This window comes from Pseudomonas sp. S4_EA_1b, assembly GCF_016307435.1.
Taxonomy (GTDB): domain Bacteria; phylum Pseudomonadota; class Gammaproteobacteria; order Pseudomonadales; family Pseudomonadaceae; genus Aquipseudomonas; species Aquipseudomonas rhodesiae.
The window spans coordinates 1-114,040 of record NZ_JAEILC010000097.1; the positions used below are offsets into that span (position 1 = coordinate 1).

Annotated in this window: 110 protein-coding genes, 1 tRNA gene and 2 pseudogenes; 56 read left to right on the forward strand and 57 right to left on the reverse strand. The window is 59.9% G+C overall.

Going from position 1 to position 114,040, the window contains the following annotated elements:
* Positions 1–46: 46 nt before the first annotated feature.
* On the reverse strand, positions 47–1,735 hold the full coding sequence (gene fadD2 / locus YA0848_RS26395) for a long-chain-fatty-acid--CoA ligase FadD2 (RefSeq protein WP_034100047.1): 1,689 nt from the start codon (positions 1,733–1,735) through the stop codon (positions 47–49).
* Positions 1,736–1,946: 211 nt separating this feature from the next.
* On the opposite strand from fadD2, the gene YA0848_RS26400 reads away from it, so the two are divergent.
* Positions 1,947–2,891 (forward strand): alpha/beta hydrolase, encoded by a 945-nt coding sequence (locus YA0848_RS26400; RefSeq protein ID WP_169868258.1) that lies wholly within the window; start codon positions 1,947–1,949, stop codon positions 2,889–2,891.
* A 57-nt stretch (positions 2,892–2,948) separates the two neighbouring features.
* On the forward strand, positions 2,949–3,419 hold the full coding sequence (locus tag YA0848_RS26405) for a MaoC family dehydratase (protein WP_003175719.1): 471 nt from the start codon (positions 2,949–2,951) through the stop codon (positions 3,417–3,419).
* Between the two features lie 112 nt (positions 3,420–3,531).
* On the opposite strand, the gene YA0848_RS26410 is transcribed toward YA0848_RS26405, so the two are convergent.
* On the reverse strand, positions 3,532–3,999 hold the full coding sequence (locus YA0848_RS26410) for a ferritin-like domain-containing protein (protein WP_003175720.1): 468 nt from the start codon (positions 3,997–3,999) through the stop codon (positions 3,532–3,534).
* A gap of 206 nt (positions 4,000–4,205) precedes the next feature.
* Here YA0848_RS26410 and YA0848_RS26415 point away from each other — a divergent pair, with 206 nt between their 5' ends.
* Together YA0848_RS26415 and YA0848_RS26420 are read left to right on the forward strand one after the other, a co-directional pair.
* On the forward strand, positions 4,206–4,442 hold the full coding sequence (locus tag YA0848_RS26415) for a DUF3820 family protein (RefSeq protein ID WP_003213031.1): 237 nt from the start codon (positions 4,206–4,208) through the stop codon (positions 4,440–4,442).
* A gap of 10 nt (positions 4,443–4,452) precedes the next feature.
* Positions 4,453–5,634 carry an aminotransferase class V-fold PLP-dependent enzyme gene (locus YA0848_RS26420; RefSeq protein ID WP_169903357.1) on the forward strand — a complete coding sequence of 394 codons (1,182 nt, stop codon included), beginning with the start codon at positions 4,453–4,455 and terminating at the stop codon, positions 5,632–5,634.
* A 102-nt stretch (positions 5,635–5,736) separates the two neighbouring features.
* Here YA0848_RS26420 and YA0848_RS26425 read toward each other — a convergent pair whose 3' ends face one another.
* Genes YA0848_RS26425 through zwf form a run of 3 tightly spaced genes read right to left on the reverse strand, consistent with a single transcriptional unit; the run spans position 5,737 to position 8,586 of the window.
* On the reverse strand, positions 5,737–6,402 hold the full coding sequence (locus YA0848_RS26425; protein ID WP_169903356.1) for a bifunctional 4-hydroxy-2-oxoglutarate aldolase/2-dehydro-3-deoxy-phosphogluconate aldolase: 666 nt from the start codon (positions 6,400–6,402) through the stop codon (positions 5,737–5,739).
* 17 nt (positions 6,403–6,419) lie between these two features.
* Positions 6,420–7,133: a 6-phosphogluconolactonase gene (pgl, locus tag YA0848_RS26430; RefSeq protein WP_034100055.1), complete on the reverse strand. Its 714-nt coding sequence runs from the start codon at positions 7,131–7,133 to the stop codon at positions 6,420–6,422.
* Positions 7,120–8,586, reverse strand: a complete 1,467-nt coding sequence (zwf, locus tag YA0848_RS26435) for a glucose-6-phosphate dehydrogenase (protein ID WP_034100057.1) — start codon at positions 8,584–8,586, stop codon at positions 7,120–7,122. Before zwf ends, pgl begins: the two co-directional genes overlap by 14 nt.
* A 219-nt stretch (positions 8,587–8,805) precedes the next feature.
* On the opposite strand from zwf, the gene YA0848_RS26440 reads away from it, so the two are divergent.
* A complete protein-coding gene (locus YA0848_RS26440; RefSeq protein ID WP_169868275.1) occupies positions 8,806–9,666 on the forward strand; it encodes a MurR/RpiR family transcriptional regulator in 861 nt (286 codons plus the stop codon).
* 221 nt (positions 9,667–9,887) lie between these two features.
* Here YA0848_RS26440 and YA0848_RS26445 read toward each other — a convergent pair whose 3' ends face one another.
* The 10 genes from YA0848_RS26445 to YA0848_RS26490 form a co-directional block, all read right to left on the reverse strand.
* A complete protein-coding gene (locus YA0848_RS26445) occupies positions 9,888–10,733 on the reverse strand; it encodes a D-hexose-6-phosphate mutarotase (protein WP_034114960.1) in 846 nt (281 codons plus the stop codon).
* A gap of 97 nt (positions 10,734–10,830) precedes the next feature.
* Positions 10,831–12,177, reverse strand: coding sequence for a carbohydrate porin (locus tag YA0848_RS26450; protein ID WP_040269278.1), 1,347 nt, complete (start codon positions 12,175–12,177; stop codon positions 10,831–10,833).
* A gap of 86 nt (positions 12,178–12,263) precedes the next feature.
* Complete coding sequence (locus YA0848_RS26455) at positions 12,264–13,424, reverse strand: ABC transporter ATP-binding protein (protein ID WP_034100065.1); 1,161 nt, start codon at positions 13,422–13,424, stop codon at positions 12,264–12,266.
* A 2-nt stretch (positions 13,425–13,426) separates the two neighbouring features.
* Positions 13,427–14,272, reverse strand: a complete 846-nt coding sequence (locus YA0848_RS26460; RefSeq protein ID WP_034100067.1) for a carbohydrate ABC transporter permease — start codon at positions 14,270–14,272, stop codon at positions 13,427–13,429.
* On the reverse strand, positions 14,265–15,173 hold the full coding sequence (locus YA0848_RS26465; protein WP_034100069.1) for a carbohydrate ABC transporter permease: 909 nt from the start codon (positions 15,171–15,173) through the stop codon (positions 14,265–14,267). The genes YA0848_RS26460 and YA0848_RS26465 overlap by 8 nt, the downstream gene beginning before the upstream one ends.
* Positions 15,174–15,266: 93 nt before the next feature.
* Positions 15,267–16,553, reverse strand: a complete 1,287-nt coding sequence (locus tag YA0848_RS26470) for an ABC transporter substrate-binding protein (RefSeq protein ID WP_034100070.1) — start codon at positions 16,551–16,553, stop codon at positions 15,267–15,269.
* 104 nt (positions 16,554–16,657) lie between these two features.
* Positions 16,658–17,917 carry a D-mannose isomerase gene (locus YA0848_RS26475; RefSeq protein ID WP_169903355.1) on the reverse strand — a complete coding sequence of 420 codons (1,260 nt, stop codon included), beginning with the start codon at positions 17,915–17,917 and terminating at the stop codon, positions 16,658–16,660.
* Positions 17,918–18,032: 115 nt separating this feature from the next.
* A complete protein-coding gene (locus tag YA0848_RS26480) occupies positions 18,033–18,860 on the reverse strand; it encodes an ATPase (protein ID WP_034114963.1) in 828 nt (275 codons plus the stop codon).
* Positions 18,861–18,987: 127 nt separating this feature from the next.
* Positions 18,988–19,986: an NAD-dependent epimerase/dehydratase family protein gene (locus tag YA0848_RS26485; protein WP_034139103.1), complete on the reverse strand. Its 999-nt coding sequence runs from the start codon at positions 19,984–19,986 to the stop codon at positions 18,988–18,990.
* A 52-nt stretch (positions 19,987–20,038) separates the two neighbouring features.
* Positions 20,039–20,932, reverse strand: coding sequence for a LysR family transcriptional regulator ArgP (locus YA0848_RS26490; RefSeq protein ID WP_034114965.1), 894 nt, complete (start codon positions 20,930–20,932; stop codon positions 20,039–20,041).
* A 98-nt stretch (positions 20,933–21,030) separates the two neighbouring features.
* Between YA0848_RS26490 and YA0848_RS26495 the strand changes: the two are divergent.
* The 7 genes and pseudogenes from YA0848_RS26495 to YA0848_RS26525 all read left to right on the forward strand — a co-directional run bounded on the left by YA0848_RS26495 (position 21,031) and on the right by YA0848_RS26525 (position 28,591).
* Positions 21,031–21,432: pseudogene (locus tag YA0848_RS26495) on the forward strand (ACT domain-containing protein).
* Positions 21,433–21,437: 5 nt separating this feature from the next.
* The gene (locus YA0848_RS26500; protein WP_034100080.1) at positions 21,438–22,037 is read left to right on the forward strand and encodes a LysE/ArgO family amino acid transporter; all 600 of its coding nucleotides are present in this window, start codon (positions 21,438–21,440) and stop codon (positions 22,035–22,037) included.
* A 178-nt stretch (positions 22,038–22,215) separates the two neighbouring features.
* A complete protein-coding gene (locus YA0848_RS26505; protein ID WP_003212997.1) occupies positions 22,216–22,812 on the forward strand; it encodes a superoxide dismutase in 597 nt (198 codons plus the stop codon).
* A gap of 151 nt (positions 22,813–22,963) precedes the next feature.
* Complete coding sequence (locus YA0848_RS26510; RefSeq protein WP_158248577.1) at positions 22,964–23,140, forward strand: hypothetical protein; 177 nt, start codon at positions 22,964–22,966, stop codon at positions 23,138–23,140.
* A gap of 235 nt (positions 23,141–23,375) precedes the next feature.
* Positions 23,376–25,427 (forward strand): putative bifunctional diguanylate cyclase/phosphodiesterase, encoded by a 2,052-nt coding sequence (locus YA0848_RS26515; RefSeq protein ID WP_198712265.1) that lies wholly within the window; start codon positions 23,376–23,378, stop codon positions 25,425–25,427.
* Between the two features lie 127 nt (positions 25,428–25,554).
* Positions 25,555–26,898, forward strand: a complete 1,344-nt coding sequence (locus tag YA0848_RS26520; protein WP_169903353.1) for an imelysin family protein — start codon at positions 25,555–25,557, stop codon at positions 26,896–26,898.
* Between the two features lie 238 nt (positions 26,899–27,136).
* Positions 27,137–28,591, forward strand: coding sequence for a TrkH family potassium uptake protein (locus YA0848_RS26525; RefSeq protein ID WP_034100087.1), 1,455 nt, complete (start codon positions 27,137–27,139; stop codon positions 28,589–28,591).
* Here the strand turns inward: YA0848_RS26525 and YA0848_RS26530 are convergent.
* Entirely contained in the window at positions 28,548–29,606 is a 1,059-nt protein-coding gene (locus YA0848_RS26530) for an AraC family transcriptional regulator (protein ID WP_034100089.1), read from the reverse strand. The two genes, YA0848_RS26525 and YA0848_RS26530, sit on opposite strands and share 44 nt — an antisense overlap.
* A 159-nt stretch (positions 29,607–29,765) precedes the next feature.
* On the opposite strand from YA0848_RS26530, the gene YA0848_RS26535 reads away from it, so the two are divergent.
* The 4 genes from YA0848_RS26535 (at position 29,766) to YA0848_RS26545 (ending at position 31,876) form a co-directional block, all read left to right on the forward strand.
* Positions 29,766–30,077, forward strand: a complete 312-nt coding sequence (locus tag YA0848_RS26535; protein ID WP_034100605.1) for a DUF962 domain-containing protein — start codon at positions 29,766–29,768, stop codon at positions 30,075–30,077.
* A 116-nt stretch (positions 30,078–30,193) separates the two neighbouring features.
* On the forward strand, positions 30,194–30,322 hold the full coding sequence (locus YA0848_RS36455; RefSeq protein WP_256203855.1) for a hypothetical protein: 129 nt from the start codon (positions 30,194–30,196) through the stop codon (positions 30,320–30,322).
* 72 nt (positions 30,323–30,394) lie between these two features.
* The gene (locus tag YA0848_RS26540) at positions 30,395–30,577 is read left to right on the forward strand and encodes a hypothetical protein (protein WP_034100091.1); all 183 of its coding nucleotides are present in this window, start codon (positions 30,395–30,397) and stop codon (positions 30,575–30,577) included.
* A 102-nt stretch (positions 30,578–30,679) separates the two neighbouring features.
* The gene (locus YA0848_RS26545) at positions 30,680–31,876 is read left to right on the forward strand and encodes an MFS transporter (protein ID WP_034114969.1); all 1,197 of its coding nucleotides are present in this window, start codon (positions 30,680–30,682) and stop codon (positions 31,874–31,876) included.
* Here the strand turns inward: YA0848_RS26545 and arfB are convergent.
* Both arfB and YA0848_RS26555 read right to left on the reverse strand, forming a co-directional pair.
* Positions 31,873–32,286: an alternative ribosome rescue aminoacyl-tRNA hydrolase ArfB gene (gene arfB / locus YA0848_RS26550; RefSeq protein ID WP_034114970.1), complete on the reverse strand. Its 414-nt coding sequence runs from the start codon at positions 32,284–32,286 to the stop codon at positions 31,873–31,875. The genes YA0848_RS26545 and arfB overlap by 4 nt on opposite strands.
* Positions 32,287–32,396: 110 nt before the next feature.
* Positions 32,397–33,818 carry an amino acid permease gene (locus tag YA0848_RS26555; RefSeq protein WP_034100097.1) on the reverse strand — a complete coding sequence of 474 codons (1,422 nt, stop codon included), beginning with the start codon at positions 33,816–33,818 and terminating at the stop codon, positions 32,397–32,399.
* A 635-nt stretch (positions 33,819–34,453) separates the two neighbouring features.
* On the opposite strand from YA0848_RS26555, the gene YA0848_RS26560 reads away from it, so the two are divergent.
* Both YA0848_RS26560 and YA0848_RS26565 read left to right on the forward strand, forming a co-directional pair.
* Positions 34,454–34,591, forward strand: a complete 138-nt coding sequence (locus YA0848_RS26560; RefSeq protein WP_034100099.1) for a hypothetical protein — start codon at positions 34,454–34,456, stop codon at positions 34,589–34,591.
* A 73-nt stretch (positions 34,592–34,664) separates the two neighbouring features.
* Complete coding sequence (locus YA0848_RS26565; protein WP_169903352.1) at positions 34,665–35,624, forward strand: leucyl aminopeptidase; 960 nt, start codon at positions 34,665–34,667, stop codon at positions 35,622–35,624.
* 99 nt (positions 35,625–35,723) lie between these two features.
* On the opposite strand, the gene rluB is transcribed toward YA0848_RS26565, so the two are convergent.
* From rluB to YA0848_RS26590, 5 genes are all read right to left on the reverse strand, one after another.
* Positions 35,724–36,932: a 23S rRNA pseudouridine(2605) synthase RluB gene (gene rluB / locus YA0848_RS26570; protein WP_184316084.1), complete on the reverse strand. Its 1,209-nt coding sequence runs from the start codon at positions 36,930–36,932 to the stop codon at positions 35,724–35,726.
* 231 nt (positions 36,933–37,163) lie between these two features.
* Positions 37,164–38,078 (reverse strand): SMC-Scp complex subunit ScpB, encoded by a 915-nt coding sequence (gene scpB / locus YA0848_RS26575; RefSeq protein WP_034100105.1) that lies wholly within the window; start codon positions 38,076–38,078, stop codon positions 37,164–37,166.
* A gap of 12 nt (positions 38,079–38,090) precedes the next feature.
* Entirely contained in the window at positions 38,091–38,789 is a 699-nt protein-coding gene (locus YA0848_RS26580; protein ID WP_164365898.1) for a segregation and condensation protein A, read from the reverse strand.
* A gap of 120 nt (positions 38,790–38,909) precedes the next feature.
* A complete protein-coding gene (locus tag YA0848_RS26585; protein WP_034100108.1) occupies positions 38,910–39,539 on the reverse strand; it encodes an L-threonylcarbamoyladenylate synthase in 630 nt (209 codons plus the stop codon).
* Between the two features lie 13 nt (positions 39,540–39,552).
* Positions 39,553–40,416 (reverse strand): PHP domain-containing protein, encoded by an 864-nt coding sequence (locus YA0848_RS26590; RefSeq protein ID WP_034114972.1) that lies wholly within the window; start codon positions 40,414–40,416, stop codon positions 39,553–39,555.
* A gap of 87 nt (positions 40,417–40,503) precedes the next feature.
* On the opposite strand from YA0848_RS26590, the gene YA0848_RS26595 reads away from it, so the two are divergent.
* The 7 genes from YA0848_RS26595 (at position 40,504) to YA0848_RS26625 (ending at position 46,003) form a co-directional block, all read left to right on the forward strand.
* Positions 40,504–41,100, forward strand: coding sequence for a septation protein A (locus YA0848_RS26595; RefSeq protein WP_040269290.1), 597 nt, complete (start codon positions 40,504–40,506; stop codon positions 41,098–41,100).
* 1 nt (position 41,101) lies between these two features.
* On the forward strand, positions 41,102–41,401 hold the full coding sequence (locus YA0848_RS26600; protein WP_034100114.1) for a YciI family protein: 300 nt from the start codon (positions 41,102–41,104) through the stop codon (positions 41,399–41,401).
* Positions 41,402–41,508: 107 nt separating this feature from the next.
* A complete protein-coding gene (locus tag YA0848_RS26605; protein WP_034100116.1) occupies positions 41,509–41,916 on the forward strand; it encodes a translation initiation factor 2 in 408 nt (135 codons plus the stop codon).
* A 7-nt stretch (positions 41,917–41,923) separates the two neighbouring features.
* Entirely contained in the window at positions 41,924–42,601 is a 678-nt protein-coding gene (locus tag YA0848_RS26610; protein ID WP_034100118.1) for a response regulator transcription factor, read from the forward strand.
* Positions 42,602–42,736: 135 nt separating this feature from the next.
* Positions 42,737–43,201 carry an LTXXQ domain protein gene (locus YA0848_RS26615; protein WP_034100120.1) on the forward strand — a complete coding sequence of 155 codons (465 nt, stop codon included), beginning with the start codon at positions 42,737–42,739 and terminating at the stop codon, positions 43,199–43,201.
* Between the two features lie 67 nt (positions 43,202–43,268).
* Positions 43,269–44,615, forward strand: coding sequence for a sensor histidine kinase (locus YA0848_RS26620; RefSeq protein ID WP_034100122.1), 1,347 nt, complete (start codon positions 43,269–43,271; stop codon positions 44,613–44,615).
* 38 nt (positions 44,616–44,653) lie between these two features.
* The gene (locus YA0848_RS26625; protein WP_034100124.1) at positions 44,654–46,003 is read left to right on the forward strand and encodes a CoA transferase; all 1,350 of its coding nucleotides are present in this window, start codon (positions 44,654–44,656) and stop codon (positions 46,001–46,003) included.
* Between the two features lie 50 nt (positions 46,004–46,053).
* On the opposite strand, the gene arcD (YA0848_RS26630) is transcribed toward YA0848_RS26625, so the two are convergent.
* A complete protein-coding gene (gene arcD, locus YA0848_RS26630) occupies positions 46,054–47,481 on the reverse strand; it encodes an arginine-ornithine antiporter (protein WP_047881991.1) in 1,428 nt (475 codons plus the stop codon).
* A 445-nt stretch (positions 47,482–47,926) separates the two neighbouring features.
* Between arcD (YA0848_RS26630) and arcD (YA0848_RS26635) the strand changes: the two genes are divergently transcribed.
* The 12 genes from arcD (YA0848_RS26635) to YA0848_RS26690 all read left to right on the forward strand — a co-directional run bounded on the left by arcD (YA0848_RS26635) (position 47,927) and on the right by YA0848_RS26690 (position 62,312).
* Positions 47,927–49,354 carry an arginine-ornithine antiporter gene (arcD, locus tag YA0848_RS26635; RefSeq protein ID WP_034100127.1) on the forward strand — a complete coding sequence of 476 codons (1,428 nt, stop codon included), beginning with the start codon at positions 47,927–47,929 and terminating at the stop codon, positions 49,352–49,354.
* 24 nt (positions 49,355–49,378) lie between these two features.
* Positions 49,379–50,635 (forward strand): arginine deiminase, encoded by a 1,257-nt coding sequence (gene arcA, locus YA0848_RS26640; RefSeq protein ID WP_034100129.1) that lies wholly within the window; start codon positions 49,379–49,381, stop codon positions 50,633–50,635.
* A gap of 69 nt (positions 50,636–50,704) precedes the next feature.
* Entirely contained in the window at positions 50,705–51,715 is a 1,011-nt protein-coding gene (locus YA0848_RS26645) for an ornithine carbamoyltransferase (RefSeq protein WP_034100131.1), read from the forward strand.
* Between the two features lie 88 nt (positions 51,716–51,803).
* Positions 51,804–52,733, forward strand: a complete 930-nt coding sequence (arcC, locus tag YA0848_RS26650) for a carbamate kinase (protein ID WP_034100134.1) — start codon at positions 51,804–51,806, stop codon at positions 52,731–52,733.
* Positions 52,734–52,751: 18 nt separating this feature from the next.
* A complete protein-coding gene (locus tag YA0848_RS26655; RefSeq protein ID WP_034100136.1) occupies positions 52,752–53,114 on the forward strand; it encodes a DUF5064 family protein in 363 nt (120 codons plus the stop codon).
* Between the two features lie 186 nt (positions 53,115–53,300).
* Positions 53,301–54,809, forward strand: coding sequence for a sigma-54-dependent transcriptional regulator (locus YA0848_RS26660; protein WP_169903350.1), 1,509 nt, complete (start codon positions 53,301–53,303; stop codon positions 54,807–54,809).
* Positions 54,810–55,233: 424 nt separating this feature from the next.
* A complete protein-coding gene (gcvH, locus tag YA0848_RS26665; protein WP_034100140.1) occupies positions 55,234–55,617 on the forward strand; it encodes a glycine cleavage system protein GcvH in 384 nt (127 codons plus the stop codon).
* A 10-nt stretch (positions 55,618–55,627) separates the two neighbouring features.
* Complete coding sequence (gene gcvP / locus YA0848_RS26670; protein ID WP_169903349.1) at positions 55,628–58,468, forward strand: aminomethyl-transferring glycine dehydrogenase; 2,841 nt, start codon at positions 55,628–55,630, stop codon at positions 58,466–58,468.
* Between the two features lie 115 nt (positions 58,469–58,583).
* Positions 58,584–59,960, forward strand: a complete 1,377-nt coding sequence (locus YA0848_RS26675) for an L-serine ammonia-lyase (RefSeq protein WP_034100144.1) — start codon at positions 58,584–58,586, stop codon at positions 59,958–59,960.
* A gap of 39 nt (positions 59,961–59,999) precedes the next feature.
* Positions 60,000–61,124 carry a glycine cleavage system aminomethyltransferase GcvT gene (gene gcvT / locus YA0848_RS26680; protein WP_034100146.1) on the forward strand — a complete coding sequence of 375 codons (1,125 nt, stop codon included), beginning with the start codon at positions 60,000–60,002 and terminating at the stop codon, positions 61,122–61,124.
* Positions 61,125–61,517: 393 nt separating this feature from the next.
* On the forward strand, positions 61,518–61,730 hold the full coding sequence (locus YA0848_RS26685; protein ID WP_003365337.1) for a cold-shock protein: 213 nt from the start codon (positions 61,518–61,520) through the stop codon (positions 61,728–61,730).
* A 93-nt stretch (positions 61,731–61,823) separates the two neighbouring features.
* Positions 61,824–62,312, forward strand: a complete 489-nt coding sequence (locus YA0848_RS26690; RefSeq protein WP_034114976.1) for an RDD family protein — start codon at positions 61,824–61,826, stop codon at positions 62,310–62,312.
* Positions 62,313–62,378: 66 nt separating this feature from the next.
* Here YA0848_RS26690 and nadA read toward each other — a convergent pair whose 3' ends face one another.
* The 18 genes from nadA to YA0848_RS26780 form a co-directional block, all read right to left on the reverse strand.
* Positions 62,379–63,437 carry a quinolinate synthase NadA gene (gene nadA, locus YA0848_RS26695; RefSeq protein WP_034100151.1) on the reverse strand — a complete coding sequence of 353 codons (1,059 nt, stop codon included), beginning with the start codon at positions 63,435–63,437 and terminating at the stop codon, positions 62,379–62,381.
* A 338-nt stretch (positions 63,438–63,775) separates the two neighbouring features.
* Positions 63,776–63,851 (reverse strand) — tRNA-Lys (locus YA0848_RS26700).
* A gap of 147 nt (positions 63,852–63,998) precedes the next feature.
* Positions 63,999–64,646, reverse strand: coding sequence for a 7-carboxy-7-deazaguanine synthase QueE (gene queE / locus YA0848_RS26705; protein ID WP_034100607.1), 648 nt, complete (start codon positions 64,644–64,646; stop codon positions 63,999–64,001).
* 164 nt (positions 64,647–64,810) lie between these two features.
* Positions 64,811–65,644 carry a tol-pal system protein YbgF gene (gene ybgF / locus YA0848_RS26710; protein ID WP_034100154.1) on the reverse strand — a complete coding sequence of 278 codons (834 nt, stop codon included), beginning with the start codon at positions 65,642–65,644 and terminating at the stop codon, positions 64,811–64,813.
* Positions 65,645–65,650: 6 nt separating this feature from the next.
* Positions 65,651–66,151, reverse strand: coding sequence for a peptidoglycan-associated lipoprotein Pal (gene pal, locus YA0848_RS26715; RefSeq protein ID WP_034100156.1), 501 nt, complete (start codon positions 66,149–66,151; stop codon positions 65,651–65,653).
* Between the two features lie 55 nt (positions 66,152–66,206).
* Positions 66,207–67,487, reverse strand: a complete 1,281-nt coding sequence (gene tolB, locus YA0848_RS26720; RefSeq protein ID WP_034100158.1) for a Tol-Pal system beta propeller repeat protein TolB — start codon at positions 67,485–67,487, stop codon at positions 66,207–66,209.
* A gap of 17 nt (positions 67,488–67,504) precedes the next feature.
* Positions 67,505–68,578, reverse strand: coding sequence for a cell envelope integrity protein TolA (tolA, locus tag YA0848_RS26725; protein ID WP_034100160.1), 1,074 nt, complete (start codon positions 68,576–68,578; stop codon positions 67,505–67,507).
* Positions 68,578–69,030, reverse strand: a complete 453-nt coding sequence (gene tolR / locus YA0848_RS26730; protein WP_162276712.1) for a protein TolR — start codon at positions 69,028–69,030, stop codon at positions 68,578–68,580. The genes tolA and tolR overlap by 1 nt, the downstream gene beginning before the upstream one ends.
* A 23-nt stretch (positions 69,031–69,053) precedes the next feature.
* Positions 69,054–69,749, reverse strand: coding sequence for a protein TolQ (gene tolQ / locus YA0848_RS26735; protein WP_010208111.1), 696 nt, complete (start codon positions 69,747–69,749; stop codon positions 69,054–69,056).
* Position 69,750: 1 nt separating this feature from the next.
* Entirely contained in the window at positions 69,751–70,206 is a 456-nt protein-coding gene (gene ybgC, locus YA0848_RS26740) for a tol-pal system-associated acyl-CoA thioesterase (protein ID WP_034100165.1), read from the reverse strand.
* Between the two features lie 139 nt (positions 70,207–70,345).
* The gene (ruvB, locus tag YA0848_RS26745; protein WP_034100167.1) at positions 70,346–71,404 is read right to left on the reverse strand and encodes a Holliday junction branch migration DNA helicase RuvB; all 1,059 of its coding nucleotides are present in this window, start codon (positions 71,402–71,404) and stop codon (positions 70,346–70,348) included.
* Positions 71,405–72,016 (reverse strand): Holliday junction branch migration protein RuvA, encoded by a 612-nt coding sequence (gene ruvA, locus YA0848_RS26750; RefSeq protein ID WP_034100169.1) that lies wholly within the window; start codon positions 72,014–72,016, stop codon positions 71,405–71,407.
* A gap of 67 nt (positions 72,017–72,083) precedes the next feature.
* On the reverse strand, positions 72,084–72,608 hold the full coding sequence (gene ruvC, locus YA0848_RS26755; protein WP_034100171.1) for a crossover junction endodeoxyribonuclease RuvC: 525 nt from the start codon (positions 72,606–72,608) through the stop codon (positions 72,084–72,086).
* 159 nt (positions 72,609–72,767) lie between these two features.
* Positions 72,768–73,514, reverse strand: coding sequence for a YebC/PmpR family DNA-binding transcriptional regulator (locus YA0848_RS26760; RefSeq protein ID WP_034100173.1), 747 nt, complete (start codon positions 73,512–73,514; stop codon positions 72,768–72,770).
* A 150-nt stretch (positions 73,515–73,664) separates the two neighbouring features.
* A complete protein-coding gene (gene aspS / locus YA0848_RS26765; protein WP_034100175.1) occupies positions 73,665–75,440 on the reverse strand; it encodes an aspartate--tRNA ligase in 1,776 nt (591 codons plus the stop codon).
* A gap of 108 nt (positions 75,441–75,548) precedes the next feature.
* On the reverse strand, positions 75,549–75,770 hold the full coding sequence (locus tag YA0848_RS26770) for an FmdB family zinc ribbon protein (protein WP_003193872.1): 222 nt from the start codon (positions 75,768–75,770) through the stop codon (positions 75,549–75,551).
* A gap of 170 nt (positions 75,771–75,940) precedes the next feature.
* Positions 75,941–76,282, reverse strand: a complete 342-nt coding sequence (locus YA0848_RS26775) for a ribbon-helix-helix domain-containing protein (RefSeq protein WP_034100178.1) — start codon at positions 76,280–76,282, stop codon at positions 75,941–75,943.
* A gap of 180 nt (positions 76,283–76,462) precedes the next feature.
* Complete coding sequence (locus YA0848_RS26780) at positions 76,463–76,936, reverse strand: Dps family protein (protein ID WP_034100180.1); 474 nt, start codon at positions 76,934–76,936, stop codon at positions 76,463–76,465.
* Positions 76,937–77,336: 400 nt separating this feature from the next.
* Between YA0848_RS26780 and YA0848_RS36460 the strand changes: the two genes are divergently transcribed.
* Positions 77,337–77,939, forward strand: a complete 603-nt coding sequence (locus YA0848_RS36460) for a cold-shock protein (RefSeq protein WP_034100182.1) — start codon at positions 77,337–77,339, stop codon at positions 77,937–77,939.
* A 69-nt stretch (positions 77,940–78,008) separates the two neighbouring features.
* On the opposite strand, the gene YA0848_RS26790 is transcribed toward YA0848_RS36460, so the two are convergent.
* A complete protein-coding gene (locus YA0848_RS26790; protein ID WP_034100184.1) occupies positions 78,009–78,215 on the reverse strand; it encodes a SlyX family protein in 207 nt (68 codons plus the stop codon).
* Positions 78,216–78,218: 3 nt separating this feature from the next.
* Positions 78,219–78,644: an HIT domain-containing protein gene (locus YA0848_RS26795; protein ID WP_169903348.1), complete on the reverse strand. Its 426-nt coding sequence runs from the start codon at positions 78,642–78,644 to the stop codon at positions 78,219–78,221.
* A gap of 746 nt (positions 78,645–79,390) precedes the next feature.
* Between YA0848_RS26795 and YA0848_RS26800 the strand changes: the two genes are divergently transcribed.
* Complete coding sequence (locus YA0848_RS26800; protein ID WP_034100188.1) at positions 79,391–80,683, forward strand: OprD family porin; 1,293 nt, start codon at positions 79,391–79,393, stop codon at positions 80,681–80,683.
* A 190-nt stretch (positions 80,684–80,873) separates the two neighbouring features.
* On the opposite strand, the gene YA0848_RS26805 is transcribed toward YA0848_RS26800, so the two are convergent.
* On the reverse strand, positions 80,874–81,716 hold the full coding sequence (locus YA0848_RS26805) for a mechanosensitive ion channel family protein (RefSeq protein ID WP_169903347.1): 843 nt from the start codon (positions 81,714–81,716) through the stop codon (positions 80,874–80,876).
* Positions 81,717–81,838: 122 nt separating this feature from the next.
* Positions 81,839–82,324: a YajQ family cyclic di-GMP-binding protein gene (locus tag YA0848_RS26810; RefSeq protein ID WP_034100192.1), complete on the reverse strand. Its 486-nt coding sequence runs from the start codon at positions 82,322–82,324 to the stop codon at positions 81,839–81,841.
* A gap of 123 nt (positions 82,325–82,447) precedes the next feature.
* Here YA0848_RS26810 and YA0848_RS26815 point away from each other — a divergent pair, with 123 nt between their 5' ends.
* From YA0848_RS26815 to YA0848_RS26825, 3 genes are read left to right on the forward strand one after another with little or no spacing between them, the layout of a single operon-like run.
* The gene (locus tag YA0848_RS26815; RefSeq protein ID WP_169903346.1) at positions 82,448–83,365 is read left to right on the forward strand and encodes a putative 2-dehydropantoate 2-reductase; all 918 of its coding nucleotides are present in this window, start codon (positions 82,448–82,450) and stop codon (positions 83,363–83,365) included.
* A gap of 46 nt (positions 83,366–83,411) precedes the next feature.
* The gene (locus YA0848_RS26820) at positions 83,412–85,448 is read left to right on the forward strand and encodes a sensor histidine kinase (protein WP_034100194.1); all 2,037 of its coding nucleotides are present in this window, start codon (positions 83,412–83,414) and stop codon (positions 85,446–85,448) included.
* A 2-nt stretch (positions 85,449–85,450) separates the two neighbouring features.
* Complete coding sequence (locus YA0848_RS26825; RefSeq protein WP_034100196.1) at positions 85,451–86,029, forward strand: cob(I)yrinic acid a,c-diamide adenosyltransferase; 579 nt, start codon at positions 85,451–85,453, stop codon at positions 86,027–86,029.
* Positions 86,030–86,226: 197 nt separating this feature from the next.
* Here the strand turns inward: YA0848_RS26825 and YA0848_RS26830 are convergent, their stop codons facing one another.
* The 3 genes from YA0848_RS26830 to secA form a co-directional block, all read right to left on the reverse strand.
* The gene (locus tag YA0848_RS26830) at positions 86,227–87,171 is read right to left on the reverse strand and encodes a Nudix family hydrolase (protein WP_169903345.1); all 945 of its coding nucleotides are present in this window, start codon (positions 87,169–87,171) and stop codon (positions 86,227–86,229) included.
* Positions 87,172–87,190: 19 nt separating this feature from the next.
* Positions 87,191–88,408, reverse strand: coding sequence for a bifunctional glutamate N-acetyltransferase/amino-acid acetyltransferase ArgJ (argJ, locus tag YA0848_RS26835; protein ID WP_034100200.1), 1,218 nt, complete (start codon positions 88,406–88,408; stop codon positions 87,191–87,193).
* A 123-nt stretch (positions 88,409–88,531) separates the two neighbouring features.
* Positions 88,532–91,267: a preprotein translocase subunit SecA gene (secA, locus tag YA0848_RS26840; protein ID WP_034100202.1), complete on the reverse strand. Its 2,736-nt coding sequence runs from the start codon at positions 91,265–91,267 to the stop codon at positions 88,532–88,534.
* A 305-nt stretch (positions 91,268–91,572) separates the two neighbouring features.
* Between secA and YA0848_RS26845 the strand changes: the two genes are divergently transcribed.
* Complete coding sequence (locus YA0848_RS26845; protein WP_034100204.1) at positions 91,573–92,028, forward strand: DUF721 domain-containing protein; 456 nt, start codon at positions 91,573–91,575, stop codon at positions 92,026–92,028.
* A gap of 4 nt (positions 92,029–92,032) precedes the next feature.
* On the opposite strand, the gene YA0848_RS26850 is transcribed toward YA0848_RS26845, so the two are convergent.
* Entirely contained in the window at positions 92,033–93,511 is a 1,479-nt protein-coding gene (locus YA0848_RS26850; protein ID WP_047882010.1) for a helicase HerA-like domain-containing protein, read from the reverse strand.
* 202 nt (positions 93,512–93,713) lie between these two features.
* Between YA0848_RS26850 and YA0848_RS36775 the strand changes: the two are divergent.
* The 4 genes and pseudogenes from YA0848_RS36775 to YA0848_RS26865 all read left to right on the forward strand — a co-directional run.
* Positions 93,714–94,745: pseudogene (locus YA0848_RS36775) on the forward strand (HAMP domain-containing protein); the annotation flags it as partial.
* A 93-nt stretch (positions 94,746–94,838) separates the two neighbouring features.
* Complete coding sequence (locus YA0848_RS36780) at positions 94,839–95,603, forward strand: methyl-accepting chemotaxis protein (RefSeq protein WP_371263989.1); 765 nt, start codon at positions 94,839–94,841, stop codon at positions 95,601–95,603.
* Positions 95,604–95,733: 130 nt separating this feature from the next.
* Positions 95,734–96,855, forward strand: a complete 1,122-nt coding sequence (locus YA0848_RS26860; protein WP_169903343.1) for a glycosyltransferase family 4 protein — start codon at positions 95,734–95,736, stop codon at positions 96,853–96,855.
* The gene (locus YA0848_RS26865) at positions 96,848–97,591 is read left to right on the forward strand and encodes a DUF2334 domain-containing protein (protein WP_169903342.1); all 744 of its coding nucleotides are present in this window, start codon (positions 96,848–96,850) and stop codon (positions 97,589–97,591) included. The genes YA0848_RS26860 and YA0848_RS26865 overlap by 8 nt, the downstream gene beginning before the upstream one ends.
* Before the next feature lie 28 nt (positions 97,592–97,619).
* On the opposite strand, the gene YA0848_RS26870 is transcribed toward YA0848_RS26865, so the two are convergent.
* Positions 97,620–97,805 carry a hypothetical protein gene (locus YA0848_RS26870; RefSeq protein ID WP_034100212.1) on the reverse strand — a complete coding sequence of 62 codons (186 nt, stop codon included), beginning with the start codon at positions 97,803–97,805 and terminating at the stop codon, positions 97,620–97,622.
* Between the two features lie 86 nt (positions 97,806–97,891).
* Positions 97,892–98,740, reverse strand: a complete 849-nt coding sequence (gene purU, locus YA0848_RS26875; RefSeq protein ID WP_034100214.1) for a formyltetrahydrofolate deformylase — start codon at positions 98,738–98,740, stop codon at positions 97,892–97,894.
* A gap of 346 nt (positions 98,741–99,086) precedes the next feature.
* Here purU and mvaT point away from each other — a divergent pair, with 346 nt between their 5' ends.
* Complete coding sequence (gene mvaT / locus YA0848_RS26880; protein WP_034100216.1) at positions 99,087–99,461, forward strand: histone-like nucleoid-structuring protein MvaT; 375 nt, start codon at positions 99,087–99,089, stop codon at positions 99,459–99,461.
* Positions 99,462–99,549: 88 nt separating this feature from the next.
* Here mvaT and sbcB read toward each other — a convergent pair whose 3' ends face one another.
* Positions 99,550–100,977, reverse strand: a complete 1,428-nt coding sequence (sbcB, locus tag YA0848_RS26885) for an exodeoxyribonuclease I (protein ID WP_184316086.1) — start codon at positions 100,975–100,977, stop codon at positions 99,550–99,552.
* Positions 100,978–101,144: 167 nt separating this feature from the next.
* On the opposite strand from sbcB, the gene YA0848_RS26890 reads away from it, so the two are divergent.
* From YA0848_RS26890 to YA0848_RS26915, 6 genes are read left to right on the forward strand one after another with little or no spacing between them, the layout of a single operon-like run.
* On the forward strand, positions 101,145–101,837 hold the full coding sequence (locus YA0848_RS26890; protein WP_034114983.1) for an RDD family protein: 693 nt from the start codon (positions 101,145–101,147) through the stop codon (positions 101,835–101,837).
* Positions 101,834–102,814, forward strand: a complete 981-nt coding sequence (locus YA0848_RS26895; RefSeq protein WP_169903341.1) for a stage II sporulation protein M — start codon at positions 101,834–101,836, stop codon at positions 102,812–102,814. The genes YA0848_RS26890 and YA0848_RS26895 overlap by 4 nt, the downstream gene beginning before the upstream one ends.
* A complete protein-coding gene (locus tag YA0848_RS26900; RefSeq protein WP_047881980.1) occupies positions 102,801–104,321 on the forward strand; it encodes a DUF4129 domain-containing protein in 1,521 nt (506 codons plus the stop codon). The genes YA0848_RS26895 and YA0848_RS26900 overlap by 14 nt, the downstream gene beginning before the upstream one ends.
* Positions 104,318–105,475, forward strand: a complete 1,158-nt coding sequence (locus tag YA0848_RS26905) for a DUF4350 domain-containing protein (protein WP_169903340.1) — start codon at positions 104,318–104,320, stop codon at positions 105,473–105,475. The genes YA0848_RS26900 and YA0848_RS26905 overlap by 4 nt, the downstream gene beginning before the upstream one ends.
* Positions 105,472–106,467 carry an AAA family ATPase gene (locus tag YA0848_RS26910; protein ID WP_034100226.1) on the forward strand — a complete coding sequence of 332 codons (996 nt, stop codon included), beginning with the start codon at positions 105,472–105,474 and terminating at the stop codon, positions 106,465–106,467. Before YA0848_RS26905 ends, YA0848_RS26910 begins: the two co-directional genes overlap by 4 nt.
* A 7-nt stretch (positions 106,468–106,474) precedes the next feature.
* Positions 106,475–107,806 carry a DUF58 domain-containing protein gene (locus tag YA0848_RS26915; RefSeq protein WP_169903339.1) on the forward strand — a complete coding sequence of 444 codons (1,332 nt, stop codon included), beginning with the start codon at positions 106,475–106,477 and terminating at the stop codon, positions 107,804–107,806.
* Positions 107,807–107,865: 59 nt separating this feature from the next.
* On the opposite strand, the gene YA0848_RS26920 is transcribed toward YA0848_RS26915, so the two are convergent.
* Positions 107,866–108,225 (reverse strand): pilus assembly protein PilZ, encoded by a 360-nt coding sequence (locus YA0848_RS26920; RefSeq protein WP_034100229.1) that lies wholly within the window; start codon positions 108,223–108,225, stop codon positions 107,866–107,868.
* Positions 108,226–108,449: 224 nt separating this feature from the next.
* Positions 108,450–108,824, reverse strand: coding sequence for a tetratricopeptide repeat protein (locus YA0848_RS26925; RefSeq protein ID WP_169868216.1), 375 nt, complete (start codon positions 108,822–108,824; stop codon positions 108,450–108,452).
* A 175-nt stretch (positions 108,825–108,999) separates the two neighbouring features.
* On the opposite strand from YA0848_RS26925, the gene pyk reads away from it, so the two are divergent.
* Entirely contained in the window at positions 109,000–110,451 is a 1,452-nt protein-coding gene (gene pyk / locus YA0848_RS26930) for a pyruvate kinase (RefSeq protein WP_034100233.1), read from the forward strand.
* Positions 110,452–110,533: 82 nt separating this feature from the next.
* Here the strand turns inward: pyk and YA0848_RS26935 are convergent, their stop codons facing one another.
* Both YA0848_RS26935 and YA0848_RS26940 read right to left on the reverse strand, forming a co-directional pair.
* Positions 110,534–111,283 carry an enoyl-CoA hydratase-related protein gene (locus tag YA0848_RS26935; RefSeq protein WP_034100235.1) on the reverse strand — a complete coding sequence of 250 codons (750 nt, stop codon included), beginning with the start codon at positions 111,281–111,283 and terminating at the stop codon, positions 110,534–110,536.
* A gap of 30 nt (positions 111,284–111,313) precedes the next feature.
* Positions 111,314–112,246: an iron-sulfur-binding ferredoxin reductase gene (locus tag YA0848_RS26940; protein ID WP_169903338.1), complete on the reverse strand. Its 933-nt coding sequence runs from the start codon at positions 112,244–112,246 to the stop codon at positions 111,314–111,316.
* 219 nt (positions 112,247–112,465) lie between these two features.
* Between YA0848_RS26940 and YA0848_RS26945 the strand changes: the two genes are divergently transcribed.
* Entirely contained in the window at positions 112,466–113,989 is a 1,524-nt protein-coding gene (locus tag YA0848_RS26945) for a fumarate hydratase (protein WP_034100239.1), read from the forward strand.
* Positions 113,990–114,040 lie beyond the last annotated feature (51 nt).

A 114,040-nucleotide genomic window follows, 5' to 3' on the forward strand; every position in this document is an offset into this window, starting at 1 on the left:
CCATCGGGGGGCAAGCCCCCTCCCACATTTTGATTGCACTTCAGGGTCAGGCGATGTCGCGCAGCTCCCTGCGCAGGATCTTGCCCACCGGCGTCATCGGCAACGACTCACGCAACACGATGTGCTTGGGCACCTTGTAGCCGGTGAAGTTGCTTTTGCAGTACGCCTTCAGCTCTTCAAGGCTGACCCCCTGAGCCCGCGCCACCACGAACAGCTTCACCGCCTCCCCCGTGCGCTCGTCCGGCACGCCGATCACCGCGCAGCTGGCCACTGCTGGGTGGGCCATGACCACGTCTTCGATTTCGTTCGGGTACACGTTGAAGCCGGAGACGATGATCAGGTCTTTCTTGCGGTCCACAATGCTCACAAAGCCATCGGTGTCGATCACTGCAATATCACCGGTTTTCAACCACCCTTCGGCATCCAGGGTGTCGGCGGTTGCCGCCGGTTGCTGCCAGTAGCCCTTCATCACCTGTGGGCCTTTGATGCACAGTTCGCCACGCTCCCCGAGGGGCAATTCGCGGCCTTCGTCATCGATCACCTTCATGGCCGTACCCGGCACAGGAATACCCACGGTGCCCAGCCGCGATTGGCTACCGTAGGGGTTGGTGCTGGCCACCGGCGAGGTTTCGGTCAGGCCGTAGCCTTCGCCGATGGTGCAGCCGGTCAGGGCCTTCCAGCGCTCGGCGGTGGCCTTGACCAGCGCGGTACCGCCGGAATTGGTGATCTTGAGGTGCGAGAAATCCAGGGTCTTGAAATCCGGATGGTCCATCAGCGCGACAAACAGCGTGTTCAACCCCAGCAGGCAGGAAAACCGCCACTTTTTCAGCTCTTTGATAAACCCGCCGATGTCGCGCGGGTTGGTGATCAGCACGTTGTGGTTGCCGGTCACCATCATGCACATGCAGTTCGCCGTAAAGGCATAGATGTGGTAGAGCGGCAGCGGCGCGATCATCACCTCCTGCCCTTCCCGTACCAGCGGCTGGCCGTTATCGCTGACCTGGGACATGCACGCCCGCGCCTGCTGCATATTGGCCACCAGATTGCCGTGGGTCAGCATCGCGCCCTTGGCCAGGCCGGTGGTGCCGCCGGTGTATTGCAACACGGCGATGTCATCCAGGGTCACCGGGTGACGGGTCACACCCAGGCCCGCGCCCATGCGCAGGGCACGCTTGAACGATACTGCGCGTGGCAGGTGATAGGCCGGGACCATCTTCTTGACCTTGTCGACCACGGTGTTGACCAGCCAGCCTTTGGCGGCGGGCAGGAAATCGCCCATTTTGGCTTCGATCAGGTAGTCAATCTCGGTGTCGGCACACACTTCCTGCACCCGTGAACCGAACAGGTTGAGGTAGACCAGCGCCCGCACGCCGGCATCCTTGAATTGGTGGCGCATTTCCCTCGGGGTGTACAAGGGGTTGGTGTTGACCACGATCAACCCGGCGCGCAGCGCCCCGAACACCGCGATGGGGTAATGCAATACGTTGGGCATCTGCACGGCGATGCGCTCGCCGGGCTTGAGGTCGGTGTGATGCTGCAGGTAACCGGCGAACGCCGCGCTCTGGCGCTCAAGCTCGGCGTAGGTCAGGGTCACCCCCATATTGCTGAATGCCGGACGGTCGGCAAAGGCTTTGCAGGAACGCTCGAAGACTTCGATCACCGACTTGTAGGTGGTGAGGTCAATGTCATTGGGAACGCCCGCCGCGCGTTTGTCATTCCAGAAATCAGGTTGCATTATTCTTGTCCTCTGTACCTGAGTGTGTCCGGCCGCTTTTATGCTGCGATGGAAAGCGGAGCTTTGGGGACGTTAGCAGCTATGGCCAATCAGGCAAATACAGGAAAGAGTGTCATCAACTGCGTGAATCTTCCTACAAGGGCCTGTACTGATCAGCCGCTTGCCAGAAGATCAGCGATACACTGCAACGACACCGAGCAAAGGAACCGCCATGAACCACAGCACCTTCTGGCTGACTGCGAACGACCATACCCGCCTATACGTCAACCAATGGCTGCCACAGGGGCCGCTCCAGGCTGTGGTAATGGTGTCCCACGGCATGGCCGAGCACAGTGGGCGCTACGCCCGCCTGGCCGAGGCCCTGTGCGATGCGGGCTACGGTGTGTACGCGCTGGACCAGCGAGGCCATGGACGGACCGCCGATGAAGGCACTCTGGGGTTGTTCGCCGAGCACGATGGCTGGAACAAAGTGGTAGGCGACCTGGCCAGCCTCAACCAACACATCGGCCAACAGCATCCGGGGCTGCCGATCGTACTGTTGGGGCACAGCATGGGCAGTTATATCGCCCAGGCTTATCTGCTGCACCACAGTGCCAGCCTGCATGGGGCGATTCTCAGCGGGTCGAATTTCCAGCCGGTGGCGCTATACCGCGCCGCGCGCCTGATCGCTCGCGCCGAACGCCTGCGCCAGGGCCTGCGGGGGCGCAGCGCCGTGATCGACTTCCTGTCGTTTGGCTCTTTCAACAAAGCGTTCAAACCTAACCGCACGGCCTTCGACTGGCTCAGTCGCGACCCGGATGAGGTGGATAAGTACATCAACGATCCCCTCTGCGGTTTTCGTTGCACCAACCAACTGTGGGTGGATTTGCTAGGCGGCTTGCAGCAGATCAGCAAAGCGTCCAACCTCGCGCAGATCGATCCAGGCCTGCCGATTCTGGTGATGGGCGGCGAATGTGATCCGGTGAGCGAGGGCAAGCGTCTCACCCATCTGGCTCAAGCCCTGCAAGCGGCCGGCTGCCAGCACCTGCAACTGACTATTTACCCCCAGGCGCGCCATGAAGTGTTCAATGAAACCAACCGCACGCAAGTCACGGCGGATGTGGTGACATGGCTGGATCACGCCCTGAGTTTGCAACGGCCTGCCCGCTGCGAATAAATTTTCCTTTAAAATCAGCAAATTAAATTACCGATTAGCCACAGGATGCGCTCTTAGATGACCCAGGTAACCAACACCCCGTATGAAGCCCTTGAAGTCGGCCAGACCGCCAGCTACAGCAAGACTGTCGAAGAGCGCGACATCCAGCTGTTCGCGGCAATGTCCGGCGATCACAACCCGGTGCACCTAGACGCCGAATACGCCAAGGCCACGATGTTCAAGGAGCGTATCGCCCACGGCATGTTCAGCGGCGCTTTGATCAGCGCAGCCGTAGCCTGCGAACTGCCTGGGCCGGGCACGATTTATATCGGTCAGCAGATGAGCTTTCAGAAGCCGGTGAAGATCGGCGACACCCTGACGGTGCGCCTGGAAATCCTGGAGAAACTGCCCAAGTTCCGCGTGCGGATTGCCACTCGCGTGTTCAACCAGCGCGACGAGTTGGTAGTGGATGGCGAGGCAGAGATTCTTGCGCCGCGTAAACAGCAGGTGGTGACCTTGACCGAGCTGCCGCCGATCAGCATCGGCTGAATACAAATGTGGGAGAGGGCTTGCCCCGATTGCGGTGAGTCAGTCATTCAAACATCGACTGATTCACTGCTATCGGGGGCAAGCCCCCTCCCACATTGACTAGGCGGTAAGCTTACGACTGAGCGCGAGCCTGATTACGCAGGGCTTTAACCTGGTCGTGATTGCGTTGCACGCCGTGGTACTGACGCTCAACCAAGTCACGAATGCCCAGCAGGTTGTGCTTGTTGATCTTCTCGATCGCTTCACGATAAGCCTTCAGTGCGTGGTCTTCACCGCGCTCGGCTTCGTTCAGCACAGCCTCTTCATCTTTACCGGTAACCATCGACTTCACGTCGACCCAGCCACGGTGCAGTGCGCCGGCAACGCTGCCGGAATCTTCCGGATCGCCACCCAAGGCACGCACGGCGGTTTTCAGCTCGGCGGCAGCAGTGGCGCAATCGGCAGAACGCTTAGCAAACAGCGCCTTGAGTTCTGGGTGCTTGATATCTTCAGCGCACTCTTTAAAGCCTTTTTGGCCGTCGATGCTGGTTTCGATCAGGTCGTTCAGTACGGAGATCGATTCTTTGTTGATGTCAGTCATTTTCCAATTCCTTATGTGGGTTGAGAAAGGTTGTCTTAATGATTGCAGCGCCCGTGCCAGGTTTTAAAAAATAACTTTATTGTTTAAATTCAATCATTTACGAAATATTGAACCATCTGTATGTACGTTATTTGCATGATCTGTCATTTGGCCTTCATGCAGAATGCCTGTATTTTCCAAGCTCCTCTCGTAACCGTCTGACGTTCATGAACCCGGAAAAGCTCGAACTGTTGATCACCCGCGAAATGCCTTTCGGCAAATACAAAGGGCGGATCATTGCCGACTTGCCAGGCCCCTACCTGAACTGGTTCGCTCGCGAAGGTTTCCCCCACGGCGAATTGGGTGGTCTGCTGGCGCTGATGCAGGAAATTGACCACAACGGTCTGTCAGAACTGCTCGAACCGCTGCGCGCCAAACACGGCAAGCCTGCCCCACGCCATTAAGAGCCCACCCATGCCCAGCAACGCCCAAAACGAAGCGCATTGGCAAGCCATCGCTCAACGCTATGACTGCGAGCCAGGCCCTATCAATCTTGAGAACGGTTACTTCGGCCGCATGAGCCGCGCGGTGCAGGCCCAGTACCTGGAGCATGTGGCGTTTATCAACCGCAGCAATGCGGTGTATGTGCGCCAGCGTTTCGAACAGGGCGAAAACATCGAGATCCGGCGCCAGCTCGCCGCCTTGATAGAGGTGGAACCCGAGTCGGTGGCATTCACCCGCAACGCCACCGAAGCCTTGCAGTCGCTGATCCGCAACTACAACCGCCTGCAACCGGGTGACCAAGTGATGATCAGCGATCTGGAGTACGACACGGTCAAGGGCGCGATGCGCTGGCTGGCGGCGCATCGCGGTGTGGAGGTTATCGAACTGTCCCACACCCATCCGGCCAGTTTCGACAGCCTGCTACAGACCTATCGCGATGCCTTCGCCCAATACCCGCGTCTCAAGCTGATGGCTCTGACCCACGTTACCCATCGCACCGGGCTGGTAATGCCAGTGGCCGCCATTGCTCAGGCGGCACGGACGCACGGTGTTGACGTGATCCTCGACGGTGCCCACGCCCTTGGCCAGATCGACTTCAACTTGGCCGATCTGGGCATCCAGTTCGCCGGGTTCAACCTGCACAAATGGATCGGCGCACCGTTGACCCTGGGCTTCCTGTATATCGCCCCCGAGCGCCTGGCCGATATCGACCCGGACATGGGCGAGTTCCACTACCCCATCACCGATGTACGCGCGCGGACGTCCTACAGCACGCCGAATTTTCCGGCGCTGATGACCTTGCCACTGGTATTGGATGAGCATCGCGCACTGGGTGGCGCGGCTGCCAAAGGTGCGCGGGTCAATTACCTGCGGGATACATGGGTGAGCCAGGTACGGTCATTGCCGGGGATCGAGGTGCTGACGCCGGATGACCCGAGGCTGTATTGCGGGATTAGTGCTTTCAAATTCAGCGGTCGGGACCAGCAGGCGATGGCGGACCGTTTGCTCAAGGACTACAACGTCTTCACCACGACCCGTGTCGGGGCCTCGTTCGGGACGTGTATCCGGATCACCCCCGGGTTGGTCACCTCGGTGGCGGAAATCCATCATCTGGCCAATGCCATCACCGAACTGCACCGCAGCCCTCTATAAAAGCAGGCGCAGTTTTATTGCAGGCGAAAAAAAAGCGGTACACCGACCAAGTGCACCGCAAAAATGCCGTTAAGCACAGCAACAACGATTCGGTAAATCAGATCAATCCAACAGCGCCAGGGCCTGGGCGGTAACTTCCTGGATGCGTGCCCAGTCGCCGTTTTTGACCCACTCTGGGTCGAGCATCCAGCTGCCGCCCACGCACATCACGTTTTTCAACGCCATGTAGCTTTTGATATTGGCCGGGCCGACGCCGCCGGTCGGGCAGAATTTCACCTCGCCGAACGGGCCGCCCAGGGCCTTGATTGCCGCCACGCCACCGCTGACTTCAGCGGGGAACAATTTGAAACGACGGTAGCCCAGGCAATAGCCTTCCATGATGCCGGACGCATTGCTGATACCCGGCAACAGCGGGATCGGGCTGTGCACCGAGGCTTCCAGCAGGTCGCGGGTAATCCCGGGGGTGACGATAAACTGCGAGCCGGCCACTTCCGCAGCCTCCAGCATGTGCCGATCCAACACGGTGCCGGCGCCGGTGCACAGTTCAGGACGCTGCTCGCGCAGCACCTGAATAGCCTTGAGGCCGAACTCCGAACGCAGGGTTACTTCCAGCGCCGTCAGGCCGCCGGCCGCCAGGGCATCGGCCAGGGGCAGAATGTCCTGTTCGCGGGCGATGGTGATCACCGGCAGAATCCGCGCCTTGGCGCAGAGGCTGTCGATCAAGGCAACTTTATCCGCCATGGACACGGTCGGTTGAGGGCTTTTCATAGCGGCTGATCCTTGGCTCATGGGCACCAGTAAATCTCTAAAGTAGGTTGCAGAAACGCGCGAATCGGCATGGCGGCGACGTCGTCACTGGCCAGCGCGGCGCTCAAAGTAGTCAATTTCGAACTGCCGGAGATCGACAGCACGGTGTAGCGGGCCGTGGCCAGCAACGCGCGACTCATGGTCAGGCGCTGGTGCGGCACGGTCGGCGCCAGCATGGGCCAGCAACGGCGGGTACCGTCGGGCTGCAGGGCTTCGTTCAGGTTCGGGCTGTTTGGAAACAACGACGCGGTGTGGCCGTCATCGCCCATGCCCAGCACCAGCACATCGATGGCGGGCAGTTCGGCCAGCAGGCGATCGGCCTGCTCGGCAGCCTCTTCCAGGTTCGCGGTGGCGCTGTACAAACTGAGGAACCGCGCCTTGGCGGCCGGGCCCTGCAGCAGATATTTCTTCAATAGGCCGGCATTGCTGTCGGCATGCTCTACCGGCACCCAGCGCTCATCGGCGAGGGTGATGGTGACCTTGGACCAGTCCAGGCCCTGCTTGGCCAGGTTCTGGAAAAACGCCACCGGGCTGCGCCCACCAGACACCACCAGCGTCGCTTCGCCACGGGCGCTGATGGCCGTGCGCAATTGTTCGGCCACATCGTTAGCCAAACCGTCCGCCAGCAACGCAGGCGTACGGTACTCATGGGCGCTGACGCCCTGCGGCAGTTTCAATTCAGATATCGCCATACCATGACCTCCCATCCCGCGTGATCAGTGCAATGGAGCTCATCGGCCCCCAGGAGCCCGCCGCATACGGCTTGGGCGCATCACCGGATTTTTTCCAACCGGCGATCAACTGGTCACACCACTTCCACGCGGCTTCGATTTCATCTTTGCGAACAAACAGGTTCTGATTGCCGCGCATCACTTCCAACAGCAAACGCTCGTAGGCATCCGGAATGCGCGTACTGCGGTAGGTGTCGGAAAAATTCAGTTGCAGCGGGCCGCTGCGCAGTTGCATGCCTTTATCCAGGCCCTGCTCCTTGGTCATTACCCGCAAGGAAATCCCTTCGTCCGGTTGCAGGCGGATGATCAGTTTGTTGCTGATCTGCAGGCGCTGCTCGGGGGCGAAGATATAGTGGGACGGTTCCTTGAAGTGGATAACGATCTGCGACAGCTTTTGCGGCATGCGCTTGCCGGTACGCAGGTAGAACGGCACACCGGCCCAACGCCAGTTACGGATATCGGCACGCAAGGCGACGAAGGTTTCGGTGTCGCTCTGGGTGTTGGAGTTTTCTTCTTCCAGGTATCCCGGCACCGGCTTGCCGGCGCTGTAGCCGGCGATGTACTGGCCACGCACCACTTGGGTGGTAAGGCCGTCCGGGCTGATCGGCGCCAGGGCCTTGAGCACCTTGACCTTCTCGTCACGGATGCTGTCGGCGGACAGGTCGGCCGGTGGGTCCATGGCGATCAGGCAAAGCAGCTGCAACAGGTGATTCTGGATCATGTCCCGCAGCTGGCCGGCTTTGTCGAAATAACCCCAACGACCTTCAATGCCCACTTGCTCCGCCACGGTAATTTCTACGTGGGAAATGTAGTGCTGGTTCCACTGGGTCTCGAACAGGCTGTTGGCAAAACGCAGCGCAATCAGGTTTTGAACGGTCTCTTTGCCCAGGTAATGGTCGATGCGGTAGGTGCGGTTTTCCGGGAAAAACTGCGCCACGGCGTCGTTGACCTTGCGCGAGGACTCCAGGTCCGAACCGATGGGTTTTTCCAGCACCACGCGGGTGTTGTCCGCCAGGCCGACCTTGGACAAATTCTCGCAGATCGCGCCATACACCGCCGCCGGAGTGGCGAAGTAGGCGATCAGGCGTTGTTCGGTGCCGGCTTTTTCAGCCAGGGCCACGTAGTCGTCGGCTTTCATAAAGTCGACATGGACGTAGGTCAGACGCGCCAGGAAACGCTGGGCGATGCTGTCGTCCAGTTCCTTGCCGACGTATTTACGCAGTTCTTTTTCGATATGGGCCAGATGCTGCTGCTCGGAGCCGGCTTCACGGGCCAAAGCCAGGATGCGCGTGTCTTCGTGCAACAGACCTGCACCATCCAACTGATAGAGGGCAGGAAATAACTTGCGTAGCGCCAGATCACCCAAGGCGCCAAACAGGGCAAAGGTGCAGGGTTCCACGGTTATCGAAGGCATGATGTTTGTTCTTTTATCAAGTTAAGCTACAAATACCTTTTTTCAAGGTATCACTCAAGGAAAAATGTAGTAATAACCACAACATTTTCCCGAAATACGCATTGCGAGTGGTGGTGTTCAGCTACCCTCAGTAGGATAGGCCACCGCAAAAGGCCGCTCGTCGATTGCTTGCCGCCCTTAATTTGCATCGTCGCCCGAAGGAAAGACTGAATGGACCGCGTGCGAAATCTTCTGGAGCAGATCCAGAGCCGCCTCGAAGACTTGAACAAGGCAGAGCGCAAAGTCGCTGAAGTCATCCTGCTCAACCCGCAGCAGGCCACACGCTTCTCGATCGCCGCCCTCGCCCAGGCCGCCTCGGTCAGTGAACCGACGGTCAACCGTTTCTGCCGTTCATTCGGCGTGAGCGGTTACCCTGAACTCAAATTGCAGTTGGCGCAAAGCCTGGCCAGTGGCGCGGCTTATGTCAGCCGCGCCGTGGAGGCCGATGATAACCCGGAGGCCTACACGCAGAAGATCTTTGGCAGTGCCATCGCCTCCTTGGACAGCGCCTGCCAGGCCCTGGACCCGAACCTGATCAGCAAGGCCGTGGACCTGCTGATCCAGGCTCGGCAGATCCACTTCTTCGGCCTCGGTGCTTCGGCCCCGGTGGCCATGGACGCCCTGCATAAGTTCTTCCGTTTCAACCTGGCGGTCACCGCCCACGCCGACGTACTGATGCAGCGCATGATCGCCTCGGTGGCCCATACCGGTGAGCTGTTCGTGATCATTTCCTACACCGGGCGTACCCGCGAGCTGGTGGAAGTGGCGCGTATCGCACGCAGTAACGGCGCCTCGGTGCTGGGCGTGACCGCCGAGAACTCACCGTTGGCCAAGGCCAGTACGGTGAGCCTGAATATTCCACTCCCGGAAGACACGGATATCTACATGCCGATGACGTCGCGGATCATCCAACTGACCGTGCTGGATGTGCTGGCCACCGGCATGACATTGCGTCGCGGGGTGGATTTCCAGCCGCACTTGCGCAAGATCAAAGAGAGTCTGAACGACAGCCGGTATCCGGTGGGGGATGAGTTTAACTAAGCTCGAATCTCTACCAGCAGTACCGCCGCCATCGCGAGCAAGCCCGCTCCCACAGGGCAATGCGTTCCAAATGTGGGAGCGGGCATGCCCCCGATGAGGCCACAAGCAACAACGCTAAACTCCAGCCCGAGCTTGCAAACTCAGGTGCGCCCGCTCCCACAGGGCAATGCGTTGCAAATGTGGGAGCGGGCTTGCCCGCGATGAGGCCACAAGCAACAACGCTAAACTCCAGCCCGAGCTTGCAAACTCAGGTGCGCCCGCTCCCCCGGCGCCAAACTGGCCCCGGCCATCGCCGACTCCACACACACAAACCCCGACGCCTCGTTAAAACTCACGCCCAACAGCGGTCGGCTGCCCGGATGCCACACCACAGTGTCGGCACTCTCGCCCGTGTCGATGCACAGTTCGCGCTGCCAGGCGTGATCCTTGAGGTGCAGTTCGCCTTCGTGCTGGAACACCCGCTGGCATCCGCCCTCTACGCGCAACTCGCCCTCCTGCTGGCACATCTGGCGGTTGAGCTGATCGTAACCTTGCGCGCCTTCGAGCCCAGACAGCGCTACCTCATCAACGTGACCAATACGCCAGTAAGCGTGCAACGCATGGCTCAACTGGCACGGCAGTTCGTCCTGATGCTCGGTGCTCAGGCGCAATTCCAAGGTAGCCCCCAGGTGCGCGTGCAGGTCCACCTGCCAGTCGCACAGTTGCAGTTGCCAGTGCAGGTTCACGCCTTCGTCATCGCTGGAGCTATCGAGCAGTTTCCAGTCGATCAGGCGCGCCCAGCCATGGGACGGCCAGGCGTTTTCGCTTGGGTGACGGCCATACCATGGCCAGCACACCGGCACGCCTCCACGAATGGCACCGACCTGCGGCCACTTGGCCGCGCACCACAGCCAGGGCTTCTGACCACGCGGCTGAAAATGCAACAGTTGCGCGCCCTGGCGACTGAATACCGCCTGGCACAGCGGATGATCGATCACCAACACGTCGCGCATCTGAAAGCGTTCCCAGGCGAACACCGGACGTTCGCGCAGGGATTTGAAAAAGCGTTGCAGCGGATGCTCATGCATGTGCCACGGTCCTGTATCACAGTGCTGCGCAAAAAAAAGCGGATAGCCATGGCTATCCGCAAATGCGCACAGAGAGAAGGAGCTTATCGCAACAGCGTTAGAACGTAGACTGAATTTTCAGACCCGCTACCAGCGCGTTGTCGACTTTGTCCACGCCGCCAGGCTGCACGACGTATTGCAGGTTGGGACGTACGGTCAGCCAGTTGGTAACGTGGAAGCCGTAGTTGAGTTCGAAGTTGTATTCGGTTTCACGAATCGGCGTGTACAGCGGGTTGTCATAGTCGCTGACGCCGTTAGCGGCATTGAGCAGTTCCGAGTTGCGCTTGACGTCATTGTTGACATGCAGGCGCGCGGCACCAATACCGACGTCGTCTTTTGGACGCGCATCGAATGGGCCTTTGTACACCAGCATGAGCGACTGATAGTTGTCGACCAGGTTGGTTTCCTTGTCGTGGAACGTCGCGTTGGCTGCGATGTTCAGGCCGCGCGACGCGTCGCCGTTATGGGTGGTGAGTTGCTGTTGCGCAACGAACCAGTAGCCTTTTTTGCTGCTGCGGGTACGGAAGTCAGCACCACTGAGGACCGCATCGCCACCGTTGACGTCTTTACGCACATCCGGAGCATCGGCGGCGCTCTTGTAGTAACCCACACGGTATTCGCCCGGCAGGTTATTCACTTTCGGCGACCAGACCAATTCCACCGGGATCACAGTACCTTTGGTACCGCTGCCGCTGAGTTTGAAGCCGTTGCCGTGTTCAAGCTGCGACGGGTTCTGGTTGTAGGCACCGATCTGGGCATACAGCTCAGGGGTGATGTTGTACTTGACGCGGATAGCCGCCTGGCTGACTGGCCAGTTGTACCAGGTGTTGACGTAGTTACCGACCTGGGAGCCGCAGAACGACAGGTTCTGGAAGTCGCATGGGAAGGTGTTGAAGTCTTCGCCTTCACCGAAGTAGCCCAGTTTCACGTCCAACTTGTTGTCGAACATCTGGTGCTGGATCCAGAACTGGGTCAGACGCACCATATGGCCACGGCCATACACTTCTTGGGACGAACTCAGCGTGCCGGCACGCGGGTCGCCAATACGGTCGTTGGAGATGTTCTGGCCGTTACGATTGGTCAACTGGATCTTGGCCTGGGTGTTATCCCAGCCCCACAGTTTTTGCAGGTCCAGCGCCACACCCAGACCGAACTGGTCGGAGTAGCGACCGGTCTTGTCGTTGTTGTAACCACCGTGGGCGTTGTAGCCCATTTCCCCGACGTAGTCGGCCTTGATGTCGATACCTTGCTCGATCAGCTTGGTACGCTCGCCACCCCAGTCGCCGGTCATCCACTTGGAATCGGCGCTGAATGCATCGGCCGCCATCGCATTGGCGGACAATACCAGGGCTGCTGCTGCTGACAGTTGGCAGATCAGCCGAGTGTTGTTGTGTTGCTTTTTCATCCCTACATCCTCGTCTTTATTGTTATTAAACTGTTTTTATCTAACGCGGGTTACATTTTTTTAACCAAAACAACAACTTATCTCGATCAACGGCCCTTGAACTGGGTCACGTTGTCGGCAGGCACCTGAGCAGGCAACGCGGCGGCAGTGCCCAAACGCTCGCCAGTGTTGGCGTCAAACAGCAGCACCTTGGCCGGGTCGAACTGCAGGGTCAGGGTCTCCCCCACTTGCGGTGCCACATCCGGTGCCAGGCGGCAGCAGACTTTGGTGTCATTGAGCTGCACGAACACCAGGGTGTCCGGGCCGGTAGGCTCGGTAACCTGGACTTCGGCGCGAATACTCGACGAGCCATTGCCCTCCCCTGCCGCCAGCACGATTTGCTCCGGGCGCAGGCCCAGGATCACATCGCGGTCTTCCAGACCGGCGTCGTTCATCCCCAGTGGCAATTCGCAACGGGCTTGACCGCTGTCGAGCAGCGCTACCAACTTCCCGTCTTTGCGTTTTAGACGCATAGGAACGAAGTTCATCGGTGGTGAACCGATAAAGCTTGCCACAAACAGGTTAGCCGGGTCGTTGTAAATTTCCTTCGGCGTGCCGAATTGCTGGATGATGCCGTCCTTCATCACCGCCACTTTGTCGCCCAGGGTCATCGCTTCGATCTGGTCGTGAGTCACGTAGACCGTGGTGGTCTTGAGGCGCTGGTGCATCAGCTTCATTTCGGTGCGCATCTCAACCCGCAGCTTGGCGTCGAGGTTGGACAGCGGTTCGTCGAACAGGTAGATCTTCGGCCGACGCGCCAGGGCACGGCCCATGGCCACGCGCTGTTGCTGGCCGCCGGAAAGCTGGCCCGGCTTGCGGTTGAGCAAATGTTCGATCTGCAGCAGCTTGGCCACGCGCGCCACTTCGGCGTCGATATCGGCCTGGGGCATCTTGCGGATTTTCAGGCCGAACTCGATGTTCTCGCGCACGCTCATGGTTGGGTACAGGGCGTAGGACTGGAACACCATGGCGATGTCGCGATCCTTGGGGCTCATGCCGCTGACGTCCTGATCACCGATCATGATCGCGCCACCGGTGATGGTTTCCAGGCCCGCGATGCAGTTCATCAGCGTGGATTTACCGCAACCCGATGGGCCGACCAGGATCAGAAACTCGCCTTCCTTGATCGACAGTTCGATGTTCTTCAAGGTGTCGGGCAGGCCGGGGCCATAGGTCTTGTTTACATTGCGAAGTTCGAGCGTAGCCATGATTACCCCTTGACCGCGCCGGCCGTGAGGCCGCGCACGAAATACTTGCCTGCGATCACATAGACCAGCAGGGTCGGCAGCCCGGCGATCATCGCCGCCGCCATATCCACGTTATATTCCTTGGCCCCGGTGCTGGTGTTGACCAGGTTGTTCAGCGCCACGGTGATGGGCTGGGAGTCGCCGCTGGAGAACACCACACCGAACAGGAAGTCGTTCCAGATCTGAGTGAACTGCCAGATCAGGCAGACCATGATGATCGGCGTCGACATCGGCAGAATGATCCTACGGAAAATCGTGAAGAACCCCGCACCGTCTAGGCGTGCTGCCTTCACCAGTGCATCCGGAATGCTGACGTAGTAGTTACGGAAGAACAGTGTGGTGAACGCCAGGCCATAGACCACATGCACGAACACCAGACCGGTAGTGGTGCTGGCCAGGCCCATCTTGCCCAGGGTGAACGACGCCGGCAGCAGCACGGTCTGGAACGGCAGGAAGCAGCCGAACAGCAACAGGCCGAAGAACAACTGCGAACCACGGAAGCGCCACATCGACAGCACGTAACCGTTCAACGCGCCGATGGCGGTGGAAATCAGCACCGCAGGCACGGTGATCTTGATCGAGTTCCAGAAGTAACCATCCACGGTGGCCCAGGCCTTGACCCAGCCGATACCGCTGACCACGGTGGGCCAGCTCAGCAGGTTGCCGGTGCTGATGTCTTCGGGGGTTTTGAAACTGGTCAGCAACATCACCACCAGCGGTACCAGGTACAGCAGCACCGCCAGGATCAGCACCGCGTAGATCGCGATGCGACTCAGGCTGATGGAAGGTTTGGCAGCGAGACTAGTCATGACGCTTGGTCCTCAGCTCGGAGTACAGGTACGGCACGATGATCGCGAGGATCGCACCGAGCATCAGGATTGCACTGGCCGAGCCCATGCCCATCTGGCCACGGCTGAACGTGAACGAGTACATGAACATCGCGGGCAGGTCGGACGAGTAGCCGGGGCCGCCGGCGGTCATGGCCGCCACCAGGTCGAAGCTCTTGATCGCAATGTGCGCCAGGATCATCACCGCACTGAAGAACACTGGGCGCAGGCTCGGCAGCACCACGCTCCAATAAATACGCGGCATGCTCGCACCGTCGATCTGGGCGGCACGGATGATCGACTGATCAACGCCGCGCAGGCCGGCGAGGAACATCGCCATGATGAAACCGGAGGCTTGCCACACGGCGGCGATGACCAGGCAGTAGACCACGCGGTCCGGGTCGATCAGCCAATCCAGACGGAAGCCTTCCCAGCCCCAGTCACGCAGGAGTTTGTCCAGGCCCATGCCCGGGTTGAGCAGCCATTTCCAGGCCGTACCGGTAACGATCATCGAGAGCGCCATCGGGTACAGGTAAATGGTGCGGATAAAGCCTTCGCGACGGATACGCTGGTCGAGGAATACCGCCAGCAGCACGCCGATCACCAGGGTAATACCGATGAACATCCCACCGAACACGGCCAGGTTCTTGCTCGCCACCCACCAGCGGTCGTTGTCGAACAGACGCTGGTATTGGGCAAGACCGGCCCACTTATAGTTGGGCAGGAACGTGGACGTGGTGAACGACAGCACAAACGTCCAAAGGATGTAGCCATAGAAGCCGACCAACACGATGAACATGCTGGGCGCCAGCACCAGTTTAGGTAGCCAGCGCTGCAATGCATCGAACGGCGAGGCCTTGCTGAACACAGCAACAGAACTCATGGGGAAATCCAATAATAAGACTGAAGGCAGCTACAAGCGGCAAGCGTCAAGACATACCGCGCCCGCTTGCAGCTTGTAGCTTGTAGCTAGTTCCTACTTGGCAGACTTGATCGCAGCGCCGAGTTTCTTGGCGGTGTCGGCCGGGTCGGCTTTCGGGTCGTTGATGTAGTTGGTCACGACATCGAAGAACGCGCCTTGCACAGCCAAGGTGGTGGCCATGTTGTGGGCCATGCTTGGTTGCAGGCCGCCGGTCTTGGCATCAGCCAGGAAGTCCTTGGCCGCGGTCTGGGCGCAGGAATCGAAGCCGAGCTTGTCCATTTCATTGAGCATGTCAGTTCGAACAGGGATCGAACCCTTGTTGATGCTGAAGACTTTCTGGAAGTTTTCACCCAGCACGACTTTGGCAATGTCCTGCTGACCGGCCGCAGTGCCTTTGTCTTTCTGCTTGAACACCGCCAGGGAGTCGATGTTGTAGGTGAAAGCTTTGTCGGTACCCGGGAAGGCTACGCACTCGTAATCCTTGCCGGCGACTTTCTTGGCGGCGGTCCATTCGGACTTGGCCCAGTCACCCATGATCTGCATACCGGCCTTGCCGTTGATGACTTTGCCGGCTTCCAGGTTCCAGTCCTGGCCTTTGCCGTCGACATCCATGTAGGTCGCGACTTTCTTCAGCTCAGTCAGGGCCTTGACCATTTCCGGGCCGGTCAGCGCGGCGTTATCCAGGTCGACCAGGGCTTTCTTGTAGCCATCGGCGCCCATCACCGACAGGACTACGGCTTCGAACACGGTGCTGTCCTGCCAAGGCTGGCCACCGTGGGCGAGCGGAATGAAACCCGCGGCCTTGAGCTTGTCGCCCGCTGCGTAGAATTCTTCGAGGGTGGTCGGGTTCTTGGTGATGCCGGCTTTCTTGAAGACTTGCGGGTTGATCCACAGCCAGTTCACACGGTGGATATTGACCGGTACGGCGACATAGTCACCTTCGTACTTCACGGTATCGGAGACTTTTTTGTCGAGCAGCGAATCCCACTTTTCTTCTTTGGCGACGTCTTTGAGCACGTCGGTGTCGAGCAGGCCGGTGGACGCCCATTCCTGGATGTCGGGGCCTTTGATCTGGGCTACGCCCGGTGGGTTGCCGGCGACGGCGCGGCTTTTGAGCACGGTCATGGCAGTCGCGCCACCACCGCCGGCGACGGCACCGTCTTTCCAGGTGAAACCGTCTTTCTCAACTTGGGCCTTCAGGACATCCACAGCCGCTTTTTCGCCACCCGAGGTCCACCAATGCACCACTTCAACCGTACCTTTGGAGTCGGCGGCAAATGCACTGAGGGGGAACAACGAGGCAACGGAAATAGCAACGGCGAGGCGATTAATCGCGTTCATCTGAGTACCTTTTTTTGTTGTTATGCATGCAAGTCTTAGGCTTGCGCTGCACGGAGTTTAAACATGGATTTTTGGGGCGCAGGTAACAAAGGGATGCACAAACGTCACCACTTGGTGACATAGCTCCCGGCGTTCAAGGCGCTGGTCATGCTGGGCGCCAGCGGCAGCGCAGGCAGCACCACCGCTTGCCAGGCATGGTACAGGTCTGGCTTGCCGCCCCAAATCTTGCTGCTGGGTTGGTTTTGTGGGCTGAGCTCGTGGTGCCAACTGCCCTGCACGCGGTCGATAAAGTGGCTGTCGCAGAATTCCCAGATCCGCCGGTACCAGGTTTCGTAGTGCAACTCGCCGGTGCGCTTGAGCAGGGCCTGGGCGGCGGCGCTGGCTTCAGCGTGGGTCCAGTGCAGGCGCTCGCGCACCACCGGGCGATGGTTCCAGTCCAGGGTGTAGACAATTCCCGGCGCACCGTCCACAGACCAGGCGTATTCGCTGGCACTGGCGAACAGGCCCTTGGCGTCACCCAGCAGCCACGCGGGGGTGGGCAACCCGGCATGCAGGCGCGCGGCCTCAAGGTGCAGCATCAGCCGCGCCCATTCGAAACCATGGCCGGGGGTGATGCCATAGGGGCGGAAACCATCGGCGGGGTTGTCTTCGTTGTAGGCCAGCAGGGGTTGCCAATGGGCGTCGAAGTGTTCGATCACCATGAATTGGCTGCCGGCGGCATGCTGGTGAATCAATCGCTCGACGATCCGCAGCGCGCGGTCCAGCCAGCGCGTATCGCCGGTGACATCGGCCAGGGCGAGGAAGGCTTCGGTAGCGTGCATATTGCTGTTGGCGCCGCGATAGGCCTCCAGCCCGCTCCAGTCCTGGGCAAAGGATTCGAGCATCACGCCCTCCTCTTCGCTCCAGAAAAACTGGTCGATGATATGGATAGCATCGGTGAGCAACTGCTGCGCGCCGGGCGCACCGACCACCACCGCAGAACTGGCGGCCAGCGCCACGAATGCGTGCAGGTAGGCGGCTTTACCTCGGTTGCCATCCAATGCACGAGGCGTGGCGAACCAGCCGCCGTGTTCAGGATCCCGCAACGGGCCGCTGAGGGCCGCAACGCCATGAGCCACCAGCTCGGCGTAACCGGGCAAGCCCATGGCATGGGCCATGGCGAAGCTGTGGGTCATGCGGGCGGTGTTCATGGTTTCGGCGTGAGCGTCGGCGGGCAATCGGCCGGTGGCGTCCAGGTTGCCGAAGCCGTCGGGCAGCCGCGAGGCTTTGGCGAATGTCAGCAGGCGCTGGCCTTCGGCGGCGAGCCAAGCGTAATGGGCAGGTGCATTCAGCCAACTGCTGGCGGGCAGTGGTTGGGTGGTCATGGGGGCGGCCCTTATTGTTTTTTGTGGGATGACCGGAGTCTAAACAAGGGCCTTGCGGGGGCATGTAACGAAGGGGATAGGAAATGTCACCGGACGGTGACATTTCCTCAAGCGATTATTGCGTCGGTGCGGCGATCTGGCGCTGCAGGTTCTGCACCTGGCTTTGCAGGGTAGTGATATTGCGCGTGGTCTGGATGCGGAACACATCGAATTCCTTGTTGGTGGGCGCATCACTGTTGAGTGGCTGAGTCTCCTGCGCACTCTTGAGCACCACCAGGTCCTGCTCAAGGCGAGCAATGGCGGCGCTTGGGTTACCCTGCTTTTTCAGCGCGGCAACGTCGGCGACCAGGTCCTTGATCTCGGCGTCGCGCTTGGCGGTATCGCCCTGGGCGGCCTTGAGCGTCGCCACGGCGTCGGTGAGGGCTTGCACCTGGCCTTGCAACTTGGCATTGGCGTTGGACAAGTCGGTGGTGCTGGCCGTCATCTGAGCCAGGCGCTTGTCCAGCTCGGTGGCCTGGCCGGCCACGCCGAGTTGCTGCTTGCCCTGCTCCAGCAATTGCTTTTCCAACTGCTGGATCTGCAATTTCAACGCTTCGCTGCCGTTGTTCACATTGGCTTCACTGGCCACGACCTTGCCGGAAATGTCCTGCAAGCGCCCGGCCGCTTCTTCGCTGATGCGCGCAAAGCTCTCCTGGGTGGCAACCAATTGCTGGCCCATCAGGGAAATCTGCTGGAAGCTCCACCAGGCCAGGCCGGCGAAGGCGATCAGCAGCGCGCCGATCAAGGCCCACAACGGCCCGGTATTGGCGCTCTTGACCTTGACCACCGGCGTCGTGCGCGAACGCACCGAGGTGGCCGGGGTGGGTTCGAAATCATCGTCGTCCCCAAGGTCGGCCCGCAGGCTGGGAACGTTGTCGAAATCGTCGTTGGCATCGTTACGCATGGATCAACCCTGAATCATTGAAATGGCTGGCTGGAACGCCGAGCGGCGGCAGTATAAACCGCCGCCCCGCCGCACTGATCGACCGGGAACCCCACATTCGGTTCCCGGTGTGTTGCCGCTTGTGACCTTACCGGGTGCCCGGATCCTGAGCCTTCCACCAGCCGCAGAACTCGTCGAGGGCGGTCCACAGGCTGACCTTGGGCTCATAGTCCAGATAATGCCTGGCCCGACTGATGTCGAGGGTGAAATCTTTGTTCATGACCTGCATCCCCAGGCGCGACAAGGCAGGCTCCGGTCGACCGGGCCAGATCGCACAAAATGCCTCGTTCAACGCTGCCACGCTGTAGGACAAACCGTAGGAACGATACCGTGTGACCTGGGGCAACTGCATTTGGCGCATCACGTAGTTCACCACATCCCACACCGGCACCGGCGCGCCATTACTGATGTTGTAGGCCTTGCCCAGTGCCGATCCGGTGGCGAGCAAACTGCTGAGCAGCGCTTCATTGAGGTTGTGCACGCTGGTGAAGTCGACCTTGTTCAGGCCGTCGCCGACGATCGCCAGGCGGTTCTTGCGCTGCATGTTCAGCAAGCGCGGGAAGATGCTCATATCGCCGGCCCCCGTCACGAAGCGCGGGCGCAGCGCCAGCACCTCAAGACCGAACTCCTGGGCGCCGAACACTTTTTGTTCCGCCAGGTATTTGGTAGCGGCATAGGGGTGCTTGAAGCGCTTGGGCACTTGCTCTTCAGTCAGGCCCAAGTGGTCGCGGCCGTCAAAGTAGATCGACGGCGAGGACAAATGCACCAGACGCCGGACCCGCTCCTTGAGGCAGGCTTCGACCACGTTTTCGGTGACCAGCACATTGCCTTGATGGAAGTCCTGATACTTGCCCCACAGCCCCACGGCGCCAGCGCAGTGCACCACGGCCTCCACGTCTCGGCACAGGTCGCGCACCAGGTCGGCGTCATTCAGATCACCTTGGATAAACTCGGCGCCACGCCGCACCAGGTGCTCTACACCTTCGGCGCGTCGCCCGTTGACCCGCACGTCCAGGCCCTGCTCCAGGGCGAAACGCGCAAAGCGCCCGCCGATGAAGCCGCTTGCGCCGGTGACCAGAATCTTCATGTATTACCCCGTGTTCTTTCATTTTTCATCGCGGTTGCCTTGACGCACGCCGTCAGTCCAACGGCACCAACCATTGGCCGCACGCGTGGGCCAAATGGTCAGTCAACAAGTTCAGCAATTGCCCGCCACTGCGCCAATGATGCCAGTACAACGGCACATCGATCGGCTTATCTGGCAATAACTCCACCAACACGCCTTTTTGCAACTGGTCGCGCACCTGTAGTTCGGGGACGAGGCCCCAGCCCAGCCCAGCTTCCGTCAGGCGAATAAAGCCTTCGGACGAGGGGCATAAATGGTGTTCGAAACCGCCGTCCACACCGAGCGACGCCAGGTAACGGTGTTGCAGGAAATCATCCGGGCCAAACACCAGCGCCGGGGTGCGGGCCAACTGATCGGCACGCACACCGCCGGCAAAGTGCCGCGCAATAAAGGCCGGGCTTGCCAGTGCGCGATAACGCATGGCGCCCAGCAACAGGCTACGCGCGCCGGCCACCGGACGCTCGCTGGCGCAGATGCAGGCCGCTACCTCACCGGCGCGCATGCGCTTGAGGCTGACCGCCTGGTCTTCCACCACCAGATCCAGCAGCAAGTGCTGCTCGGCGCAAAACCCACTGACCGCCTCAGCCCACCAAGTGGCCAAGCTGTCGGCATTCAAGGCGATACGCAGGCGCTCGGGCATGCCCTCTTCGTCCAGCGCCGGCACCTGACTCTGCAGGTCACGTTCCAGCAAACGCACCTGTTGCACATGGTTAAGCAGGCGACGGCCGATCTCCGTGGGCGCCGGCGGCGTAGCCCGCACCAGCACCGGTTGGCCAATACGCGCCTCCAGCAGTTTGATGCGCTGGGAAATCGCCGACTGCGACACCCCCAGCACCTGCGCACCGCGTTCGAAGCCAGCCTGTTCCACCACCGCCGCCAGGGCAGAGAGCAATTTATAGTCGAACATCAGTTTCTCTAATGAGCGATCAGCAATATTGGTTTTTCTTATACAGCTTGCGCCGGGAGAATAGCCAGCATTGCTTCTCTTTATAAGGAACCCCGCCTATGGCCGGCGAAACCGCACTGGCAACGCTGCTGCGCAGCATGAGCCCACACCTCAATGAGGGTGACTACGTATTTTGTACCCTGCCCGACGGCCGTATCCCGCCAGCCTGCGAGGTCATCGGCAGTTTCCGTGACTAGGAGGGCCTGACCCTCATCGTCGAACGTCAGCAGGCAGAACAGGCCGGGCTGGCGTTCGAGTACGTCGCCGCATGGATCACCTTGAATGTGCATTCGGCCCTGGAAGCCGTAGGCCTGACCGCCGCCTTCGCCAGCGCCCTGGGCAAGGCCGGCATCAGTTGCAACGTGATTGCCGGCTATTACCACGATCACCTGTTTGTCGGCCGCGCCGATGCCGAGCGCGCCATGGCTGTACTGCGCCAATTGGCGGCGACCGCGGAGTAAACCTTATGTGGCAAAGCTATCTGAACGGTCTGTTGGTCGCGCTGGGGTTGATCATGGCGATCGGCTCGCAAAACGCCTTTGTATTGGCGCAGAGCCTGCGCCGTGAACATCACTTGCCCGTGGCGGCACTGTGCGTGGTCTGCGATGCAATTCTAGTGGCCGCCGGGGTGTTTGGCCTGGCGACAGTGCTGGCGCAAAACCCGCTGCTGCTGGCAATTGCACGCTGGGGCGGTGCCGCGTTCTTGCTGTGGTACGGCACTTTGGCGCTGCGCCGGGCGTTTTCCAAGCAGAGCCTGGAGCAAGGCGGCAGTCTCAAGGTCCGCTCATTGCGCGCGGTGCTGCTGAGCGCACTGGCGGTGACATTGCTCAATCCCCATGTGTATCTGGATACCGTGTTGCTGATCGGCTCGTTGGGCGCTCAGCAAACCGAGCCTGGCGCCTATGTCGCCGGCGCCGCCAGCGCGTCGTTCCTGTGGTTCGCCACTCTAGCACTCGGCGCGGCCTGGTTGGCTCCGTGGCTGGCGCGTCCATCGACCTGGCGCCTGCTGGACCTGCTGGTGGCGATCATGATGTTCAGCGTGGCCTATCAATTGATCAGCGCGTGAGCAATATTCCAAAACGCTCTGGAACCTCTATCCCACACAGTTGTTGCGTGGTTTTGCCACACCCCCGGTGCTATGATCCTGCCCCTGCGCCGCAAAGAGTACAAACTCCCCGGCGCATGTTTGGCCGCCCGTGATCGGCCTTGCGCTCACCGCAACTGACCTGATTAGGAGAATCATCATGGCTTTCGAATTGCCGCCGCTGCCCTACGCACACGATGCCCTGCAGCCGCACATCTCCAAGGAAACCTTGGAGTACCACCACGACAAGCACCACAACACCTATGTCGTGAACCTGAACAACCTGGTGCCTGGCACCGAGTTCGAAGGCAAGACCCTGGAAGAGATCGTCAAATCCTCTTCGGGCGGCATCTTCAACAACGCCGCTCAGGTCTGGAACCACACCTTCTACTGGAACTGCCTGGCGCCAAACGCCGGCGGCCAACCTACCGGCGCACTGGCTGAAGCCATCAACGCGGCGTTCGGTTCGTTCGACAAGTTCAAGGAAGAGTTCACCAAAACCTCCGTCGGCACCTTCGGTTCCGGTTGGGGCTGGCTGGTGAAAAAGGCTGACGGTTCCCTGGCTCTGGCCAGCACCATCGGCGCCGGCAACCCGCTGACCAGCGGCGATACCCCGTTGCTGACCTGCGACGTGTGGGAACACGCTTACTACATCGACTACCGCAACGTACGTCCAAAGTATGTGGAAGCGTTCTGGAACCTGGTCAACTGGAAGTTCGTCGCCGAGCAGTTCGAAGGCAAGACGTTTACTGCCTGAGCATCGCTTGCAGTATGAAGAGCCCGGCAATCGCCGGGCTTTTTCTTGGCCGCTATGATTGCCATGCCAGAAATACAGGAACCCAACGGTAATAATTAACCACATAGACATCAGGAGGAATGAACCTCCTCAATCAATGTGGAGAATGACGATGGACCCTATTTCAGCGATCTTGGGCGCACTTCCCATCGGAATGGGCCTGCTCGACAAGGGCCTGGACCTTGCAAATAGCGGTATGGACTTGGCGAACAAACTCGCAGACATGGCCTCTCAGGGCGCCAAGATCGGCGGGGAAGCCCCCCAGCCAGAGAGCAAGATTAATTATTAAGAAAATCGTCGAACTGGAAGGCGGATCTCCTCCGCCTTCTCCCGCCCGGTCTGCGGCGCATGTGCTGCCCCTTTGCCCGCTTCTGAAAGTCCCGACATAAGTTGTCGCCGCTGCTCTTTCATCCAGCAAAACCCTCAATTTATCTCAGCCCCTAATGTCCCTTTGACTGCCATCACCAGATTGCCAATACTCATGGCATATTGAAGGCCACCCGCATGAGACAAGGAATGCCCCTTTGAAGCTGGAACTCAAGAACAGCTTGTCGGTGAAGTTGCTACGGGTTGTGCTGCTGTCGGCGTTGGTCGTGGGCGTGGCGCTGAGCGTGGCGCAGATCGTGTATGACGCCTACAAGACGCGCCAGGCCGTGGCCAGCGATGCCCAGCGTATCCTCGATATGTTTCGCGATCCCTCTACGCAGGCCGTGTATAGCCTGGACCGCGAGATGGGCATGCAGGTAATCGAGGGGCTGTTTCAGGACGACGCGGTGCGCATGGCCTCCATCGGCCATCCCAACGAAACCATGTTGGCGGAAAAAAGCCGCGCGTTGCAGCACGCCCCAAGCCGCTGGCTGACCGACCTCATTCTTGGCCAGGAACGCACCTTCACCACGCCCCTGGTGGGCAAGGGCCCTTACAGCGAGTACTACGGCGATCTGAGCATCACCCTCGACACCGCCACCTACGGTGAGGGATTTATCGTCAATTCGGTGATTATTTTCATTTCCGGGGTGCTGCGCGCATTGGCCATGGGGCTGGTGCTGTATTTGGTCTATCACTGGTTGCTGACCAAACCGCTGTCGCGGATTATCGAGCACCTCACATCCGTCAACCCGGACCGGCCCAGCGAACACAAAATCCCACAGCTCAAGGGCCACGAACGCAACGAACTGGGGTTGTGGATCAATACCGCCAATCAGTTGCTCGAATCCATCGAACGCAACACCCACCTGCGCCACGAAGCCGAATCCAGCCTGCTGCGCATGGATCAGTATGACTTTCTCACCGGCCTGCCGAACCGCCAGAAACTGCAGGAGCAGTTGGACAAAATCCTGATCGACGCCGGCCGTCGTCAGCGCCGTGTCGCGGTGCTGTGTGTGGGGCTGGACGATTTTAAAAGCGTCAATGAGCAGTTCACTTACCAGGCCGGCGACAAATTGCTCCTGGCCCTGGCCGACCGCCTGCGCGCCCACAGCGGCCGGCTCGGCGCCCTGGCCCGCCTGGGGGGCGATCAGTTCGCCCTGGTGCAGGCCGATATCGACCAGCCCTACGAGGCCGCCGAACTGGCGCAAAGTATCCTGGATGACCTCGAAGCGGAATTTGCCTTCGAGCACGAACAAATCCGTCTGCGCGCCACCATCGGTATCACTCTGTTCCCTGAAGATGGCGACAGCACGGAGAAGTTGCTCCAAAAAGCCGAACAGACCATGACCCTGGCCAAGAGCCGTTCACGCAACCGTTACCAGTTCTATATCGCCAGCGTCGACAGCGAAATGCGCCGGCGCCGCGAGCTGGAAAAAGACCTGCGCGACGCCCTGAGCCGCGAGCAGTTTCACTTGGTGTATCAGCCGCAGGTCAGCTATCGCGAACAACGTGTGGTCGGCGTCGAAGCCTTGCTGCGCTGGCAGCACCCCGAGCACGGGCTGGTACCGCCGGACCTGTTCATCCCCCTGGCCGAGCAGAACGGCACCATTATTCCCATTGGCGAATGGGTGCTGGATCATGCCTGCCGGCAATTACGCGAATGGCATGACCAGGGCTTCACCCAACTGCGCATGGCGGTCAACCTCTCGACGGTGCAGCTGCACCACGCCGAGCTGCCACGGGTGGTCAACAATCTGATGCAAATCTACCGCCTGCCGCCACGCAGCCTTGAGCTGGAGGTCACCGAAACCGGCCTGATGGAAGACATCAGCACTGCCGCCCAGCACCTGCTGAGCCTGCGCCGTTCCGGTGCCCTGATCGCTATCGATGACTTCGGCACCGGTTATTCCTCCCTGAGTTATCTCAAAAGCCTGCCGCTGGACAAGATCAAGATCGACAAGAGCTTCGTCCAGGACCTGCTGGACGATGATGACGATGCCACCATCGTGCGGGCGATCATTCAACTGGGTAAGAGCCTGGGCATGCAGGTGATCGCCGAGGGGGTGGAAACCGCCGAGCAGGAGGCTTATATCATCGCCGAGGGCTGCCATGAGGGTCAGGGTTACTACTACAGCAAACCCTTACCAGCACGGGAGTTGGCGGTTTTTTTGAAGCAAGTCGAGCGCAATAACGCGGCTATTCTTTGACCTGGCGAAACGATACTGAATATTTCCCGCTTATAACCCTTTACACAAAATGCAAATCTTTCGCATTATGTTGCAGTTTTGCGCGGCTCCCGCGCGCCCTCTCAACAACCGAAGCAGGATGTTCGCCATGATTCGTATGCCCCTGGCCACCGCCAGTCTGCTGGCCATTGCCATTTCTCTCGCCGGCTGCGGCGAAGGTAAAGACAAAGCCGCCGCGCCCCAGGCGCCGACCCCGGCGGCCAGCACTGCCGCGCCAGCGGCGCCCGCCCCTGCCGGAAAAGTCGACGAAGCCGCCGCCAAGGCCGTGGTCGCGCACTACGCCGACATGGTGTTCGCGGTGTACAGCGATGCCGAATCCACCGCAAAAACCCTGCAAACCGCCATCGACGCGTTCCTCGCCAAGCCCAACGATGAAACCTTGAAAGCCGCGCGCACCGCCTGGATCGCCGCGCGCGTACCGTACTTGCAGAGCGAAGTGTTCCGTTTCGGCAACACCATCATCGACGACTGGGAAGGCCAGGTGAACGCATGGCCCCTGGACGAAGGCCTGATCGACTACGTCGACAAGTCCTACGAGCACGCCTTGGGTAACCCCGGCGCCACCGCCAACATCATCGCCAACACCCAGGTTCAGGTTGGCGAAGACAAGGTCGATGTGAAAGACATCACCCCGGAAAAACTCGCCAGCCTAAATGAGCTGGGCGGTTCCGAGGCCAACGTGGCCACCGGCTACCACGCCATCGAATTTCTGCTGTGGGGCCAGGACCTCAACGGCACCGGCCCAGGCGCTGGCAACCGCCCAGCCTCGGACTACCTGACCGGCGCCGGTGCTACCGGCGGCCACAACGAGCGTCGCCGTGCCTACCTGAGCGCGGTCACCCAATTGCTGGTCAGCGATCTGGAAGAAATGGTCGGCAACTGGAAACCCAACGTCGAAGACAACTACCGCGCCACGCTGGAAGCAGAACCGGCTACCGACGGCCTGCGCAAAATGCTGTTCGGCATGGGCAGCCTGTCCCTGGGCGAACTGGCTGGCGAGCGGATGAAAGTATCCCTGGAAGCCAACTCGCCGGAAGACGAGCAGGACTGCTTCAGCGACAACACCCACAACTCGCACTTCTATGACGCCAAGGGCATCCGTAACGTCTATCTGGGCGAGTACACCCGTGTGGACGGCACCAAGATGACCGGCGCCAGCCTGTCCTCCCTGGTGGCCAAGGCCGACCCGGCTGCCGATACCGCGTTGAAAGCGGACCTGGCGACCACCGAAGCGAAGATCCAGGTCATGGTCGACCACGCCAACAAGGGCGAGCACTACGATCAATTGATCGCCGCCGGTAACGACGCCGGTAACCAGATCGTGCGCGACGCCATCGCCGCCCTGGTCAAGCAAACCGGATCGATCGAAGCCGCAGCGGGCAAGCTGGGCATCAGCGACCTGAACCCGGATAGCGCCGATCACGAGTTCTGATCAGTGCCGAGTTGAAAGAGGCGACCTTCGGGTCGCCTTTTTTATAGCCACACAAAACCATGTGAGAGGGCGCTTGCCCCCGATGGCAGTGTGTCAGTGAGGGCGGTATCGGCTGCCTCACCGCCATCGGGGTTCATGCCCGCTCCCACATTTGAGTCACGGCGTTCCCGGCTACGCAGGTTTACATGCCCTGCACCCCAGGTAGAATGGCGCCTCTGCCCTATCTCGAGCGAACTTCATGGCGTTGCCGACCCTGCGCATCATCGGATTCATCATCGGCATCTTCCTGATCACCCTTGCGATCGCCATGGTCGTGCCCATGGCCACTCTGGTCATTTTCGAACGCACCAGCGACCTGCCCTCCTTTTTATGGGCCAGCCTGATCACGTTTGTCGCCGGCCTGGCGCTGGTTATCCCCGGTCGCCCCGAGCAGGTGCACCTGCGCCCGCGGGACATGTACCTGCTCACCGTCAGCAGTTGGCTGGTGGTGTGTGTGTTCGCCGCGTTGCCGTTTCTGCTGACCCAGCACATCAGTTATACCGACTCGTTTTTCGAAAGCATGTCCGGCATCACCGCCACCGGGTCCACGGTGCTGAGCGGTCTGGACAGTATGTCGCCGGGCATCCTGATGTGGCGCTCGCTGCTGCACTGGCTGGGGGGCATCGGGTTTATCGGCATGGCGGTAGCGATCCTGCCGCTGCTGCGCATTGGTGGCATGCGTCTGTTCCAGACCGAATCCTCGGACCGTTCGGAAAAGGTCATGCCGCGCTCGCACATGGTGGCGCGGCTGATCGTAGCCGCGTATGTGGGCATCACCATCCTCGGCAGCCTGGCGTTCTGGTGGGCCGGTATGGGCCTGTTCGACGCGATCAACCATGCGATGTCGGCGATTTCCACCGGTGGTTTCTCCACCTCCGATCAGTCCCTGGCCCACTGGGAGCAACCGGCGGTGCACTGGGTGGCGGTGGTGGTGATGATCCTCGGCAGCCTGCCGTTCACGTTGTACGTCGCCACGTTGCGCGGCAACCGTCGGGCGTTGATCAAGGATCAGCAGGTGCAAGGTCTGCTCGGCTTGCTGCTGGTGACCTGGCTGGTGCTCGGCACCTGGTACTGGTGGACCACCAATCTGCACTGGCTGGAGGCGCTGCGCCACGTTGCGCTGAACGTCACATCGGTAGTGACCACCACTGGTTTTGCACTGGGGGACTACAGTTTGTGGGGCAATTTCTCACTGATGCTGTTCTTCTACCTGGGGTTTATCGGCGGCTGTTCGGGCTCCACGGCGGGCGGGATCAAGATTTTTCGCTTTCAGGTCGCCTATATCCTGCTCAAGGCCAACTTGAACCAATTGATTCACCCACGCGCGGTGATCAAGCAGAAGTACAACGGCCACCGCCTCGACGAAGAGATCGTGCGCTCGATCCTGACCTTTTCGTTTTTCTTCGCCATCACCATCTGCGCCATCGCCCTGGCCCTGTCGCTGCTGGGCCTGGACTGGATGACCGCCCTGACCGGCGCCGCCAGCACCGTGTCCGGCGTCGGCCCGGGCCTGGGAGAGACCATTGGCCCGGCCGGCAACTTCGCCAGCCTGCCGGACGCGGCCAAGTGGATCCTGTCCCTGGGCATGCTGCTGGGCCGACTGGAGATCATCACAGTCTTTGTTCTGTGTATCCCGGCGTTCTGGCGTCACTGACCGTCGACGCGTCCTGCAACCGCGCCCGGTACTCGCCGGGCGTGGCATCGAACCAACGGCGAAACGCGCGAAAGAAATTACTCGGGTCGGCGAACCCCAACAGGTAGGCAATTTCCAGCAGGGTCATGCTCGGCTGCGCCAGGTATTGCTCAGCCAATTCGCGCCGTGTGTCGTCGAGCAAAGTTTGGAAACTGGTGCCCTCTTCCTGCAAACGCCGTTGCAAGGTGCGTTGGGACAGGTGCAGCGTCCGGGCCACGACCTCGCGCTTGGGCTCACCCTGCGGCAGCAAGCGGCAGAGCACCTGACGCGCCTTGTGGGTCACACGGCTTTCCGAGAAGCGCGCCAGGTATTCGCCGGCAAAGCGATCGTGCAGCAGCGCCATGGCTTCATTGGCCGTGGGCAGCGGTGTGTCCATATCGGCACGCTCGAAGATCAACGCGTCATAGGGCGCATTGAATTCCAGCGGCGCATGGAACGCCTGCTTGTAGGGCGCCAGGTCCAGCGGTGGTTCGCCTTGTAACAGGACTTTGCGCGGATGCAGGGTTCGCCCGGTCAACCAGCCGCATAGCGCTAGCGCACAGGCCAGGGAGGCTTCGGCGCTTTGTCGGGTTGGAGGCAGATGGTCGCCATGCACCGTCAGAATCAGCGCATAGCCTTCGGGTAACAGGCGGAAACTCAAGTCGGCACTTTCGGCAATGATGCGCTGATAGCGCACCAGCCGCATAAAGCCTTCGGCCAGGGTGTTGCTGGACATCAGCGCATAGCCAGCCACATGGAACGACGCCGGGCGCACCACTTTGCCCATGTTCAAGCCAATCGCCGGGTTGCCTGACAGCTCAACCGCGCGCTGCCACAGCCGGGTCATGGAGTCCTGCGGGAAGCGCGCGTCGGGATCGCTCAAGGCGGCGTAGTCCAAACCCAGTTGCTTGAACAGGGCTTGGCAATCGAGGCCGTCCATTTCCAATGCCTTGACTATCCCCATCGCCCAGCTTGCAGAAGTTGTTCGTTCGCTCATGGCGTCTTCTTAATTAAGCAGGCTCAACGCCAGCCAGGAAGGCAAGGATACTAAAGTGGCATCTATTGTCACTGGCTGTTACCAGTGATCACTCTAGACTCAAATAAGCTCCCCGCCGAACATCTGTTGGGCGGCATAACAATCAAAGGGCCGGTCACCGTGGAAAATACCAAGCGATTCAGCAGCTTCGCCGAGTTCTACCCGTACTACTTGCAGGAACACGGAAACAGCACCTGTCGCCGCCTGCACTTTATCGGCACCACGCTGGTGATTGCCATCCTGGCGTATGCCATTGGCCGAGGTTCACTTGGCTTGCTGCTGGCGGTGCCGATCGCCGGCTACGGGTTTGCCTGGGTTGGCCACTTCTTCTTCGAAAAGAACCGTCCGGCGACGTTTCAGCACCCGTTCTACAGCCTGCTGGGGGATTTTGTGATGTACCGCGACATGATTCTGGGCAAGGTGCCGTTCTAGGTCATGTGGATATAAAAATCTTTTTGTCATTTACAGTGCTGTATCCTGCGAAAGCTTTTTGAAAGCGCGGAATCACCTGCGATTGAAAAAAACAGACTTTGCGAGGAGCGACGACAATGCACGAGATCCCTAATCTCCCCTTCCCAAGCCTGCACGAAACTGAGCAGCCAACCCCGCAACAGGCCAGCGACAAGCAGCCTGAGGCCAAAGAAGCCAAACCAGTCGACAGCGAACGCCACGACTGACGCCGTACCAGACCGTGTGGAAAGCGCACCATCGAGCGCTTTCCACACTGCCTGAAGCCAAGAGATTTTCCTATGACCGACACCCTCCCCGACAACCCGGACACAGCCATCCTCGATGCGGCCTTGCAGATGGTCGAGGTGTGGAATCGCCTGAGCGCCGATAAGCAAGCCATGCTGCTCAAGCGTTTCGGCACCCAGGAAAACGCCCTGGCCGCTCTGGTGACCACGCAATTGCTGAGCCCTGCCCAAGCCTGAGCTTTTTGAACTGAGCTTTTTGTGGATTGCCGCCCTGCGCGGGCCAAACCACCGGTATCATTAGCAGCCTATCTTTACCTGCTGCGAATGTGGACCCTTCCCATGCCCGATACCCAGCGCCCCATGGCGGTCACGCTGCAAGTTGTTTCCATCGTCTTATTCACCTTTATCGGTTACCTGAATATCGGCATTCCCCTGGCCGTATTGCCAGGCTATGTGCACAGCGAACTGGGGTTTGGCGCGGTGATCGCCGGGCTGGTGATCAGCGTGCAATACCTGGCCACATTGCTGAGCCGCCCGTACGCCGGGCGCATCATCGATAACCTGGGCAGCAAGCGCGCCGTGCTGATCGGCCTGACGGGCTGCGGCCTGAGCGGTGTGTTCATGCTACTGGCGGCGTGGTTTTCCAGCCTGCCGGCGCTGAGCCTGGGCAGCCTGCTGATTGGCCGCCTGGTGCTGGGCAGCGCTGAGAGCCTGGTGGGTTCGGGCGCCATCGGTTGGGGCATCGGCCGCGTAGGCGCGGCCAACACCGCCAAAGTCATCTCGTGGAACGGTATCGCCAGCTATGGCGCGCTGGCCGTCGGCGCGCCGTTGGGGGTGCTGCTGGTCAGCCATCTGGGGCTGTGGAGCATGGGGGTGAGCATCATCCTGCTGGCCGCCGTGGGGCTGTTGCTGGCGTGGAACAAAGTCGCGGCGCCGATTGTGAGCGGTGTGCGTCTGCCATTTATGAATGTGTTGGGGCGCGTGCTGCCTCACGGCTGCGCGCTGGCCCTGGGCTCTATCGGCTTTGGCACTATCGCCACGTTCATCACCTTGTATTACACCACCCAGCACTGGGATAACGCGGTGTGGGCCTTGAGCCTGTTCGGTGCCAGCTTTATCGGGGCGCGCCTGTTGTTTGGCAACCTGATCAACCGCATCGGCGGCTTTCGCGTAGCAATCGCCTGCCTGTCGGTGGAGATCCTCGGTCTACTGTTGCTGTGGCTGGCCCCGGACGCCAACCTGGCCCTGGCGGGTGCGGCGTTGAGCGGCTTCGGGTTTTCCCTGGTGTTTCCGGCGCTGGGGGTGGAGGCGGTCAACCTGGTGCCGGCCTCCAGCCGTGGTTCGGCGGTGGGGGCTTATTCGTTGTTCATCGACTTATCATTGGGCGTCACCGGCCCGCTGGCCGGCGCCGTGGCGGCGGGCTTCGGCTTTGCCTCGATCTTTCTGTTCGCCGCCCTCGCCGCCCTCGGTGGCTTGCTGCTAAGCCTGTACTTGTACCGTCAGGCGCCCAAAGCCCGCGAAGCACGCGACGCCTAGAAATCGACCTTGCCGCGCCCGGCCTTGATGCTGCCGCGCTTGGTCTTGGATTCCAGGCGACGCTTCTTCGAACCCAGGGTCGGCTTGGTCGGGCGACGCTTCTTCTCCACCTTGGTGGCGCTCTGGATCAATTCCACCAGCCGCGCCAGCGCATCGGCGCGATTCTGCTCTTGGGTCCGATACGACTGAGCCTTGAGCACCAGCACACCGTCGCTGGTGATGCGACTGTCACGCAGCGCCAGCAGCCGCTCTTTGTAGAACTCCGGCAGCGACGACGCAGGGATATCGAATCGCAGGTGCACCGCGCTCGACACCTTATTGACGTTCTGCCCGCCAGCACCCTGGGCGCGGATGGCAGTCAACTCGATTTCGGCATCGGGCAGATGGACGTTGTTGGAAATCACCAGCATGGGCAATGGCTTCCTCTGGGGGGCGGCCAAGGATACGCGAATGCGCTCAGCCTATGCCCTAAAACGACAAACCCGGCGCGTGGCCGGGTTTGCTCGACTGCAGAAAATCCTTACTTCAGCGCAGACGCGACCAAGTCCAGACGCTGCTGCGCACTGCGTTTGTTCTTGATCCAATAACACACGGCCATAAATGCCACCCACACCGGGATCGCATACACCGACACCTGGATGCCCGGAATCATCAGCATGACCACCAGGATAAACACCACGAACGCCAGGCAGATGTAATTACCGTACGGGTACCATAGCGCCTTGAACAACGGCACCTGGCCGGTGCGGTTCATGTGTTGGCGGAATTTGAAGTGGGAAAAGCTGATCATCGCCCAGTTGATCACCAGCGTGGCCACCACCAACGACATCAACAGTTCCAACGCGTGCTGCGGGATCAGGTAGTTCATCAGCACCGCCACCAGGGTGATCGCCGCCGAGGCGAGGATCGAACGTACCGGCACGCCGCGCTTATCGATCTTGGCCAGCGCCCGCGGGGCATCGCCCTGTTCGGCCATGCCCAGCAGCATGCGGCTGTTGCAGTACGTGCCGCTGTTGTACACCGACAGCGCCGCCGTCAACACCACGAAGTTGAGGATGTGTGCCGCGGTGTTGCTGCCCAGCATCGAGAACACCTGCACGAACGGGCTACCGCTGTAGGCATCGCCGGACGCGTTGAGGGTCGTCAATAGGCTGTCCCAGGGCGTCAGCGACAACAGCACCACCAGGGCGCCGATGTAGAAAATCAGGATGCGGTAGATCACCTGATTGATCGCCTTGGGGATCACGGTACGCGGCTGATCGGCTTCGGCAGCGGTAAAACCGAGCATTTCCAGGCCGCCAAACGAGAACATGATGATCGCCATGGCCATCACCAAGCCGCCGACACCGTGGGGGAAGAAGCCGCCGTGGTCCCACAGGTTGCTCACCGACGCCTGCGGGCCGCCGCTGCCGCTGACCAACAAGTAGCTGCCCAGGGCAATCATGCCGACAATCGCCACCACTTTGATGATGGCAAACCAGAACTCGGCTTCGCCGAACACTTTGACGTTGGCCAGGTTGATCACATTGATCAGCACGAAGAAGGCCGCCGCAGAGACCCAGGTCGGGATCTCCGGCCACCAGTAGTGCACGTACTTGCCGACAGCCGTCAGCTCCGACATGCCAACCAGAATGTACAGAATCCAGCAGTTCCAGCCCGACAGGAAGCCGGCGAAACCGCCCCAGTACTTGTGAGCAAAATGACTGAAGGAACCGGCAACCGGCTCTTCGACGATCATTTCGCCAAGCTGGCGCATGATCATGAAGGCAATGAAGCCGCAGATGGCATAACCCAGGATCATCGACGGGCCGGCGGACTTGAGCACGCCGGCCGAGCCCAGGAACAAGCCGGTGCCGATGGCGCCACCGAGGGCGATCAACTGGATATGACGGTTTTTCAGGCCACGTTTCAGTTCGCCTGAAGAGGAATCGGGTCCACTCATGGAAAGGGTCTCACGCAAGGTTTGATGATGTTGAATGCACGTTGCTGTCTTGAATCTCTGCTCAAGCAGCGCCGCTCAAACCCCAGCGCAGGCACCAGGAATACAGCGTCTTTCTAAGGGTCATGCGTCACCTGTTTGTTTTTATCTGTGACGAAATCGAACCCGTCCGGCTCGTGGCCGGGCGGAGTGATCGGGGTGGCTAACCCCAGGTTTTGGCCTTTTGCGCAGGTACGCAAAGGGGGGTCACAGTAAAACGCGCGCATTGTACACCGCTCGACAGCCTGGGGCGGCCATTGCAGCGGGCGTGCGACGATCTGTCAGGCATTCCTTACAGCGCCGAATAACTCAATAATGCCGCGAACAAGTCGTAAATTAATCGTTACAGCGCGGAAAATCCTCGTTACAGCTGTAACTCACGGGAAAATTGACGCTCAGAAATTTCCTTCATGATGGCCATCCCCAGTGTCTTGAATTTCCTCGGAAAAAAATTCGCACAAAAAATCAGAACAAAAAATCCAAATGAGACCGTGTCAATAAAAATTTTGCATTCTGAAACCCCCTCACCTAGGTTTCCCACTTGCCCAGCGAGACCGCTGGCAAGTCGTTCTCAAACAACGTCCTCTAGGAGATACACCATGCAAGTACTGGAAAACGACCTGGAAACCGAACTGCAACTCGACGATTGGTTTGAAGCGCCGACCCATGAGGCCGCCGTAGAAATGATGCAAGCCGATGCCGTTGTGCCGTTTGGCACCGCGATGTGGCCTTTCTAACCCACGACAGGCATCCAGCGGGTGCTGTGCACGGCGCCCGCTCCCTTACCCAAGACACACAAGGACATCCGTCATGGACAAGGCCCGCGCCGTCGAACATTTCCTCTACTACCTGGCTCATCATCCGGCCCTCAACGGCCTGAGCTGCCCGACCGTGCTACTGGGCCATACCGAGCGCTACGACGCTATCGCCCGCGCCATTACCCAAGGCAGCGCCGGTCGCTTCAATTTCCAAGTACAGCGCCTGGACCTGACCGCCAGCGATGCCATGGCCCAGACCATCGAAGCCTGCGACCTGTACCTGTTCCTCTACGATTCCTCCACGCTGCCCAACCCACGCGCCGAAGGCCCGGACTTTATCCGCGCCCTGCAAGCGGTGATGGCCGAACACTGGAAGAAGTCCCTGCTGTTCAAGGATTACGGCGACTATTTTTACGATACGTTCAGCGTCGAGCCACAACGCATCGCCGACCTCAACGCCACGCTGATCCGACGCATGGGCCAGGCCACGGTGCTGAGCTTCACCGACAAGCACGGCTCACGCCTTCAGGCGCCCCTGAGCAGCATCAAGAAGTGGACGAATATCAACGGCGTCGGCAACCACGACCTGGCTCCCGGCGAGATCGCCACCCACAGTGAAGCGATTAGTGGTCAGGTGCGGTTTGTCGGCACATTCCTCAGCACCATCCCCTTCGCGCGTAAATACGGCGTGCTGCAATCACCGCTGGAGCTGTGGATCGAGAATTCGACCATCTGCAGCGTGGCCAGCGACGTGCCGGGGCTGGCCGATGACTTCAACAAATACCTCAACGCCAACCCGTCCAACCGCCGTGTGGAGGAACTGGGCATCGGCACCAATGAAGGGGTCAAGGATTTATACGCACGCAATGCCGGCTTCGAGGAGCGTCATTGCGGTTTGCATCTAGGCTTGGGGGGCGGGCAGAAAGGCAGTCATCACCTGGACTTGATCTTTGCCAGTGGGGTGTTGGCGTTGGATGACAAGCCCGTGTTCGATGGCAGGTTTGCGTTCTAGCGCCAGCTACCAGTCGCAAGCCACAAACAAAAAAAAGCGCCAACCCGTGAGGGCTAGCGCTTTTTCTTACAGCTTGCAGCTAAAAACTTACCACTGCTCTTAAGGCTTCTTGCGACCAAACCCTGGACGCTGACCGGAACCGGCTGGAGCGCCACGGCGCTTGCCCGATGGCTCGTCCGCGACCAGTTTCGGGCCAGGGCGTTTGTTCGCCGCCGGCTTGGCTGGGCGCTTGGTGCTGGCGCTGTCGGCCGGGCGATCGGCTTCACCCCGGTTGCTGCGGCCACCGATCGGTGCAGGTCGCGGAGCGCGTGGCGCACGTTCGCCTTCCTGACGCGACGGCGCGGTCGGGCGACGCTCGCCTTCGATGTGCGGTTCGCGGGAGATACGCCCGCCAGTCGCAGGTGCATTCAGGGCCGGGCGCAGGGTGCGGGCAACGCGTTCGGTACGGGCTACCGGGCGCGACGATTTACGCTGCATCCGCTCAAGCTTGTCTTTGCTCTTGGCGTTCATCTGCGGCATCGCCACCGGGGTCAGGCCCACTTCGGCACTGAGGATGTCGACTTCGTACTGGCTCATTTCGCGCCAGCGCCCCATCGGCAGGTCGGAATTCAGGAACACCGGGCCGAAACGCACGCGCTTGAGGCGGCTGACCACCAGGCCCTGGGATTCCCACAGACGGCGCACTTCACGGTTACGGCCTTCCATCACCACGCAGTGGTACCAGTGGTTGAAGCCTTCGCCACCCGGTGCCTGCTTGATGTCGGTGAACTTGGCGGGGCCGTCTTCCAGCACCACACCGGCCTTGAGGCGTTCGATCATCTCGTCGTCGACTTCGCCACGTACACGCACGGCGTATTCGCGGTCCATCTCGTAGGACGGGTGCATCAGACGGTTGGCCAGCTCGCCGTCGGTGGTGAACATCAGCAGGCCGGTGGTGTTGATGTCGAGACGACCGATATTGATCCAGCGGCCTTCTTTCGGCTTAGGCATCTTGTCGAACACGGTCGGACGGCCTTCCGGGTCGTCACGGGTGCAAATTTCGCCATCGGGCTTGTTGTACATGATCACGCGGCGCACCGATTCGGCGGCCTCTTCGCGCTTGATGACCTTGCCATCGATGGTGATTGCATCATGCAGATCGACGCGCTGGCCAAGGGTGGCTTCCACGCCATTGACCTTGATGCGCTTCTGGGTGATCCAGGCTTCGACGTCGCGGCGCGAGCCCACGCCGATACGCGCCAGCACCTTTTGCAGCTTTTCGCCTGCTGGGCCGATTTCCTGGCTGTCGTTCTGGTCTTTATCGTTCATCTTAAGCACCTCCCGGTGGGTCGATTCAGGCGTGGCCTGAAGAGTGTTGAAAGCGGGGCTTTGGCCGAATAGCTCGGCAAAGGGTCGCGAATCATACGCGCATGGCGCGCGTTGCGCATCAGAGAGTAGTCGATAAGCGCCAGGTCATTGATTTTTCCGCCGACCGGTGATGCCCAAAGCACCGCTGAACCCTTGTGGAAGGGGGCAAGCCCCCTCCTACATTGGACTGCGTCAGTCTTCGAACTGGCGGCGTTCGTTCTCGATGGCTTCGGCCAGGGCCCGGGCTTCGTCTTCTTCGTCGCTCAAGGGCGGTTGTTCAAGGGCGGCGACGGCGGCCAGGAGTTTTTCGCGGGCTTCGGCAACGCCGAGGATATCGTCCTCAGGTTCAGGTTCGACCTCCACGCTGACCGGGGCTTCGGGCTCGGCCTCACCATCGCGCAGCAAGTCATCGAAGTCGGTCTTGATGCCCTGCTCCATGTCGTCCAGTTCCAGCAACAGGGTGTGGAAACTGGTCTCGTCCTTCGGCTCCTCCGGCTCGGCGCTGGCGTCCGCCAGTTCCTGCAACCCCGTCGGAACCGGCGCGTCGTCGAAATCGAGTACCGGTTCGGCCTCCATTTCGCGCAATTCGGCGAGTGGCGGCAGGTCGTCGAGGTTTTTCAGGTTGAAGTGGTCGAGGAACACTTTGGTGGTGGCGAACATCGCCGGTTTGCCCGGCACGTCGCGGTAGCCGACGATGCGAATCCACTCACGCTCCAGCAGCGTCTTGACGATATGGCTGTTGACCGCCACGCCACGCACATCCTCGATCTCGCCCCGGGTGATCGGCTGGCGATAGGCAATCAATGCCATGGTCTCCAGCATCGCCCGCGAATAGCGCTGCGGACGTTCTTCCCACAAACGCCCCACCCAAGGGGAAAATTTCTCACGGATCTGCAAGCGATAACCCGACGCTACTTCGCGCAGTTCAAAGGCACGGCCGTCGCAGGATTTACGCAGGATCTCCAGGGCCTTCTTGAACACCGGCGGCTCGGGACGCTCGGCCTCTTCAAACAGCTCAAACAGGCGCTCCAGGGACTGCGGCTTACCCGAGGCCAGAAGAAAAGCCTCCAGCAAGGGGGCCAGTTCGCGAGGTTCAGTCAGATTCATGGTGTCAGCTCTTTATTCGGCTCGCGCCCGCACGTGGATAGCCGCAAAAGGCTCATTCTGGACCAGCTCGACCAAGGATTCCTTGACCAGTTCGAGGATCGCCATAAACGTCACCACCACACCCAGGCGCCCTTCTTCGGCGGTAAACAGCTCGACAAACGGCACAAACCCGCCGCCCTTGAGGCGCTCCAGCACATCGCTCATGCGCTCGCGGGTGGACAGCGCTTCGCGGCTGACCTGGTGGCTTTCAAACATATCGCCCCGGCGCAGCACCTCGGCCATGGACATCAGCAATTCTTCCAGGCTCACGTCCGGCAGCAACTTGCGCGCGCGGGCCTCGGGGGCGTCGAGCTTGGGCACCACCACATCACGACCGACGCGGCTCAAGCCGTCGATGCCCTCGGCGGCGGCCTTGAAGCGCTCGTACTCCTGCAGGCGTCGGATCAGTTCGGCGCGCGGGTCATCCTCTTCGGCCTCCACCGTCTCCGAGCGCGGCAACAGCATGCGCGATTTGATCTCGGCGAGCATGGCCGCCATCACCAGATACTCGGCGGCCAGCTCCAGACGCACCGACTGCATCAGCTCGACATAGCCCATGTACTGGCGGGTGATTTCCGCCACGGGGATGTCGAGGATATTGATGTTCTGTTTACGGATCAGGTACAGCAGCAAGTCCAGCGGGCCTTCGAATGCTTCCAGGAACACTTCCAGCGCATCCGGCGGGATGTACAGGTCCAGCGGCATTTCCATGACCGCCTGGCCGTAGACCATGGCGAACGGCAGTTCCTGCTGGGCGCCTGCCTGGGGATCGACGGATTCCACAGCCGACATTCAGGCCTCGGCCATAAAGGGCGCGGGGTCGCCGCAACCGACGCGGATCACTTCCGGCTCGCCATCGGCCAGATTGATCACGGTGGACGCCTTGGCGCCGCCGAAACCGCCGTCGATGATCAGGTCCACCTGTTTTTCCAAGAGCTGACGCATCTCGTACGGATCTTCCAGCGGCTCGGTCTCGCCGGGCATGATCAGCGACACACTCATCAGGGGCTCACCCAGCTCGGCCAACAGCGCCAGGGCAATCGGATGCTCCGGCACGCGCAGGCCGATGGTGCGCTTCTTGGGGTGCAGCAGCAGGCGCGGCACTTCGCGGGTGGCGTTGAGAATAAAGGTGTAAGGCCCCGGCGTGTGGGCCTTGAGCAGGCGGAAGGTGCCGGTATCGACCTTGGCGAACAGCCCCAATTGGGACAAGTCGCTGCAGATCAGCGCAAAGTTGTGTTTGTCGTCCAACTGACGCAAACGTCTGACCCGTTCGACCGCGCCTTTATCGCCGATCTGACAACCGATGGCGTAGGACGAATCGGTGGGGTAGATGACCACGCCGCCGGCGCGAATAATCTCCACGGCCTGTTTAATCAGGCGTGGCTGGGGGTTTTCAGGATGAATCTGGAAGAATTGACTCACGTGCTCTACCTGTTCAGACGGTGGCAATAATGGGGTCATGCTTGAATCGCCCCCACAAGAGCGGCAAATCTTCCGGGACCGGACGATACTCGCCGATCTCGGACCAGCCGCCTGGGCCATGAAAGTCACTGCCGGCACTGACCAGCAGACCAAATTCGCGGGCAAGAATCGCCAGACTGCCAACCTGCTCGGCGGGTTGATGCCCGTTGACCACTTCGATAGCGTGGCCTCCCGCTCCAATATAGTCGCCGATCAGCTTGCGACGTTTGCTGCGGGTGAAATCGTAATGCCAGGGATGCGCCAGGCTGACCCAGGCCCCGGAGGCCCGCAGGGTCTCGACGGTGTCCTCCAGGCTCGGCCAGTGTTGCTTGACGTCACCCAGCTTGCCGGCGCCCAGCCATTTGCGAAAAGCTTCGGCACGGTCCCGCACGAATCCTTGGCGCACCATCCAGTCGGCAAAATGCGGACGGGCTGGCGCGTTGCCGCTGTCGCCCAGTTCCTGCTGGATAGCCCGCGCGCCGTCGAGGGCGTTGGGCATGCCTTTAAGGCCAAGCTTGCGGCTTATTTCTTCGGACCGCAGCCAACGCCCATCGTGCAAATCGGCGATGGCCCGGACCAGCGGCGCGGCATTCTGGTCGAAACCGTAGCCCAGTACATGAATAGTGGCGCCGCCCCAGGTGCAGGACAACTCCACACCGTTGACCAGCTGCATGCCCAGGGCCTGGGCCGCCGCGCGGGCTTCGTCCAGGCCTTCTAGGGTGTCGTGGTCGGTCAACGCCAGGACTCGCACGCCGTGTTCAAACGCTCGCGCAACCAGTGCCGCGGGCGCCAGGGCGCCGTCGGAGGCTGTGCTGTGGCAGTGCAAATCAACATTCACGGGGGGTTGTAACCTCAAGTCAGCTGGCGCTTTCGCTACCAAGGATGTTTGTTATTATGCCGACACATCCAGCTTCTGGCTCTTACTGTGAAACAATTCATCGACTTCATCCCGCTGTTGCTGTTTTTCATCGTTTACAAACTCGACCCCAGGGTCATCGATATCGCCGGCCATGAGCTGACCGTCGGAGGCATCTACAGCGCCACCGCAGTGCTGATCATCAGCTCTATCGTGGTCTATGGCGCCCTCTTCATCTCCCAGCGCAAACTGGAAAAAAGCCAATGGCTGACCCTGGTCGCGTGCCTGGTCTTCGGCAGCCTGACCCTGGCCTTCCACAGCGAAACCTTCCTTAAATGGAAAGCCCCGGTGGTGAACTGGCTGTTCGCCCTGGCATTCATCGGTAGCCATTTCATCGGTGATCGCCTGTTGATCAAGCGGATCATGGGCCATGCGCTGACTTTGCCGGAGCCGGTCTGGACCCGCTTGAACGTGGCGTGGATCGCGTTTTTTATCTTTTGCGGGGCCGCCAACCTGTTTGTGGCCTTTACCTTTCAAGACTACTGGGTCGACTTCAAAGTGTTCGGTAGCCTGGGCATGACCGTGTTGTTCCTGATCGGTCAAGGTATCTACCTGTCGCGCCACCTGCATGACACCGACCCCACCACGCCGAAGACCGAGGACTGACATGCTCTACGCCATCATTGCCACCGATGTTGCCCACTCCCTGGATAAGCGCATGTCCGTGCGCCCGGCGCACGTCGAACGCCTCAAGCAGCTGCAGGCCGAAGGCCGCATCGTGCTGGCCGGGCCGCACCCTGCCGTCGAGAGCGATGACCCGGGCGAGGCTGGTTTCACCGGCAGCCTGATCGTCGCCGAATTTCCATCTTTGGCTGAAGCCAAAGCCTGGGCCGACGCCGATCCGTACGTGGCAGCAGGCGTCTACGCCAACGTGGTGATCAAACCGTTCAAGCAAGTCCTGCCTTAACCCGCAGGCGTGCCGAACCTATTGCGTTCGGCACACTCCTAATGGCTCATTATTCCCGGTAACCTGCCGACAACCTTCTGAATATTCGTGTGGAATCAGGAGTTCCGATGCGCTTACGTCAGTTGTGTCTGTTGGCAGTGTTAATGATCGGGGCTACGGCCCACGCTGAAGAACCCTCGAACACCGGCAGCTCCACGCCCCTGTCCTTGAGTGCCGGCGCCCAGATCACCGAGTTGCAGCAACGCTTGAAAGACAGCGAACGGCAACGTGAAGAACTGAGCAAGCAACTGCAAAGCGCGGATGCGACCCGCGAGAGCGCCCAATTGAGTCGCCTTCGCCAAGAGAACCAACGCCTGGCCCAGCAACTCAAAGACGCACAGGGCGGCGGCTTGACCCGATGGCTGACCGAGCAACAGCAGTGGTTCGTCACCGGTGGCGCCGTTGCTTTGATTGCCCTGTTGTGTGGGATCTTCGCCAGCGGGGGGCACCGTCGCCGTCGACAATGGCTAAATTGAGTGAGTCATGAGCGAGCTGTTACTGATAGATGATGACCAGGAGCTCTGCGAGCTGCTGACCAGTTGGTTGAGCCAGGAAGGTTTCCAGGTGCGTGCCTGTCACGATGGCCTGAGTGCGCGCAAGGCCCTGGCCGACAGTGCCCCCGCCGCCGTGGTGCTGGACGTGATGCTGCCCGACGGCAGCGGCCTGGAGTTACTCAAGCAGTTACGCACCGACCACCCGGAATTGCCCGTGCTGATGCTCTCGGCGCGCGGCGAACCGCTGGATCGCATCCTCGGCCTGGAGCTGGGCGCTGACGATTACCTGGCCAAACCTTGCGATCCTCGGGAATTGACCGCACGCCTGCGCGCCGTGCTGCGCCGTAGTCACCCGACGGCCGTATCGACCCAGCTCGAACTGGGAGATCTGTGTTTCAGCCCGGTGCGCGGCGTGGTCAGCATCGATGAACAGGAATTCGCCCTTACTGTCTCCGAAAGCCGCCTGCTCGAAGCCCTGCTGCGTCAGCCCGGCGAGCCACTGGACAAACAGGAACTGGCGCAAATCGCCCTGGGTCGCAAGCTGACCCTATACGACCGTAGCTTGGATATGCACGTCAGCAACCTGCGCAAAAAGATCGGCCCCCACCCCGATGGCCGGCCCCGGATCGTGGCGCTGCGTAGTCGTGGCTATTACTACAGCCTCTGACCTGGCTGCCGGGTTTTGTCAGCGCCGGACAAAACCCTCTTTACCGAAGCTTTACTCACACCTGACCGCCGCTGACCTTGATCTGCGTAACCTACTCACATCCGGACTCACCGGAATAGAGACAGGAGAATCACCATGCGCAAGACCCTTATCGCTTTGATGTTCGCCGCAGCCCTGCCCACCGTCGCCATGGCCATGCCAGAAGGCCCGACCCCAGGCCCAATGGGCGGCCCTGAAGGCCATATGATGGGTGGCCCAGGTCACGGCGAACACGGTCCGCGCGGCAAAGGCGGCCCGTTCAGCCAACTGGACCTGAGCAAAGAACAGCGCGAGCAGATCGGCAAACTAATGGGCGACCAATGGCACGCTCGCAAGGATCTGGTCAAAAAGTACCTGGACAAACTGCCGCCTGCCGAGCAGAAAGCCATGCAGGATGAAATCGCCGCCGGCCGCCAGAAAACCCAGGCGGATATCCGCGCAGTACTTAAGCCGGACCAGCAGAAGAAGTACGACGAGATCGTCAAGAAGCAAGCCGAGCGTCGTGCCGAGTGGCAGCAGTTCCAGGCGTGGAAAGCCCAACAGCCGCAAAAAGCGCAATAATGCGTCCGCGTTAATCCCCCAGCCCAGTGGCCAACGCCACTGGGCTTTTCCTGTTTGAGGGTGTCCTGTGCGTTCATTGTTCTGGCGAATCCTGGCAAGTTTCTGGCTAGCCATCGCCCTGGTTGCCGGCTTGTCGATCCTGCTGGGGCATATGCTCAATCAAGATGCGTGGATTCTGAGTCGCCATCCCGGCCTGAGTAACCTGGCTCAAGAGTGGACCCAACTCTACGAAGCCCAGGGCGAGGACGCGGCTCAAGACTTGCTGCAACAGCGCAAGCGTCAGTACCACATTGACGTCCAAGTGCTGAATGAAAGCGGTGAACCTGTGGTGCGCGGCACCTTCCCACGCCGTGCGGCCGCGTTTGAAGCGCGCCAGAACGACAACAAGGACAGCCACCTGCCCTGGCGCCGACTGACCGCCGAATACACCAGCGAAAAAACCGGCGACACCTACCTGCTGATCTATCGTATCCCCCACCCGGAACTCGATGCCTGGCACCGCAGCAGCCTGGCCTGGCCCTTGAGCGCGCTGGCTATCGCCCTGGTGGTGCTGACGCTGTTCAGCCTGTTCGTCACCTTGTCCATCACCCGCCCGCTCAGCCGCCTGCGCGGCGCAGTGCATGACCTGGGCCAGGCCACCTACCAGCAGAACAGTCTGGCGCGCCTGGCCAATCGGCGTGACGAGTTCGGCGTACTGGCTACCGACTTCAACCGCATGGGCGCCCGCCTGCAAAGCTTGATCGGCAGCCAGCGCCAGTTGCTGCGCGACGTGTCCCACGAACTGCGCTCGCCTCTGGCGCGTCTGCGCATCGCTCTAGCCCTGGCCGAACGCGCCAGCCCCGATGAACGGGAACGACTCTGGCCACGCCTGACCCGCGAATGCGACCGTCTGGAGGCGCTGATCAGCGAGATCTTGGTACTGGCCCGCGTTGACGCCGACAACGCCAGCGCTGAGGAGGTGGACCTCAACCCCTTGCTCAAAACCTTGCAAAAAGACGCCCAGCTCAGCGCGCCGGACCAAGTGGTGCACCTGAGCGCCGACACCGACCTGCACCTCAAGGGCTGGCCGACCATGATCGAACGGGCGGTGGATAACCTGCTGCGCAATGCCCAGCGCTTCAACCCACCGGGCCAGCCCATCGAGTTGCAAGCCCAGCGTCAGGGTGAACGCATTGTGATCAGCGTGCGCGACCACGGCCCCGGCGTCGATGCCGAACACTTGAGCCAACTGGGCGAGCCGTTTTACCGCGCGCCGGGCCAGACCGCCCAAGGTCACGGCCTGGGCCTGGCGATTGCCCGGCGCGCAGCGGAACGCCACGGCGGCAGCCTAAGCCTGGCCAACCATCCAAGTGGCGGTTTCATCGCCAGCCTCGACCTGCCGTTGCAACCCGGGGTTGTCACTCCCGCCGGCTGATCTTCTATAGTGGCTCTTCTCAAAAAGGAGGGCCTTTGATGACTGATCTGCTGACTCCCATCCAAGCCGCACTCGATCTGCCGCAAACACCGCTGCCTCTGACGGGTGCCGGCGCCCTGCCCTCGGCCTTTGCCGTGACCGATCTGGCCTGCGCCAGCATCGGCGCCGCCGGCCAGGCCGTGGCTGAGCTGATCCGGCAACAGACCGAACGCTTGCCCGCTGTCAGCGTGGACCGACGTTTGGCGTCCTGGTGGTTCTCCTCCTCGATCCGCCCGCTGGGCTGGCAAGTGCCGCCGCTGTGGGACCCGGTAGCCGGCGACTACGCCAGCGCCGACGGCTGGATTCGCCTGCACACCAACGCCCCCCATCACCGCGCCGCCGCCGAGCAGGTGCTGGGTAAAGTCCGTGATCGCACAGAGATGGCCAACAAAGTCGCGGCGTGGAAGGCCGCCGATCTGGAACAGGCGGTTGTGGAGGCCGGCGGTTGTGCCGCGCAGATGCGTGCTTGGCCGGCCTGGCAGCAACATCCCCAAGGCCTGGCAGTGAATGCCGAGGCCCTCGTGCAGCGCCAGACCTTCACAACCACCATCAATAAACCCTGGACTGGCTCGGTGGCACGGCCACTGGCCGGGCTCAGGGTGCTGGACCTGACCCGCGTGCTGGCTGGCCCCGTGGCCAGTCGTTTTCTGGCCGGGCTGGGCGCGGATGTGCTGCGCATCGACTCGCCGACCTGGGACGAGCCGGGTGTGGTGCCGGAAATGACCCTGGGCAAGCGTTGCGCTCGGCTGGATTTGAAAACCCACGAAGGCCGGCAGCGGTTCGAAGCCTTGCTCAAGGACGCCGACCTCCTGTTCCACGGTTATCGCGCCGACGCCCTTGAACACTTGGGCTATAACGCCGAAGGCTTGCAACGCATCGCCCCCGGTCTGATCGACGTCAGCCTCAATGCCTACGGCTGGAGCGGCCCATGGCGCAACCGCAGAGGGTTCGACAGCCTGGTGCAAATGAGCAGCGGCATCGCCGAGGCGGGCATGGCCTGGCAGCAGGCCGACAAACCGGTGCCGCTTCCCTTGCAGGCGCTGGACCATGCCACCGGTTACCTGATGGCCGCCAGCGCGCTACAAGCCTTGAGCGAACGCTTGAAGTCCGGCCGGGGTGGATCGGCGCGCTTGTCCCTGGCGCGCACGGCGAAACTGTTGGTAGACGCCGGGCAGGCGCCGCAGCAACCGGCGCTGAGGCCCGAGGAGCCTGACGATCAAGGGCTGCTGGTTGAACAAACCGCCTGGGGCCCGGCGCATCGGCTGCTGCCCCCCGTCAGCATCAACGGCACACCGTTGCAGTGGGATCTGCCGGCCGGAGAACTGGGTTCACATCGGCCACAGTGGTGATCGTCTGCCCTTGTTGAGATGCCGATAGGGCTGCGCCGCGCTGCTCACTGTCACAACGACAGTACCCCGCTGTATAACCCATAGGCTGCCAGCCCCGCGCCGGCAATCACGCAGCTGAAAATGCCTTTTTCCACATGGGTGAACAACGGCAGGCCCTGTTCGCGCTTGGCCAGGGCGAACAGGATCACACCCGGCGCATACAGCAGCGCCGATAAGAGCAAGTACTTCAACCCGCCGGCGTACAGCAGCCACACCGCGTAGCCGAGGGCGACCAGGCCGATAAGCAAGTCTTTGAGACGCTGGCGGTGGGCGCCTTCGTAGGTCTCGCCGCGCCCGCTCAACAACACCGCATACGCCGCCGACCACAGGTAAGGCACCAGAATCATCGACGACGCCAAGTAGATCAGCTTGGTGTAGGTGCTGTGGGAAAACAGGGTGATCACCAGGAACGCCTGGATCATCAGATTGGTCAGCCACAGCGCGTTGACCGGCACCTGGTTGGCGTTTTCCTTTTTCAGGAAGGCCGGCATGGTCTTGTCATGGGCGGTGGCGTAGAGAATTTCCGCGCACAACAAGGCCCACGACAGCAACGCACCGAGCAGCGACACCGCCAGCCCGACGCTGATCAACAGCGCCCCCCACGGCCCGACGATACGCTCGAGTACGCCGGCCAGCGATGGGTTTTGCAGCCCCGCCAACTCCGGCCGGCTCATGACCCCCAAGGACAACACATTCACCAGCACCAGCAACGCCAACACGCCGAGAAAGCCGATCACCGTGGCCCGGCCGACGTCTGAGCGCTTCTCGGCTCGCGCTGAATACACGCTGGCGCCTTCGATGCCGATAAACACAAACACGGTGACCAGCATCATGTTGCGCACCTGCTCCACCACCCCGCCGATCTGCGGGTTGCCCAGGCCCCAGATATCCCGGGTGAACACGTCGGCCTTGAATGCCAGGGCGGCAATCACGATAAACATCAGCAGCGGTACGATTTTCGCGACGGTGGTGACCTGGTTGATAAACGCCGCCTCCTTGATCCCACGCAGCACCAGAAAATGCACAGCCCACAGCAACAACGAGGCACAGCCGATGGCCACCGGGGTATTGCCCTGGCCAAAGACCGGGAAAAAGTAACCGAGGGTGCTGAACAGCAGCACGAAGTAACCGACGTTGCCCAGCCACGCACTGATCCAGTAACCCCAGGCCGACGAAAAGCCCATGTAATCGCCAAACCCGGCCTTGGCGTAGGCATACACCCCGGAATCCAACTCGGGTTTACGATTGGCCAGGGTCTGGAACACAAAGGCCAGAGTCAGCATGCCTACGGCAGTGATCGCCCAACCGATCAATACGGCGCCGACTTCGGCGCGTGCGGCCATGTTCTGGGGCAACGAGAAAATCCCCCCACCGATCATAGACCCCACCACCAAAGCGATCAGGCCACTGAGGCGAAGCTTCTGGGTTGTTTGAGACATGAGTACTCCTGACTGAAACCACTTGAGCCAACAACTGTGCACTCAACTTATTTAATCGTTCGAGTGTAGCGCTTATTACCGAGCGTAATTTAACCGCCATGCTCATAACGCAAAGGCATGACAGTTAATAGAGTTTAGGCTTATTTAGAATTTAAATACGACTGGGCACACCAAGTATTGCTCGCTAGTTCGCAGGCGGCTCTGAAAAAGTTTGCACATTCAGGAATCCGGTCTAGCTTCAAACGTTCATATATCGCAACAAATGATTAACCACACGTACAAAGCGCTCTAGAAAGCGCTTTTGCGGGGCAAGCCAAGGTTCATCGGTTTGCCTTTAAGTCATTAATTCACAATGGAATGTGCCAATGAAGTGATCTGAGTCAGCTGTTTGATTAGCGCACGGATTTATTCTGTGGTCTCTCTTCTCCTGCATTGGAGTTATGCAATGTCTGAATCTCCCGGAAAACTTCGATTAGGCGCCTTGGTTGCACTTGTCGTCGGCTCGATGATCGGCGGCGGCATTTTCTCATTACCGCAAAACATGGCCGCCAGCGCCGATGTCGGTGCGGTATTGATCGGTTGGGTCATTACGGCCATCGGCATGCTGACCCTCGCGTTCGTGTTCCAGACCCTGGCCAACCGCAAGCCCGACCTTGACGGCGGTGTGTACGCCTACGCCAAGGCCGGTTTCGGCGACTACATGGGTTTCTCCTCAGCCTGGGGTTACTGGATCAGTGCGTGGCTGGGCAACGTCGGTTACTTCGTGCTGCTGTTCAGCACCCTCGGTTACTTCTTTCCGATCTTTGGCGAAGGCAACACCCCGGCTGCGGTAATCGGCGCCTCGGTGCTGTTGTGGGCCGTGCACTTTCTGGTGCTGCGCGGCATCAAGGAAGCGGCGTTCATCAACCTGGTGACCACCGTCGCCAAGGTGGTGCCGCTGGTGCTGTTCGTGTTGATAGCCCTGTTCGCGTTCAAGCTGGACATCTTCACCGCTGACATCTGGGGCGTGAAAAACCCGGACCTGGGCAGCGTGATGAACCAAGTGCGCAATATGATGCTGGTCACCGTATGGGTGTTCATCGGCATCGAAGGCGCAAGCATCTTCTCGGCCCGTGCGGAAAAACGCACCGATGTGGGCAAGGCCACAGTGATCGGGTTTATCACCGTGCTGCTGTTCCTGATGCTGGTCAACGTGTTGTCCCTGGGCATCATGACCCAACCGGAACTGGCCAAGTTGCAGAACCCATCGATGGCTGCCGTGCTGGAGCACGTGGTGGGCCACTGGGGCGCGGTGTTGATCAGTGTCGGCTTGATCATCTCGCTGTTGGGGGCCTTGCTGTCGTGGGTGCTGCTGTGTGCGGAGATCATGTTCGCCGCCGCCAAGGACCACACCATGCCGGAGTTCCTGCGCAAGGAAAACGCCAACCACGTACCGGCCAACGCCCTGTGGCTGACCAACGCGATGGTGCAACTGTTCTTGATCATCACCTTGTTCTCGGCCAGTACTTACCTATCGCTGATCTACCTCGCCACCTCGATGATTCTGGTGCCCTACCTGTGGTCGGCCGCTTATGCCCTGCTGCTGGCGGTGCGCGGCGAAACTTACGAAAACGCCCTGGCCGAGCGCAAGAAAGACCTGTTTATCGGTGCCATCGCGCTGATCTACGCGATCTGGCTGCTCTACGCCGGCGGTACCAAATACCTGCTGCTGTCCGCCCTGCTCTATGCACCCGGCGCGATTCTGTTCGCCAAGGCCAAGCATGAACTGGGCAAACCGATTTTCACCAACGTCGAGAAGCTGATTTTCGCCGCGGTAGTCATTGGCGCCCTGGTGGCGGCCTATGGACTCTACGACGGCTTCCTGACCTTGTAATTGTTGTTCATTGGAGGATCTGAAATGACCACGGAAAAAGTGAAGTACGGCGTCCACTCCGAAGCCGGCAAACTGCGCAAAGTCATGGTGTGCTCCCCAGGTTTGGCCCACCAGCGGCTGACCCCCAACAACTGCGATGAACTGCTGTTCGATGACGTGCTGTGGGTGGCCCAGGCCAAGCGCGACCACTTCGATTTCGTCACCAAGATGCGCGAGCGGGACATTGATGTGCTGGAAATGCACAACCTGCTGACCGATATCGTCGCGATGCCCGAAGCGCTGGACTGGATCCTGTCGCGCAAAATCACCGCCAACACGGTCGGCCTGGGCCTGGTCGAAGAGGTCAATTCCTGGCTGCGCAGCCTGGAGCCGCGCAAGATCGCCGAATTCCTGATCGGCGGCGTGTCCGCCGATGACCTGCCAAGCAGTTTCGGCGGCCGAACCATCGAGATGTTCCGCGACTTCCTCGGCCATTCCAGCTTCATTCTGCCGCCGCTGCCCAACACCCAGTTCACCCGCGACACCACTTGCTGGATCTACGGCGGCGTGACGCTCAACCCAATGTACTGGCCGGCGCGACGCCAGGAAACCTTGCTGACCAGCGCCATCTACAAATTCCATCCCGAGTTCACCAACGCCGACTTCCAGATCTGGTACGGCGACCCCGACCAGGAACACGGCGCCGCCACGTTGGAAGGCGGTGACGTGATGCCAATCGGCAACGGCGTGGTGTTGATCGGCATGGGCGAGCGTTCGTCCCACCAGGCCATCGGCCAACTGGCGCGCAACCTGTTCAAAAACAAAGCGGTGGAACGGGTGATCGTGGCCGGCCTGCCGAAGTCCCGCGCCGCAATGCACCTGGACACTGTGTTCAGCTTCTGCGACCGCGACCTGGTCACCATTTTCCCCGAAGTGGTCAACCAGATCGTGCCGTTCACCCTGCGCCCCGACGAGAGCAAGCCCCACGGCATCGATATCCAACGGGAAACAACCAACTTCGTCGACACCGTGGCCGCGGCGCTCAACCTCAAGGCCCTGCGCGTGGTCGAGACCGGCGGTAACAGCTTCGCCGCCGAGCGCGAGCAGTGGGACGACGGCAACAACGTGGTGGCCGTGGAGCCGGGCGTGGTGATCGGCTACGACCGCAACACCTACACCAACACCCTGCTGCGCAAGGCCGGCGTGGAAGTCATCACCATCAGCGCCGGTGAACTGGGCCGCGGCCGTGGCGGCGGCCACTGCATGACCTGCCCGATCATCCGCGACCCAATCGACTACTAATTTTCAAGCCATGGCCGCCGCTCATAAGGCGTCGGCCATGGGGATAACCTAAACAGAAGGAGATCCATCATGGCTTTCAATATGCGCAACCGCAGTCTGCTGTCGCTGATGCACCACACCACCCGTGAGCTGCATTACTTGCTGGACCTGTCCCGCGACCTCAAACGCGCCAAGTACACCGGCACCGAGCGTCCGCACCTGCAAGGCAAGAACATTGCGCTGATTTTCGAAAAAACCTCCACCCGTACCCGCTGCGCGTTCGAAGTGGCGGCCCATGATCAGGGCGCCCACGTCACCTACATCGACCCGGTCTCGTCGCAGATCGGCCACAAAGAAAGCATGAAAGACACCGCGCGCGTGCTCGGCCGCATGTTCGACGCCATTGAGTACCGTGGCTTCGAACAGGAAATCGTCGAAGAGCTGGCCAAGTTCGCCGGCGTGCCGGTATTCAACGGCCTTACCGCCGAGTTCCACCCTACCCAGATGATCGCCGACACCCTGACCATGCGCGAACACAGCGACAAACCGCTGCATGACATCAGCTATGCCTACCTGGGCGACGCGCGTTACAACATGGGCAACTCGTTGCTGATGATCGGCGCCAAGCTCGGCATGGATGTGCGCATCGGCGCACCGAAGGCCCTGTGGCCGCATGAAGATTTCATCAAGCAGTGCCAGGCTTTCGCTGAAGAAAGTGGCGCTCGCATCACCATCACCGAAGACCCCAAAGAAGCCGTGAAAGGCGTGGACTTCATCCACACCGATATCTGGGTATCCATGGGCGAACCGGTGGAGGCTTGGGATGAGCGCATCGAGCAACTGCTGCCGTACCAGGTCAACGCCCAGATGATGAAAGCCTCGGGCAACCCTCGGGTGAAGTTCATGCACTGCCTGCCGGCGTTCCACAACAGCGAAACCAAGGTCGGCAAAGATATCGCCGCGCGCTACCCGAACCTGGCCAATGGTGTGGAGGTGACCGAAGAGGTGTTCGAGTCGCCGGCCAACATTGCCTTTGAGCAGGCGGAAAACCGCATGCACACCATCAAGGCGATTCTGGTATCGGCGCTGGCGGATATCTAAAGGCTACACGGGTTAAGTGTGGAGGGGCTTGCCCCCTCCCACATTTGGTCCTGTGTTCGCATCATCGAACTCTAGAAGGACATTCTTTATGCGCATCGTCGTAGCCCTGGGCGGCAACGCCCTGCTCCGCCGTGGTGAACCCATGACCGCGGACAACCAACGCGCCAACATCCGCATCGCCACCGAACAGATCGCCAAGATCCACCCTGGCAACGAACTGGTAATCGCCCACGGCAATGGTCCGCAGGTCGGCCTGTTGTCATTGCAGGCGGCCGCCTACACCAGCGTCTCGCCCTACCCGCTGGACGTGCTGGGCGCCGAGACCGAAGGCATGATCGGCTACATCATCGAACAGGAACTAGGCAACCTGCTGGACTTTGAAGTGCCGTTCGCCACATTGCTCACCCAAGTGGAAGTGGACGCCAACGACCCGGCGTTCAAGCACCCCACCAAGCCCATCGGCCCGGTGTACTCCAAGGACGAAGCGGAAAAACTCGCCGCTGAAAAAGGCTGGGCGATTGCACCGGACGGCGATAAATACCGCCGCGTAGTCGCCAGCCCACGGCCCAAACGCATCTTTGAAATTCGCCCGATCAAGTGGTTGTTGGAAAAAAGCGCCATCGTGATCTGCGCCGGCGGCGGCGGCATCCCAACGATGTATGGCGAAGACGGCAAGCTCAAGGGCATTGAAGCCGTGATCGACAAAGACCTGTGCTCGTCGCTGCTGGCCTCGCAACTGGACGCCGACTTGTTGGTGATCGCCACCGACGTCAACGCAGCCTTCATCGACTATGGCAAACCCACGCAAAAGGCCATCGGCCAGGCCCATCCCGACGACATGGAAAAACTCGGCTTCGCCGCCGGCTCCATGGGGCCCAAGGTTCAGGCCGCCTGCGAGTTCGCCCGCCGCACTGGCAAAACCGCCGTGATCGGTTCACTCTCGGACATCGAAGCGATCGTCCAGGGCACCGCCGGCACACGCATCAGCACGGCAACACCTGGCATCACCTATCTGTGAAGTAGAGGAGATTCGCCTATGGCCACCTTTGAATCCGGTCACTTGCATATCGAGCGACATGCGCTGAACAAGGACGACTACAGCTACAACCTCTGTATCGACTATCAGGTTGAGCAGGACCCGAAGGAAGGCAAGGGCATGCAGTTCACGATTCATGGCTCGGTACAGGGCAATGAACTCAAGGAGACGTTCTTCCTGCCCAAGGACCAGGCATTCGACTTTGCCCGTCATGCGATGAATATCGCGCAGAAATACGGCATGCCCAAGGTAGCGGTATTGAACGGCTCGATGCACAAACAGTACGACCTGATGTTCGAGGATGTGCGGCACCAGCTGGATGTGAAATCGGGCGACCCGGTCAAACCCGAACACCTGGCATAATCCGGTCACACGGACGCACTACCGTTAAAACTGTGGGAGGGAGCTTGCCCCCGATAGCGGCGAATCAGCCACCGATACCTTGGCTGACACGTCGTGATCGGGGGCAAGCCCCCTCTCACAGTTTGATCTCTATCGCCTGCAAGGCATACTTGGCACCCTCCGCACCCCAGAACCCAACGCCATCCCATGCGTATCCACGTCAGCTTCATCGACCGCGTCGGCATCACCCAGGAAGTCCTGGCCCTGCTGGGTGGGCGCAATCTGAATCTGGATGCGGTGGAGATGGTGCCGCCCAACGTCTATATCGATGCACCGACGTTGAGCGCCGAAGTGCTGGAAGAACTGCGCGACGCCCTGTTCAGCGTGCACGGCGTGCAGGCGGTGACCGTGGTGGACATCCTCCCTGGCCAACGCCGTCACCTGCAATTGGATGCCCTGCTGGCCGCCATGACCGATCCAGTGCTGGCCGTGGACAGTGCGGGCAAGATCCTGCTGGCCAATCCGGCATTGATCACGCTGTACGGCCGCGAACCGGCCGGCGAAAGCATCAGCGCGCTATTCAATGACCCGGCCTTGCTGGAAACCCTGCTGGAACAGGGCTTTCGCCTGCCGCTGCGCGAGATCAGCGTGAACGGCCAGACCTGGTTGCTCGACGCCACGCCGATCACCGATGCCGGCGCTCTGCTCACCCTCTACCAGCCCAACCGTATCGGCGAACAGCTGTCGGCCCTGCACCACGACCATGCAGAGGGCTTCGATGCGCTGCTGGGCGAGTCCCCGGTGATCCGCACCCTCAAGGCCCGCGCGCAAAGGGTGGCGGCGCTGGATGCTCCGTTGCTGATCCAGGGTGAAACCGGCACCGGCAAAGAGCTGGTGGCCCGCGCCTGCCACGCCATCAGCGCACGCGCCAGTGCACCGTTCCTGGCCTTGAACTGCGCGGCGCTGCCGGAAAACCTCGCCGAGAGCGAGCTGTTCGGTTACGCACCGGGTGCCTTTACCGGCGCCCAACGCGGCGGCAAACCGGGCCTGATGGAACTGGCCAACCAGGGCACGGTGTTCCTGGATGAGATCGGCGAAATGTCGCCGTATCTGCAGGCCAAATTGCTGCGTTTTCTCAATGACGGCAGCTTCCGCCGGGTCGGGGGTGACCGTGAGGTGAAGGTCAACGTGCGCATCCTCAGCGCCACCCACCGCGACTTGGAAAAAATGGTCAGCGAAGGCACCTTCCGTGAAGACCTGTTTTACCGCCTCAATGTGCTCAACGTGGAAGTGCCGCCCCTGCGCGCGCGCGGCCAGGACATCCTGCTGCTGGCGCGCTACTTTATGCAGCAGGCCTGCGCGCAGATCCAGCGCCCAGTGTGCCGCCTGGCGCCAGGCACCTACCCGGCGCTGCTGGGCAACCGCTGGCCGGGCAACGTACGCCAATTGCAGAACGTGATCTTTCGTGCCGCAGCCATTTGCGAAAGCAGCCTGGTGGACATCGGCGACCTGGACATCGCCGGCACCTCGGTGGCGCGCCAGAGCGACGTGGAAATCGACAGCCTGGAACAGGCCGTGGAAGACTTCGAGCGCGATCTGCTGGAAAAGCTCTACACCAGCTACCCCTCGACTCGCCAACTGGCCAGCCGTCTGCACACCTCGCACACGGCCATCGCCCATCGATTGCGTAAGTACGGTATTCCCAGCAAGCCCTGACCAGGTCCATGGGATCAGACTATGGAACACAGACAATGTGGGTGGGGGCTTGCCCCCGATGGCGGCGGGTCAGTCACAGATTAGTTGGCTGATCGGTAGTCATCGGGGGCAAGCCCCCTCCCACATTGAATGCACCGCAACGGTTTGGTCTGAGAACGACATCCACTGTACTGAAAGCGCTACAGCGTAACGATATCGCTACAACCCTGCTTTTTACGCGCCATGCAAGGCTTTGATCCACATAGGCTTTTTTTCAGCCGCTCGACTGTAGCGAAATCGCTCCACCTCACGCACACCTCATGTCTTCAATTTTTCATAACTCATTGTTTTATATGATTTAAATAACATTGGCCGCGATTTTGCTAAGCAATTGCCACTGTTTCCATTCCGTCCACCAGACGAATTCTGGCCCTGAGGAGTTTGCATGAGCGAGTTGCGTTTTACTGAAGATCACGAATGGCTGCGCGCCGAAGCCGACGGCAGCGTCACCGTGGGCATCACCGCTTTCGCACAGAACGCACTGGGTGATGTAGTTTACGTGCAACTGCCAGAGCTGCAGGCCTACACCAAGGGCGACGAAGCCTCCACCGTGGAATCGGTCAAAGCCGCCAGCGGCGTGTACATGCCGTTGGACGGTGAAGTGCTCGAAGTGAACGACAAGCTCAGCGAAAGCCCGGAGCTGGTCAACGAAGACCCGATGGGCGATGGCTGGTTCTTCCGCTTTAAACCGGCCGATGCACATGCAGTGACTACGCTGTTGGATCAGGACGCGTACGACCGCCTGATCAAAGCCAACGCCGAAGCCTGAGGAGCACGCCATGACCGTTAATCTCACCACCGCCAACGAATTCATCGCCCGCCATATCGGCCCGCGCCAGGCAGACGAGCAACACATGCTCGCCAGCCTGGGCTTTGACTCCCTGGAAGCCCTGAGCGCCAGCGTGATCCCGGAAAGCATCAAGGGCACCAGCGTGCTCGGCCTGGAAGACGGCCTGAGCGAAGCCGAGGCGCTGGCGCGAATCAAAGCCATCGCCAGCCAGAACCAACTGTTCAAGACCTACATCGGCCAGGGCTACTACAACTGCCACACACCGGCGCCGATCCTGCGCAACCTCCTGGAAAACCCGGCCTGGTATACCGCCTACACCCCTTACCAGCCGGAGATTTCCCAGGGCCGCCTGGAAGCGCTGTTGAACTTCCAGACCCTGATCAGCGACCTCACCGGCCTGCCGATCGCCAACGCCTCCCTGCTCGACGAAGCCACCGCCGCCGCCGAAGCCATGACCTTCTGCAAACGCCTGAGCAAGAACAAAGGCAGCAATGCCTTCTTCGCCTCGATCCACAGCCACCCGCAGACCCTCGACGTGTTGCGCACCCGTGCCGAGCCATTGGGCATCGACGTGGTGGTGGGCGATGAGCGCGAACTGAGTGACTTCAGCCCATTCTTCGGCGCCCTGCTGCAATACCCGGCCAGCAATGGCGATGTGTTCGACTACCGCGAACTCACCGAGCGCTTCCATGCCGCCAACGCCCTGGTGGCCGTGGCCGCCGACTTGCTGGCCCTGACCCTGTTGACCCCACCGGGTGAATTCGGCGCCGACGTGGCCATCGGCAGCGCACAACGCTTCGGCGTGCCGCTGGGCTTCGGTGGCCCGCATGCGGCCTATTTCTCCACCAAGGATGCGTTCAAGCGCGATATGCCAGGCCGTCTGGTGGGCGTGTCTGTTGACCGTTTCGGCAAGCCGGCCCTGCGTTTGGCCATGCAGACCCGCGAGCAGCACATCCGCCGCGAGAAAGCCACGTCCAACATCTGCACCGCCCAAGTGCTGCTGGCCAACATCGCCAGCATGTACGCGGTGTATCACGGCCCCAAAGGCCTGACGCAGATCGCCCAACGCATTCATCAGTTGACCGCCATCCTCGCCAAAGGCCTGAGCGCGCTGGGCCTGAAGGTCGAGCAAACGCAGTTCTTCGATACCCTGACCCTCAACACCGGCGCCGCCACCGCTGCCCTGCACGACAAGGCCCGCGCCCAGCGCATCAACCTGCGCGTGGTCGACGCTGAGCGGGTTGGTCTGTCGGTCGATGAAACCACTACCCAGGCCGATATCCAGGCCCTGTGGGCGATCTTCGCCGACGGCAAGGCCCTGCCCGCTTTCGACGCCCAAGCCGACAGCTGCCTGCCGGCGGCGCTGCTGCGTCAATCGCCGATCCTCAGCCACCCAGTGTTCAACCGTTACCACTCCGAAACCGAGCTGATGCGCTACCTGCGCAAACTGGCCGACAAGGACCTGGCGCTGGACCGCACCATGATTCCGTTGGGCTCGTGCACCATGAAGCTCAACGCCGCCAGCGAAATGATCCCGGTGACCTGGGCCGAGTTCGGCGCCCTGCACCCGTTCGCCCCAACCGAACAAAGCGCCGGTTACCAGCAACTGACCGCCGACCTGGAAGCCATGCTCTGCGCGGCCACCGGTTATGAAGCCATCTCCTTGCAACCGAACGCTGGTTCCCAAGGCGAATACGCCGGGCTGCTGGCGATCCGTGCTTATCACCAGAGCCGTGGCGAAGCCCGTCGCGATATCTGCCTGATCCCCTCGTCCGCCCACGGCACCAACCCAGCCACCGCCAACATGGCCGGCATGCGCGTGGTCGTCACCGCCTGCGACGCCCGTGGCAACGTGGACATCGAAGACCTGCGCGCCAAAGCGATCGAGCACCGCGAGCACCTGGCCGCGCTGATGATCACCTACCCGTCCACCCACGGCGTGTTCGAAGAAGGCATCCGCGAAATCTGCGGGATCATCCACGACAACGGCGGCCAGGTGTACATCGACGGCGCCAACATGAACGCTATGGTGGGCCTGTGCGCACCGGGCAAGTTCGGCGGCGACGTGTCCCACCTGAACCTGCACAAGACCTTCTGCATCCCCCACGGCGGTGGCGGCCCAGGCGTTGGCCCGATTGGCGTCAAATCGCACCTCACGCCTTTCCTGCCGGGCCATGCGGCCATGGAGCGCAAGGAAGGCGCGGTGTGCGCGGCGCCATTCGGCAGCGCGAGCATCCTGCCGATCACTTGGATGTACATCAGCATGATGGGCGGCGCGGGCCTCAAGCGCGCGTCGCAACTGGCGATCCTGAACGCCAACTACATTTCCCGTCGCCTCGAAGAGCACTACCCCGTGCTGTACACCGGCAGCAACGGCCTGGTGGCACACGAGTGCATCCTGGACCTGCGCCCGCTCAAGGACAGCAGCGGTATCAGCGTGGATGACGTGGCCAAGCGTCTGATCGACTTCGGCTTCCATGCCCCGACCATGTCGTTCCCGGTGGCGGGCACCCTGATGATCGAACCGACCGAGAGCGAATCCAAGGAAGAACTGGACCGCTTCTGCGACGCGATGATTGCCATCCGCGAAGAAATCCGCGCGGTGGAAAACGGCACCCTGGATAAAGACGACAACCCACTGAAAAACGCCCCGCACACCGCCGCCGAACTGGTGGGTGAGTGGAGCCATCCGTACAGCCGTGAACAGGCGGTGTACCCGGTCGCGTCGTTGATCGAAGGCAAGTACTGGCCGCCGGTGGGCCGGGTCGACAACGTGTTTGGCGATCGCAACCTGGTGTGTGCGTGCCCGTCGATCGAGCTTTATGCCTAAAGCAGTTGGAAGCGGCAAGCTACGAGCTGCAAGTTAAAAGCCGAATGGCTCTTTCTTGCCGCTTGTGGCTTGCCGCTTGCCGCTGCTCCTATAACAAGAAACCGGAGAACCACTCATGTCTTTAAGCGTGTTCGACCTGTTCAAGATTGGCATCGGCCCCTCCAGTTCCCATACCGTCGGCCCGATGCGCGCCGCCGCTCGATTCGTCGAGGGGCTCAAGCGTGACGCGCTGTTGAGCGCCACCACTCACGTCAAGGTGGAACTCTATGGCTCCCTCGGCGCCACCGGCAAAGGCCACGGCAGCGACAAAGCCGTGCTGCTGGGCCTGGAAGGCGAACACCCGGACACCGTGAACACCGAAACCGTGGCCACGCGCCTGGCGCAGATGCGCAGCGACGGTCGCTTGAACCTGCTCGGCGAACACAGCATTGCGTTCAACGAGAAAGAACACCTGGCGATGATCCGCAAGCCCCTCGCCTATCATCCCAATGGCATGATCTTCCGCGCCTTCGACGCCGCCGGCCTGCAGATCCGCAGCCGCGAGTACTACTCAGTCGGCGGTGGCTTCGTGGTGGATGAAGGTGCCGCCGGCGCTGACCGGATTGTCGAAGACGCCACGCCCCTGACCTTTCCATTCAAGAGCGCCAAGGACCTGCTTGGGCATTGTGCGACGTACGGATTGTCCATCAGCCAAGTGATGCTGACCAACGAAAGCGCATGGCGTCCAGAGGCGGAAACCCGGGCCGGCCTGCTGAAAATCTGGCAGGTCATGCAGGACTGTGTCGACGCGGGCTGTCGCAACGAAGGCATTTTGCCCGGTGGTTTGAAGGTCAAGCGCCGCGCCGCGGCCCTGCATCGTCAACTGTGCAAAAACCCGGAATCGGCGTTGCGCGATCCGTTGTCGGTGCTTGATTGGGTCAACCTGTACGCCCTGGCGGTCAACGAAGAAAACGCCAACGGCGGGCGCGTGGTCACAGCGCCCACCAACGGTGCGGCCGGGATCATTCCGGCGGTGCTGCATTACTACATGCGCTTTATCCCAGGAGCGAACGAAGACGGCGTGGTGCGCTTTCTGCTCACCGCCGCCGCCATCGGCATTCTTTACAAGGAAAATGCGTCGATCTCCGGCGCCGAGGTGGGCTGCCAGGGCGAAGTCGGCGTGGCTTGCTCCATGGCCGCCGGCGCGCTGTGTGAGGTGCTGGGCGGCAGCGTTTCCCAAGTGGAAAACGCCGCCGAGATCGGCATGGAGCACAACCTCGGCCTGACCTGCGACCCCATTGGCGGCCTGGTGCAAGTGCCTTGCATCGAGCGCAACGCAATGGGCTCGGTGAAGGCGATCAACGCTGTGCGCATGGCCTTGCGTGGTGATGGGCAGCACTTCGTGTCCCTCGATAAGGTCATCCGCACCATGCGCCAGACCGGCGCCGATATGAAAAGCAAATACAAGGAAACCGCCCGTGGCGGTTTGGCGGTCAACATTATCGAGTGCTGACGCCTAAAGGCGCGCCAGCACGTTTTTCAGGAGCAGAACATGTCCACCGAAACCCTATTGAAAACCCCGCTGCATGCCCTGCACATCGAGCTGGGCGCGCGCATGGTGCCCTTCGCCGGCTACGACATGCCGGTGCAATACCCGCTCGGTGTCATGAAGGAGCACCTGCACACCCGTGATCAGGCCGGGTTGTTCGATGTGTCCCATATGGGTCAGATCCGTCTGAGTGGCGCCAATGCTGCCAAGGCCCTGGAAACCTTGGTGCCGGTCGACATCATCGACCTGCCGGTGGGCATGCAGCGCTACGCGATGTTCACCAACGATCAGGGCGGCATCCTCGATGACCTGATGGTGGCCAATCTGGGTAACGATGAGCTGTTCCTGGTGGTCAATGCGGCCTGCAAGGATCAAGACCTGGCCCACCTGCGCCAACACATCGGTGATCAGTGCACCATCGAGCCGCTGTTCGAAGCGCGCGCCCTGTTGGCGCTGCAAGGCCCGGCAGCGGTGAAGGTGCTGGCGCGCCTGGCGCCGGAAGTGACCAAGATGACCTTCATGCAGTTCGCCGCCGTGCGCCTGCTGGGGGTGGATTGCTATGTCAGCCGCTCCGGCTACACCGGCGAGGACGGCTTTGAGATTTCCGTGCCTGCGGCCAGCGCTGAAAGCCTGGCCCGCAGCCTGCTGGCCGAAACCGAAGTACAACCCATCGGCCTGGGCGCCCGCGACTCCCTGCGTCTGGAAGCCGGCCTGTGCCTGTACGGTCATGACATGAACACGGACACCACGCCTATCGAGGCCAGCCTGCTATGGGCCATCTCCAAGGCACGCCGCGCCGACGGTGCCCGCGCCGGGGGGTTCCCGGGGGCGGACCGGATCTTCACCCAGCAACAGACTGGCGTGAGCCGCAAGCGCGTGGGCTTGCTGCCCCAGGAACGCACGCCAGTACGTGAAGGCGCTGAGATCGTCGACGCACACGGCAGCGTGATTGGCAGCGTCTGCAGCGGCGGCTTCGGCCCAAGCCTGGGCGGCCCGCTGGCCATGGGTTACCTCGACAGCGCCTTTACCGCTCTGGATACAGAAGTCTCTGCGTTGGTGCGTGGGAAAAAGGTGCCACTTCGTGTAAGTAAAATGCCATTTGTGCCACAGCGTTACTACCGTGGCTGATTGACTGTTCCTATAAGTAACGCGGTCGCGCCAAGGTGCACTAAACTGTAACGCGACCGCCATAAAACAGTGCATTTACGATAGTTAATATGACTGGCGGCTGCCTATATCAAGTGATTAGGACTATCGAATAAGTCAGTTCCATTATATTCAACGAAGTGTCATCAGCCCGCGCAATGCGGGGCGTCCGGCAGGGCTTGTTTTTATCGTATTAGTTGGCGTAGAGTTTGCCCACTGTGTTTGCATGGGTCGCTTGGAACCTGGACCTGGGCAGTAGCTGAAGTAGTTTTGCTACAACCCGTTCGACGTCTCTTACTTTCCTGCAACCCAGCCCAGTACTCTTTCGCGTGAAAGGGGCTGTCATTAATTTTTTAGCGTCAAGGAAATAAGAAAATGGCTGAACGTCAGAGCGGTACCGTCAAGTGGTTTAACGACGAGAAAGGGTTTGGTTTTATCACTCCAGAAAGCGGTCCGGATCTGTTCGTGCATTTCCGCGCTATTCAGGGCAACGGCTTCAAGAGCCTGAAAGAAGGCCAGAAAGTGACCTTCGTTGCGGTGCAAGGCCAAAAAGGCATGCAGGCTGACGAAGTTCAAGCAGAAGGCTGATTCCTCTGCGACAAAAAGCCCCTGATATGACATCAGGGGCTTTTTTATGGGCGCAATTCCGTAAAATGGCTTTTTCCTTCCGAGAGCCCTGCCATGTCCAAACCCCTGCTGAGCCCCCAAGGCGAATTTCCCGCCGTTGGCCTGGGTCGTCGTTTGGCAGCGATGTTCTATGACTTCCTGTTGTGCACCGCCCTGATGATCGTCACCGCGTTTATTTACAAACTGATCTGGATCGCGTTCATGGGCGAAGCCAGGATGCGCACGTTGACCGAATCGGGCGCCTTGGATGGCGACCCACTGCTGTCGACGATTCTATTGTTTGTACTGTTTGGGTTCTTCGCCAAGTTCTGGACCCATTCCGGTCAGACCCTGGGCATGCAGGTGTGGGGCGTACGCGTGCAGAACGCCGACGGCTCGCGGATCAGCCTGTGGCAAGCGCTGCTGCGCTTTGTGGTGTCAATTGCGTCGTGGTTGTGCGTGGGGCTGGGGTTTCTCTGGTCGCTGTTCGACAAGCAGAAACGCAGCTGGCATGACATCTACTCGGATACGCAGTTGGTGCGGATTCCGAAGCAGAAAAAATAACCCCGTGCCTGGTACAGATCAAAATGTGGGAGGGCCATACCCTCCCACGTTTTTTACCGCACTCGACTATGCGTTACCGGCCAGCTTCAGGCGCGCAGCCTGAGTAAAATCCAGCATGCGCTTAAGCGGTCTCACAGCCTGTGGAATCACTGAGGGTTCGACGAAGATCTCGTTGCTGCCCTCACGCAGGCACTGCAGCGTGCGCTCCAGCGTATTCATGGCCATCCACGGGCAGTGTGCGCAACTGCGACATGCCGCACCGTTGCCGGCCGTAGGCGCTTCTACGAAGACCTTGTCCGGGCATAGCTGCTGCATCTTGTAGAAGATCCCGCGGTCGGTCGCCACGATGAAAGTCTTGTTCGGCAAACGCTGCGCTGCGGCAATCAGTTGGCTGGTGGAGCCCACCGCATCGGCCAGCTCGATCACCGACGTGGGAGACTCCGGGTGCACTAGGATGGCTGCATCCGGGTACAGCGCCTTCATATCTTCCAGCTGCTTGGACTTGAACTCTTCATGGACGATGCAGGCACCGTCCCACAGCAGCATGTCGGCGCCGGTCTGGCGCTGGATGTAGGTGCCCAGGTGTTTATCCGGGCCCCAGATGATGGTTTCGCCGTTGTCCATCAGACTCTCGACAATTTCCAGCGCACAGCTGGACGTCACCACCCAATCAGCCCGCGCTTTTACCGCAGCCGAGGTATTGGCGTACACCACCACGGTACGCTCGGGATGCTGATCGCAAAACGCCGAAAACTCATCTACCGGGCAGCCCAGGTCCAAAGAGCAGGTCGCTTCAAGCGTAGGCATGAGAATGCGTTTTTCAGGTGTAAGGATCTTGGCCGTCTCCCCCATGAAACGCACGCCGGCAACCAGCACGGTCTTGGCCGGGTGCGCGGCGCCGAAGCGAGCCATTTCCAGGGAGTCGGAGACACAGCCACCGGTCTCTTCGGCCAGGGCCTGAATCACCGGATCGCAATAAAAGTGGGCTACCAGCACCGCGTCTTGAGCTTTGAGCTCAGCGGCGATGGCGGTACGCAGGCTCGCCTCTTCCTCGGCGCTGAGAGCCTTAGGCTGCTTGGCGTCGAGATGGGCTTGAACCAGTAAGCGTTCGGAAATGTGCGTCATGTTCGCAAGACCTGCAGGCGCAGAAGCGCGAAAGTCGAGTGTACCACCGGCTCTGGAGCCCTTCGGGCACCGCCGGACGAAGTGATTGTGTTCATCAAGCACGGGTGAAACAGAAGCTGGGCAAGGCTACAGAATATCGAATGGATTCAAAAGCCTAATCTGGTATTCGCGGGGGTGCCTGTCGGGTAAAAAATGGGAACCTCCGGGATCATCGCTGTAGTACTGCCCGAGGCGTCTTTCAAACCCTTCCGACTCCGTCCGCCCCCAAATCGCAGGCAAAAAAAAACCCGGAAATCCTCACTTACGTGGGCCTTCCGGATTTTCTAAACCGCTAAAAATGGTGGGTCGTGTGGGATTCGAACCTACGACCAATTGGTTAAAAGCCAACTGCTCTACCAACTGAGCTAACGACCCGCTGTGTGGTGGCGCGTATAATACTGATTTCTAAGGACTATTCAACACTTTATTTAAAATAAATCAGAAAAAACACCTTATCGCCGTGATTAAGGCTATTTGCAAGCCCCATACAACCCACCAAGGCCGAGTCCGAGAAGCTGAATTTCAACGACCCGGCTCGTCGTTCCACAGGTATTTATGGAGCTGCAGCTGCAAGCGCACCGGCAGATTGTCTGCCACTATCCAGTCAGCCAGGTCGCGGGCATTCAGGTCATGGTGGCTTGGGGAGAACAGCACCTCACCTGCGCGCCGCTCAAGACCATACTGAATCAGCTTTGATACTGCCCAATCGTAGTCATCACGAGAACAAATCACGAACTTGACCTGATCGTTGACGCTCAGCAGATCCATATTTTCGTAGCGGTTGCGATGCGCCTCTTTTGAATCCGGGGTCTTGAGGTCGACCACGCGGCTCACGCGAGGGTCTACCGCAGAGATGTCCAAGGCGCCGCTGGTTTCCAGAGACACTTCATAACCTGCGTCACACAGCTGCTTGAGCAACGGGAGGGCATTGGGCTGTGCCAGGGGCTCACCGCCCGTCACGCAGACGTAACGGGGCTTGAAACCTGCCACCTGCTCCAGGATATCGTCGAGGGTACGCACGGTGCCGCCACTGAAGGCGTAAGCGCTGTCACAGTATTGGCAACGCAAAGGGCAACCTGTCAGCCGTACAAATACAGTAGGCAGGCCTGCGGTTCGCGTTTCACCCTGTAACGAGTAAAAAACTTCGGTAATACGTAATGTGTCTTGCATAATCGCCACGGGCGTAACAGCTAAACAGGCTGTCCGCCTCCGTCAGGCACTTCTAGGAACCCCGCCAACGCGTAGACCCCAAGAAGCGTGTTTCATAAAAGGGCGTGGATTCTAACGAAAAAACCCGCGCCAGGCGCGGGTTTCTTCTAAACGGGCAGCTTCGCTTACAAGCGTTGCAGGTCGCGTTGAGCCAACTGGGCAGCGGACGTCCCCGGATACTGGGCCACTACTTGCTGCAGAATGCCTTTGACCTTGTCGGTATGACCCAGGCGGCGCTCTACGTCAGCCAGCTTATACAGCGAGTCCGGCACCTTGGCGTGCTTGGGGTACAGCTGACTGACCTTGGCAAATGCCTGGCCGGCACCTTGCAAATCACCCTTGGCGAGGTTGACTTCGCCAAGCCAGTATTGAGCGTTGCCCGCATATTGGCTGTTGGGGTATTTGCGCAGAAATGCGGTAAAAGCCTGGCTGGCTTTATCGAAGTCCTTGGCTTTGATCAGGTCGAAGGCAGCATCGTAATAGAGCTTTTCCTTCGCTGGGTCACCCGGTTCGCTGCTGGCGGCGGGGGCTTGGCTAGCGGCCGCCCCGGCTGCTGCACCACCGGCAGCAGCGCTTGGCGCGCCACCGGCAGAAGAATTATCAGGAGTGGCGGCAGGTGTAACGCCGGCTCCTATACGTCGATCAAGATCCTGGTATCGCTCCAGGCCTTCTTGCTTGAGCTGGTTCACTTGATTCTGCAGAACTTCAATCGCGCCTTGTTGCTGCGCAAGTTGATCCTGCATGCGTTGCAGCTGATTGAACAGTTCGCCCTGTGCCGAGGGCGCGGACGTAGCCGCCCCCCCAGCATAGGCGCCGTTCGTGCCATAACCCGCTGGCGGATAACTGCTCCCGCTATTGTTATAGCCAGAGTTGCTATCTTCCACAGGAACCGCAGCCCACACCGCAAGCGGTGCGAAGCTGAGAGCCAATACAGTTAGAGCACGACGGCACGTTCGCATGACGAATTACTTACGCAGTTCGACGCGACGGTTTTGAGCCCAGGACTGCTCGTCGTGGCCAGTAGCAACTGGACGCTCTTTACCGTAGGAAACCAGTTCCAGCTGAGCTGGCGAAACGCCTTGCAGGACCAGGTAGCGTTGAACGGCTTTAGCACGACGCTCGCCCAGTGCCATGTTGTACTCACGAGTACCACGTTCGTCGGTGTTACCTTCCAGAACAACGCGAGCGCCGTTAGCTTTCAGGTCCTTCGCGTGAACGTCCAGAGCGCGCATGGCTTCTGGCTTCAGGTCCGAACTGTCGTATTCGAAGTAGAAAGTAGTGATCGCGCGCAGAGCAGCTTCTTCGCTCAGGGAGCCGTCAACTGCACCAGTGTTAGCGCCATAACCAGCGTTTGGATCAACAGCTGCGCCTTCACCGGCATTGTCGCCGCCTTTGGACGAGCAACCAACGGCTACGGACAGAGCCAGAGCCAGAGCAGCAAACTTACCAAACTTCAGCATTTCCATCGTGAAACTCCTAATGAACCCCAGTGTGTTAAGCAAATCTTTTTGTAGCGCCGCGTCAGTTCAGGTAAGGGGACCAGGATGGTTCTCTGACTTCGCCTTGTGCGGTAGGAAGCGGGAGCCTTACGCGTCCATTAATGGACACGAGCATCAAGACTCCCCGGCCCTGCTGGCGGGTGGCGTAGATTACCATGGTGCCGTTGGGCGCAACAGTAGCTGACTCATCAAGGTTGGTATCTGTAAGGATTTTTACGGTTCCGCGCTGCAAATCCTGGGCCGCAACCCGGAAATTAGTGAAACCATCCTGACGGTGAATCATCACCAACGTCTTTTCATCAGCCGACAGTTTAGGGTTGGCGTTGTAGTTACCGATAAAGGTCACTCGTTCCGCACCGCCACCGCCAATACTGGACTTGTAGATTTGTGGCTTACCGCCACGGTCGGAAGTGAAGTAGATGGTCGAGCCATCCTTGCCCCAGAACGGTTCGGTATTGATGCCCGGGCCGCTGGTAACACGGGTGATCTGACGCGAAGCCATGTTCATCACGTAGATATCCGGATTGCCATCTTTAGACAGCACAAACGCCAGGCGCGAGCCATCCGGTGACCAGGCAGGCGCGCCGTTAAGGCCTTCGAAGTTGGTGATCTGCTCACGGCGACCGGTATCGATATGCTGCACAAAGATACGTGGGCGCTTCTGTTCGAAGGACACATAGGCAATACGCTTGCCGTCCGGTGCAAAGCGCGGCGACAGGATCGGCTCGCGCGATTGCAGCAAGGTCACTGCCCGCGCACCGTCGTAGTCCGAACGTTGCAGGGTGTAGCGAGTGTTATCTACCGAGAAGCGTTCAGCCGTTACATAGAGCAGACGCGTAGAGAAAGCACCTTTGATGCCGGTGAGCTTTTCAAACGACTGGTCCGAAATGTAGTGGGCCATGTCACGCAATTGTTCGGTGGTGCCCGACACGCTGCCGGTCAGGACCTGCTGCTCGGTGGCCACGTTGAACAACGCGTAGGTGATTTGCAAGCGGCCGCCAGCCGGCACAATGTTGCCGACCATCAGGTACTGGGCGCCAACGGCTTTCCAGTCACGGAACACGACTTCGCTGGCCTGGTTTGGCTGGCTGATCATGTTGCCTTTTGGAATTGGCGCGTAATAACCGGAGTTGCGCAGGTCGTCACTGACGATCTGTGCCATGTCGTCCGGCAATACACTGCCGCCTTGCCAACCGAACGGCACTACCGCGATCGGAGTGGCCCGATCGCTACCGCTGGTAACCAGGATGTTCTTTTCATCCGCCGTCGCTATCCCTGCCATACAGCAAATAACGACAAGCATTCCTCGAAGAAGGTTTCTCACAAGGCTAGATCCTCAGGTGTGAATGTCATCTTGAATGAACGATAGGGAGCGAAGTCGCTTGGTTTCATTCCCTGCATCTCGGTCAACCGGCCAATGTTCTTGACCGCGGCAACCGCCGAACTGTCGAACGAACCGTCACCACTGGACTTGGCTACGCTGACCGAAGTCACCGTACCGTCCGGCAACATGCCGATCTGCAGCACTACTGTCATGCCTTTGCGTGCCGAAGGTGGACGTGTCCAGCCTTCCGCCGCCCGCGCCCGAATCAGGTCGTCGAAACTGCCCGCGACTTCATCGCCACGCTCATCGGCCAAGGCTTGCTGACGCTGCGGCGTGTCGGAGAGCAAATCTGCCAAGGCCTGGGCCTTTTTCTCTTCGGCGGATTTGCGCGCTGCTTCCTGAGCCTTCTTCTTCTGGGCATCAGCGGCAGCTTTCTTCTTCGCGTCGTCGGCGACTTTCTTCTTCGCCTCGTCTGCTTCAGCTTTTTTCTTGGCGTCTTCGGCGGCTTTCTTCTTCGCGTCCTCGACTATCTTCTTCTTAGCTTCCTCAGCGGCCTTTTTCTTGGCCTCTTCTTCGGCAGCTTTTTTGGCTTCTTCTTCAGATTTCTTCTTGGCTATATCAGCCAATTGTTTCTCTTCAGCCTTTTTAGCTTCGGCAGCTTTCTCGGCTTTCTTGGCTTCATCAGCCTTTTTCGCCTCGTCGGCCTTCTTGGCTTCGTCAGCCTTTTTCGATTCCTCGGCCTTTTGAGCCGCCTCTTCTTTCTTTTGTTCCGCAGCAGCCTTCACCGCTTCCTGCTCGACCTTCTTCTGTTCCATCTGCTCGACTTCAGTCTGGCGCGCAGCCGACTTCTGAGCCTCACCCGCAATCTTCTGATTGGTCTGGGTAGTGGCCTGACTTTTCGATTTCAGCTGATACAGGGTCGCCTGCACGATCGGCTTGGCTGGCGGCAGGTCCGGGGTCATGGCAAAGCTGACGAACAACATGCCAAACACCAGCACATGCAGGGCAATCGCCCAAACGCTAGGCCAGAAGTAGCTTTCCGAGGCGGACGGCTCTCGCTGTTGGTGCATCAGGGCGCCTCGGTAATCAAGCCAACATTACCGACGCCGGCCTTCTGCAGCCCGCCCATGGCACCCATGACGGAGCCATAGTCGACTGCTTTGTCACCGCGGATGAATACTTGGGTGTGCTTGCCACCTTCGTTACCGGCGCGAATGATCTTGGTCACCGCATCGGTCATCGCCGGCAACGTCAGGGCCTTGTCCTGTTGCTTCTGAGTGTCGACTTCGCTGCCAAGGTTCCAGTAATAGGTCTTGTCGGACTTGATCGAAATGGTCAGCACCTGAGTGTTGTTGTCTTGCGGCAAGGCTTCGCTGGAAACCTTGGGCAGATCAACCTTCACACCCTGGTTGAGCATCGGCGCGGTCACCATGAAGATCACCAGCAGCACCAGCATCACGTCGATGTAAGGCACTACGTTCATCTCGGCGACCGGCTTGCGCTTGGTTCGAGCTCGAGTGATTAAAGCCATCGGGAGGTACCTGCTTATTCTTCGCTGGTGTGCACTTTACGGTGCAGGATCGCCTGGAATTCATCGGCGAAGGTGTAGTAACGGCCAATCAGGTTCTCGCCGCGTGCGGCAAAGCGGTTATAGGCGATCACCGCAGGGATGGCGGCAAACAGACCGATCGCAGTGGCGATCAGGGCTTCGGCGATACCGGGAGCCACGGTGGCCAGAGTCGCTTGCTGAGCCTGGGCCAGACCACGGAAGGAGTTCATGATCCCCCACACCGTACCGAACAGGCCGATATACGGGCTGACGGAGCCAACGGTGGCAAGAAAAGGCAGGCTCTGCTCAAGCTTCTCTTCCTCACGGGAAATGGCGACGCGCATGGCGCGGGCCACGCCTTCCATCACCGCTTCCGGGTCTACACCAGGCTGCTGGCGCAGACGGGAGAATTCCTTGAAGCCGGCACGGAAGATCTGCTCCACACCCGAATCCGGGTCCGGATTGCTGCCGGCCTGGCGATAGAGCTTGGACAGGTCGATACCCGACCAGAAGCGCTCCTCAAAGCTCTCCAGGGCACGTCGACCGGCACGCAGCAGGTTGCTGCGCTGAAAAATCATGACCCAAGAGGTAACCGATGCGGCTACCAGGGTCAGCATGACCAGTTGAACCACAACACTGGCATTGCTGACCAGGCTCCACATGGAGGAATGGTCGACGACGGTAGGTTCCACGCTAAATCTCCTGCTTTGATTGTTTACCCGCGCCGCTCACGGCGGCAAAGGCCACACGTAGAGTTTCGGGAATGGCCCGAGGTTTCAAACTGTTGGTGCGTACACACGCCACCAAAAACTGCCCCTCACAGAGCAGCGTTGCATCCGTTGCCCGCCTGACCTGCTGTTTGAAGCGCAGGCTGGCACGGTTCAATTCGATGACTTCAGCGCTAACCAGCAGTTCATCATCCAGTCGCGCCGGGGCGTGATAACGCGCCTCGCTGGAATGCACGACGAATAACAGGTCCTCCCCTGCCAGCTGGGATTGGGCAAAGCCCAGCTCCCGTAGCCGCTCGGTTCGAGCCCGCTCCATGAACTTAAGGTAATTGACGTAATAAACGATGCCGCCGGCATCGGTGTCCTCGTAATAAACGCGACAGCGATGTGCGAACGACTGATCCCCGTTTTGCGCGCGCATACTCTAGTGCTTACTCCTGAGGTTGCCAATCCGGCCAGGCAACTGTTTTTTCATTCTCTGAAACATTTTCACTGACAGAATGACGACGCCAGTCACTGGGACAGCACAAACCTCGAATAAATCGTCGAGCCAAGCGCTTTTAATCGTCCACTGCATCGAGGAATTCGTCTACTACGGGCATTTCGCCCAATCGTGACGGAATGTTTAATCCAAAATGCAGATAAGCATGACGCGTCACCACCCGCCCCCTTGGCGTGCGCATGATATAGCCCTGCTGGATCAGGTACGGTTCAAGCACATCCTCGATGGTATGGCGCTCCTCGCTGATGGCAGCGGCCAGGCTGTCCACGCCTACCGGGCCACCGTCGAACTTCTCGATCATGGTCAAGAGTAGACGCCGATCCTGATGATCGAAGCCATGTTCGTCCACATCCAGCAGGTTGAGCGCCAGGTCAGCCACCGCCTTCGTAATGTGCCCCTTGGCGCGCACTTCGGCGAAGTCACGCACACGACGCAGCAAACGGTTGGCGATACGCGGTGTGCCCCGGGCACGCCGCGCGATTTCAAACGAGCCTTCAGGGTCCAGCGGCAAGCCAAGGATGCTCGCCGAACGACTGACGATCGTGGCCAGATCCGCCGTGCTATAGAACTCCAGACGTTGAACAATCCCAAAACGGTCTCGCAGCGGATTGGTCAGCATCCCCGCTCGCGTGGTGGCGCCCACCAGAGTGAACGGCGGCAAATCGAGCTTGATCGAGCGAGCCGCCGGGCCTTCGCCAATCATGATGTCGAGTTGGAAATCCTCCATTGCCGGGTAAAGTACTTCCTCGACAATCGGCGAAAGCCGGTGGATTTCGTCGATAAACAGCACATCGTGCGGCTCTAGGTTGGTCAACAACGCTGCCAGATCACCGGGACGTTCCAGCACCGGACCTGAGGTGGACTTAATCGACACCCCCATTTCCTGGGCAATGATGTTGGCCAGGGTGGTCTTGCCCAGCCCCGGCGGACCGAAGATCAACGTGTGGTCCAGGGACTCACTGCGCCCGCGCGCCGCCTGGATGAACAGCTCCATCTGCTCGCGCACGGTGGGCTGGCCGATGTATTCAGCCAGGCTCAGGGGGCGGATGGCCCGGTCCTGGATTTCTTCACGGTCGCGCGGGCCGGTGGCCGCGATCAGACGATCAGCTTCAATCACTTAAATCATTCCCTTCAGGGCGCGGCGGATCATGTCTTCACTGCTCAGGTTCTTATCCTTGATGGCCGATACCGCTTTGCTCGCTTCCTGGGGTTTGTAGCCCAAGGAAATCAACGCGCTGACTGCATCGCTTTCGGCGCTGGCAACCTGGGACGCCGGCATATCAGGCTGGTTCGGCACCAAGGCAAACATGCTCGGCACCACTTCCCAGGCTTTGAAGCGGTCCTTGAGTTCCACCAGCAAGCGCTCGGCGGTTTTCTTGCCGACGCCCGGCACCTTGGTCAGCGCCGAGGTGTCCTGCGCCGATACGGCGCGCACCAGTTCGTCCACTTCCAGACTGGACATCAAGGCCAGCGCCAGTTTCGGTCCCACGCCATTGAGGCGGATCAGTTCGCGGAAGAAGTCACGGTCGCGCTTGCCAATGAAACCATAGAGCAATTGCGCGTCTTCGCGCACCACCAGATGGGTATGCAGCGTGAGCGGCTCGCCGACCGACGGCAGGCGATACAGGGTGGTCATGGGCACTTCCAGCTCGTAGCCCAGCCCGTTGACATCCAAAATAAGGTGCGGCGGCTGTTTTTCAGCCAGGGTGCCGCGCAAACGTCCAATCACGGTACAGATCCTTAACACTTAGGGTCAGATCAAAGCCTGACCGGAAATCTCGATTGCGCTGATGCTATCAGAGACGCAGGCGACCGCCACGACTGCGTGCCGTACCCAGGCCATGAGGCAGCAGACTGGAACGGGTGTGCGCATGGCAGATGGCAATGGCGAGGGCGTCGGAGGCGTCGATTTGCGGTTTAGCCGTGAGTTTGAGCATGTGCATGACCATCATCTGCACCTGCTCTTTATTGGCACCACCAGTACCGACCACAGCCTGCTTGACTTGGGTCGCGGTGTATTCGGCGATCTCCATGCCCTCCTCCGCGCCAGCAACGATGGCCGCACCACGGGCCTGGCCGAGTTTGAGCGCCGAGTCGGCGTTCTTGGCCATAAACACTTTTTCGATACCCATGGTCACCGGCCCGTAGGTCTGGATCACTTCACGCACGCCGCGATAGACGATCTGCAAGCGCTCGGCCAACTCCCCCGAACCGGTACGAATACAACCCGACGCAACGTAGACGCAGCCACGCGGAGTCTGCTGCACCACGCCAAAACCGGTGATGCGCGAACCGGGGTCGATACCTAGGATTAAAGTCATAACGCCTGCGGGTTGGGTTAAACACATTTTTTGATACAGGGAAGATTCAATGTGGGAGGGGGCTTGCCCCCGATTGCAGAGTATCAGTCGCCACATACAGCGACTGATACACCGCTATCGGGGGACAAGCCCCCTCCCACAATTAATCCACATCGTGCTTCAGCCTAGCTGTTCGGCCACTGACTCTGGAATATCGGCATTCGAATAGACGTTTTGTACATCGTCCAGATCTTCAAGCATATCCAGCAGCTTCAACACTTTCTGCGCGCCTTCCAGGTCCAATTCGGCACTGGTCGTCGGCAGCATCACGATTTCTGCGTCGGTGCCTTTGAAGCCGGCAGCTTCCAATGCATTGCGCACAGCATAGAAACTGGCAAACGAGGTGAAAACATCGATGGAACCGTCGTCGTTGGTGACCACGTCGTCGGCATCCGCCTCCATCGCCGCTTCCATCAGCGCGTCTTCATCGGTGCCCGGCGCGAAGGTGATCTGCCCCTTGCGCTCGAACAGATAGGCCACCGACCCGTCAGTACCGAGGTTGCCACCGCACTTGCTGAACGCATGGCGCACGGCAGCCGCGGTGCGGTTACGGTTATCGGTCATGCACTCGACCATCACCGCCACGCCGCCCGGGCCGTAGCCTTCGTAGGTCAGCTCGACCATGTCGTCGGTATCGGCAGCACCGGCACCACGGGCCACGGCGCGATCAATAATGTCGCGGCTCATATTGGCGCCCAGCGCCTTATCCAACGCCAGGCGCAGACGCGGGTTGGAGCCCGGATCACCGCCGCCCTGACGGGCAGCGACGGTCAATTCGCGAATCCACTTGGTGAAGATCTTGCCTTTCTTGGCATCCTGACGCTCTTTGCGGTGCTTGATGTTCGCCCACTTGGAATGGCCAGCCATAACACAACTCCGAATTCTCTAGAAACCTGATCAATCCCGCCCCAGGCCGGACCTTTCTCTTTAAAAACACAACCCTTGTAACGCAAAGGCGCATCCGAAGATGCGCCTTTTTAGACCGCGTAAACCTCAGTGCGCTTTCACGCAGCGGCTTTACTCAGCCTTCGGCGTCTCGCGCAGGCGGATATGCAGCTCGCGCAATGCCTTGGCATCCACTACGCCCGGTGCCTGGGTCATGACGTCCGCGGCACTCTGGGTTTTCGGGAAGGCGATCACTTCACGGATCGACTGGGCACCGGTCATCAGCATCACCAGACGGTCCAGACCGAAGGCCAGGCCACCGTGGGGCGGGGCCCCGTACTTCAAGGCGTCGAGCAGGAAGCCAAATTTCTCTTCCTGCTCCGCCTCATCAATGCCCAGCAGACGGAAGACCGCTTGCTGCATCTCTTTACGGTGGATACGGATCGAACCGCCACCCAGCTCAGTGCCGTTGAGCACCATGTCGTAAGCGCGCGACAGTGCGCCCGCCGGGTTGGCCTCCAACTCGGCCGGGGAGCATTTCGGCGCGGTGAACGGGTGGTGCAAGGCGCTGAAGCTGCCGTCGTCGTTCTCTTCGAACATCGGGAAGTCAACGACCCACATCGGCGCCCATTCGCAGGTCAGCAGGTTCAGGTCGTGGCCCAGCTTGATCCGCAGCGCGCCCAGCGCTTCGCTGACGATCTTGGCCTTGTCGGCACCGAAGAACACGATGTCGCCATCGACCGCACCCACGCGATCGAGGATCACGTTCAGGTTGGCTTCCGGGATGTTCTTCACGATGGGCGATTGCAGGCCATCAACGCCGTTGGCGCGCTCGTTGACCTTGATGTACGCCAGGCCCTTGGCACCGTAGATGCCGACGAACTTGGTGTAGTCGTCGATCTGCTTGCGCGGCATGCTCGCGCCGCCAGGCACGCGCAGGGCAGCGATGCGGCATTTAGGGTCGTTGGCCGGGCCGCTGAACACCTTGAAGTCGACTTCTTTCAGCTGATCGGCCACGTCCACCAGTTCCAGCGGGTTACGCAGGTCTGGTTTGTCGGAACCGTAGCGACGCATGGCTTCTTCGAAGGTCATGTGCGGGAATTCGCCGAATTCCAGGCCCAATACTTCTTTGAACAGGTTGCGGATCATCTGCTCGGTCAGGCCCATGATCTCTTTTTCATCGAGGAAACTGGTCTCGATGTCGATCTGGGTGAATTCCGGCTGACGGTCGGCGCGCAGGTCTTCGTCGCGGAAGCACTTGGCGATCTGGTAGTAACGGTCGAAGCCGGCCACCATCAGCAACTGTTTGAACAACTGCGGCGATTGCGGCAGGGCAAAGAAGCTACCGGCGTGGGTGCGGCTAGGCACCAGGTAGTCACGCGCGCCTTCCGGGGTGGCCCGGGTCAGGATCGGCGTTTCAACGTCGAGGAAGCCGTTCTCGTCGAGGAAGCGACGGATGCTGGTGGTCATGCGCGAGCGCAGACGCAGCTTCTCGGCCATTTCCGGACGACGCAGGTCCAGGAAGCGGTAGCGCAGGCGGGTTTCTTCGCCGACGTCGGAGTATTCGTTGAGTGGGAACGGCGGGGTTTCCGACTCGTTCAACACTTCCAGTTCGTAGCCCAACACCTCGATACCGCCGGAGGCCATGTTCTTGTTCACGGCACCTGCCGGACGCAGACGCACCTTGCCGGTGATCTTCACCACGTACTCACTGCGCACGCGGTCGGCGGCGGCAAAGCTCTCGGCGCGGTCCGGGTCGAACACCACTTGGGCCAGACCGTCACGATCACGGATATCGAGGAAGATCACCCCGCCGTGGTCGCGGCGACGGTGAACCCATCCGCAAAGGGTAATTTCCTGACCTTCCAGGGTCTCGTTCAGTTGGCCGCAATAGTGGCTGCGCATCATGGTCGTGGTTTCACTTCTCGTAATTCGAAATTCGGTGGAGGCCTGCCTCGTCACCGTTCATATAAGCCAGGTGACGGATAATGCAGGAGCCTGCGCGTAGAGTTCAACTCAGTCTGCTTTGTCGCCGCCCGCCAGATTCTTCTTGGCGCCGGTCTTGAAATCGGTCTCGTACCAGCCGCTGCCACTGAGGCGAAAGCCCGGCATGGACAACATCTTCTTGAGTTCAGGAGCCTGGCAGGCCGGGCAATCGACCAACGGCGCGGCGCTGATCTTCTGGATGGCTTCCAACTGATGACCACAGGAAGCACATTGATAGTCGTACATGGGCATGGCGATGTCTCGGCGAACAGATCGTTACTGCGCCACGCCTGCCCGAAGGGTAAAGCCCCGGCCTGCGCAGCAAAGCGCGGGATTATATCTGGTAAATCGAGCCAGCGCAGCCGGCTTTCTGCCCGGGAGCCAGCCCGCCAACACAGCGAGCCGACCCCGGGCACCTTTGTTTACTCCGGGTCGGGCGCAGCCGTACGGCCTTTTAACAGGTGAACCACGCACACCACCCTGACCAGACCACTGAAGTTTTTCACACCTCCATAACGCAAGTGCACTTCCCGATCGACGTAAGACAGTAACGCACTGACTGAACAGGCGTTGATCCTGGCGATTTCCGTAAGGATATTCCAATAGATCTGCTCAAGCCGCAGGCACGTCGAAAACCCGTTGAGCCTGACTGATCGGGACAATGGCCTTGCCAACCCCATATCGAACCCTTTGGCAAAGGGATCGATCTTTATCTGATGAAAGCCACAGGATTCCATGACTCCATTACTCACTGCGCGTGACATACACCTGACACTCCATTGCCAAACAGCAGCCCATGGGTCGCTCCCATTGGACAGTGGGCTTATCAAACAGCAGGAAGCGCGGGCTCAGCCAGAAGACAGGGAGTTGATACCTGTAGGACAACGCCAGGAAGCGTGCAGAAACGAGCGAGCGACGCCAGGACGGCGCCGCTCAGACTCGACTTACTTGGCTTCGAGCAGGGAACGCAACATCCACGCGGTCTTTTCGTGGACCTGCATACGTTGCGTCAACAGATCCGCAGTCGGCTCATCGCTGACTTTGTCGAGCAACGGAAAGATGCCGCGGGCAGTACGCGTAACGGCCTCCTGGCCCGCCACCAGTTGCTGGATCATCTCTTCGGCGCTCGGCACGCCCTCCTCCTCCTTGATCGAAGAAAGACGAGCGTAGATCGAATAAGCGCCCGGCGCCGGGAAGCCCAATGCGCGGATACGCTCGGCAATGGAGTCCACCGCCAGCGCCAGCTCGTTGTACTGTTCCTCAAACATCAGGTGCAGCGTTCGAAACATGGGGCCTGTAACGTTCCAGTGGAAGTTGTGGGTCTTCAAGTACAGTACATAGGTATCGGAAAGCAGCCGCGAAAGCCCATCGACGATGGATTTACGATCTTCTTCACTGATACCGATATCGATTGCCATGTTTATCCCCTTCAATTGACGAGCATTCATTGATCAGGTGCAACACCACTCTAGCAAGCGCACAGGTCATGCGCAGCGAGCGAGGTGCGACAAATCGCCCTTGAGTGGTAAATCGCGAATCAAGGTAGGAAATATCCTAAAAATCCATTCCAAAACAAGCACACCTGTCTAGGACAAGCGTTTGCCAAGGAAATGCCCCGCCCCTTGCAACACCCCGAAATGCTTGATTTGAGAAGGCACGGCCTTTGCTGTTAAATAGGCAGCGTGTCGCCATCGTTAATGTCTGCGATGGCCGGCATAGGCTGATACCCGCGCACGTGCCCAACGCCTCCCATTGTTCAGAAGCGAACCGTGCCAGTCAGCTCTTCCTAGTGATCCGTCTTAACGTGAGTTAATCAAAATGTTGAAAATCGTCCACCTGCTAACGGGCGTTGCAGCTTTGCTGCTGTCCTTTATACCGAGCCTGCAACCAGAGAGCCTGCCGTACCTGCAACAACACGACGCGCTGTACCTGGCACTGTTCGGCCTTCTTAACCTGACGTTGGCACCCGTGGTCCCTTACTGGAACAAGGGCACTCGTCATCAACTGCAAAACCTGGTCAGCGCGCTGTTGGTTCTGACCGTTGTCGTACAAACCCTCACCCTCCTGGCACCCATGCCTGAAGTGGGCGGCCACCCGGCCATCCTGCTCAGCCTGGTCATTGCTGTGGTCGCCATCGCTCTTCATCTGGCCATCAGCTTCTACCGTGCATCTCCGGCGGCCGCGTCGCAAACCTACGACATGACCAATCGGGATACCGGTACCGTCAAGTGGTTCAACACCTCCAAAGGCTTCGGCTTTATTTCCCGCGATTCGGGCGACGACATCTTCGTCCACTTCCGGGCCATTCGCGGCGAAGGCCATCGCGTCCTGGTGGAAGGCCAGCGCGTGGAGTTCTCCGTAATGAATCGCGACAAAGGCTTGCAAGCCGAAGACGTGATCGCTGCACTGCCGCGCCGCTGACTCCAGCCCTGGCAGCAAAAAAAACCGCGATCCAGCCTGGCTGAGTCGCGGTTTTTTCATGGCCCCTCTTTAATAGTGAGGCGGTGGCGCTTCCTCTTCGGACGTTTCGAACTGGCCGCCCATCTCTTCCTGACGCTTGAGCAGCGCGGCTATCTGCAGCTGCAGACGCTCGACCGCGCGTTGCTGGGTGACCAGGATGTCGTTGAGGGTCTCAATGGTGTCATCCTGAAAGGCCAGGCGGCTTTCCAGGTCGGTAACACGGTCTTGCAAGTCCATGATTCAGTCCTGGGCAAAATTGAAATCGGCAGGCAGCAGCTCGCGCAGACGCGCACGCAAGGCCACCCCCTGTTCTTGCGTATAAGGACGAGCCGGATGCTTGCCCCATACCGGAGCAGGCCAGGCGGCGTCGTCGCGTTTGCGCACGATCACATGCACATGCAACTGGCTGACGACGTTACCCAGCGCGCCGATATTCATTTTATCCGCGCCCAGACCATCGTTGAGCAACTGCGCCAGACCGGTCGTCTCTTCCCAGAGCTTTTGTTGATCTGCGACATCCAGGTGAAACACCTCGCTGATACCGTTGATGCGTGGGACCAGGATAAACCAGGGGTAGTTCGAGTCATTGGACAGCAGCAGGCGGCATAACGGGAAGTCCCCGATGACCAGTGTGTCTTGTTGCAGGCGTTGATCTAGGGCGAACACCGCGGGCACTCCATTCGGCAAGTCAGAATCAGGCCCCAGCATACCTTCGAATGCCGGCCGCTTCACAACGATTGAAGATAAGCCCGCGAGGCAGCCGGCTAAAAAACCTGCACCCTTTCGATGCAGGTAAATATTTGAGCTACGCTAGAACGGGCCCTGCCGAGACGCACCAAAATGACCCACCCGTGCCTCAAAGGGATCCGCCGATTACCCACTTATCGGGGTGAACCGGTAACGCTTCACACATGAACGGATTTTTTACACCTGACAACAGGCATTCCACAGAGAGGTCAAGCCCTAACCAAACGGCGTAAAAAGCCTGTGTTTATGCGGTTTTTACAGCTACGGAACTTTTTTCACGAAAAAATGACATTGGGTTACCGCTTTGAGCACGCTTGTTGCATTCACACCCACATCGTCGGCAACGGCACGGGTTCGGAGACCGGTGTTTCGCGATAAAAAACAACAGCGAGTCAGTACAAGGCAAGGATGCATTCGAACTTCGAAGGGAGTTTTGAAACAGTACTGAAGTTGTCAGTCCAGATACATTTTGGGCTGTGAATTTGCGACATGGAGCTAGCAATTTACGACAGCCTCGTAAAGAAGCTGAAAGGAAAGATGGGTAAGTATCGTCAATAGGGTCTGCGTGATATAACTTTGCGCCGACACAAAAAAGAAAGAGCCGCCCAGATAAAAATACAGGTGGGACGGCAGTACTCTTCCGAAAACCAAAGGAGCAAATCACGATGCGCGTGATGAAGTGGAGCATGATCGCACTGGCTGTTTCAGCCGGTACCTCGCAGTTCGCAATGGCGTCCGCCCAGGACGATTCCAAGGGTTTTATCGAAGACAGTACAGCAAGCATTCTGACGCGTGCTTTGTACTTCAGCCGTGACCGCCGTAACCACGATGCTGAGCAAAGCCGTATCGAAGAAACGGGTCTGGGCTTCCATGGTCTGTTCAGCTCAGGCTACACCCAAGGCACCATCGGTGTTGGTGTTGATGTCATCGGCCTGCTGGGCGTCAAGCTCGATAGCGGCAAAGGTCGTGCAGGTACCGGCCTTTTCCCAGAAGGGTCCGACGGTCGTTCGCAAGATGACTACTCCAAAGCCGGCGCTGCCGTGAAATTCCGTATTTCCAACACCGTCCTGAAGGTTGGTGATCAATACACTACCGCCCCAGTATTCGCCTCCGATGACAGCCGCCTGCTGCCGGAACTGCCGCAGGGCGTTTCCATCACCAGCAACGAAATCAAAGATCTGAAACTGGAAGCCGGTCATTTCACCTCGATCGTTGCGCAGGATCAAACCTATCGCGACAGTATCGCCAGCTCTGAACCAGGCTCGAAACGCGGCCTGCGCGATGCCAACTTCTTGGGCGGCGTGTACTCTTGGACCCCTGAGGTCACCACCAGCCTCTACTACTCCAAAGTGGAAGACTATTGGAAGAAGATCTACGCCAACGTGAACTGGACCCACGCGCTCAGCGACGACCAGTCCGTGGCTGTCGACTTCAACATCTACGACACCAAGAGCGACGGCGCCGGCCTGGTACGTGCTGACAAAGACAGCACCACCAAGCTCGACAACCGTGCGTTCAGCCTGCAAGGCGCGTACACCATTGGCGCTCACACCTTCACCCTGGCAGCACAGAAGGTCAGCGGCGACGGCCAGTACGGTTACGGCGTAGACGGCGGCGGCACGATTTTCCTGGCCAACTCCATCGCCCGTTCCGACTTCAACGCTGAAGACGAGAAGTCCTACCAGGCTCGCTATGACCTGAACATGGCGACCTTTGGCATCCCAGGCCTGAGTTTCATGACTCGTTATGTGAAAGGTACTGGCGCCAACACCTCGACCACTAACAATGGTAAAGAGTGGGAACGCGATATCGAAGCCAAATACGTGATCCAGAGCGGTCCAGCCAAAGACCTGAGCCTGCGCGTACGTCAAGCGACCTATCGCTCGTCTGATCAGGTTTACTCGGGCTCTCTCGACGAACTGCGTCTGATCGCGCAATACCCGCTGAACATCTTGTAATTGTCGGTTTAATTACAACGATGACTTAAGGCCTCGGCCGTAAAATAGAAAGCCGGCCTTCTGTTTCCAGAAGGCCGGCTTTTTTTTGCAAAATTATTACATCGGAAAAATAACTAGCAAGCTAACTAACGAGATTAAGGTGAGACGTTTAACCTGACCGAATGGCCAAGTTAAACTTTCGCTCTTTTTATTACTTCGGCGCCGCTTCCTGCATTACACGAATAACCCGCTGCGGAAATGGAATATCAATCCCCGCCGCTTTCAAACGGTCACGTGCGAATTCATTGAGCATAAACATCACATCCCAATAATCCGCCGTTTTAGTCCAGCAGCGCAGCGAAACGGTGATCGAGCTATCCCCCAAGGTGGAAACCACGGCTACAGCGGCTGGGTCTTCCAGTACGCGTGGGTCCCTGGCCAGCTCCAGCAGAACGTCGCGGGCTTTCTGCAGGTCGGCTTCATAGTCCACACCGACGTCGAACACCACCTTGCGGGTCGGTTGACGGTTGGTGTTGGTGATGATCCCGTTGGACAGGATGCCATTCGGCACGATGACAGTTTTGTTGTCGCCCGTACGCAGCACCGTGTGGAAAATCTGAATGCTGTCGACGGTGCCAGAGGTACCTTGGGCTTCGATCCAGTCGCCGATGCGGAACGGGCGGAACAGCAGAATCAGCACCCCACCGGCAAAGTTCGCCAGGCTGCCTTGCAACGCCAGACCAATGGCCAGGGTGGCGGCACCAATAGCGGCAACGAAGGAGGTGGTTTCTACACCGATCATCGAGGCCACGCTGACAATCAGCATCACCTTGAGCACGATGTTCGCCAGGCTGGTGATGAAATGCTGCAACGCCAGGTCAGCGTTGCGTACCGCCAGCAAACGGCCCACGCGATGGGTCAATTTATTGATCAGCCACCAGCCGATGGCCAGGGTGATAACGGCGAGCAAAACCCGGCTGCCGTATTCCATGATCATCGGGATCCAGGACTGGGAAGTCTTGACCAGACGATCCACTTCAGCGTTCAAGTCCATTGCTGTTCTCCTATTTATGGACGGTCGGCGCTTAAAGCAATTGAGCCCCGTAGGGCTCAAGAGTAGGCGCAATTATTGGGGGGTGGGACGTCAAAAACGCCCTTGGGTTCCCCAGGCAGCCATCAGTCGCGGAAGTTATTGAACTGCAGCGGCATGTCGAAGGACTTGGCGCGCAGGGCCGCGATGGCCTCTTGCAGGTCGTCACGCTTCTTACCGGTGACGCGTACCTGCTCGCCCTGGATGGCGGCCTGGACCTTGAGCTTGGCGTCCTTGATATGCGCGACGATTTTCTTCGCCAGCTCCTTGTCGATACCTTCTTTGAGGATGACTTCCTGCTTCATCAGCTTGCCAGAGGCGTAGGCGTCCTTGATTTCCAGGCACTGCGCGTCGATCTTGCGTTTGACCAGGGACAGCTTGAGGATCTCGATCATCGCTTCCAGCTGGAAATCGGCTTCAGCGGTCAGGTTGACGGTCAGTTCCTTTTCCTTGAATTCGAAGCTGCCCTTGCCCTTCAGGTCATAGCGACGGTCCAGCTCCTTGACGGCGTTCTCGACGGCGTTGGTGACTTCGTGTTTGTCCAGTTCAGATACCACGTCGAACGAAGGCATGTGATTTCTCCAATATAAGGGGCGGGTTCAGTAGAGATGGAGCGCGCCCGAGCTAAAATGCCGGGGCATTATAGCGGTTCTTTCGTCCCGTTCACTGTGAGCGACCTTGCGGAGTACAAACTGATGTCGACCACCTGGCATATTCTCGGCGCCGGCAGCCTGGGCACACTCTGGGCCACACGGCTGGCGCGCGCGGGCGTGCCTGTGCGCTTGATCCTGCGCGACGAGACGCGCCTGGCCAGTTATCAGGCGGGCAACGGGCTGACCCTGGTGGAGCATGGTGAAGCACATACCTACCCGGTGATTGGCGAAACGCCCGACAGCCCGACGCCGATCCATCGCCTTCTGGTCGCGTGCAAAGCCTACGACGCCCAAGCGGCAATCGCACAGCTGCAACCGCGCCTGGTACCGGATGCCGAGTTGATTCTGCTGCAGAACGGCCTGGGCAGTCAGGACGCGGTGGCCGCGCAGTTGCCCATGGCGCGTTGCATCTTTGCCTCCAGCACCGAGGGTGCTTTCCGCGACGGCGACTGGTGCGTGGTATTCGCCGGCCATGGTTACACCTGGCTGGGAGACGCCCGCCACCCGACGCCCCCGCTCTGGCTGGATGACCTGCACATCGCCGGCATCCCCCACGCCTGGAGCACCGATATCCTGACGCGCCTGTGGCGCAAGCTGGCGCTCAACTGCGCGATCAACCCACTGACCGTGCTTTACCAATGCCGTAACGGTGGCCTGCAAAACCATCGCTGTGAAGTGGCAACCTTGTGTGGGGAGTTGAGCGAACTGCTGAAATGCGCTGGCCAGCCTGCCGCAGCCCTGGATTTACAGGATGAAGTGGAGCGGGTGATTCACGCCACTGCCGCCAACTATTCGTCCATGTATCAGGACGTCGCCAATGCCCGACGCACCGAAATCAGCTATCTGTTGGGCTATGCTTGCCAGGCGGCAGCCCGTCACCAATTGAAGCTGCCTCACTTGCAGCAGTTGCACGAGCGTCTGGTCGACGAGCTGCGCGCGCGCGGATTGCCCCGCGACTGAACCACGCGCTACCCTGCCCGCCTGTCTATCTCCTGGAAAAAACCTGATGCCGCTGCGCCAGCGTCTAGAAAACCTACCGGTCGGGCAGAAACTGCTGGCGGCCTTGCTGGTGCTGCTGACCACCGTCCTGCTGGTGGCCAACCTGACCTTTATCAGCGCCGCCTACTGGATCTCCCAGGAAAGCATGGCCCCCCAGGCCTTGCAGGCTATCGGGCGACTGGTCTCCAACCCGGCGCTGGCCGCCGAAGCGCTCGAATCTCCCGAAAAGGCCAATGCCCTGCTCAATGAGTTGACCAGCTACTCACCTTTGCGCGCCGCCGCTTTATATGACAGCGCAGGCAACCGCCTGGCACAGATGCAACACGGTGATCGCCTGCACCTGCCGGACAATTACAGGCATATCGAAGCCTGGCGCGTGACTGAGTTTCGCACTAACCAAGTGATCACCCTGCCCCGCCCTGGGCAGCCATCCGGGCATCTGCTGCTGGTCGCCAGTAGCGAACTGCCGGTAGCGTTTTACACCGGCACGCTGACCGCCAGCCTGGGCATCCTGATTTTCAGTGTGCTGCTGTGGCTAGTCATCGCGCGTCAGATCAAACGCCTGATCACAAAACCGATCCACGAACTGGAAGAACTGTCGCGCCAAGTGACCCGGGAAGAGAACTATGCCCTGCGCGCCCGGCGTGGCAATCACGATGAGATCGGCAGCCTGGCCGAAGCCTTCAATACCATGCTTTCGCGCATCGAAGCCCGCGAGCAGCAACTCAAGCGCGCCCGCGACGATTCCCAGGCCGCCTACGATCAAGCCCAAGGCCTGGCGGAAGAGACGCGTCATACCAATCGCAAACTGGAACTGGAAGTCCAGGTACGCAGCAAGATCGAGAAAAAACTCACCGGGTTCCAGAATTACCTCAACAGCATCATCGACTCGATGCCTTCGGCGCTGATTGCCCTAGACGAACAGCTCTACGTCACCCAGTGGAACCAGGAAGCCAGCGCACTTTCCGGTACGCGGCTGGATGAAGCCTTGAACCAGCCGATCTACCTGGCCTTTCAGCCGCTCAAACCGTTCCTGCCGCAGATCAAGGCCACGGTCGAGCAACACACCGTGGAGCGCATCGAACGGGTGACCTGGGTCAAGGACGATGAGCCCAAACATTACGCTCTGACCTTTTACCCGCTGACAGGCGGTGCCGGTCGTGGCGTCGTGATCCGTATCGATGACATCACCCAGCGCCTGTCCCTTGAAGAAATGATGGTGCAGTCGGAAAAAATGCTCTCCGTCGGCGGGCTTGCCGCCGGTATGGCCCACGAGATCAATAACCCGCTGGGGGCGATCCTGCACAACGTGCAGAACATCCGGCGCCGCTTGTCTGCGGACTTGCCCAAGAACCTGGAACACGCCGAACAGGTCGGCGTCGAGCTGGCCATGGTCAACCGTTACCTGCAAAGCCGCGAAGTGCCGCAGTTGCTCGATGGCATCCAGCAAGCGGGCGCGCGGGCGGCGAAGATCGTGACCCATATGCTCAGTTTCAGCCGCCGCAGCAATCGACAGATGGCCCCTTGCGATTTGCCGGCGCTGATCGATCAGGCCGTGGAAATTGCCGGCAATGACTTCGACTTGACCATCGGCTTTGACTTCAAGGGCCAGGCGATCATCCGTCAGTTCGATCCGCAACTGGGCCCGGTACCCGGTACTGCCAACGAACTGGAACAGGTGCTGCTCAACCTGCTGAAAAACGCAGCTCAAGCCATTCACCTGCGTGAGGATGACCGCGAGCCGGGCCGCATCATCCTGCGCACCCGCCTGAATCCGCCCTGGGCCGAGATCCAGGTGGAAGACAACGGCATCGGCATGAGTGAAAACGTGCGCAAACGCACGTTCGAGCCCTTTTTCACCACCAAGGAAATCGGCCAGGGCACCGGGCTGGGGCTGTCGGTGTCGTACTTCATCATCACCAACAACCACAAAGGCCAGATGGAAGTGCAGTCCACCCTTGGCCAAGGCACCTGTATTACCCTGCGCCTCCCCTTGGCCGGCAGCCAACTGCCGGCCCACGAACTGACCCCACTGGAGCAATGACCATGGGCTTTCGCCTGTCGAAAATCTATACCCGCACCGGCGACACAGGTGAAACCGGCCTGGGCGACGGCCGCCGCGTTCCCAAGGACCACCCACGTGTCGAAGCCATTGGCGAAGTCGATACGCTGAACAGCCAGTTGGGATTACTGCTGGCCGGCCTTGAAGAGCAGAGCGGGCAGCATCCGGCGCTCAATGATGTGATCGAAGTGCTCGCGCCTTGCCAGCATCGGCTGTTCGACCTGGGTGGTGAGCTGGCGATGCCGGTGTACAAAGCGTTGAATGCGGCGGAAGTGGATCGCCTGGAAGCGGCGATCGATCGTTGGAACGAAGAAGTCGGGCCACTGGAAAACTTTATCTTGCCGGGTGGTTCCGCGCTGATTGCCCAGGCCCATATGTGCCGAAGCCTGGCCCGCAGTGCCGAGCGACGGTGTCAGCACCTGAATGCTATCGAGCCGCTGGAAGGCGTGGGGTTGGCGTATATCAATCGTTTGTCGGATCTGCTGTTTGTGGCAGCGCGGGTGATCGCCAAGCGCCAGGGTGTCGCGGAGGTTTTGTGGCAGGCTGCGGCGAAGCCCCATTGATCATGATTCGGTGACCGGGAGGGCCTATCGGGGGCAAGCCCCCTCCCACCTTTGATCTGTAAAAACATTCCAATGTGGGAGGGGGCTTGCCCCCGAAGACGGCGGGTCAGTTTACAATTTGTTGGCTGATGCAAAGCAATAGGGGCCAAGCCCCCTCCCACCGTTGTNNGCCCCCGATAAGGCCCGCCGGAGCAACCTCAAGCCTGCGGCCAGAACGCCCTGATACCCGCCACACCCTGGGCACCGGCTTCCCAAGCCCGCTCCCGCTCCGCAGGCCCGACCCCACCCAGCAAATATACCGGCTTGTTGAACCCACGGATCAATTCCATCGCCTGCTCCCAACCCAATGGCTGCGCATCGGGATGGGTCTGGGTCGGCTGAACCGGCGACAGGGTGACAAAATCCACGTCCATCAATTCAGCCAACGCCAGTTCTTCAGCGTTGTGGCACGAAGCCGCCAACCAGCGATCCTTCGGCAAAGGGCGGCCCTTGCTTGCATATTTGCGCAGTTGGGCCGAGGTCATGTGCCAGCCGGCGGAAGGGAAATCCCCCAGCCACTCGAACGGCCCTTTGAGCATCAATTGCGCCTTGCCGGCGCAAAGCCCCACCGCATCCACCGCCAGGTCACGGTATTTGGGGTCGTAGCCATTAGGCGCACGCAGTTGCACCAGCTTGATCCCACCGGCGATGGCTTTTTGGATACCGCGCAACAGGGGCGCGGCGTCCAGCTCGCCGGGGGTGATCAGGTATTCAGCCGGCAACCGTGCGGCCGCAACGATCGGCGCGTTGGCCGCCGGGAACTCATAGTTGAGCAGATCCCGCGGGGCCACCCACTCCAACGGTTGCCCTTCGGCGCCATGGGGCTCGCCGGTGAAGGCCGAGACTTCCCAGACATCCAGTAACACCTGCTTGTCCGGATAGTCATGTTGCACGTTGATCAGCGGTCGCGCCGTGGTGACCTGGATACCCAACTCTTCCTGCAACTCGCGGGACAACGCGGCGGCGACCGATTCATCGGCCTCCACCTTGCCTCCGGGAAACTCCCAGAGGCCGCCCTGGTGTTGGGTGTCGGCACGTCGAGCCAGCAGGATTCTGCCGTCGCCGCCGCGGATCACCGCTGCTGCTACATGCACGCGTTTCACCGTGTGTGTCCTCCGGCTATCAGGTGCGGTATTCCGCGTTGATTTTCACGTATTCGTGGGACAGGTCGGTGGTCCAGATGGTTTCGCTGCAATCGCCGCGACCCAGCTCGATGCGGATGGTGATTTCTTCCTGCTGCATCACCGCCGAACCCTGGGCTTCGGTGTAGCTTTCAGCACGGGCACCACGGCTGGCGATGCACACGTCGCCGAGGAATACGTCGATCTTGCTCACGTCCAGGTCTGGCACACCGGCACGGCCAACAGCGGCCAGGATACGTCCCCAGTTCGGGTCCGAGGCGAACAGTGCGGTTTTGATCAGCGGCGAATGGGCCACGGTGTAGCCGACATCCAGGCATTCCTGGTGGTTGCCGCCGCCGTTGACTTGCACGGTGACGAACTTGGTAGCACCCTCGCCGTCACGCACGATGGCCTGGGCCACGTCCATGCACACTTCGAACACTGCTTGCTTGAGGGCGGCGAAATAAGCGCCGCTGGCCTCGGTGATTTCCGGCAGATCAGCCTTACCGGTGGCGATCAGCATGCAGCAGTCGTTGGTCGAAGTGTCGCCATCGATGGTGATGCGGTTGAACGACTTGTTGGCACCGTCCAGCATCAGATTCTGCAGCACGCTGCGCGAAACCTTGGCGTCGGTGGCGATGTAGCCCAGCATGGTCGCCATGTTCGGTCGGATCATGCCCGCGCCCTTGCTGATACCGGTCACGGTTACGGTCACACCGTCGTGCACGAACTGACGGCTCGCGCCTTTTGGCAGGGTGTCGGTGGTCATGATGCCAGTGGCGGCCGCGGCCCAGTTATCCACAGACAGGTCATCCAGCGCCGCTTGCAGGGCACCTTCGATTTTTTCCACAGGCAGAGGCTCGCCGATCACACCCGTGGAGTACGGCAGCACCTGGCTGGCGTCCACGCCGGTCAGTTGGGCCAGCTTGGCGCAGGTGCGCGCGGCGGCCACCAGGCCAGGCTCACCGGTACCCGCGTTGGCGTTGCCGGTGTTGGTCAACAGGTAACGGATCGGCCCGGCAACGCGTTGCTTGGCCAGGATCACCGGCGCGGCGCAAAACGCATTGAGAGTAAACACACCTGCCACCGTCGAGCCTTCGGCGCAGCGCATCACCACCACATCCTTGCGGCCCGGGCGCTTGATACCGGCCGAAGCGATGCCGAGTTCAAAACCGGCAACCGGGTGCAATGTGGGCAAAGGACCAAGACCAACAGCCATGAATGCGCTCCTAAAATAAGGTGATGTCTGTGCCGTCGCTATCGACGGTGGGAATTAATGGCAAAACGCCGCGACGGCAAAGGCCGGTCGCGGCGCGGGGTGCTGCAGCGTCAGGCAAAAATCTTAGTTGATTTCGCCGTGGCAGTGTTTGAACTTCTTGCCCGAACCGCACCAGCACAGCTCGTTGCGGCCCAGCTTCTGCTCATTGCGAACCGGCGTTGGCGCCAAGGCCACTTCGACCTCTTCACCCAACGCTTCCGGCTGATCGAGGCCTGGCGCTTCGTCGTGCTGGAATTGCATGCGCGCGGCCAAGGCTTCCGCTTCCTGGCGCAGGCGTGCTTCTTCCTCGGCTGGGTCTTCGCGGCGTACCTGGACGTGGGAGAGCACGCGAATCGAATCGCGCTTGATCGAATCCAGCAGCTCGGAGAACAGGGTAAACGACTCGCGCTTGTACTCCTGCTTCGGGTTTTTCTGGGCGTAGCCACGCAGGTGGATGCCGTGACGCAGGTGATCCATGGTCGACAGGTGGTCTTTCCACAGGTCGTCCAGCACGCGCAATACGATTTGCTTCTCGAAGGTACGCAGTGCTTCGGCACTTGCCTGCTCTTCTTTCTCGTTGTACGCGGCGAGCAACTCGGCCATCAGTTTTTCGCGCAGGGTTTCTTCGTACAGGTGGTCGTCTTCGTCGAGCCACTGCTGGACCGGCAGATCCACACCGAAGTCGCTCTTCAATGCAGCTTCCAGACCGGCCACATCCCACTGTTCAGGCAGCGATTGTGGTGGAATGTGCGCGCTGACGGTGGCGTTGAGCACGTCCTGGCGGAAATCGGCGATGGTTTCGCCAATGTTGTCGGCGGCCAGCAACGTGTTACGCATGTGATAGATCACTTTACGTTGTTCGTTGTTGACGTCGTCGAACTCCAGCAGTTGCTTACGGATGTCGAAGTTGCGCCCTTCAACCTTGCGCTGTGCCTTCTCGATGGCATTGGTCACCATGCGGTGCTCAATGGCTTCACCGGACTGCATGCCCAGGGCCTTCATGAAGTTTTTCACCCGATCCGAAGCGAAAATGCGCATCAGGCTGTCTTCGAGGGACAGATAGAAACGGCTCGAACCGGCGTCACCCTGGCGACCGGCACGGCCACGCAGCTGGTTGTCGATACGGCGCGATTCATGACGCTCGGAAGCGATCACTTGCAGACCGCCAGACTCCAGTACCGCCTGATGGCGCTTCTGCCAATCGGCTTTGATCTGGGCGATCTGCTCAGGGGTTGGGTTGTCCAGGGATGCCACTTCCACTTCCCAGTTGCCGCCCAGCAGGATGTCGGTACCGCGACCGGCCATGTTGGTGGCGATGGTCAGTGCGCCTGGGCGACCGGCCTGGGCGATGATTTCGGCTTCTTTTTCGTGGAACTTGGCGTTGAGCACCTTGTGTTCGATGCCTTCCTTATTGAGCAGGTTGGACACATGCTCGGAAGTCTCGATGGTGGCGGTACCCACCAGGATCGGACGGCCCTTGGCCATGCCGTCCTTGATGTCGTTGATGATCGCCGCGTATTTCTCTTCGGCGGTCAGGAACACCAGGTCGTTGAAGTCTTTACGTGCCAATGGCTTGTTCGGTGGAATGACCACCACCGAAAGACCGTAGATCTGGTGGAATTCGAACGCTTCGGTGTCGGCCGTACCGGTCATGCCGGACAGCTTGTTGTACAGACGGAAGTAGTTCTGGAACGTGGTGGACGCCAACGTCTGGCTTTCCGCCTGGATGTTGAGCATTTCCTTGGCTTCGATGGCCTGGTGCAAACCTTCGGACAAACGGCGACCCGGCATGGTACGGCCGGTATGTTCGTCAACCAGTACGACCTGGCCGTCCTGCACGATGTATTCGACGTTGCGGTGGAAGAGCTTGTGAGCACGCAGACCGGCGTAGACGTGAGTCAACAGGCCCAGGTTATGCGCCGAGTACAGGCTCTCGCCCTCGGCCAGCAGGCCGATCTGGGTGAGCATGTCCTCGACGAACTGGTGACCGGCTTCATTGAGTTCGACCTGGCGGGTCTTTTCGTCAATGGTGAAGTGACCTTCTTTGGTCACCACGCCTTCCACTTCTTCGATGTGCTGGGTCAGACGCGGAATCAGCTTGTTGATTTCGGTATACAGGCGCGAGCTGTCTTCGGCCTGGCCGGAGATGATCAGCGGCGTACGGGCTTCGTCGATGAGGATGGAGTCGACTTCGTCGATCACGGCAAAATTGAGTTCGCGCTGGAATTTTTCTTCCATGCTGAACGCCATGTTGTCGCGCAGGTAGTCGAAACCGAATTCGTTGTTGGTGCCGTAGGTGATGTCGGCGGCATAGGCGGCGCGTTTTTCTTCCGGCGGCTGGAACGGCGTTACAACGCCGACGGTCAGGCCGAGGAATTCATACAGCGGGCGCATCCAATTGGCGTCCCGGCGAGCCAAGTAGTCGTTCACCGTCACAACGTGCACGCCCTTGCCGGACAGCGCGTTGAGGTAAACGCCAAGGGTCGCTACCAGGGTCTTGCCTTCACCGGTACGCATTTCGGCAATCATGCCTTCGTGCAAGGTCATGCCACCGATCAACTGGACGTCGAAGTGGCGCATGCCCATGACGCGCTTTCCGGCTTCACGGGCAACCGCAAAGGCTTCGGGCAGCAGTTTGTCGAGGGTTTCACCTTTGGCTATGCGGGCCTTGAACTCTTGGGTCTTGGCGCGCAATTGCTCGTCCGAAAGGGCAACCATCTGCTCTTCGAAGGCATTGACCAGCTGCACCGTCTTGAGCATGCGTTTGACTTCGCGCTCATTCTTGCTTCCAAAAAGTTTCTTTAACAAAGGCGCAAACATATCGGCAGGTTCTTCCACACATAGGGATGGAGGGCGCACCGTCAGTGGCCCGAGCAGCCCTCACGGCCGCATGCGAACGCGCATTCTACCCGGAATCGTGGGTGAGGAAAGTGGCGTTGTTCCCCGATGCAGGCATGGGGCGGTGAGAGGGCTTGTTTAAAATAAGGGCTTTTACGCGAACTTCAACCCATCGGGCGCAGAAGTTACCGATTGATTTCGTTGGCTAAGTGTCGTCGACGCAGGGCCTGAGGGCCGGCCGACGCTTTCTGCTAAGATGGCGGCTCTGTTACTTAAGGTGTCCAATCATGGCATTTCGCCCTGTCGCCGCCCGCGCCCCCGGCGTGTTGCTTCGCGAAGCCAAACCGTTGAAAGCCATTTTCGGCCATGCCCAACGCTTGGGCCTGTTGCAACGTCTGCTGGAAAGCCAATTGCAACCGGCTGCGCGCGAGCACTGCCGTGTCGCCTCTTGGCGCGAAGGCAATCTGCTGCTGATCGTGACTGATGGCCATTGGGCCACTCGCTTGCGCTATCAGCAAAAACGCCTGCAGCGTCAGTTGATGGCGTTCGATGAATTCGCCAACCTGACGCGCATCCAGTTCAAAGTACAACCGCCGACTGTCCAGCCAAGTACTGCCGTGCACTCGCACGACCTGTCGGTGAACGCGGCCGAGAGCATTCAGGCCACGGCCGAGGGGATCCGCGATCCGGGTTTGCGCGGCGCCCTTGAGCGGTTGGCTGCCCACGCCAAGCCCAAACCCTGACCGTCTATTTGCGTTTGCTGCCCCCCAGTAGCGAGCCGAGCAACCCTCGCACCAACTGCCGCCCCATCTGATTGGCCGCCTGCTGCATAGCCGATTTGAGCGCCTTACCTGCCGCCGTGCCGAGAAACGCCCCTGCCCTGTCGGTAAAACTCGGCGTTTCAGCGGCCTGGCCGGCGCCTTCGGTCGGGCCCAGCTCTTTGCGCGCCATCAGCACCTCATAGGCCGACTCGCGATCAATCGGTTTATCGTAGCGACCCTGTAGGGGCGACGCGGCGACCAGCGCTGCGCGCTCTACCTCGCTCAGTGGGCCGATCCGCGATTGCGGCGGCGCCACCAAGACGCGCTGGACGACTTCCGGCGTGCCTTTTTCCTGCAAGGTGCCTACTAATGCCTCACCCGTACCTAACTCGGTCAACACCGACAAAGCGTCAAACGCCGGGTTGGGTCGAAAGCCCTCCGCCACCGCCCGCAGGGACTTCTGCTCCTTGGTGGTGAACGCCCGCAATCCATGTTGAATCCGCAGGCCCAGTTGTGCGAGCACGGTGTCGGGCAGGTCGCCTGGGGATTGTGTGACAAAGTACACCCCTACCCCTTTGGAGCGAATCAGCCGCACCACCTGTTCCAAACGCTCTTGCAAGGCCTTGGGTGTGTCGGCGAACAGCAAATGCGCTTCATCGAAGAACAACGCCAGCAGCGGTTTGTCCGCATCGCCGCGCTCCGGCAGTTGCTCGAATAACTCGGCTAACAGCCACAGCAGGAATGTCGCGTACACCTTGGGCGCCTCATGCACCAGGCGGCTGGCATCCAATAGATGGATGCGGCCGCGCCCATCGGCATTGGGTTGCAGGATGTCTTCAAGCTGCAACGCCGGCTCGCCAAATAATGCTTCGGCACCCTGCTGTTCCAGCACCGCCAGACGCCTCAACAGGGCCTGGCTAGAGCCGGTGGTCAGCAGCGCCGCGTCTTCGCCCAACAGCTCGGGGTGATAGCGCAGGTGGTTGAGCAGCGCCTTCAGATCTTTCAGATCCAGCAGCAGCAAGCCTTCGCGATCCGCCACTTTGAACGCCGCGTATAACGCCGATTGCTGGCTGTCGGTGAGTTCCAGCAGGCTGCCGAGCAATAACGGGCCCATTTCGCTGATAGTGGTGCGCAAAGGATGACCGGACTGACCGTGGATGTCCCACAGCGTTACCGGATAAGCCTTAGCGGTGTAATTAAGGAAGGGCATGCCGGCGATACGCTCGGCCACCTTGCCCTGAGGGTTTGCCGCCGCGCCCAGGCCACACAGGTCGCCCTTAATGTCTGCGGCAAATACCGCAACCCCCGCATCACTGAAGGCTTCGGCCAAGCGCTGCAATGTGACGGTCTTGCCCGTGCCGGTAGCGCCGGCAATCAACCCGTGGCGGTTAGCCAGGCGCATGGCCTGGGCAATAGGATCGCCGGACAGGTCAGCGCCGATAAGAAGTTGCGTGGAGTCAGGCATTTCGTCACCCATGGTTAATCTTTAATGCGGCAAGGTCGATACAGACAGAGTGAGACCCATAAAGTCGAAAAATAGGTCAGATAGTTCCCACAGGGACCACGGAACTGCGACAACAAATAGCACACCTTTTTTCCTACTGTCATTTCGCGCATCCCATGAGGACGCGCTTTGGATATAAAGACCTTAGCGGACCCTACAAGCCATGAATAAAAATCTGCGTTTCAGCCACAAAATCCTGCTTGCGGCCTCCCTTATCGTCATCGCCGCTTTTGCATTATTCACGCTGTACAACGACTACTTGCAGCGCAACGCCATTCGCGACGATCTGAACAATTACCTGCATGAAATGGGCGATGTCACCGCCAGCAACATCCAAACCTGGCTGACCGGGCGCATTGCCCTGGTCGAAAACGCCGCCCAGAACATCGCGATCAACCCGGAACCGGGTGTCGTCGCCAGCCTGCTGGAACAGAAAGCCCTGACGTCCTCCTTCATGGCCACCTACGTGGGCGACAGCCAGGGCGCGTTCACCATCCGCCCCGACACCAAAATGCCAGATGGCTTCGACCCACGTGTGCGCCCCTGGTACGAAGGCGCGCAAAGCAGCAACGGTTCAACCCTGACTGAGCCTTATATCGACGCGGCCACCGGGCAATTGATCATTTCCATCGCCACCCCCAGCAGCAAGGGCAGCCAAAGCATCGGCGTGGTCGGCGGCGACCTGAGCCTGCAAACCCTGGTGGATACCATTGGCGCACTGGACTTCGGCGGCATGGGCTATGCCTTCCTGGTCAGCGCCGACGGCAAAGTGCTGGTGCACCCGGACAAAACCCTGGTGATGAAAACCCTGGCCGATCTGTATCCGAAAAATACACCCAAGATCAGCCGCGACTTCAGCGAAGTCCAAGCCAACGGCAAAGACAACATCTTGACCTTCACGCCGATCAAAGGCTTGCCGTCAGTGCAGTGGTACTTGGGTATCTCGGTGGATAAAGACAAATCCTTCGCCATGCTCAGCGAGTTCCGCACGTCGGCGGTGATCGCCACCCTCATTGCGGTGGCCATCATCATCGCTCTGCTTGGCATGCTGATCCGCGTGCTGCTGCAACCGCTGCATGTGATGACCCGCGCGATGCAGGATATCGCCGACGGCGAGGGTGACCTGACACGACGTCTGACCATCCAGAATCACGATGAATTCGGCACTCTGGGTAATGCATTCAACCGCTTCGTGGAGCGGATTCACACATCGATTCGCGAAGTGTCCTCGGCCACCGAACATGTCAACGAAGTGGCGCTACGGGTGGTCAGTGCCTCCAACTCATCGATGGTCAACTCCGACGAGCAGGCCAACCGCACCAATAGCGTAGCGGCCGCCATCAACCAGCTGGGTGCAGCCGCCCAGGAAATCGCCCGCAATGCGGCGCAGGCCTCTAGCCAGGCCAGCGATGCGCGGCAGTTGGCGGAAGACGGTCAGCAGGTGGTGGAACGGAACATCAAAGCCATGACTGACCTTTCTACGATGATCAGCGCATCCAGCAGCAATATCGAAGCACTTAACAGCAAAACCGTGAATATTGGTCAGATTCTTGAGGTGATCACCAGCATCTCTCAACAAACCAACCTGCTGGCGTTGAACGCCGCGATTGAGGCCGCCCGTGCCGGAGAGGCCGGGCGCGGGTTCGCCGTGGTAGCCGATGAAGTACGCAACCTGGCCCATCGCACCCAGGAATCGGCGCAACAGGTGCAAACCATGATCGAAGAGTTGCAAGTGGGCGCGCGGAATTCGGTGACCACCATGAGCGAAAGCCAGCGCCACAGCCATGACAGCGTGGAAATCGCCAACCTGGCCGGCGAGCGTCTCAACAGCGTGACCCAGCGCATCGGCGAGATTGATGGTATGAACCAATCGGTCGCCACCGCTACCGAGGAACAGACGTCGGTGGTGGAGTCGATCAATATGGACATCACCGAGATCAACACCCTCAACCAGGAAGGCGTGGAAAACCTGCAATCGACCTTGCGCGCCTGCGCCGACTTGGAGCAACAGGCCGCACGGCTCAAGCATTTGGTCGGTAGTTTCCGCATCTGACAGCTCTCGCCCTGGGCAGCGGCTCATACCGCCTCCCAGGGTGGCAGCAAGGCAAAACGCCGCACCCAACATCCCAACCGAACATCTATTCTTGCCTAATGTCCACGTTAGGAGAGCCTGGATAGGAGGGATGTTCATCGTGCATATCGCCGACATCACCATGTTCTACGCCCCGGCCAGTGGCGGCGTACGCACTTACCTGGACGCCAAGCACCGGCGCCTGACGCTCAAGCCGGGCATTCGCCACAGCCTGTTGATCCCTGGCGCCCATTTGAGCGAGCAGGATGGGGTGTTCAAGGTACCCGCACCTGCCCTGCCCTTCGGCAAAGGTTATCGATTCCCGCTGCGGCTGACGCCATGGCGAAATGTCCTGCACGATTTACAGCCCGATCTGATCGAGGTCGGCGATCCCTATCTCACGGCCTGGGCCGCTCTGGATGCCAGGCGCCAGCTTGATGTTCCGGTTATCGGCTTTTATCACTCCGACTTGCCGTTGCTGGTAAGCAACCGTATGGGGCCGTGGTTCACGCCAAATGTTGAAGCCTATGTCAGCAAACTCTATGGGAGTTTTGACCGAGTACTGGCGCCTAGTCAGGTTATGGCCGACAAGCTCATGGGGTTGGGCGTCAGAAACGTCTTTGTACAGCCGCTGGGTGTGGACCTGCAGACGTTCACCCCGCAGGTACGCGACCCCGGCTTACGCGCTGAGTTGGGAATCGCTGAGGATACGCGACTGCTGATCTTCGCCGGGCGCGGTTCCAAGGAGAAGAACCTGCCGGTGCTGCTTAAGTGCATGAAGCGCTTGGGAGATCGGTATCACCTGTTGCTGGTAGGGTCCGGCATGCCGGCTAAGGTGCCGGAGAATGTCACCGTGGTCGACGGCTTCCAGCCGGCATCGCAAGTCGCGCGTTTAATGGCCAGTGCCGATGCCCTGCTGCATGGCGGCGATCAGGAAACGTTCGGCCTGGTCATCCTTGAGGCCATGGCTTGCGCCATACCAGTGGTCGCCGTGGCCGCCGGTGCCTTCACTGAAATCGTCGACGAGCATTGCGGCTTGCTCTGCGCGCCCAACAATCCACGAGCGATGGCCGATGCGGTGCGCGAGTTGTTCAGCCGCGATCCTCAGCGTCTCGGCGTACAGGCTCGACGCCATGTGGAGCAGCAGTATGCGTGGGACACCGTGGTCGAGAGCCTGCTGGGCCATTACTACGCAGTGCTCGATAGCCACAACCCGATGCTTGCCCATGGTTAAGCGCTCGGTAGTGCTGGTATTGCACGATGTGGCCCCGCAAACCTGGTCCGACTATCGCCCCTTTGTGGAGGCGGTGGACGCTCTGGGCGACATCCCCATCACTTGGTTGGTGGTTCCGGATTTCCATCATCGCGGCACCTTGGCCGACCACGCCGAATTTCGCCGCCTGTTGGACCGCCGCGTGGCCAAGGGCGATGAATTGGCCTTGCACGGCTATTTCCATAGCGACGACCAGCCGCCACCGCGTACGCCCAAAGATTGGTTCATGCGCCGCATCTATACCCATGAGGGAGAGTTTTACCAGTTGTCAGAGGCCCAGGCCCTGCAGCGGTTAAGCGACGGCATCGAGGTCTTCCGACGCAACGACTGGCCGCTGCATGGGTTCGTCGCTCCGGCCTGGCTGATGAGCCAGGGTACCAAGGACGCCTTGCGGCAGTTGCCGCTGAACTACACCAGCGACCCGCAACAGCTTTATCGGCTGCCCGACTTTACCCGCGTCGGCGCCCCAGGTTTGGTGTGGAGCGCCCGCAGCGCTTGGCGCCGAAGCCTGTCCAAACATCTCAGCGATCAAAGGCAACGGCGCTGGCGGTCGGCACCGGTCATTCGCCTAGGCGTGCATCCGGTCGACCTGCGTCACGAAGGTGCTCGTCGCTATTGGCTCGATACCTTGCAACACCTACTGCAGACGGGGCGTACGCCATTGACCAAAGTGGACTGGCTCGCAACCCAGCCGTAATGCCCCGCCATGGCGACGGGACGAGTGTTCAAGAATCTTGCTGATCAGAAGCGGGCAGCTTCTCTGCCTCCTGCATCTGTTCCCACAACTGAGCCGCCCCTGGAAACTCGGTACCGTCTTCGGCATCCAGCGCATCAGGATCGTACCGACTCAAGCATCCCTCGCCCAACGTCGCAGGCGCTTTGGAGGTGGCTTTATCGAGTGGGTCGGTCATGGTGCAGTCCTGACGTGCGGATAAATAAAAAGGGCCTGGAACGATTTAACGCCCAGACCCTTCGATATTCAATCCGCGCGCTTGAATCAGAACACAACGGTCTTGTTGCCGTGCACCAATACGCGGTCTTCGAGGTGGTAGCGCAGGCCACGGGCCAGAACCATCTTCTCGACATCGCGACCGAACCGCACCATATCTTCAATGCTGTCGCTATGGCTGACGCGCACCACGTCCTGCTCGATGATCGGACCAGCGTCCAACTCTTCGGTGACGTAGTGGCAGGTTGCGCCAATCAACTTCACCCCCCGCAGGGACGCCTGATGGTAAGGCTTGGCCCCGACAAACGAAGGCAGGAAGCTATGGTGGATGTTGATGACTTTACCGGCATATTCGCGGCACAGCTCCGGCGGCAGGATTTGCATGTAACGCGCCAGCACCACGACATCGGCGTCATGATGCTTGACCAGGCGCGACACTTCGGCGAACGCCGGCTCCTTGTCCTGCGGGTTGACCGGCACATGGTAATAAGGGATGCCATGCCACTCGACCATGCTGCGCAGGTCGTCATGGTTGGAGATCACACAAGCGATCTCGCAGTCCAGCTCGTCGCTGTGCCAGCGGTGCAACAGGTCCGCCAGGCAGTGGGATTCGCGGCTAGCCATCAGCACCACGCGTTTCTTCTGCTCGGTGTCGGTGATCTGCCAGGTCATCGAAAACTCTTCTGCGATCGGCGCGAAGGCCTCGCGGAAGGCTTCAAGACCAAAGGGCAGCGTGTCGGCACGGATTTCGTGACGCATGAAGAACCAACCGCTGAGGTTATCCGAGTGATGGCTCGCCTCGGTGATCCAACCGTTATGGGAGGCCAGAAAGTTACTGACTTTGGCAACGATGCCGACCCGGTCCGGGCAAGCAATCACCAGCCGAAAAGTGCGCATTAGGGGGGAACTCCAGAACTTCGCAAAGGCCGCCATTCTAGCGATTGCGAAGAAAAACTGCAGTATTGGTTAACGTTTATTCTGATGGTCGGCCTGGCTTTGCCCCTTAATGCCCTATGGTTTTACCACCCTTATATGAATCAAGGGCTACATCTGGAGCGCCGTCAAGAATTCGCGGGATTGATATGTAGCATTGCGCCCTTGTAATTAAGTCGATTGCAGGGCATCACTACAAACATTCAAAGTAATTCACATAAATGCATGCTTAAATGTTTACTTGGACAAACCGCCTGACTATTATTGGGCCATTATCCCTGTCAATCAGCGCTCTACATAAGGTAGCCATATGTCTCTGATCACCCAATACCGTGCTAAAGAAGAAGCCATCAAAGAGCTGCAAGCCCAATTGGCAGCAATGGAAAAAGATGGCAGCCTGAAACGTGAAATGGAATTCGAAAGCAAGCTGCGCACCCTGATGGGCGAATACTCCAAATCCCTGCGTGACATCATCGCGCTGCTGGATCCGGATTCGAAAGTTAAAGCTCCTCGCGGCGCCGTGAAAACTACCGGCACCAAGCGTGCGCGCAAGGTCAAGCAATACAAGAACCCGCACAACGGCGAAGTGATTGAAACCAAAGGTGGCAACCACAAAACGCTGAAAGAGTGGAAAGCCAAGTGGGGCGGTGACGTGGTTGAGGGCTGGGCTACCCTGTTGGGCTAAGCTCGCCGGGCCCGTGCCCTGCTACGCAGCACATTAAAACGCCAGCTTGCTGGCGTTTTTTATTGCCCGTGTTATTGCGCAAAATCGACTACAGGTTCACACGAGCCGCTAAAGAATCGGCATATTCCTGCCACTGTGCCAGCACCTGCTGCTGAAACGGTGTCGCACTAACAGCCAACTCCTGGCTGGCCTGCTTAAATGCCTCTAGGGTAATTGGCGCACTCCATTGCGGGTCAGACAAACGTTGCTGACAGAAAAGTTTCCAGCGCTGTTGCTCCTGATTGTTCAAGGTGTCGGGAAAGTTACGCGCACGGTAGCGGAACAATAATTCAGGCAAACGCTGATCATCGAACGGCCACTGCTGACGCGCTAATTGAGCAGGCTCAGCCAGGCGGACTTGTTCACATAACCGCCGATCACGATCACCGATAAAACCGTCATACAGCTGCTGTTCCGGGTCCGTCGTCGAAGAAAATTCTTCCTGCGCATAAATGGCCGCCAACTTATCGCACCAAACTTCTTGTGCGTCAGATAGCCGCAGCGCCCGCGCCTGGCAGATCTCCAAGTCCAGTTGCAGGCGCTCACGGTCTTCGGCCCGCAGCACGCTCAGCGGAGCGACCACTGGACAGCGGTTGATGTGCACCAGCTTGAGCGGCACCGGCAGCTCACCTTCGGGCAACTCATCCCGGCGGGTGTAAAGGCGTTGACGCAAGGTCTCTGCATCCAGGTCCAGCAGCCCCTGCGGATCGAGCCCGAGGTCGCAGACGATCAACGCATTGCGGTTGCGCGGATGCCAGGCCAAAGGCAATACCACGCCCAAATAATGACGCTCGGCGGAGAACCGCCCGGAGATGTGCAGCATCGGCTGCAACAGGCGCACCTGATCCATCACCCGTTGCTTGCTGCGCAATTGGAAGAGCCAATCATAGAGCTTGGGCTGTTTCTCGCGGACCAACCGTGCCAGAGCAATAGTGGCGCGCACATCGGACAACGCATCGTGGGCCTGGCCATGATCGATTCCATTGGCTGCAGTCAGGCGTTCCAGCTTGAGGGTCACGCGCCCGTCCTGCTGCGGCCACTCGATACCATCCGGGCGCAAAGCGTAGGCGGTGCGCACCACATCGATCAGGTCCCAGCGGCTGTTACCGCCCTGCCACTCGCGGGCATAAGGGTCGAAAAAGTTGCGGTACAAGCTGTAGCGCGTCATCTCATCATCGAACCGCAAGGTGTTGTAGCCAGCGCCGCAAGTCCCAGGAGCGGCCAGCTCGGCGTGTACACGGGTCATGAAGTCGGCCTCGGCCAAGCCCTTTTGCGCCAGGATCGCCGGGGTGATACCGGTGATCGCACAGGCGGCGGGATGAGGCAGGATATCGTCGGCGGGCTGACAATAAATATTGAGCGCAGAGCCGATCTCGTTGAGTTCGAGGTCCGTACGAATTCCGGCTACCTGAAGAGGGCGATCACTGCGCGGATTGATGCCGGTGGTTTCATAGTCGTACCAGAAAATGGAGTTCACGGGCTGTTCCTGTACTGAAGATCGACAAAGTCTAGGCGTGGAACCACATCCGCGGCCAGCAGCAATTTAACTGTATAAACATCCAGCAAAATCTTGAATGGTTGCTTCCATCGCCGACACTGCTAGCATCCGTCTCTCCCAGCCGCTCTGCACTGCCAAGGATCGCAATGCCATCAACCCCACTGGATACGCGCTACCAGATCGAAACCCCGGAAGGTATAGACCTACCGTTGCGCCCGGCCGGCCTGGTACCCCGGGTCTTGGCCTTTGCCTTCGACCTGGTGGCGCGCGGCGTGATCATGGGCGTGCTCATGGTGCCGCTGGCGTTGCTCGGCAATGTAGGTCTCGGCCTCGGCGCGTTGCTGCTGTTCCTGGTCAGTTGGTGGTACATGGTGCTGTTCGAAGTGCTCAACCAAGGCTGTTCGCCGGGTAAGCAAGTCATGGGATTGCGTGTGGTACAGGACGACGGTACACCCGTCGGCTGGTCGGCCTCGCTGATCCGCAACCTGCTGCGATTTGTCGACATGCTGCCTTTTGGCTACTTTCTTGGCGCCATCAGCTGCCTGCAACATCCCCATTTCAAACGCCTCGGCGACCTCGCCGCCGGCACGCTGGTGGTCTACCGCGAACGCCCTCTACCACGTCCTCAGATTCCTCAGGCGGCAGCCCTGCGCCTGCCCTTTGCCCTGGACCTGAATGAACAACGGGCCATTCTGGGTTTTGCCGAACGCCAGGGTGAATTGTCCGCTGAACGGGTACACGAACTGGCCGCTATCCTCGCGCCGTCCCTGCAGGTTTCCCCAGCTCGCGCGGCCCAACAACTCAACGGCGTGGCCCGCGGCCTCCTGGGGCCAACATGAAGCAGAGCCTGTTCGAAAGCCGTCACCAGCCCCAATGGCAAGCTTTTGCCGAACAACTCAATCGGTTGGAACGAGGCACGGCTAAAGCGAGCGATGTTGCCGACTTCCCTCATCAATACCGGCGCCTTTGCCAGCACTTGGCGCTGGCTCAGGAGCGCGGCTACAGCAGCTATCTGGTGGACCCGCTGCAGCAACTGGCCCTGCGCGGCCATCAGCAACTTTATCGTCACCGCAGCCAACTGGGCGCCAGCATGCTGGGTTTTGTCCTGGCCGGTTTTCCGCGGCTGGTACGCGAACAGTGGCGCTTTGTAGCGGTGGCCAGCGTGCTGTTCTTTGGCAGCCTGCTGGGCATAGCGCTGCTGGTCTACCTGTTTCCCGAACTGATCTACAGCATCATCAGCCCCCAGCAGGTGGCTGAGATGCAGGACATGTACGACCCCGATGCCAGTCGCCTGGGCCGCGCCGCCGAGCGCGCATCGAGCGAGGACTGGATGATGTTCGGCTATTACGTGATGCACAACATTGGCATCGCCTTCCAGACATTCGCCGCCGGCTTGCTGTTTGGCCTGGGCAGCGTGTTCTTCCTGATCTTCAACGGGCTGATCATCGGCGCGGTGTCCGGACACCTGACCGAGATCGGTTACGGGCAGACCTTCTGGTCATTCGTCGTCGGTCATGGTGCATTCGAGTTGACAGCCATTGCCCTCGCCGGGGCAGCGGGTTTGCAACTGGGCTGGGCACTGATCTCGCCGGGGCGACTGACGCGGGGCGAATCCTTGAGGCTCGCGGCACATAAGAGCGTGCAATTGCTCTGTGGTGTCATGGTCTTCCTGCTGATTGCCGCGTTCATTGAAGCCTACTGGTCGTCCACCACGGTCATTGCGGCATGGGTCAAATACCTGGTGGGCGCCGTATTGTGGCTGCTGGTCGCGGCGTACCTTATCTTTGCAGGGCGGACTCAACATGCGCCTGAGTGATGTCAGCGTGGCGATTCGTCCGCGTACCGCCTGGGAAGCCATGGACCTTGGTGTCCTGATGGCCAGGGAACATCGTTTATTACTAACGGCCAGTTGGGCGCTGGTGACCTTGCCGGTGTTCATTCTGCTCAGCGCAGCGCTGTGGAAATACCCCTCCACCGCCATATTCCTGTTCTGGTGGTTCAAGCCGGCATTCGATCGCCTGCCGCTCTATATCCTGTCAAAGGCGCTGTTCGGTGACACGCCCAGCCTTAAACAGGCGGTACGCCAGTGGCCGCGTCTGCTCAAGGGGCAATTGTTGGCCAGCCTGACCTGGCGCCGCCTCAGTCTCAGCCGCAGCTTCGTCATGCCGGTCACCCAGTTGGAAGGTCTGGATGGCCAGGCGCGTCAAAAGCGCCTGGGCGTTTTGCAACAGCGTGACGCCGGCGCCGCGCGCTGGCTGACCACCGTTGGAGTGCATCTGGAAATCGGGCTCTGGTTCGGTTGCATGGCCCTGTTCTATCTCTTCATTCCGCAAAACGTCGAACAGAGCTGGGATTGGCAGCGGCTCATACTGGCCACCAGCTCTGAAGGGCTGTGGCTGGAGCATCTGAGTAACGCGTTTTATGCCGTGATACTGGTGTTCTGGGAACCGATCTATGTGGCCTGTGGTTTCAGCCTCTATCTCAACCGCCGCACCGTGCTGGAGGCTTGGGATCTGGAACTGGTATTCCGGCGTCTGCGCCAACGGCTGAGCACAGCGGCCCCTCTGCTATTGCTGGTGATCGGGCTGACATTGCTGCCCATCAATCCGCCCGCCATGGCCGATGAATCGAAGCCGCTGAGCACTCAGAGTGCAAGCCAGTCAGTCAAGGCGCTGCTGGACAAGCCCCCGTTCAAGAACCCGGAAACCGTCACCCGTTATCGCTTTGGCGATGACAAACCCACCGTAAAGAACAAGGACCGCGGTGATAGCAAACTTCCAGCGTGGCTACAGGCGCTTCTGGACAACCTTAACAGCGATACCTTCAAGCATTTTGCCCAGGCCTTGGAAGTACTGCTATGGAGCCTGCTGATTGGCGGCCTGGCCCTAGTGGCGTGGCGCTATCGTGATTGGCTGCGCACTTTTGTCAGCCGGCGCGCGCCTGCCAGCCCCAAAGTCGTCAAGCCTGCCCCCACGCAACTGTTCGGCCTGGCGCTGGGCGCCGAGACCTTGCCCACGGATATTGCCAGCACCGCCGAGCAACTTTGGGCCACCCAGCCCAGGGAAGCTCTCGGTCTGCTTTATCGCGGCCTATTGAGCCGTTTACTGCATGATTTCAATCTCCCCCTTAAAAGTGCCGACACCGAAGGGCAAGTGCTGGAACGCGTTCACCAACTGGAACAGCCGCAATTGCTGGCCTTCAGTGATGAACTGACCCGGCACTGGCAGAACCTCGCTTACGGCCACCGCCTTCCACCCACCACGATCCAGCAAAAACTCTGCAGCGATTGGCGTGCCCTGTTCAGTTCGGGGGGGCCCCAATGAACCGGCTTTTAATGTGGGCAGGGCTACTGCTGGTGTGTTTACTCGCAGCGGCTGGTTTTTATGCCTGGAGCAAAGCCACGCCCTACGACGAGGTAATCGACCGCGGGCCTTCCCCTGAAGCGCAAGCCAACCCTTATCTGGCCGCCGAGCACTTTCTGCGTAAGCAGGGCCTGCCCGTGGACCATGCCTTTGGCCTTGATCGCCTGGCCGACCTCCCGTCTGAACACCATAGTCTTCTGCTACTGACGGAGCGCAGCAATATGTCTCCCCGTCAGGTTGAGCAGTTGCTGGACTGGACCCGCTCCGGCGGCCACCTGCTGGTGGTAGCAGAAGCCCTGTGGGATGAAGAAACCGGCAAAAGTGGCGATCTCTTACTCGACCGCCTGCAGATACGCCAAGTGCTCAGCGACGAGCCCGAAGAGCCCGCGCCAGCGCGCAAAGAGAAAACACCCGACCTGACCAGGCTCTATATCGATAATGAAACCGCCCCGGCCTATTTCGGTTTCGATACCGCTTTCAACCTCACCGACCCCAAGCATCTGGCGCAATTTTCCGCCAACAGCGCCCAGTCGAGTCATCTGATGCAACTCGACCTCGGCCAGGGTCGCGTGACCGTGATCACCGACAGCGACTTGTGGAAAACCGCAAATATCGGTAAGCACGACAATGCCTGGTTGCTGTGGTACCTGACACAGGGCACGGCCGTGACTCTGTTGGCCAACGGTGATGTGGACGATCTGTTCAGCCTGCTGCTGCGCTATTTCCCCCAAGCACTGGTAGCGCTGACGGCCTTGATCGCCCTGGCCCTGTGGCACGCGGCTATGCGCCAGGGACCTATCCAGGCACCCGCGCCCAAGGCTCGTCGGCAACTGCAGGAACATCTGAAAGCCAGCGCCGACTTCCTGCTGCGCCGCAATGGCCAACGCACGCTGGTGCAGGCCTTGCAACGGGATATCCTGCGCGCCGCCAGGCGTCGCCATCCCGGCTTCGAACACCTTGATGATGCACAACAGTGGCAGGTGCTCGAACACCTGACGCATCAACCTTCTCATGTCATCAGCCAGGCCCTCGGCCCACTCCCGGAAAAGCGGCTTTCCAGCGCCGATTTCAGCCGGCAGGTGGCATGCCTGCAAACCCTCAGGAATGCCCTATGAGCGATTTTCCAAGCCCCACCGCCCTGACCGGCGAAACCCTGCATCGCGCCAGCCAACAGGCCCAGGCCTTACGCGTCGAACTGCGCAAGGCCGTTATTGGGCAGGATCAGGTCATTGATGATGTGCTCACCGCCCTGATCGCCGGCGGCCACGTATTGCTCGAAGGCGTACCCGGCCTCGGCAAGACCTTACTGGTACGTGCATTGGCACGCTGCTTCGATGGCGATTTCGCGCGTATCCAATTCACGCCGGACCTGATGCCCAGCGATGTCACCGGCCATGCCGTGTATGACCTGCACACCGAACAATTCAAGCTGCGCAAAGGCCCGGTCTTCACCCACCTGTTACTGGCCGACGAAATCAACCGCGCCCCGGCCAAGACCCAGGCCGCTCTGCTCGAAGCCATGCAAGAGCGGCAAGTGACCTTGGAAGGCGAGGCGCTGCCCATCGGTCAGCCCTTCATGGTACTGGCCACCCAGAACCCCATCGAACAGGAAGGGACTTATCCCCTGCCAGAAGCCGAACTGGATCGCTTCATGCTCAAAGTGCGCATCGACTATCCAGAAGCGCAGCAGGAATTGGATATGGTGCGCGAGGTCACGCGTTCATCCCGGGCCGATATGCTGGATGTGCAACCCTTGCGCACCGTGCTGCAGGCCGACGATGTCATGCAACTGCAACAGATCGCCAGCGAACTGGCCCTGGACGAACACGTACTCGACTACGCCGTGCGCCTGGCGCGAGCGACCCGAAGCTGGCCAGGGCTGGCCATCGGCGCGGGGCCGCGAGCCTCAATCGCGCTAGTGCGTGGCGCCCGTGCCCGAGCCTTGCTACGCGGCGGCGAGTTCGTCACTCCGGATGACATCAAAGGATGTGCCCTAGCGGTGTTGCGGCATCGGGTACGTATTGCGCCAGAACTGGATATCGACGGGCTGGAAGTCGACCAGGTACTCAAGCAACTGCTGGACCAGATCCCGGCTCCGCGGCAATGAATCGCCCATGAAACCGACCCGTCTGCTATTAACCTGGCTCAGCGTGCTGCTGGGCCTGAGCATTCTGCTGGGCGCCACGGCAGCGCTGCACCTGAAGGTGCCCGACACACTGCACTCGGTGGCCTGGGGCTTGCTCCTAGCATTGTTACTGCTGGCCGTGCTGGATGCCCTGCGCCTGCGCCACCGGCCTACTCCGCGATTGCAACGGCAAATGCCCGGCAGTCTGGCGCTAGGACGCTGGGGCGACGTTCGCCTGAGCCTGGAACACGCTTTTGCACAAACACTGAAGGTACAGGTGTTCGACCATGTTCCCGATGGGCTGAACGTCGACAACCTGCCGCAAACCATCGAACTACGCCCCGGTGAACGCAGTGAACTGGGCTATCGCCTGCGCCCCTTGCGCCGTGGCCACTTCCCATTTAACCGCTGTGAAATCCATATCCCCAGCCCTTTGGGGTTATGGTCGGCACGGCGCTTTATCGAAACCCAGGATGTCACCCGCGTATACCCGGATTTCGCCCGGTTGTACGGCGCCCAATTACTGGGTGTGGATAACTGGCTGAGCCAGCTGGGGGTTCGCCAGCGTCAACGACGCGGCCTGGGGTTGGAGTTTCATCAATTACGTGAATTTCGCGAAGGCGACAGCCTGCGTCAGATCGACTGGAAAGCCACCGCGCGACAACGCACACCGATCGCCCGGGAGTATCAGGACGAACGCGACCAGCAGATCGTGTTCATGCTCGATTGCGGCCGCCGCATGCGCAGCCAGGACGATGAACTGTCCCATTTCGACCATGCCCTCAATGCTTGCCTGCTGCTTAGCTATGTCGCCTTGCGCCAGGGCGATGCGGTGGGGATATGCACGTTTGCTGGCGATCAGCCCCGCTACCTGGCACCGGTTAAAGGCAGCGGCCAGTTGAGTCTGTTGTTGAACGCGGTATACGACCTGGACACGACCCGCCGGGCGGCCGACTACCTCGCAGCGGCGAACCAATTGCTGGCTCGGCAAAAGCGTCGGGCGTTGGTGGTCATCGTCACCAACCTGCGGGATGAGGACGATGAAGCGCTGCTGGCGGCCGTCAAACGCATCGGCCGCCAACATAGAGTGCTGGTGGCCAGTTTGCGCGAGGAGGTATTGGACCAATTGCGGCAGTCCCCCGTGCAAACCTTACCTGAGGCCCTGGCCTACAGCGGCACCGTGGATTACCTCACCAGACGCGACGAATTGCATGACCGACTGAACGCACATGGCCTGTCAGTACTGGATACCTTGCCTTCGGAGATGGGCGCGGCCCTGGTGACTCGTTATCTGGGTTGGAAAAAAGCTGGCGTGTTCTAAAAGCTGTGCTCGACACGACAGGGGCTCTGAAGCCCATGCCGAGCCGACAACGCTTAGCGCTAGGCAGACGCCTGCAAAGGATCAAAGCTGAAGTAATGCACCAAAACGCTGATCAATTGCCCATATTCCTCACTGGCGCTGATGATGCGAAAGCCGGAATCGTAGTGCTGCGGGTTGATGTCTTCGTGACTCCACAAACACGTCGCGGTGAGATCAATGGCATGAAAGTCGCCATCCGCCGCAGGAATCTTTAACCGCAGCTCAAAATCCACATCAATCATCATGGGCAATAGGCTGATCAACATCAGTCCGTCTTCCGAGGCATTGCCCAGAAAACCAATGGGCTTGTCGGTAAGACGGTTAAACACTTGCAAGAAACTCGGTAATTGATGCCGCTCGATCCGTCGGTCGGTAAACATGGTGAGATCGCCATCCAGTGGCCATGACTCTGGCCGTGCCAGTGATTCGGAACGAGCATAAACGCTCGCTCTCCCTGGATCTCGGTGTGACAACACATTGCGTTGTACACTAGACAGCCGCCGAATCCGGGCCCCTCATTCGTTCGAATAGAAACTTGTACAAACGATCATCCAAAGGATAGCCCAAGACTGGCAACGGGCCAGTTAACCAATAGCAAATATCCTTATAAAGAGGCAGGACGTGGTTGAGCAGCGCTGGCGCCTCGGTAGTGCCCCAGTTGTTGCAGGGTGTCGAGACGCGCGCGGGCGCGGTAGGCGTACTCACTGGAGGGGTACTGGGTAATGATGAATTGATAGGTTTGCACCGCATCAACGAACAATTTCTGCCGTTCCAGACACTGCCCACGCAACATCGAGACCTCCGGCTGCACATACCGACGGCTGCGGCTTTCGCGGTCCACCTGGGACAATTCCAGGGTGACGCGCTGGCAATCACCGACCCCATAAGCCCGGTAGGCGTTATTCAAATGATGGTCCATCGACCAGCGGGTGCAGCCGACAACACTGACGGCCAGGGCAGCAACGAGCAAAATTCGCATGAGGGTTCTCCTGTCTTGTGGAGTGTATCGACCCTTCGTCGAAAATCTTCAAGGTCGTTCATCTTTTAGCCCACTGCCAAAACAAGTGAATGTTCGATAAGTAGTGCAAACGAACAATGACTACAACGAAAGAGCATAGTAGCCTTCCTCAGCGCTTGAACTCAGGAGTCTGTGCATGTCCGTCCGTCGTACCAAAATCGTCGCCACCCTTGGCCCGGCCAGCAATTCGCCGGAAGTCCTCGAACAGCTGATTCTGGCTGGTTTGGACGTTGCCCGTCTGAACTTCTCCCACGGCACCCCCGACGAGCACAAGGCTCGCGCCAAGCTGGTGCGTGATCTCGCCGCCAAGCACGGCCGTTTCGTGGCGTTGCTGGGCGACCTGCAAGGCCCGAAAATCCGTATCGCCAAATTCGCCAACAAGCGAATCGAACTGAAGATCGGCGACACCTTTACCTTCTCCACCAGCCACCCGCTGACCGAAGGCAACCAGCAAGTCGTGGGTATCGACTATCCGGACTTGGTCAAAGACTGCGGCGTCGGTGACGAGCTGCTGCTGGATGATGGCCGCGTGGTCATGCGCGTCGACACCGCCACCAGCACTGAGCTGATCTGCACCGTGACCATCGGTGGGCCACTGTCCGACCATAAAGGCATCAACCGTCGCGGTGGTGGCCTGACCGCACCGGCCCTGACCGAAAAAGACAAAGCCGACATCAAGCTGGCCGCCGAAATGGAAGTGGACTACCTCGCAGTGTCCTTCCCCCGCGACGCCGCTGACATGGAATACGCCCGTAAGCTACGCGACGAGGCCGGCGGTACCGCCTGGCTGGTGGCGAAGATCGAACGCGCCGAAGCCGTGGCCGATGACGAAACCCTCGACGGGCTGATCAAGGCTTCCGACGCCGTGATGGTTGCCCGTGGCGACCTGGGCGTTGAAATCGGCGACGCCGAACTGATCGGTATCCAGAAAAAAATCATCCTGCACGCACGTCGCCACAATAAAGCGGTGATCGTCGCGACCCAGATGATGGAGTCGATGATCCAGAACCCGATGCCGACCCGCGCCGAAGTGTCCGACGTGGCCAACGCCGTGCTGGACTACACCGACGCCGTCATGCTGTCGGCCGAAAGCGCCGCCGGCCCGTACCCGCTGGAAGCCGTCCAGGCCATGGCGCGTATCTGTGTCGGAGCCGAAAAGCACCCGACCAGCAAGACCTCCAGCCACCGCATCGGCAAAGTGTTCGAAAGCTGCGACCAGAGCATCGCCCTGGCTGCGATGTACACCGCCAACCATTTCCCAGGCGTGAAAGCGATCATCGCTCTGACCGAAAGTGGCTACACACCGTTGATCATGTCGCGCATCCGTTCGTCGGTTCCGATCTACGCGTTCTCCCCGCACCGCGAAACCCAGGCCCGCGCGGCCATGTTCCGGGGTGTCTACACCGTACCGTTCGACCCGGCGTCGTTGCCACCCCATGAAGTCAGCCAGGCGGCCATCGACGAGCTGCTCAAGCGCGGCGTTGTGGAGAAAGGCGACTGGGTCATCCTGACCAAGGGCGACAGCTACAACACCATCGGCGGCACCAACGGCATGAAGATCCTGCACGTTGGCGACCCAATGGTCTGAGTGATCGATCGCTGAAAACAAAAGCCCTGTCATGCAAGTGACGGGGCTTTTTGCTTTTCGTGATAGAAGGCCTTGCTTACGATCAGCGTCGAGTGACGAACCCCGACAACGCCGCAATCGCCTCCGGCGACCTTAACCGTTGGGTAAACAACGCCCCCTCCTCTTCGATCACCTGACGCAACTGCTCGCGGTCCACGCTTTTCATCAGTTGCTTGGTGATCTGCACTGCGCCCGGCGCCAAGGTGTCGAAACGCTCAGCGATTTGCCTGGCTTTGGCCAACGTCGCCTTACCACTGCCCAAGGCTTCGGTGGCGATGCCCCATGCGGCGGCCTGCTCACCGGTAAACCCTTCGCCCAACAGCAACAGCTCGGCGGCTTTGGCGTGCCCCAGCAATCGCGGCAGGATCAGGCTGGAACCGAACTCAGGGCACAGCCCCAGGTTGACGAACGGCATGCGCAAATGCGCATCACGACTGACGTACACCAGGTCGCAGTGCAGCAGCAGGGTCGTACCGATGCCTACCGCTGCTCCGGCCACGGCGGCGATCACCGGTTTGCGACAGTTGAGCAGGCTCTTCATAAAGTGAAACGGCGGGGTGTCCAAGTCGCTGGGCGGCTGGTCGAGAAAGTCGCCGATGTCGTTGCCGGCGGTAAAGCATTCGCTGCTGCCTTGGATCAGTACGGCATTGATCTGCGGGTCAGCATCGGCCTGTTCCAGCGCCTCGGCCAAGCGGGTGTACATGGCTCGGGTCAGGGCGTTCTTCTTGTCCGGGCGATTGAGCTGCAGGGTCAGCAGCCCGCCGTCACGTTGCTGGAGGATGGCGTCGGTCATGGCGAGTCTCGCGGCGGTGGAATTTAGCGCTCAACCACGGGGCAGGAACACATCGGCCAGCAGTTGATTGCGCGGCAGTCCGGCCAGGAACAGACGCTTGGAAAACGCTTCGACACTGGCAGGGCTCCCGCAGAGTAAGGCCAGGGTTTGCCGGGAAACAAGCCGCAGTTGCGCCAATGCCTGGGTCAACTCAGCCGCGGTCCACAGCTCCACGGTCAACTGCGGGTGGCGGGCGGCCAGCGCCGCCAGGGGTTCGGCCAGATAATGGCCGTTGGCGTCATGGGCCAGGTGAATCACGCGGATGGGCCCTTGATGATCCTGGCGCAACGCCTCGCGCAACACGCCCCACAAAGGGCCCAGCCCTGTCCCCGAGGCCAGCAGCCATAGCGGCCGGGATTGCCAATCAGGGTCATAGTGCAAGGCGCCGCCGCGCAATTCGCCCAGGACCAAACGCTCGCCGACCTGCAACCGGCGGGCGATATCGCTGAATTGACCGGGCTGGCGGCAATCGAGATGAAACTCCAGGAACCCGTCCTCCTGGGGCAAGCTCGCCAGGGAATACGGCCGCGCCACCTGCCCCGCCCACAGCACCAGGTGCTGCCCGGCCCGATAACGCAGGTTGTGTTGCGCTTGCACGCGCAGGCGCAAAACGCTCGGGGTCAACCAATCCGTCGCCACGACCTCGGCCGTTACGCCATCGCGCAGCGGATCAAATGTCTCGACCTGCACGTCCCCGCTCACCTGACATTGGCACGCCAGGCGCCAGCCGTCCTGGCGTTGCGCAGGGCTCAAAGCCTCCGGCTGGCGATCATCCACCTCACCCTCGCACCGTACCAGGCACGCATGGCAACTGCCGGCCCGGCAACTGTAAGGCACGGCCACGCCCGCCTGGTTCAAGGCATCCAACAGGTTACTGCCGGTGGGTACCGACCAATGGCGTTCGCCGACATGCAGTTCAGGCATGGAACATCTCGCATCAAAAGGCGTGCACAGGGAATCACGCTCGGCACAGTTTGACCATAGTCGGGTGTATCGGCCACCGCGCCGGGTTATACTGCCGCGCCTTTTTAGCGTCGCGCCTGCACCACTTGGCGTGCCTTGGAAAGGTGGCCTCAGCCGACCGATGCACCCCACTGATGCCACCTTTATTGAATGTTCCCGTCTTATAGAGGAGCGCGACTCATGACCGTGATCAAGCAAGACGACCTGATTCAGAGCGTTGCCGACGCCCTGCAATTCATTTCCTACTACCACCCCGTGGATTTCATCCAGGCGATGCACGAAGCCTACCTGCGCGAAGAGTCGCCAGCGGCCCGTGACTCCATGGCCCAGATCCTGATCAACTCGCGCATGTGCGCCACCGGCCATCGCCCGATCTGCCAGGACACCGGTATCGTCACCGTGTTCGTGCGCGTGGGCATGGACGTACGTTGGGATGGCGCCACCATGGGCCTGGACGACATGATCAACGAAGGTGTGCGTCGCGCCTACAACCTGCCGGAAAACGTCCTGCGTGCCTCGATTCTCGCCGATCCGGCCGGCGCGCGTAAAAACACCAAGGACAACACCCCTGCGGTCATCCACTACTCCATCGTTCCGGGCAACACCGTGGAAGTGGACGTGGCGGCCAAAGGCGGCGGCTCCGAGAACAAGTCGAAAATGGCCATGCTCAACCCGTCCGACTCGATCGTCGACTGGGTGCTCAAGACCGTTCCGACCATGGGCGCCGGCTGGTGCCCACCTGGCATGCTCGGCATCGGCATCGGCGGCACCGCCGAGAAAGCCGCCGTGATGGCCAAGGAAGTGTTGATGGAATCCATCGACATCCACGAGCTGAAAAAACGCGGCCCGCAGAACCGTATCGAAGAGATGCGCCTGGAGCTGTTCGAGAAGGTCAACCAACTGGGCATTGGCGCCCAGGGCCTGGGTGGCCTGACCACCGTGCTCGACGTGAAGATCATGGATTACCCGACCCACGCAGCCTCGTTGCCGGTGTGCATGATCCCCAACTGCGCCGCCACCCGTCACGCGCACTTCGTGCTCGACGGTTCGGGCCCGGCGTCGCTGGAGGCACCACCGTTGGACGCCTACCCGGAAATCGTCTGGGAGGCCGGCCCGTCTGCCCGCCGCGTCAACCTCGACACCCTGACCCCGGAAGACGTGCAGAGCTGGAAACCGGGCGAAACCGTGTTGCTCAACGGCAAGATGCTCACCGGTCGCGACGCGGCGCACAAGCGCATGGTCGAGATGCTGAACAAGGGTGAAACCCTGCCAGTGGACCTCAAGGGTCGCTTCATCTACTACGTCGGCCCGGTTGATCCAGTGCGCGAAGAAGTAGTCGGCCCAGCCGGCCCGACCACCGCCACGCGGATGGACAAGTTCACCCGTCAGATCCTTGATCAGACCGGCCTGTTGGGCATGATCGGTAAATCCGAACGCGGCCCGACCGCCATCGACGCGATCAAGGACCACAAAGCCGTGTACCTGATGGCCGTGGGCGGCGCTGCCTACCTGGTGGCGCAAGCTATCAAGAAGTCCCGCGTGGTGGCCTTCGCCGAACTGGGCATGGAAGCGATCTACGAGTTCGAGGTCAAAGACATGCCGGTCACCGTGGCGGTGGACAGCAAGGGCGAATCCGTCCACATCACCGGTCCTGCCATCTGGCAGAAAAAGATCAGTGAAAGCCTGGCGGTAGAAGTGCAATAAGCACTGCCTGAGCGACAGAAAAAGCGACCGCTGCGATCAGCACGGTCGCTT

Excerpts from the sequence above, each read along its gene's own strand:
- fadD2 (WP_034100047.1), bottom strand. The coding sequence starts at position 1,735 with ATGCAACCTGATTTCTGGAATGACAAACGCGCGGCGGGCGTTCCCAAT.
- YA0848_RS26400 (WP_169868258.1), top strand. The coding sequence starts at position 1,947 with ATGAACCACAGCACCTTCTGGCTGACTGCGAACGACCATACCCGCCTA.
- YA0848_RS26405 (WP_003175719.1), top strand. The coding sequence starts at position 2,949 with ATGACCCAGGTAACCAACACCCCGTATGAAGCCCTTGAAGTCGGCCAG.
- YA0848_RS26410 (WP_003175720.1), bottom strand. The coding sequence starts at position 3,999 with ATGACTGACATCAACAAAGAATCGATCTCCGTACTGAACGACCTGATC.
- YA0848_RS26415 (WP_003213031.1), top strand. The coding sequence starts at position 4,206 with ATGAACCCGGAAAAGCTCGAACTGTTGATCACCCGCGAAATGCCTTTC.
- YA0848_RS26420 (WP_169903357.1), top strand. The coding sequence starts at position 4,453 with ATGCCCAGCAACGCCCAAAACGAAGCGCATTGGCAAGCCATCGCTCAA.
- YA0848_RS26425 (WP_169903356.1), bottom strand. The coding sequence starts at position 6,402 with ATGAAAAGCCCTCAACCGACCGTGTCCATGGCGGATAAAGTTGCCTTG.
- pgl (WP_034100055.1), bottom strand. The coding sequence starts at position 7,133 with ATGGCGATATCTGAATTGAAACTGCCGCAGGGCGTCAGCGCCCATGAG.
- zwf (WP_034100057.1), bottom strand. The coding sequence starts at position 8,586 with ATGCCTTCGATAACCGTGGAACCCTGCACCTTTGCCCTGTTTGGCGCC.
- YA0848_RS26445 (WP_034114960.1), bottom strand. The coding sequence starts at position 10,733 with ATGCATGAGCATCCGCTGCAACGCTTTTTCAAATCCCTGCGCGAACGT.
- YA0848_RS26450 (WP_040269278.1), bottom strand. The coding sequence starts at position 12,177 with ATGAAAAAGCAACACAACAACACTCGGCTGATCTGCCAACTGTCAGCA.
- YA0848_RS26455 (WP_034100065.1), bottom strand. The coding sequence starts at position 13,424 with ATGGCTACGCTCGAACTTCGCAATGTAAACAAGACCTATGGCCCCGGC.
- YA0848_RS26460 (WP_034100067.1), bottom strand. The coding sequence starts at position 14,272 with ATGACTAGTCTCGCTGCCAAACCTTCCATCAGCCTGAGTCGCATCGCG.
- YA0848_RS26465 (WP_034100069.1), bottom strand. The coding sequence starts at position 15,173 with ATGAGTTCTGTTGCTGTGTTCAGCAAGGCCTCGCCGTTCGATGCATTG.
- YA0848_RS26470 (WP_034100070.1), bottom strand. The coding sequence starts at position 16,553 with ATGAACGCGATTAATCGCCTCGCCGTTGCTATTTCCGTTGCCTCGTTG.
- YA0848_RS26475 (WP_169903355.1), bottom strand. The coding sequence starts at position 17,917 with ATGACCACCCAACCACTGCCCGCCAGCAGTTGGCTGAATGCACCTGCC.
- YA0848_RS26480 (WP_034114963.1), bottom strand. The coding sequence starts at position 18,860 with ATGCGTAACGATGCCAACGACGATTTCGACAACGTTCCCAGCCTGCGG.
- YA0848_RS26485 (WP_034139103.1), bottom strand. The coding sequence starts at position 19,986 with ATGAAGATTCTGGTCACCGGCGCAAGCGGCTTCATCGGCGGGCGCTTT.
- YA0848_RS26490 (WP_034114965.1), bottom strand. The coding sequence starts at position 20,932 with ATGTTCGACTATAAATTGCTCTCTGCCCTGGCGGCGGTGGTGGAACAG.
- YA0848_RS26500 (WP_034100080.1), top strand. The coding sequence starts at position 21,438 with ATGTGGCAAAGCTATCTGAACGGTCTGTTGGTCGCGCTGGGGTTGATC.
- YA0848_RS26505 (WP_003212997.1), top strand. The coding sequence starts at position 22,216 with ATGGCTTTCGAATTGCCGCCGCTGCCCTACGCACACGATGCCCTGCAG.
- YA0848_RS26510 (WP_158248577.1), top strand. The coding sequence starts at position 22,964 with ATGGACCCTATTTCAGCGATCTTGGGCGCACTTCCCATCGGAATGGGC.
- YA0848_RS26520 (WP_169903353.1), top strand. The coding sequence starts at position 25,555 with ATGATTCGTATGCCCCTGGCCACCGCCAGTCTGCTGGCCATTGCCATT.
- YA0848_RS26525 (WP_034100087.1), top strand. The coding sequence starts at position 27,137 with ATGGCGTTGCCGACCCTGCGCATCATCGGATTCATCATCGGCATCTTC.
- YA0848_RS26530 (WP_034100089.1), bottom strand. The coding sequence starts at position 29,606 with ATGAGCGAACGAACAACTTCTGCAAGCTGGGCGATGGGGATAGTCAAG.
- YA0848_RS36455 (WP_256203855.1), top strand. The coding sequence starts at position 30,194 with ATGCACGAGATCCCTAATCTCCCCTTCCCAAGCCTGCACGAAACTGAG.
- YA0848_RS26540 (WP_034100091.1), top strand. The coding sequence starts at position 30,395 with ATGACCGACACCCTCCCCGACAACCCGGACACAGCCATCCTCGATGCG.
- YA0848_RS26545 (WP_034114969.1), top strand. The coding sequence starts at position 30,680 with ATGCCCGATACCCAGCGCCCCATGGCGGTCACGCTGCAAGTTGTTTCC.
- arfB (WP_034114970.1), bottom strand. The coding sequence starts at position 32,286 with ATGCTGGTGATTTCCAACAACGTCCATCTGCCCGATGCCGAAATCGAG.
- YA0848_RS26555 (WP_034100097.1), bottom strand. The coding sequence starts at position 33,818 with ATGAGTGGACCCGATTCCTCTTCAGGCGAACTGAAACGTGGCCTGAAA.
- YA0848_RS26560 (WP_034100099.1), top strand. The coding sequence starts at position 34,454 with ATGCAAGTACTGGAAAACGACCTGGAAACCGAACTGCAACTCGACGAT.
- YA0848_RS26565 (WP_169903352.1), top strand. The coding sequence starts at position 34,665 with ATGGACAAGGCCCGCGCCGTCGAACATTTCCTCTACTACCTGGCTCAT.
- rluB (WP_184316084.1), bottom strand. The coding sequence starts at position 36,932 with ATGAACGATAAAGACCAGAACGACAGCCAGGAAATCGGCCCAGCAGGC.
- scpB (WP_034100105.1), bottom strand. The coding sequence starts at position 38,078 with ATGAATCTGACTGAACCTCGCGAACTGGCCCCCTTGCTGGAGGCTTTT.
- YA0848_RS26600 (WP_034100114.1), top strand. The coding sequence starts at position 41,102 with ATGCTCTACGCCATCATTGCCACCGATGTTGCCCACTCCCTGGATAAG.
- YA0848_RS26605 (WP_034100116.1), top strand. The coding sequence starts at position 41,509 with ATGCGCTTACGTCAGTTGTGTCTGTTGGCAGTGTTAATGATCGGGGCT.
- YA0848_RS26610 (WP_034100118.1), top strand. The coding sequence starts at position 41,924 with ATGAGCGAGCTGTTACTGATAGATGATGACCAGGAGCTCTGCGAGCTG.
- YA0848_RS26615 (WP_034100120.1), top strand. The coding sequence starts at position 42,737 with ATGCGCAAGACCCTTATCGCTTTGATGTTCGCCGCAGCCCTGCCCACC.
- YA0848_RS26625 (WP_034100124.1), top strand. The coding sequence starts at position 44,654 with ATGACTGATCTGCTGACTCCCATCCAAGCCGCACTCGATCTGCCGCAA.
- arcD (WP_047881991.1), bottom strand. The coding sequence starts at position 47,481 with ATGTCTCAAACAACCCAGAAGCTTCGCCTCAGTGGCCTGATCGCTTTG.
- arcD (WP_034100127.1), top strand. The coding sequence starts at position 47,927 with ATGTCTGAATCTCCCGGAAAACTTCGATTAGGCGCCTTGGTTGCACTT.
- arcA (WP_034100129.1), top strand. The coding sequence starts at position 49,379 with ATGACCACGGAAAAAGTGAAGTACGGCGTCCACTCCGAAGCCGGCAAA.
- YA0848_RS26645 (WP_034100131.1), top strand. The coding sequence starts at position 50,705 with ATGGCTTTCAATATGCGCAACCGCAGTCTGCTGTCGCTGATGCACCAC.
- arcC (WP_034100134.1), top strand. The coding sequence starts at position 51,804 with ATGCGCATCGTCGTAGCCCTGGGCGGCAACGCCCTGCTCCGCCGTGGT.
- YA0848_RS26655 (WP_034100136.1), top strand. The coding sequence starts at position 52,752 with ATGGCCACCTTTGAATCCGGTCACTTGCATATCGAGCGACATGCGCTG.
- YA0848_RS26660 (WP_169903350.1), top strand. The coding sequence starts at position 53,301 with ATGCGTATCCACGTCAGCTTCATCGACCGCGTCGGCATCACCCAGGAA.
- gcvH (WP_034100140.1), top strand. The coding sequence starts at position 55,234 with ATGAGCGAGTTGCGTTTTACTGAAGATCACGAATGGCTGCGCGCCGAA.
- gcvP (WP_169903349.1), top strand. The coding sequence starts at position 55,628 with ATGACCGTTAATCTCACCACCGCCAACGAATTCATCGCCCGCCATATC.
- YA0848_RS26675 (WP_034100144.1), top strand. The coding sequence starts at position 58,584 with ATGTCTTTAAGCGTGTTCGACCTGTTCAAGATTGGCATCGGCCCCTCC.
- gcvT (WP_034100146.1), top strand. The coding sequence starts at position 60,000 with ATGTCCACCGAAACCCTATTGAAAACCCCGCTGCATGCCCTGCACATC.
- YA0848_RS26685 (WP_003365337.1), top strand. The coding sequence starts at position 61,518 with ATGGCTGAACGTCAGAGCGGTACCGTCAAGTGGTTTAACGACGAGAAA.
- YA0848_RS26690 (WP_034114976.1), top strand. The coding sequence starts at position 61,824 with ATGTCCAAACCCCTGCTGAGCCCCCAAGGCGAATTTCCCGCCGTTGGC.
- nadA (WP_034100151.1), bottom strand. The coding sequence starts at position 63,437 with ATGACGCACATTTCCGAACGCTTACTGGTTCAAGCCCATCTCGACGCC.
- queE (WP_034100607.1), bottom strand. The coding sequence starts at position 64,646 with ATGCAAGACACATTACGTATTACCGAAGTTTTTTACTCGTTACAGGGT.
- ybgF (WP_034100154.1), bottom strand. The coding sequence starts at position 65,644 with ATGCGAACGTGCCGTCGTGCTCTAACTGTATTGGCTCTCAGCTTCGCA.
- pal (WP_034100156.1), bottom strand. The coding sequence starts at position 66,151 with ATGGAAATGCTGAAGTTTGGTAAGTTTGCTGCTCTGGCTCTGGCTCTG.
- tolB (WP_034100158.1), bottom strand. The coding sequence starts at position 67,487 with ATGCTTGTCGTTATTTGCTGTATGGCAGGGATAGCGACGGCGGATGAA.
- tolA (WP_034100160.1), bottom strand. The coding sequence starts at position 68,578 with ATGCACCAACAGCGAGAGCCGTCCGCCTCGGAAAGCTACTTCTGGCCT.
- ybgC (WP_034100165.1), bottom strand. The coding sequence starts at position 70,206 with ATGCGCGCGCAAAACGGGGATCAGTCGTTCGCACATCGCTGTCGCGTT.
- ruvC (WP_034100171.1), bottom strand. The coding sequence starts at position 72,608 with ATGACTTTAATCCTAGGTATCGACCCCGGTTCGCGCATCACCGGTTTT.
- YA0848_RS26760 (WP_034100173.1), bottom strand. The coding sequence starts at position 73,514 with ATGGCTGGCCATTCCAAGTGGGCGAACATCAAGCACCGCAAAGAGCGT.
- aspS (WP_034100175.1), bottom strand. The coding sequence starts at position 75,440 with ATGATGCGCAGCCACTATTGCGGCCAACTGAACGAGACCCTGGAAGGT.
- YA0848_RS26770 (WP_003193872.1), bottom strand. The coding sequence starts at position 75,770 with ATGCCCATGTACGACTATCAATGTGCTTCCTGTGGTCATCAGTTGGAA.
- YA0848_RS26775 (WP_034100178.1), bottom strand. The coding sequence starts at position 76,282 with ATGTCACGCGCAGTGAGTAATGGAGTCATGGAATCCTGTGGCTTTCAT.
- YA0848_RS26780 (WP_034100180.1), bottom strand. The coding sequence starts at position 76,936 with ATGGCAATCGATATCGGTATCAGTGAAGAAGATCGTAAATCCATCGTC.
- YA0848_RS36460 (WP_034100182.1), top strand. The coding sequence starts at position 77,337 with ATGTTGAAAATCGTCCACCTGCTAACGGGCGTTGCAGCTTTGCTGCTG.
- YA0848_RS26790 (WP_034100184.1), bottom strand. The coding sequence starts at position 78,215 with ATGGACTTGCAAGACCGTGTTACCGACCTGGAAAGCCGCCTGGCCTTT.
- YA0848_RS26800 (WP_034100188.1), top strand. The coding sequence starts at position 79,391 with ATGCGCGTGATGAAGTGGAGCATGATCGCACTGGCTGTTTCAGCCGGT.
- YA0848_RS26805 (WP_169903347.1), bottom strand. The coding sequence starts at position 81,716 with ATGGACTTGAACGCTGAAGTGGATCGTCTGGTCAAGACTTCCCAGTCC.
- YA0848_RS26810 (WP_034100192.1), bottom strand. The coding sequence starts at position 82,324 with ATGCCTTCGTTCGACGTGGTATCTGAACTGGACAAACACGAAGTCACC.
- YA0848_RS26815 (WP_169903346.1), top strand. The coding sequence starts at position 82,448 with ATGTCGACCACCTGGCATATTCTCGGCGCCGGCAGCCTGGGCACACTC.
- YA0848_RS26820 (WP_034100194.1), top strand. The coding sequence starts at position 83,412 with ATGCCGCTGCGCCAGCGTCTAGAAAACCTACCGGTCGGGCAGAAACTG.
- YA0848_RS26825 (WP_034100196.1), top strand. The coding sequence starts at position 85,451 with ATGGGCTTTCGCCTGTCGAAAATCTATACCCGCACCGGCGACACAGGT.
- argJ (WP_034100200.1), bottom strand. The coding sequence starts at position 88,408 with ATGGCTGTTGGTCTTGGTCCTTTGCCCACATTGCACCCGGTTGCCGGT.
- secA (WP_034100202.1), bottom strand. The coding sequence starts at position 91,267 with ATGTTTGCGCCTTTGTTAAAGAAACTTTTTGGAAGCAAGAATGAGCGC.
- YA0848_RS26845 (WP_034100204.1), top strand. The coding sequence starts at position 91,573 with ATGGCATTTCGCCCTGTCGCCGCCCGCGCCCCCGGCGTGTTGCTTCGC.
- YA0848_RS26850 (WP_047882010.1), bottom strand. The coding sequence starts at position 93,511 with ATGCCTGACTCCACGCAACTTCTTATCGGCGCTGACCTGTCCGGCGAT.
- YA0848_RS36780 (WP_371263989.1), top strand. The coding sequence starts at position 94,839 with ATGGTCAACTCCGACGAGCAGGCCAACCGCACCAATAGCGTAGCGGCC.
- YA0848_RS26860 (WP_169903343.1), top strand. The coding sequence starts at position 95,734 with ATGTTCATCGTGCATATCGCCGACATCACCATGTTCTACGCCCCGGCC.
- YA0848_RS26865 (WP_169903342.1), top strand. The coding sequence starts at position 96,848 with ATGGTTAAGCGCTCGGTAGTGCTGGTATTGCACGATGTGGCCCCGCAA.
- YA0848_RS26870 (WP_034100212.1), bottom strand. The coding sequence starts at position 97,805 with ATGACCGACCCACTCGATAAAGCCACCTCCAAAGCGCCTGCGACGTTG.
- purU (WP_034100214.1), bottom strand. The coding sequence starts at position 98,740 with ATGCGCACTTTTCGGCTGGTGATTGCTTGCCCGGACCGGGTCGGCATC.
- mvaT (WP_034100216.1), top strand. The coding sequence starts at position 99,087 with ATGTCTCTGATCACCCAATACCGTGCTAAAGAAGAAGCCATCAAAGAG.
- YA0848_RS26890 (WP_034114983.1), top strand. The coding sequence starts at position 101,145 with ATGCCATCAACCCCACTGGATACGCGCTACCAGATCGAAACCCCGGAA.
- YA0848_RS26895 (WP_169903341.1), top strand. The coding sequence starts at position 101,834 with ATGAAGCAGAGCCTGTTCGAAAGCCGTCACCAGCCCCAATGGCAAGCT.
- YA0848_RS26900 (WP_047881980.1), top strand. The coding sequence starts at position 102,801 with ATGCGCCTGAGTGATGTCAGCGTGGCGATTCGTCCGCGTACCGCCTGG.
- YA0848_RS26905 (WP_169903340.1), top strand. The coding sequence starts at position 104,318 with ATGAACCGGCTTTTAATGTGGGCAGGGCTACTGCTGGTGTGTTTACTC.
- YA0848_RS26910 (WP_034100226.1), top strand. The coding sequence starts at position 105,472 with ATGAGCGATTTTCCAAGCCCCACCGCCCTGACCGGCGAAACCCTGCAT.
- YA0848_RS26915 (WP_169903339.1), top strand. The coding sequence starts at position 106,475 with ATGAAACCGACCCGTCTGCTATTAACCTGGCTCAGCGTGCTGCTGGGC.
- YA0848_RS26920 (WP_034100229.1), bottom strand. The coding sequence starts at position 108,225 with ATGTTTACCGACCGACGGATCGAGCGGCATCAATTACCGAGTTTCTTG.
- YA0848_RS26925 (WP_169868216.1), bottom strand. The coding sequence starts at position 108,824 with ATGCGAATTTTGCTCGTTGCTGCCCTGGCCGTCAGTGTTGTCGGCTGC.
- pyk (WP_034100233.1), top strand. The coding sequence starts at position 109,000 with ATGTCCGTCCGTCGTACCAAAATCGTCGCCACCCTTGGCCCGGCCAGC.
- YA0848_RS26935 (WP_034100235.1), bottom strand. The coding sequence starts at position 111,283 with ATGACCGACGCCATCCTCCAGCAACGTGACGGCGGGCTGCTGACCCTG.
- YA0848_RS26940 (WP_169903338.1), bottom strand. The coding sequence starts at position 112,246 with ATGCCTGAACTGCATGTCGGCGAACGCCATTGGTCGGTACCCACCGGC.
- YA0848_RS26945 (WP_034100239.1), top strand. The coding sequence starts at position 112,466 with ATGACCGTGATCAAGCAAGACGACCTGATTCAGAGCGTTGCCGACGCC.